This window comes from Sphingopyxis sp. (genome assembly GCF_051861155.1).
Taxonomy (GTDB): domain Bacteria; phylum Pseudomonadota; class Alphaproteobacteria; order Sphingomonadales; family Sphingomonadaceae; genus Sphingopyxis.
This window is the reverse complement of sequence record NZ_JBHYDE010000004.1, coordinates 57,672-170,768: the sequence shown is the minus strand read 5'-3', so window position 1 is coordinate 170,768 and position 113,097 is coordinate 57,672. Positions and strand designations below refer to the sequence as shown.

At 65.9% G+C, this 113,097-nt stretch carries 111 protein-coding genes (2 of these 111 running past the window's edge); 44 read left to right on the top strand and 67 right to left on the bottom strand.

Annotation, left to right across the window (positions count from 1 at the left end; translation table 11 throughout):
• The 9 genes from nadA to ACTIFP_RS08975 all read right to left on the bottom strand — a co-directional run.
• Positions 1–418, bottom strand: the start of a protein-coding gene (gene nadA, locus ACTIFP_RS09015; protein ID WP_439568380.1) for a quinolinate synthase NadA. Its footprint begins 572 nt before the window's first position; the window shows 418 of its 990 coding nt (coding positions 1–418); it begins with the start codon at positions 416–418; its stop codon lies beyond the left edge, outside the window.
• 70 nt (positions 419–488) lie between these two features.
• Positions 489–1,202 carry an adenylate cyclase gene (locus tag ACTIFP_RS09010; RefSeq protein WP_439568379.1) on the bottom strand — a complete coding sequence of 238 codons (714 nt, stop codon included), beginning with the start codon at positions 1,200–1,202 and terminating at the stop codon, positions 489–491.
• A gap of 66 nt (positions 1,203–1,268) precedes the next feature.
• Entirely contained in the window at positions 1,269–1,916 is a 648-nt protein-coding gene (locus tag ACTIFP_RS09005) for a DUF4230 domain-containing protein (RefSeq protein WP_439568378.1), read from the bottom strand.
• A complete protein-coding gene (locus tag ACTIFP_RS09000) occupies positions 1,913–2,716 on the bottom strand; it encodes a hypothetical protein (RefSeq protein WP_439568377.1) in 804 nt (267 codons plus the stop codon). Before ACTIFP_RS09000 ends, ACTIFP_RS09005 begins: the two co-directional genes overlap by 4 nt.
• Before the next feature lies 1 nt (position 2,717).
• Positions 2,718–3,635 (bottom strand): MBL fold metallo-hydrolase, encoded by a 918-nt coding sequence (locus ACTIFP_RS08995; RefSeq protein ID WP_439568376.1) that lies wholly within the window; start codon positions 3,633–3,635, stop codon positions 2,718–2,720.
• A 313-nt stretch (positions 3,636–3,948) separates the two neighbouring features.
• Complete coding sequence (locus tag ACTIFP_RS08990) at positions 3,949–5,616, bottom strand: M56 family metallopeptidase (protein WP_439568375.1); 1,668 nt, start codon at positions 5,614–5,616, stop codon at positions 3,949–3,951.
• The gene (locus ACTIFP_RS08985; RefSeq protein WP_439568374.1) at positions 5,613–5,981 is read right to left on the bottom strand and encodes a BlaI/MecI/CopY family transcriptional regulator; all 369 of its coding nucleotides are present in this window, start codon (positions 5,979–5,981) and stop codon (positions 5,613–5,615) included. The genes ACTIFP_RS08990 and ACTIFP_RS08985 overlap by 4 nt, the downstream gene beginning before the upstream one ends.
• Positions 5,982–6,338: 357 nt before the next feature.
• Positions 6,339–6,731, bottom strand: coding sequence for an acyl-CoA thioesterase (locus ACTIFP_RS08980; protein WP_439568373.1), 393 nt, complete (start codon positions 6,729–6,731; stop codon positions 6,339–6,341).
• Positions 6,728–7,978, bottom strand: coding sequence for a threonine ammonia-lyase (locus tag ACTIFP_RS08975; RefSeq protein ID WP_439568372.1), 1,251 nt, complete (start codon positions 7,976–7,978; stop codon positions 6,728–6,730). The genes ACTIFP_RS08980 and ACTIFP_RS08975 overlap by 4 nt, the downstream gene beginning before the upstream one ends.
• Before the next feature lie 59 nt (positions 7,979–8,037).
• Here ACTIFP_RS08975 and ACTIFP_RS08970 point away from each other — a divergent pair, with 59 nt between their 5' ends.
• The 4 genes from ACTIFP_RS08970 to ACTIFP_RS08955 all read left to right on the top strand — a co-directional run bounded on the left by ACTIFP_RS08970 (position 8,038) and on the right by ACTIFP_RS08955 (position 13,105).
• Complete coding sequence (locus ACTIFP_RS08970; RefSeq protein ID WP_439568371.1) at positions 8,038–8,916, top strand: NAD(P)-dependent oxidoreductase; 879 nt, start codon at positions 8,038–8,040, stop codon at positions 8,914–8,916.
• On the top strand, positions 8,913–10,574 hold the full coding sequence (locus tag ACTIFP_RS08965; RefSeq protein ID WP_439568370.1) for an amidohydrolase: 1,662 nt from the start codon (positions 8,913–8,915) through the stop codon (positions 10,572–10,574). Before ACTIFP_RS08970 ends, ACTIFP_RS08965 begins: the two co-directional genes overlap by 4 nt.
• Entirely contained in the window at positions 10,561–11,832 is a 1,272-nt protein-coding gene (locus tag ACTIFP_RS08960) for an FAD-dependent oxidoreductase (protein WP_439568369.1), read from the top strand. The genes ACTIFP_RS08965 and ACTIFP_RS08960 overlap by 14 nt, the downstream gene beginning before the upstream one ends.
• Before the next feature lie 124 nt (positions 11,833–11,956).
• Positions 11,957–13,105: an alpha-hydroxy acid oxidase gene (locus tag ACTIFP_RS08955; protein WP_439568368.1), complete on the top strand. Its 1,149-nt coding sequence runs from the start codon at positions 11,957–11,959 to the stop codon at positions 13,103–13,105.
• 114 nt (positions 13,106–13,219) lie between these two features.
• Here the strand turns inward: ACTIFP_RS08955 and creD are convergent, their stop codons facing one another.
• Complete coding sequence (gene creD / locus ACTIFP_RS08950) at positions 13,220–14,701, bottom strand: cell envelope integrity protein CreD (protein WP_439568367.1); 1,482 nt, start codon at positions 14,699–14,701, stop codon at positions 13,220–13,222.
• 166 nt (positions 14,702–14,867) lie between these two features.
• Positions 14,868–15,617, bottom strand: coding sequence for a TorF family putative porin (locus ACTIFP_RS08945; protein WP_439568366.1), 750 nt, complete (start codon positions 15,615–15,617; stop codon positions 14,868–14,870).
• A gap of 264 nt (positions 15,618–15,881) precedes the next feature.
• On the opposite strand from ACTIFP_RS08945, the gene ispG reads away from it, so the two are divergent.
• From ispG to ACTIFP_RS08930, 3 genes are all read left to right on the top strand, one after another.
• The gene (gene ispG / locus ACTIFP_RS08940) at positions 15,882–17,033 is read left to right on the top strand and encodes a flavodoxin-dependent (E)-4-hydroxy-3-methylbut-2-enyl-diphosphate synthase (protein WP_439568365.1); all 1,152 of its coding nucleotides are present in this window, start codon (positions 15,882–15,884) and stop codon (positions 17,031–17,033) included.
• Between the two features lie 86 nt (positions 17,034–17,119).
• Positions 17,120–18,043 carry a hypothetical protein gene (locus ACTIFP_RS08935; protein WP_439568364.1) on the top strand — a complete coding sequence of 308 codons (924 nt, stop codon included), beginning with the start codon at positions 17,120–17,122 and terminating at the stop codon, positions 18,041–18,043.
• Between the two features lie 31 nt (positions 18,044–18,074).
• On the top strand, positions 18,075–18,557 hold the full coding sequence (locus tag ACTIFP_RS08930) for a GNAT family N-acetyltransferase (RefSeq protein ID WP_439568363.1): 483 nt from the start codon (positions 18,075–18,077) through the stop codon (positions 18,555–18,557).
• 115 nt (positions 18,558–18,672) lie between these two features.
• Here the strand turns inward: ACTIFP_RS08930 and amaB are convergent, their stop codons facing one another.
• Positions 18,673–20,166, bottom strand: coding sequence for an L-piperidine-6-carboxylate dehydrogenase (gene amaB, locus ACTIFP_RS08925; protein ID WP_439568567.1), 1,494 nt, complete (start codon positions 20,164–20,166; stop codon positions 18,673–18,675).
• A gap of 108 nt (positions 20,167–20,274) precedes the next feature.
• Between amaB and acs the strand changes: the two genes are divergently transcribed.
• The gene (acs, locus tag ACTIFP_RS08920; protein WP_439568362.1) at positions 20,275–22,239 is read left to right on the top strand and encodes an acetate--CoA ligase; all 1,965 of its coding nucleotides are present in this window, start codon (positions 20,275–20,277) and stop codon (positions 22,237–22,239) included.
• Positions 22,240–22,342: 103 nt separating this feature from the next.
• On the opposite strand, the gene ACTIFP_RS08915 is transcribed toward acs, so the two are convergent.
• The 6 genes from ACTIFP_RS08915 to ACTIFP_RS08890 all read right to left on the bottom strand — a co-directional run bounded on the left by ACTIFP_RS08915 (position 22,343) and on the right by ACTIFP_RS08890 (position 28,594).
• The gene (locus tag ACTIFP_RS08915) at positions 22,343–23,530 is read right to left on the bottom strand and encodes a serine hydrolase domain-containing protein (RefSeq protein WP_439568361.1); all 1,188 of its coding nucleotides are present in this window, start codon (positions 23,528–23,530) and stop codon (positions 22,343–22,345) included.
• A gap of 46 nt (positions 23,531–23,576) precedes the next feature.
• Complete coding sequence (locus ACTIFP_RS08910; RefSeq protein WP_439568360.1) at positions 23,577–24,308, bottom strand: peptidase; 732 nt, start codon at positions 24,306–24,308, stop codon at positions 23,577–23,579.
• Positions 24,309–24,356: 48 nt separating this feature from the next.
• On the bottom strand, positions 24,357–25,160 hold the full coding sequence (locus ACTIFP_RS08905) for a transglutaminase family protein (protein WP_439568359.1): 804 nt from the start codon (positions 25,158–25,160) through the stop codon (positions 24,357–24,359).
• Complete coding sequence (locus ACTIFP_RS08900; protein WP_439568358.1) at positions 25,157–26,098, bottom strand: alpha-E domain-containing protein; 942 nt, start codon at positions 26,096–26,098, stop codon at positions 25,157–25,159. Before ACTIFP_RS08900 ends, ACTIFP_RS08905 begins: the two co-directional genes overlap by 4 nt.
• Before the next feature lie 175 nt (positions 26,099–26,273).
• A complete protein-coding gene (locus tag ACTIFP_RS08895) occupies positions 26,274–27,671 on the bottom strand; it encodes a circularly permuted type 2 ATP-grasp protein (RefSeq protein ID WP_439568357.1) in 1,398 nt (465 codons plus the stop codon).
• A gap of 188 nt (positions 27,672–27,859) precedes the next feature.
• Positions 27,860–28,594 carry a sulfite exporter TauE/SafE family protein gene (locus ACTIFP_RS08890; protein WP_439568356.1) on the bottom strand — a complete coding sequence of 245 codons (735 nt, stop codon included), beginning with the start codon at positions 28,592–28,594 and terminating at the stop codon, positions 27,860–27,862.
• 74 nt (positions 28,595–28,668) lie between these two features.
• On the opposite strand from ACTIFP_RS08890, the gene ACTIFP_RS08885 reads away from it, so the two are divergent.
• A complete protein-coding gene (locus ACTIFP_RS08885) occupies positions 28,669–29,109 on the top strand; it encodes a hypothetical protein (RefSeq protein ID WP_439568355.1) in 441 nt (146 codons plus the stop codon).
• Here the strand turns inward: ACTIFP_RS08885 and ACTIFP_RS08880 are convergent.
• The 4 genes from ACTIFP_RS08880 to ACTIFP_RS08865 all read right to left on the bottom strand — a co-directional run bounded on the left by ACTIFP_RS08880 (position 29,086) and on the right by ACTIFP_RS08865 (position 33,189).
• The gene (locus ACTIFP_RS08880) at positions 29,086–29,445 is read right to left on the bottom strand and encodes a winged helix-turn-helix domain-containing protein (RefSeq protein ID WP_439568354.1); all 360 of its coding nucleotides are present in this window, start codon (positions 29,443–29,445) and stop codon (positions 29,086–29,088) included. The two genes, ACTIFP_RS08885 and ACTIFP_RS08880, sit on opposite strands and share 24 nt — an antisense overlap.
• Positions 29,445–32,180 carry a preprotein translocase subunit SecA gene (secA, locus tag ACTIFP_RS08875; RefSeq protein ID WP_439568353.1) on the bottom strand — a complete coding sequence of 912 codons (2,736 nt, stop codon included), beginning with the start codon at positions 32,178–32,180 and terminating at the stop codon, positions 29,445–29,447. Before secA ends, ACTIFP_RS08880 begins: the two co-directional genes overlap by 1 nt.
• Positions 32,181–32,286: 106 nt before the next feature.
• Positions 32,287–32,538, bottom strand: a complete 252-nt coding sequence (locus ACTIFP_RS08870; RefSeq protein WP_439568352.1) for a hypothetical protein — start codon at positions 32,536–32,538, stop codon at positions 32,287–32,289.
• Positions 32,539–32,673: 135 nt separating this feature from the next.
• Positions 32,674–33,189, bottom strand: coding sequence for a hypothetical protein (locus tag ACTIFP_RS08865; RefSeq protein ID WP_439568351.1), 516 nt, complete (start codon positions 33,187–33,189; stop codon positions 32,674–32,676).
• A 109-nt stretch (positions 33,190–33,298) separates the two neighbouring features.
• On the opposite strand from ACTIFP_RS08865, the gene ACTIFP_RS08860 reads away from it, so the two are divergent.
• Entirely contained in the window at positions 33,299–34,102 is an 804-nt protein-coding gene (locus tag ACTIFP_RS08860; RefSeq protein WP_439568350.1) for an SDR family oxidoreductase, read from the top strand.
• A 475-nt stretch (positions 34,103–34,577) separates the two neighbouring features.
• Here ACTIFP_RS08860 and ACTIFP_RS08855 read toward each other — a convergent pair whose 3' ends face one another.
• Genes ACTIFP_RS08855 through ACTIFP_RS08820 form a run of 8 tightly spaced genes read right to left on the bottom strand, consistent with a single transcriptional unit; the run spans position 34,578 to position 39,647 of the window.
• Positions 34,578–35,291, bottom strand: coding sequence for a head GIN domain-containing protein (locus tag ACTIFP_RS08855; RefSeq protein ID WP_439568349.1), 714 nt, complete (start codon positions 35,289–35,291; stop codon positions 34,578–34,580).
• Between the two features lie 43 nt (positions 35,292–35,334).
• The gene (locus ACTIFP_RS08850; protein WP_439568348.1) at positions 35,335–36,102 is read right to left on the bottom strand and encodes a head GIN domain-containing protein; all 768 of its coding nucleotides are present in this window, start codon (positions 36,100–36,102) and stop codon (positions 35,335–35,337) included.
• Positions 36,103–36,161: 59 nt separating this feature from the next.
• A complete protein-coding gene (locus ACTIFP_RS08845; RefSeq protein WP_439568347.1) occupies positions 36,162–36,812 on the bottom strand; it encodes an NrsF family protein in 651 nt (216 codons plus the stop codon).
• Position 36,813: 1 nt separating this feature from the next.
• Positions 36,814–37,335, bottom strand: coding sequence for a sigma-70 family RNA polymerase sigma factor (locus ACTIFP_RS08840; RefSeq protein WP_439568346.1), 522 nt, complete (start codon positions 37,333–37,335; stop codon positions 36,814–36,816).
• Entirely contained in the window at positions 37,332–37,790 is a 459-nt protein-coding gene (locus ACTIFP_RS08835; RefSeq protein ID WP_439568345.1) for a DoxX family protein, read from the bottom strand. The genes ACTIFP_RS08840 and ACTIFP_RS08835 overlap by 4 nt, the downstream gene beginning before the upstream one ends.
• Before the next feature lie 3 nt (positions 37,791–37,793).
• On the bottom strand, positions 37,794–38,489 hold the full coding sequence (locus tag ACTIFP_RS08830) for an HvfC/BufC family peptide modification chaperone (RefSeq protein ID WP_439568344.1): 696 nt from the start codon (positions 38,487–38,489) through the stop codon (positions 37,794–37,796).
• On the bottom strand, positions 38,482–39,348 hold the full coding sequence (gene bufB, locus ACTIFP_RS08825) for an MNIO family bufferin maturase (RefSeq protein ID WP_439568343.1): 867 nt from the start codon (positions 39,346–39,348) through the stop codon (positions 38,482–38,484). Before bufB ends, ACTIFP_RS08830 begins: the two co-directional genes overlap by 8 nt.
• A gap of 5 nt (positions 39,349–39,353) precedes the next feature.
• Positions 39,354–39,647: a BufA1 family periplasmic bufferin-type metallophore gene (locus ACTIFP_RS08820; RefSeq protein WP_439568342.1), complete on the bottom strand. Its 294-nt coding sequence runs from the start codon at positions 39,645–39,647 to the stop codon at positions 39,354–39,356.
• 162 nt (positions 39,648–39,809) lie between these two features.
• Between ACTIFP_RS08820 and ACTIFP_RS08815 the strand changes: the two genes are divergently transcribed.
• From ACTIFP_RS08815 to ACTIFP_RS08795, 5 genes are all read left to right on the top strand, one after another.
• On the top strand, positions 39,810–40,286 hold the full coding sequence (locus ACTIFP_RS08815) for a GreA/GreB family elongation factor (RefSeq protein ID WP_439568566.1): 477 nt from the start codon (positions 39,810–39,812) through the stop codon (positions 40,284–40,286).
• Positions 40,283–40,462, top strand: coding sequence for a hypothetical protein (locus ACTIFP_RS08810; protein ID WP_062177561.1), 180 nt, complete (start codon positions 40,283–40,285; stop codon positions 40,460–40,462). Before ACTIFP_RS08815 ends, ACTIFP_RS08810 begins: the two co-directional genes overlap by 4 nt.
• Before the next feature lie 145 nt (positions 40,463–40,607).
• Entirely contained in the window at positions 40,608–41,786 is a 1,179-nt protein-coding gene (locus tag ACTIFP_RS08805) for an NAD(P)/FAD-dependent oxidoreductase (RefSeq protein ID WP_439568341.1), read from the top strand.
• A gap of 67 nt (positions 41,787–41,853) precedes the next feature.
• Positions 41,854–43,695 (top strand): DEAD/DEAH box helicase, encoded by a 1,842-nt coding sequence (locus tag ACTIFP_RS08800; RefSeq protein ID WP_439568340.1) that lies wholly within the window; start codon positions 41,854–41,856, stop codon positions 43,693–43,695.
• Between the two features lie 175 nt (positions 43,696–43,870).
• The gene (locus tag ACTIFP_RS08795) at positions 43,871–44,857 is read left to right on the top strand and encodes a quinone oxidoreductase family protein (protein ID WP_439568339.1); all 987 of its coding nucleotides are present in this window, start codon (positions 43,871–43,873) and stop codon (positions 44,855–44,857) included.
• A gap of 119 nt (positions 44,858–44,976) precedes the next feature.
• On the opposite strand, the gene fghA is transcribed toward ACTIFP_RS08795, so the two are convergent.
• The 13 genes from fghA to ACTIFP_RS08730 all read right to left on the bottom strand — a co-directional run bounded on the left by fghA (position 44,977) and on the right by ACTIFP_RS08730 (position 58,358).
• Complete coding sequence (gene fghA, locus ACTIFP_RS08790; RefSeq protein WP_439568338.1) at positions 44,977–45,825, bottom strand: S-formylglutathione hydrolase; 849 nt, start codon at positions 45,823–45,825, stop codon at positions 44,977–44,979.
• On the bottom strand, positions 45,822–46,325 hold the full coding sequence (locus tag ACTIFP_RS08785; RefSeq protein ID WP_439568337.1) for a prolyl-tRNA synthetase associated domain-containing protein: 504 nt from the start codon (positions 46,323–46,325) through the stop codon (positions 45,822–45,824). Before ACTIFP_RS08785 ends, fghA begins: the two co-directional genes overlap by 4 nt.
• A gap of 20 nt (positions 46,326–46,345) precedes the next feature.
• On the bottom strand, positions 46,346–46,723 hold the full coding sequence (locus tag ACTIFP_RS08780) for a VOC family protein (RefSeq protein ID WP_439568336.1): 378 nt from the start codon (positions 46,721–46,723) through the stop codon (positions 46,346–46,348).
• A gap of 54 nt (positions 46,724–46,777) precedes the next feature.
• Entirely contained in the window at positions 46,778–47,650 is an 873-nt protein-coding gene (gene purU / locus ACTIFP_RS08775; RefSeq protein ID WP_439568335.1) for a formyltetrahydrofolate deformylase, read from the bottom strand.
• Position 47,651: 1 nt separating this feature from the next.
• Positions 47,652–48,038, bottom strand: a complete 387-nt coding sequence (locus ACTIFP_RS08770) for a VOC family protein (RefSeq protein ID WP_439568334.1) — start codon at positions 48,036–48,038, stop codon at positions 47,652–47,654.
• A 14-nt stretch (positions 48,039–48,052) separates the two neighbouring features.
• Complete coding sequence (locus ACTIFP_RS08765) at positions 48,053–49,165, bottom strand: S-(hydroxymethyl)glutathione dehydrogenase/class III alcohol dehydrogenase (RefSeq protein WP_439568333.1); 1,113 nt, start codon at positions 49,163–49,165, stop codon at positions 48,053–48,055.
• 25 nt (positions 49,166–49,190) lie between these two features.
• Positions 49,191–50,570 (bottom strand): L-serine ammonia-lyase, encoded by a 1,380-nt coding sequence (locus ACTIFP_RS08760; RefSeq protein WP_439568332.1) that lies wholly within the window; start codon positions 50,568–50,570, stop codon positions 49,191–49,193.
• A gap of 62 nt (positions 50,571–50,632) precedes the next feature.
• Complete coding sequence (locus ACTIFP_RS08755; RefSeq protein ID WP_439568331.1) at positions 50,633–51,247, bottom strand: superoxide dismutase; 615 nt, start codon at positions 51,245–51,247, stop codon at positions 50,633–50,635.
• A 188-nt stretch (positions 51,248–51,435) separates the two neighbouring features.
• Complete coding sequence (locus ACTIFP_RS08750; protein WP_439568330.1) at positions 51,436–53,103, bottom strand: cisplatin damage response ATP-dependent DNA ligase; 1,668 nt, start codon at positions 53,101–53,103, stop codon at positions 51,436–51,438.
• A complete protein-coding gene (locus ACTIFP_RS08745; RefSeq protein ID WP_439568329.1) occupies positions 53,100–54,113 on the bottom strand; it encodes a ligase-associated DNA damage response exonuclease in 1,014 nt (337 codons plus the stop codon). Before ACTIFP_RS08745 ends, ACTIFP_RS08750 begins: the two co-directional genes overlap by 4 nt.
• On the bottom strand, positions 54,113–55,540 hold the full coding sequence (locus ACTIFP_RS08740) for a UdgX family uracil-DNA binding protein (protein WP_439568328.1): 1,428 nt from the start codon (positions 55,538–55,540) through the stop codon (positions 54,113–54,115). The genes ACTIFP_RS08745 and ACTIFP_RS08740 overlap by 1 nt, the downstream gene beginning before the upstream one ends.
• Entirely contained in the window at positions 55,537–56,787 is a 1,251-nt protein-coding gene (locus ACTIFP_RS08735; RefSeq protein ID WP_439568327.1) for a putative DNA modification/repair radical SAM protein, read from the bottom strand. The genes ACTIFP_RS08740 and ACTIFP_RS08735 overlap by 4 nt, the downstream gene beginning before the upstream one ends.
• A gap of 50 nt (positions 56,788–56,837) precedes the next feature.
• Positions 56,838–58,358, bottom strand: coding sequence for a sensor histidine kinase (locus tag ACTIFP_RS08730; RefSeq protein ID WP_439568326.1), 1,521 nt, complete (start codon positions 58,356–58,358; stop codon positions 56,838–56,840).
• A gap of 210 nt (positions 58,359–58,568) precedes the next feature.
• Here ACTIFP_RS08730 and ACTIFP_RS08725 point away from each other — a divergent pair, with 210 nt between their 5' ends.
• The gene (locus ACTIFP_RS08725; RefSeq protein WP_439568325.1) at positions 58,569–59,363 is read left to right on the top strand and encodes a response regulator; all 795 of its coding nucleotides are present in this window, start codon (positions 58,569–58,571) and stop codon (positions 59,361–59,363) included.
• A 20-nt stretch (positions 59,364–59,383) separates the two neighbouring features.
• Here the strand turns inward: ACTIFP_RS08725 and ACTIFP_RS08720 are convergent, their stop codons facing one another.
• Both ACTIFP_RS08720 and ACTIFP_RS08715 read right to left on the bottom strand, forming a co-directional pair.
• A complete protein-coding gene (locus ACTIFP_RS08720; protein WP_439568324.1) occupies positions 59,384–59,938 on the bottom strand; it encodes a sigma-70 family RNA polymerase sigma factor in 555 nt (184 codons plus the stop codon).
• A gap of 187 nt (positions 59,939–60,125) precedes the next feature.
• Complete coding sequence (locus ACTIFP_RS08715; RefSeq protein ID WP_439568323.1) at positions 60,126–60,590, bottom strand: BLUF domain-containing protein; 465 nt, start codon at positions 60,588–60,590, stop codon at positions 60,126–60,128.
• Between the two features lie 126 nt (positions 60,591–60,716).
• Here ACTIFP_RS08715 and ACTIFP_RS08710 point away from each other — a divergent pair, with 126 nt between their 5' ends.
• The 4 genes from ACTIFP_RS08710 to ACTIFP_RS08695 all read left to right on the top strand — a co-directional run bounded on the left by ACTIFP_RS08710 (position 60,717) and on the right by ACTIFP_RS08695 (position 63,683).
• Positions 60,717–60,971, top strand: coding sequence for a NepR family anti-sigma factor (locus ACTIFP_RS08710; protein ID WP_439568322.1), 255 nt, complete (start codon positions 60,717–60,719; stop codon positions 60,969–60,971).
• On the top strand, positions 60,971–61,600 hold the full coding sequence (locus ACTIFP_RS08705) for a sigma-70 family RNA polymerase sigma factor (RefSeq protein WP_439568321.1): 630 nt from the start codon (positions 60,971–60,973) through the stop codon (positions 61,598–61,600). Before ACTIFP_RS08710 ends, ACTIFP_RS08705 begins: the two co-directional genes overlap by 1 nt.
• Positions 61,601–61,683: 83 nt before the next feature.
• Positions 61,684–62,856, top strand: a complete 1,173-nt coding sequence (locus tag ACTIFP_RS08700) for a PQQ-dependent sugar dehydrogenase (RefSeq protein WP_439568320.1) — start codon at positions 61,684–61,686, stop codon at positions 62,854–62,856.
• Positions 62,857–62,942: 86 nt separating this feature from the next.
• Positions 62,943–63,683: an alpha/beta fold hydrolase gene (locus ACTIFP_RS08695; RefSeq protein WP_439568319.1), complete on the top strand. Its 741-nt coding sequence runs from the start codon at positions 62,943–62,945 to the stop codon at positions 63,681–63,683.
• Positions 63,684–63,851: 168 nt separating this feature from the next.
• Here the strand turns inward: ACTIFP_RS08695 and grxD are convergent, their stop codons facing one another.
• The 3 genes from grxD to ACTIFP_RS08680 are packed head-to-tail and all read right to left on the bottom strand — an operon-like array spanning position 63,852 to position 64,800.
• Positions 63,852–64,181 carry a Grx4 family monothiol glutaredoxin gene (gene grxD / locus ACTIFP_RS08690; RefSeq protein WP_439568318.1) on the bottom strand — a complete coding sequence of 110 codons (330 nt, stop codon included), beginning with the start codon at positions 64,179–64,181 and terminating at the stop codon, positions 63,852–63,854.
• Between the two features lie 45 nt (positions 64,182–64,226).
• Positions 64,227–64,460: a BolA family protein gene (locus ACTIFP_RS08685; protein ID WP_439568317.1), complete on the bottom strand. Its 234-nt coding sequence runs from the start codon at positions 64,458–64,460 to the stop codon at positions 64,227–64,229.
• A gap of 13 nt (positions 64,461–64,473) precedes the next feature.
• Positions 64,474–64,800, bottom strand: a complete 327-nt coding sequence (locus ACTIFP_RS08680) for a DUF1476 domain-containing protein (RefSeq protein WP_439568316.1) — start codon at positions 64,798–64,800, stop codon at positions 64,474–64,476.
• A gap of 210 nt (positions 64,801–65,010) precedes the next feature.
• On the opposite strand from ACTIFP_RS08680, the gene ACTIFP_RS08675 reads away from it, so the two are divergent.
• The 8 genes from ACTIFP_RS08675 to ACTIFP_RS08640 all read left to right on the top strand — a co-directional run bounded on the left by ACTIFP_RS08675 (position 65,011) and on the right by ACTIFP_RS08640 (position 82,773).
• Entirely contained in the window at positions 65,011–68,112 is a 3,102-nt protein-coding gene (locus ACTIFP_RS08675; RefSeq protein WP_439568315.1) for a CHAT domain-containing protein, read from the top strand.
• 4 nt (positions 68,113–68,116) lie between these two features.
• Positions 68,117–70,204: a CHASE2 domain-containing protein gene (locus tag ACTIFP_RS08670; RefSeq protein WP_439568314.1), complete on the top strand. Its 2,088-nt coding sequence runs from the start codon at positions 68,117–68,119 to the stop codon at positions 70,202–70,204.
• Complete coding sequence (locus ACTIFP_RS08665) at positions 70,191–70,949, top strand: hypothetical protein (RefSeq protein ID WP_439568313.1); 759 nt, start codon at positions 70,191–70,193, stop codon at positions 70,947–70,949. Before ACTIFP_RS08670 ends, ACTIFP_RS08665 begins: the two co-directional genes overlap by 14 nt.
• A gap of 184 nt (positions 70,950–71,133) precedes the next feature.
• On the top strand, positions 71,134–72,954 hold the full coding sequence (locus tag ACTIFP_RS08660) for a ShlB/FhaC/HecB family hemolysin secretion/activation protein (RefSeq protein ID WP_439568312.1): 1,821 nt from the start codon (positions 71,134–71,136) through the stop codon (positions 72,952–72,954).
• Positions 72,955–72,980: 26 nt separating this feature from the next.
• The gene (locus ACTIFP_RS08655) at positions 72,981–79,892 is read left to right on the top strand and encodes a hypothetical protein (RefSeq protein WP_439568311.1); all 6,912 of its coding nucleotides are present in this window, start codon (positions 72,981–72,983) and stop codon (positions 79,890–79,892) included.
• Between the two features lie 61 nt (positions 79,893–79,953).
• Positions 79,954–81,426 (top strand): cysteine--tRNA ligase, encoded by a 1,473-nt coding sequence (cysS, locus tag ACTIFP_RS08650; RefSeq protein ID WP_439568310.1) that lies wholly within the window; start codon positions 79,954–79,956, stop codon positions 81,424–81,426.
• Between the two features lie 38 nt (positions 81,427–81,464).
• Positions 81,465–81,821: a hypothetical protein gene (locus ACTIFP_RS08645; RefSeq protein WP_439568309.1), complete on the top strand. Its 357-nt coding sequence runs from the start codon at positions 81,465–81,467 to the stop codon at positions 81,819–81,821.
• Between the two features lie 7 nt (positions 81,822–81,828).
• Positions 81,829–82,773, top strand: coding sequence for a D-2-hydroxyacid dehydrogenase (locus ACTIFP_RS08640; protein ID WP_439568308.1), 945 nt, complete (start codon positions 81,829–81,831; stop codon positions 82,771–82,773).
• On the opposite strand, the gene ACTIFP_RS08635 is transcribed toward ACTIFP_RS08640, so the two are convergent.
• From ACTIFP_RS08635 to pyk, 9 genes are all read right to left on the bottom strand, one after another.
• The gene (locus ACTIFP_RS08635) at positions 82,770–83,618 is read right to left on the bottom strand and encodes a metallophosphoesterase (protein ID WP_439568307.1); all 849 of its coding nucleotides are present in this window, start codon (positions 83,616–83,618) and stop codon (positions 82,770–82,772) included. The genes ACTIFP_RS08640 and ACTIFP_RS08635 overlap by 4 nt on opposite strands.
• 43 nt (positions 83,619–83,661) lie before the next feature.
• Positions 83,662–85,596, bottom strand: a complete 1,935-nt coding sequence (locus ACTIFP_RS08630; RefSeq protein ID WP_439568306.1) for a cytochrome c3 family protein — start codon at positions 85,594–85,596, stop codon at positions 83,662–83,664.
• A gap of 10 nt (positions 85,597–85,606) precedes the next feature.
• The gene (locus ACTIFP_RS08625) at positions 85,607–86,488 is read right to left on the bottom strand and encodes a hypothetical protein (protein ID WP_439568305.1); all 882 of its coding nucleotides are present in this window, start codon (positions 86,486–86,488) and stop codon (positions 85,607–85,609) included.
• The gene (locus ACTIFP_RS08620; protein WP_439568304.1) at positions 86,488–88,923 is read right to left on the bottom strand and encodes a cyclic nucleotide-binding domain-containing protein; all 2,436 of its coding nucleotides are present in this window, start codon (positions 88,921–88,923) and stop codon (positions 86,488–86,490) included. Before ACTIFP_RS08620 ends, ACTIFP_RS08625 begins: the two co-directional genes overlap by 1 nt.
• 286 nt (positions 88,924–89,209) lie before the next feature.
• On the bottom strand, positions 89,210–90,298 hold the full coding sequence (locus tag ACTIFP_RS08615; RefSeq protein ID WP_439568303.1) for a hypothetical protein: 1,089 nt from the start codon (positions 90,296–90,298) through the stop codon (positions 89,210–89,212).
• A 4-nt stretch (positions 90,299–90,302) separates the two neighbouring features.
• Positions 90,303–91,160 (bottom strand): hypothetical protein, encoded by an 858-nt coding sequence (locus ACTIFP_RS08610; RefSeq protein ID WP_439568302.1) that lies wholly within the window; start codon positions 91,158–91,160, stop codon positions 90,303–90,305.
• Between the two features lie 4 nt (positions 91,161–91,164).
• Positions 91,165–91,872: a hypothetical protein gene (locus tag ACTIFP_RS08605; protein ID WP_439568301.1), complete on the bottom strand. Its 708-nt coding sequence runs from the start codon at positions 91,870–91,872 to the stop codon at positions 91,165–91,167.
• Between the two features lie 303 nt (positions 91,873–92,175).
• Positions 92,176–92,949, bottom strand: a complete 774-nt coding sequence (locus ACTIFP_RS08600; RefSeq protein ID WP_439568300.1) for an arginyltransferase — start codon at positions 92,947–92,949, stop codon at positions 92,176–92,178.
• A 318-nt stretch (positions 92,950–93,267) separates the two neighbouring features.
• Positions 93,268–94,722, bottom strand: coding sequence for a pyruvate kinase (gene pyk, locus ACTIFP_RS08595; protein ID WP_439568299.1), 1,455 nt, complete (start codon positions 94,720–94,722; stop codon positions 93,268–93,270).
• 111 nt (positions 94,723–94,833) lie between these two features.
• Between pyk and ACTIFP_RS08590 the strand changes: the two genes are divergently transcribed.
• The 16 genes from ACTIFP_RS08590 (at position 94,834) to pal (ending at position 106,258) form a co-directional block, all read left to right on the top strand.
• Positions 94,834–95,160: a DUF1244 domain-containing protein gene (locus tag ACTIFP_RS08590; RefSeq protein ID WP_439568298.1), complete on the top strand. Its 327-nt coding sequence runs from the start codon at positions 94,834–94,836 to the stop codon at positions 95,158–95,160.
• Between the two features lie 76 nt (positions 95,161–95,236).
• Positions 95,237–96,559: an amidohydrolase family protein gene (locus ACTIFP_RS08585; RefSeq protein ID WP_439568297.1), complete on the top strand. Its 1,323-nt coding sequence runs from the start codon at positions 95,237–95,239 to the stop codon at positions 96,557–96,559.
• Between the two features lie 101 nt (positions 96,560–96,660).
• Positions 96,661–96,903, top strand: coding sequence for a DUF2312 domain-containing protein (locus ACTIFP_RS08580; RefSeq protein WP_088441254.1), 243 nt, complete (start codon positions 96,661–96,663; stop codon positions 96,901–96,903).
• A 32-nt stretch (positions 96,904–96,935) separates the two neighbouring features.
• A complete protein-coding gene (locus tag ACTIFP_RS08575; RefSeq protein ID WP_439568296.1) occupies positions 96,936–97,253 on the top strand; it encodes a heavy metal-binding domain-containing protein in 318 nt (105 codons plus the stop codon).
• Positions 97,254–97,321: 68 nt separating this feature from the next.
• Entirely contained in the window at positions 97,322–98,068 is a 747-nt protein-coding gene (locus ACTIFP_RS08570) for a YebC/PmpR family DNA-binding transcriptional regulator (RefSeq protein ID WP_439568295.1), read from the top strand.
• A 228-nt stretch (positions 98,069–98,296) separates the two neighbouring features.
• Positions 98,297–98,767: a crossover junction endodeoxyribonuclease RuvC gene (ruvC, locus tag ACTIFP_RS08565; RefSeq protein ID WP_439568294.1), complete on the top strand. Its 471-nt coding sequence runs from the start codon at positions 98,297–98,299 to the stop codon at positions 98,765–98,767.
• Positions 98,768–98,852: 85 nt separating this feature from the next.
• Complete coding sequence (ruvA, locus tag ACTIFP_RS08560; protein ID WP_439568293.1) at positions 98,853–99,452, top strand: Holliday junction branch migration protein RuvA; 600 nt, start codon at positions 98,853–98,855, stop codon at positions 99,450–99,452.
• Positions 99,449–100,135: a hypothetical protein gene (locus tag ACTIFP_RS08555; RefSeq protein ID WP_439568292.1), complete on the top strand. Its 687-nt coding sequence runs from the start codon at positions 99,449–99,451 to the stop codon at positions 100,133–100,135. Before ruvA ends, ACTIFP_RS08555 begins: the two co-directional genes overlap by 4 nt.
• The gene (locus tag ACTIFP_RS08550) at positions 100,132–100,545 is read left to right on the top strand and encodes a GFA family protein (RefSeq protein WP_439568291.1); all 414 of its coding nucleotides are present in this window, start codon (positions 100,132–100,134) and stop codon (positions 100,543–100,545) included. Before ACTIFP_RS08555 ends, ACTIFP_RS08550 begins: the two co-directional genes overlap by 4 nt.
• Positions 100,538–101,560, top strand: a complete 1,023-nt coding sequence (gene ruvB / locus ACTIFP_RS08545; RefSeq protein WP_439568290.1) for a Holliday junction branch migration DNA helicase RuvB — start codon at positions 100,538–100,540, stop codon at positions 101,558–101,560. The genes ACTIFP_RS08550 and ruvB overlap by 8 nt, the downstream gene beginning before the upstream one ends.
• Before the next feature lie 182 nt (positions 101,561–101,742).
• Positions 101,743–102,222 (top strand): YbgC/FadM family acyl-CoA thioesterase, encoded by a 480-nt coding sequence (locus ACTIFP_RS08540; protein ID WP_439568289.1) that lies wholly within the window; start codon positions 101,743–101,745, stop codon positions 102,220–102,222.
• Entirely contained in the window at positions 102,216–102,914 is a 699-nt protein-coding gene (gene tolQ / locus ACTIFP_RS08535; protein ID WP_439568288.1) for a protein TolQ, read from the top strand. Before ACTIFP_RS08540 ends, tolQ begins: the two co-directional genes overlap by 7 nt.
• A complete protein-coding gene (tolR, locus tag ACTIFP_RS08530; RefSeq protein WP_439568287.1) occupies positions 102,914–103,432 on the top strand; it encodes a protein TolR in 519 nt (172 codons plus the stop codon). The genes tolQ and tolR overlap by 1 nt, the downstream gene beginning before the upstream one ends.
• A gap of 9 nt (positions 103,433–103,441) precedes the next feature.
• Positions 103,442–104,263, top strand: coding sequence for a hypothetical protein (locus ACTIFP_RS08525; protein ID WP_439568286.1), 822 nt, complete (start codon positions 103,442–103,444; stop codon positions 104,261–104,263).
• A gap of 5 nt (positions 104,264–104,268) precedes the next feature.
• Positions 104,269–105,633, top strand: a complete 1,365-nt coding sequence (gene tolB / locus ACTIFP_RS08520) for a Tol-Pal system beta propeller repeat protein TolB (protein ID WP_439568285.1) — start codon at positions 104,269–104,271, stop codon at positions 105,631–105,633.
• Between the two features lie 106 nt (positions 105,634–105,739).
• Positions 105,740–106,258: a peptidoglycan-associated lipoprotein Pal gene (pal, locus tag ACTIFP_RS08515; RefSeq protein ID WP_439568284.1), complete on the top strand. Its 519-nt coding sequence runs from the start codon at positions 105,740–105,742 to the stop codon at positions 106,256–106,258.
• Here the strand turns inward: pal and ACTIFP_RS08510 are convergent.
• The 10 genes in view from ACTIFP_RS08510 to gspF are tightly spaced (at most 38 nt apart) and all read right to left on the bottom strand, a layout consistent with a single transcriptional unit that may run on beyond the window.
• Positions 106,245–107,012 carry a prepilin peptidase gene (locus ACTIFP_RS08510; protein WP_439568283.1) on the bottom strand — a complete coding sequence of 256 codons (768 nt, stop codon included), beginning with the start codon at positions 107,010–107,012 and terminating at the stop codon, positions 106,245–106,247. The genes pal and ACTIFP_RS08510 overlap by 14 nt on opposite strands.
• A 1-nt stretch (position 107,013) precedes the next feature.
• A complete protein-coding gene (gspN, locus tag ACTIFP_RS08505) occupies positions 107,014–107,730 on the bottom strand; it encodes a type II secretion system protein N (protein WP_439568282.1) in 717 nt (238 codons plus the stop codon).
• Complete coding sequence (gene gspM / locus ACTIFP_RS08500; protein WP_439568281.1) at positions 107,727–108,209, bottom strand: type II secretion system protein GspM; 483 nt, start codon at positions 108,207–108,209, stop codon at positions 107,727–107,729. The genes gspN and gspM overlap by 4 nt, the downstream gene beginning before the upstream one ends.
• Positions 108,206–109,351, bottom strand: a complete 1,146-nt coding sequence (gene gspL / locus ACTIFP_RS08495; protein ID WP_439568280.1) for a type II secretion system protein GspL — start codon at positions 109,349–109,351, stop codon at positions 108,206–108,208. The genes gspM and gspL overlap by 4 nt, the downstream gene beginning before the upstream one ends.
• Position 109,352: 1 nt before the next feature.
• On the bottom strand, positions 109,353–110,360 hold the full coding sequence (gene gspK / locus ACTIFP_RS08490; protein WP_439568279.1) for a type II secretion system minor pseudopilin GspK: 1,008 nt from the start codon (positions 110,358–110,360) through the stop codon (positions 109,353–109,355).
• Positions 110,357–111,049, bottom strand: a complete 693-nt coding sequence (gene gspJ, locus ACTIFP_RS08485; RefSeq protein WP_439568278.1) for a type II secretion system minor pseudopilin GspJ — start codon at positions 111,047–111,049, stop codon at positions 110,357–110,359. The genes gspK and gspJ overlap by 4 nt, the downstream gene beginning before the upstream one ends.
• A gap of 38 nt (positions 111,050–111,087) precedes the next feature.
• Positions 111,088–111,465: a type II secretion system minor pseudopilin GspI gene (gene gspI, locus ACTIFP_RS08480; RefSeq protein WP_439568277.1), complete on the bottom strand. Its 378-nt coding sequence runs from the start codon at positions 111,463–111,465 to the stop codon at positions 111,088–111,090.
• Positions 111,455–111,937 carry a GspH/FimT family pseudopilin gene (locus ACTIFP_RS08475; protein WP_439568276.1) on the bottom strand — a complete coding sequence of 161 codons (483 nt, stop codon included), beginning with the start codon at positions 111,935–111,937 and terminating at the stop codon, positions 111,455–111,457. The genes gspI and ACTIFP_RS08475 overlap by 11 nt, the downstream gene beginning before the upstream one ends.
• Positions 111,912–112,418 carry a type II secretion system major pseudopilin GspG gene (gene gspG, locus ACTIFP_RS08470; protein WP_439568275.1) on the bottom strand — a complete coding sequence of 169 codons (507 nt, stop codon included), beginning with the start codon at positions 112,416–112,418 and terminating at the stop codon, positions 111,912–111,914. Before gspG ends, ACTIFP_RS08475 begins: the two co-directional genes overlap by 26 nt.
• 3 nt (positions 112,419–112,421) lie before the next feature.
• On the bottom strand, positions 112,422–113,097 hold the 3' portion of the coding sequence (gene gspF, locus ACTIFP_RS08465) for a type II secretion system inner membrane protein GspF (protein ID WP_439568274.1). The gene runs 539 nt beyond the window's last position; 676 of the gene's 1,215 nt are visible here — the last part of the coding sequence; the start codon falls outside the window, past its right edge; its stop codon occupies positions 112,422–112,424.

Here is a 113,097-nt window from a genome sequence, read left to right as displayed (position 1 = left end):
CGCTCGACGAGGTGACGATGATGTCGCTCAGCGCCTTCACCGCCGCCGAGCAGTTGATGTAGGTCAGCGCGATATGGTCGGGATGCTTCTCGCGAAAGCGCTTGAATTGTTCGGGCGGACAGCTGTCTTCCAGGCTGCATCCGGCATCCATGTCGGGCAGGATAACGATCTTTTCGGGGCTCAGGATCTTTGCCGTCTCGGCCATGAACTTCACGCCGCAAAAGGCGATGACATCGGCGTCGGTGTCGGCGGCCTTGCGCGACAGCTCGAGCGAATCGCCGACAAAATCGGCCAGATCCTGAATCTCCGGCTTTTGGTAATAATGCGCCAGGATCACCGCGTTGCGTTCCTTGCGCAGGCGGTCGATTTCGGCGCGCAGGTCGAGGCCCGAGAGATTCTCGCGAATGGGAGCAGTCATCGCTTTTCCTTATATGGCTTTTGCCTTGGCCTCCCCCCTACACCGCGACCCCGGACAGGGCAACGCAGCGTCAGCCGCCGGTGAGCCTTTCCGCAAGCGCAATGACAGGGGGCGTCAAGGCCACCAGATAGATGGTGAGCCGCACCGCGATGACAATCACCGCGATCGCCTTGGTCGCCGGATGGACGGCACCGAGCGTGCGGCGATCATAGAGCGCGATGATGCCGACGACGCCCAGCTGAAACAGGCCGATCGGAATGTCGGACCAGCCGATCATCAGCGGCATCGGCAGGATGCGGCCGAGCGCGGGTTCGAGGATGATGATCGTCGCCCCGATCATCAACCGCCGGTGCCACGCCGTCGTGTGGCGCCGCCGCACCGCCGCCCACACCATCAATCCGAACACCAGCGATTCGATGAAGGTCAGCGCGAGAAAATAGGGCGGCGAGAAAAAGGGCGGGAAGCGGCCGAGCACCAGCGATGCGATCCCGGTGAACATCCCCAGCCCGGTGATGATGATCGCGAGCGTGGCGCCGGTCCAGCCGAGCCGCCGGTGCAGCGCCATATTCTGCCGCGATACCAGCGTCGGTTGCACCACCAGCAGACCGAGCCAGGCGAGCATCAGTCCGCCGTGCAGATGGACCCAGAAGGGCGCCGCGACCGGATCGACAAAACCGCGCAGCGCGAATTGCAGGAAACCAAGGACGATGAACGCGGCAAGGCCGATCGCCATGCGCTGCCAGAAAAGTTCGGCGCGCTCTGCGCCCGCTGCCGTTGTCGCCATGCCACACCCCCCAGTCGGCCGGAATTGGGGCCAGACTAGCGAAGGATGACGCCGCGCGAAAGCCGCCTAGCCAGCAGGGGTATTGGCAAAGCGCGCGGTCACCGTCGCGTCGATGCCCGCGGCCTTCAGCGGCATCGCGAAACTCTGCTCGATCGCCGCCCGCGCCGCCCCCTGCGCCAGCCGCATCGGAGTCGCCCCCTTCGCCTGCTTGATCAGCTCGGCCTGCGCCGCCTTGCGGTTGGCGGCGTCGAGCGAGGCTTCGGCGTCGGTCAGCGTCAGCAGGATCGCGCCATCGCGAAACTCGCTGATGGCGTCGAGGTCGATTTCGGGGCCGGCGAGCCGCAGCGGCGGCAGGGTGACGGTCAACGCCTTGGTCGCGGCATCCCAGTCGACGTCCGACTGCTTGAGCTTGCCCAGATCGACCTCGTAACGCACCGTGCCCGGCATGATCAGCGTCTTTTTCGCGCTCAGCCCAAGTCGGCTCTGCGTCGAGGTGACCACCGCGACATAGCGCGCGGTGAAGGGAACGAGGACATTCTGTTCCTGCAAACCCTGCAGGCTCGCCGCCACAACGGTTTCGGGGTCATAGCCCCGTTGCCAGTCGCGCCACGCCGATACCGCCCACCACACGGCAAGAAGGAGCATCGCCGCCGCAGCGAGCAGGATCAGGCGCCCGGCGAGGCGCGGTGCGGGAGAGGAAGGAGTCGAGGTCATGGCACTGTATAGACCGAACAATCGGGCGCGGGGCGATCCATTTCGTAACGGCCCGTCGCAGGATTGTGGCGCAGCACGCGTTCATAGCTGCACTCGGCATCTTTCCAATGCGCGAGATCGCTGGATTTCAGCTTCTGCCCGCTATTGTCCTCGCTCCGCCGCGACGTCTGCGGATAGGCGGTTGCAAAGCTGCGATAGGTCAACGGCGGCAATTCGCCGCCATCGTCCGGACCGGGCTTCAGCACCGCTTTGAATTCATATTCGTCGTGGCAGGCGTCGAGCCGGTCCTTCGCATCTTGCTCCGAAAAACAGGCGCGGATCATCAGCGAGCTGTCCCAGACAACATCGAGCACTTCGCCGCTCAGCCCGATCGCGTGCGGCGCCATGCCGAAACGCAGCAGGTGAAGCCGACCGCCCGTTCCCCCGCCACCCGAATACATCGCGCGCTGTTCACCGATCACCCCGACCAGCATCTCCAGCCCGTCCCGCCCGTCGGCTTCGCCGCCGCTGCGCACCGAGACGATTTGCGGCCACAGCCGCAACCCTTGTGGATCATCCGCAAAGACGGGGAGCGGCAGCGAGGTTTCTCCGGTATCGCCTGACCCCGGGAAAGAAACGATCAGACTGGCTGCCCCCTCACCCGTGTCGGCACTGTCCGACAGTTCGAAACATAGCTGACCATCGGGCAGGCAATGCTGGCCGCCTTCGCGGGCGATCAGGTCCACGATGCGCGATTGGGCGGCAGCGGGCGCGGCGTCGGCGGCGGGCTGCGCGGCGGCGAGCAGCATCGTCAAAAGCATGTCAGGCAAGTTCCCATTCGTCATTGCGTTCGCGCACGACGCCGCGCGCGCGCAGGTCGAGCAGATGCGCGAGCACCGAGCGCCCGGCGGCGCCGGTCAGCCGCGGGTCTAGCCCCTTGTACATATGCGCGACCATCGCCGGGATGACCCGGGTTCCCTTTTCCAGCTCGCGCAAAATCTGCCGCTCGCGCTGCTTGCGGTGCCCCAGCATGCCGCGGACAAGCTGCCGCGGCTTGGTCACCGCGGGGCCGTGCGCGGGATAATAGATGCGGTCGCCCCGCTCATACAGCTTCGACAGGCTGGCCATATAGGCGGCCATGTCGCCATCGGGCGGGCTGACGACGCTGGTCGACCACGCCATGACATGATCGCCGGTGAACAGCGCGCCGCTTTCGAGCAGCGCAAAACAGAGGTGGTTGGACGTGTGCCCGGGGGTCGCCACCGCTTCGATCGTCCAGCCGTCGCCCGAAATCCGCTCGCCGTCGGTCAGCACCCGGTCGGGGGCGTAATCGGGATCGAACGCCGAATCGGCGCGCGGGCCGTCGTCGCGGATCGCCAGCGGCACGCAGCCGATGATCGGCGCGCCGGTCGCGGCTTTCAACGGCGCCGCGGCGGGGCTGTGGTCGCGGTGGGTGTGGGTGCACAGGATCGCAGTGACGCGCTGGCCGTCCACGGCGCGCAGGATCGCATCGACATGCCCCGCGCCGTTGATGTCGGCGGGATCACCGATGCTCATGCCACTGCCCGTCGGTCCCGGATCGATCACCGCCACATCGCTGCCCGCGCCGACGATCCACGTCTGGGTACCGGTAAAGGTATAGGGCGACGGGTTCGGCGCCAGCACGCGGCGGACGAGCGGCTCATGCTGCTCGCAATCGCCGGCGCGGATGCTGTCGGGCCAGGGTTTGTCTTCGCTCATGGGCCTCATGTGGCATTGCGGGGGCCCGAACAAAAGGGGTGGCAGCAACAATCACCGCCATCGACCGGATGCCGTCATCTCTTCTCACCTCCCTTTTTTGGGAGGGGTCGGGGGTAGGTAACCGTCGAAGGCGGTGCTCTGCCTCGGCTCGCTTCGCTCGCTCGCACCCACCCACCCCCTACCCCCTCCCTGGAAGGGAGGGGAATGTTGCCAACCAGCCCGCACGAAAAAGGGAGCGGTCGCCCGCTCCCTTTCCCCGCCCCTGCCGCCAGCCCCACCGGGGAGCAAAGGCCGACGTCGAAGCTCGTCGGACCTAGTGGTCCGATTTCTCGATCTCGGCGATCGCCCTTTCCAGGTCGGCGGCGACCTTGGCGCGCATGTCATCGGACAGGCCGCGCGCACGTTCGCCCTCGGCAAAGGCTTCGCGCGCTTTTTTGAGCGCCGACAGCCGCGCCGCCTTGCCTTCGGCGCTGTCGTTGCACGCGAACATATGAACCCGGGTGCGTTTGTTGCCTTCGGCCTCGTCACGGTTGACGATCGGCGCGGCCTTCGCGCCATCACCGCACTTCCCCATGATCATCGTCTGCCCATGCGTGCTCCAGGTGCCGTGCATCGGCGGCATGGGGGGCATCGGCGGCATCGGCGCCAGCACGGTGCGGATGCGCTCCTTGCGTTTCGCTTCCAGCTTGTCGGCGATCGCGTCGGCCTGCTTGCCGGTGATGCCCTGCTCCTTCAGCGTCGCGAGCACGTCGTCGCGCGACAGGCTGCCCGGCATGCGGACGTCGATGTGGCGCATCTTGCCCTTGCCGTCAGTGGGCGCAAACATCACCGCCGGAGCTTTGCCATCACCATGGCCGTCGCGGCGGATGACGATGCGATGCACTTCGCGCTTTTTGCCGTCCTTGTCGGTTGTGACGTCCTCGCTATGGTCGGTGAACACCATGACCCCGGGGGCATCCGGCGCGGCAGGCGCCTCAGGGGGCAGAGCTGCCTCGGGCGGCATCGGCGGCGCAGGCGGTTCAGCCATATCGGCGGTCTGCGCCTTCGCCGTGACGATCCCCGCCGGAACGAGTGTCGCGGTCGTCGCCAGCACCGCCAGCGTTGCCCCGCCGATCAGCAACCGGCCGGCCAGCCCGCGCTGCTTCGAAATATCCCTCCGCATCAACATCGTCAGCCTCTCCTGCAAATTGTCGTGAACCGCCATCGGCGCCGCCAACGACAGCCGCGACCCCACCGCCGCCTTGGCGATCGCGGTCGCATAGCGCGCGGTGCGCTCGCCCCGCATGTCGGCGTCGGCCATGGTCAGCACGCGCGCGTCGCACGCCGCCTCCTGATCGAAGCGGAAGGCGCGGATCGCCCGCCACGCGAACGGATTGAACCATTGCGACGCCAGCAGCACCAGCGCCGCCGCATTTGCCCACAAATCGCCGTGCCGGTGGTGCGCCAGCTCATGATCGACCGCGAGCGCGCGTTCGTCGGCGGCATAGCGGGCAAAGAAATCCTGCGGCACCGCGACGATCCGATGCCACAGGCCAAAAGCGACGGGGCCATCGACCGCATCGGTCATCACCAGCCGGATCGTCCCGATCGGTTCAAGCTCCACCGCTTCGGCCAGCACCTCGGTGCGGAAGCGACTGTGCGAGAGCAGCGCCATCGCGAGCACCGCCGCCATGCCCATCGCCCACAGCACAAACGCATAGGGCATCGCATCGGCGATCGACCAGGTCGGGGTCACCGGGGCCGTCATCGCCATGTCGACCGCAACCAGCATGACATCGGCGCTATCGGGCGCGGCAACAGGATCGGCGAAGGGCAGCGGCGGCAACACCAGCCGCAGCGCCGGGATCAGCCACAGGCTATAGGCCAGACGCGGCCCGAAATGGCGCGCGAACGGTTTGCGGATCAGCAGCACCGCCAGGACGAGCAGCGCGGTGGTGAGCATCGTGTCGCCCCACACCTGCATCCAGGTCGCGGCGCTCATGACTTCAGCCTCCGCAGCAGCGCTTCGATTTCGGCGATGTCGGTGTCCGACAACGCCTCGCGATCGGCGAGATGCGCGATCAGCGGGCTGACGCGGCCGCCGAACAGGCGATCGACGAAACGCTGCGATTCCTCGCCGACGGCGTCGGCGCGTTCGATCGCGGGACTGTATAGATAGCGGCGACCGTCAGCGGCTGCGGTTACCGCGCCCTTTTGAACCAGCCGCGCGAGCAAGGTCTTGACCGTTGCCTGCGTCCAGCCATTCGCCTCGCCGATCCGGTTTGTCAGGTCAGCTGCGGTCTGCGGGGCGTCGTCCCACAAGGCCGACAGCACCTGCATCTCCGACTCGCTTGCTCTTTCTGCCATCAGAACCCCTCCCATCGGCACCGCGCATTTGCGACGCGACTACAAATGTAGTCAATGGGCTGAATGGTCGATGAACGAAGCTGAACGGCAAAGTGTCGGGATTTTTGACAAGCCGCATCGACGGTAAGGAATCGCTAACCACCAAGTCGCGCATATATCCGCCGCCACGGGGAATTGGCACGGCAATTGAATAGTATCAGATGTTCCCGAGTGTTCCGCTCAATGGAGCGGTGGGGGGCATCGGTCTGGTCCCTGATGCCCCCTGCCCCCACCGGGAAATTCCCACTTGCCCCCGATGCAGACGGGGGGCGGAGCGGCCGAAAGGCCCCGCCCCCCGGAAGCTTTCCATAACACCCGTCAATCCAAAAAAGGCGCCACCACCGCGGCGGTCACCCGCAGCGGCCGCCCGCTCGCCTTGTCGAGCAGCGCCCAGACCGTGCGCGCGCGAACATGCACTTTGCCGTCGGCGCCGGCGAATTCCATGAAGCGGTCGAACTTCGCGCCCTGCGGCTGGTCGGCGACCCAGGTGCGCGCGGTCACCGTTTCGCCGGGGCCCAGGGCGCGGAGATAGTCGATCTCATGGCGCACCACGACCCAGATATACGCATCCTTGTGCGCCTGCGGCGCCGCGGCGTCCCAATGGCCGGTCGCGACCTGCTGGATCCACTGGACCCAGACGGCATTGTTGACATGGCCCAGCTCGTCGATGCTCTCCGGCGTCGCGACGAGCTGAAGCGTGAACGCCCTCATGCTAGTTCGACGGTGGTCACCATATACCCCGCATCGCGCAGCGAGGTGACCAGGCTGTCGAGATGGTCGCGGTCGCGCGCTTCGCATTCGATGTCGGTGATCAGCCCCTTGGCGGGCAGCGTGGTGAAGATGCGCTGGTGATAGATTTCGATGATGTTGACCTGCTTCTCGTCGAACAGCTTCATCACCTTGAACAGCGCGCCGGGGCGATCCTGCAACCGGATGCGCAGCCGCGCGATGCGGCCCGAGCGCGCGAGGTCGCGCAGCAGCACATTGGCGAGCAGCCGCGTGTCGATATTGCCGCCGGTCAGCACCAGCCCGACCTTGCGCCCGGCAAACTCCTCAGGATGCGCCAGCATCGCCGCGAGCCCTGCGGCGCCCGCGCCCTCGACCACCGTCTTTTCGATCTGGAGCAACAGGCTGACCGCGCGCTCGAGATGGCGTTCGGCGACCAGCACGATGTCGTCGTTGAGTTCGGCGACCAGCTTGCGCGTATAGCTGCCCGGTTCCTTGACCGCGATCCCTTCCGCCAGCGTGTCGCCTTCGCACGCCATGTCGACGCCGTTGAGTTCGGCGTACATCGACGGATAGAGTTCGGCCTGCACCCCGACGAGGCGCATGTCGTTCTTGATCCCGCGCGCCGCGGTGCCCATGCCCGCGAGCAGCCCGCCGCCGCCGATCGGCACGATCAGCGTGTCGAGATCGGGGACATCTTCGAGCATTTCCAGCGCCACCGTCCCCTGCCCCGCCGAGACATGCGGATGGTCGAAGGGATGCACGAAAGTGAGGCCGCGTTCGATTTCCAGCTCGCGCGCGTGGGCCGAAGCATCGTCGAATTTTTCGCCGAACAGCACGATTTCGGCGCCATGGCTCGCGGTCTGCGACACCTTCACCTGCGGCGTCGTCCTCGGCATCACGATGGTCACCGGCACGCCCAGCCGCTTGCCATGATAGGCGAGCCCCTGTGCATGATTGCCCGCCGACGCTGCGATGACGCCCCGCGCGCGCTGTTCGGGGTCCATCAGCAACAGCGCGTTCAGCGCGCCGCGTTCCTTATACGCCGCGGTGAATTGCAGATTTTCGAATTTCAGCCACACCTGGGCGCCGACCATTTCGGACAATGTCTGCGAATGGAGCGTCGGGGTGCGGATCACCGCGCCGTCAATTCGTTCGGCCGCCGCGCGTACATCGTCGAGGGTGATCGCCGGCAAATCGGCAGCGGAGAGGGTCGGTGCGGTCGTGCTCATGATGCGGCTGGCCCTACCCCATCTGGCGCGCCGCGCAAACTATGCTTATGGGTTTGCCCATGAACGAACAAAAATTGCGCATTGGCTTCATCGGCACCGGCGTCATGGGCGGCCCGATGGCGGGTCACCTCGCCCGCGCAGGGCACGACCTCACCGTCTATAACCGCACCCGCGCCAAGGCCGACGCCTGGGTGTCGGCGCATGGCGGGGCGGCGGCAGCGACCCCGGCGGAAGCCGCGACGGACGCCGATGTCGTCCTGACCTGCGTCGGCAACGACGACGACCTGGCGCAGGTCACATTGGGCCGCGACGGTGCGTTCCGGGCGATGCGCAAGGGCGCGCTGTTCGTCGATCACACCACCGTTTCGGCGCGGATCGCGCGCCAGCTGTCTGTCGAGGCCGAAGGGCTGGGCATCCACAGCGTCGACGCCCCCGTATCGGGCGGCGAGGCCGGGGCGCAGAACGGCACGCTGTCGATCATGTGCGGCGGCACCAAGGCCGCGTTCGCCGCCGCCGAACCGGTGATGCAGGCCTATGCCGCGCGGATGGTGCATATCGGCGGCCCCGGCGCGGGGCAGACGACCAAGATGGTCAACCAGATCGCGATCGCCGGGGTGATCCAGGGCCTGTCCGAAGCGCTGCGCTTTGCCCAAGCCTCGCGGCTCGACACCGCCAAGGTGTTCGAAGCGGTGTCGGGCGGCGCGGCGTCAAGCTGGCAGATGCTCAACCGCTGGGACACGATGGCGAAAGACGAGTTTGATTTCGGCTTTGCGGTCGACTGGATGCGCAAGGATCTGGGCCTCGCGCTCGACGAGGCGCGGTCGAACGGCGCGACGATCCCGGTCGCCGGGTTGGTCGATCAATTTTACGCCGATGTGCAGAAACTGGGCAACGGCCGCCGGGACACCAGTTCGCTAGTCACGAGGTTACCGAAATGAGCCGTGTTATTCTCACCGCGATGGCGCTGACCCTCGCGGCCCCCGCGCACGCCGACACCCTCGTCGACAATGTCAACGGCATCACGCTCGACAAGGACGGCAAGCTGGTCCGCTTCACCGGGCTGGTCATCGACAGCCAGGGCAAGGTGAAGGAGCTGCTCGACCGCAAGGACAAGCGCCCCGAACGCCCCGATTTCAAGGAGGACGGCAAGGGCCGTACCCTGATCCCCGGGCTGATCGACGCGCACGGTCATGTCATGGGGCTGGGTTTCCAGCTGATGCTGCTCGACCTGAGCGAGACGAATTCGCTCGCCGAAGCCCAGGCGGCGATCCGCAAATATGCCGCCGACAATCCCGAAATGCCGTGGATCATCGGCCGCGGCTGGAATCAGGAAAAATGGGGTCTGGGGCGGTTTCCGACCGCGGCCGATCTCGACGCCGCGGTGCCGAACCGCCCGGTCTGGCTCGAACGCATCGACGGCCACGCGGGCTGGGCGAACACCGCGGCGATGAGTGCGGCCAAGGTAACCGCGGCGAGCAAGTCGCCCGACGGCGGCCGTATCGAAATGGCGGGCGGCAAGCCGAGCGGGGTCTTTGTCGACGCCGCGATGAGCCTGATCGACGGCGCCAAGCCCAAACCGCTGGCGCGCGACCTCGACCGCGCATTGTATCTGGCGCAGCAGAAACTGCTCGCCCAGGGGGTCACCGCGATCGCCGACATGGGGACGTCGATCCTCGACTGGCAGGCGTTTCGCCGCGCCGGCGACAAGAAGCAGCTCGCGGTCCGCATCCTCTCCTATGGCGGTGACATCGACAATATGGCGATGATCGCGGGCGGCGAACCGACGCCATGGCTCTACGACGATCGCCTGCGCATGGTCGGGGTCAAGCTGTACCTCGACGGGGCGCTCGGCTCGCGCGGCGCGTGGTTGAAGGCGCCCTACAGCGATGCGGCGGGCCAGAAGGGTCTACCGTTGCTCACCCCGGCGCAGCTGCGTAACAAGATGGTGCGCGCGTCGATGGACAAGTTTCAGATCGCGATCCACGCGATCGGCGACGCCGCCAATGCCGAAGCGCTCGACGCGATCACCGACCTGACTGCCGACCTGCCCGGTGAGCGCCGCTGGCGGATCGAACATGCGCAAGTCATCGACCCCGCCGACATCCCGCGCTTCGCCAGCCTCAAGGTCATCGCGTCGATGCAGCCCGTCCACCAGACGTCCGACCGGCTGATGGCCGAAGCGCGGCTTGGCCCCGACCGTCTGAAGGGCGCCTATGCCTGGCGCAGCCTGCAGACCGCCGGGGCCCGCCTTGCCTTCGGTTCCGATGTCCCGGTCGAAAGCGCCAATCCGTTCGCCGGGCTGGCCGCTGCAATCTCACGCACCGACGCCGCGGGACAGCCGTTCGGTGGCTGGCGCCCCGAGGAAGCGGTCAGCCGCGAAGTCGCGCTCGACGGTTTCACCCGCACCGCGGCCTATGCTGGGTTCGCCGAGGACCGCATCGGCACGCTGATGCCGGGGATGCGCGCCGACTTCCTGATCGTCGAAGCCGATCCGATGCTCGCCAGCCCCGACGAGATACGCCGCATGGTCCCGCTCGAAACCTGGATCGGCGGTTATCGCTATTACAAGAAAGAGGCGTCCGGTGGCGGGCGATAACGCCCCCACCCGCCGCGCGCTGCTGACCGGCCTCGCCGCCCTCCCCGTCGCGGCGACCGCCGCCGCGGCCGAGCGCAAGGAACGCAAGCCAAAGAAGCGCAAACCCGCCAAGCCCAAGGTCCAGCATGTCGACGTCGCGATCATTGGCGCCGGGGTGTTCGGCGCGTGGACCGCATGGCATCTGCTGCGCGCGGGCAAGACGGTGCGGCTGTTCGACGCCTATGGCGCCGGTCATGCCCGCGCGTCGTCGGGCGGCGAAAGCCGCGTCATCCGCATGGGCTACGGCGCCGACTCCATCTATTCCGAAATGGCGCGCGATTCGCTCAAATATTGGAAAGACCTCTCCGACAGCGCCAGCGCGCCGATCTTCCACAACACCGGCGTGCTGTGGTTTGCGCCGCAGGGCGACGCCTACACCGCGCAATCGCTCGCCTGGCTGCAAGCGAACCGCGTCGGCCACGAGCATGGCGACGTCCGCTGGCTGCAAGAAAAATACCGCCAGATCCAATTCTATCAGGGCGAAACCGGCATCCTCGAAACCGAAGCCGGCGCGCTGATCGCGGGCCGCGGCGTGCAGGAAGTGATCGCCGACGCCCAGATCGAGATCGAGCGCGTCGTCATGCCCGCACCGCTCTTTTCGAAACGCATCCGGCGTCACACGCTCCCCGACGGCGGCACCGCCGACCACCTCGTCTATGCCGCCGGTCCATGGATCGCCGAACTCTTCCCGCAGCAGCTGGGCGGCAAGATCGTCGCGACGCGGCAGGAGGTCTATCATTTCGGCGCGCCCCAAGGCGACACGCGCTTCGCGCCGCCCGAACTTCCGGTCTGGGCCGATTTCAACAATGGCCGCATCGTCTATGGCATCCCCGACCTTGAGGGCGCGGGGTTCAAGATCGCCATCGACGTCCATGGCCCAGTGATCGACCCCGACACGATGGACCGCACGCTGACGCCCGCTGGGATCGCCGAGGCGCGCGCCTATCTGACGCGGCGCTTTCCCGGGCTCGCCAATGCGCCGCTGATCGGCGGGCGCGTCTGCCAATATGAGAATAGCTCGAACGGCGACTATCTGATCGACCGCTTTCCGGGGCAGGAACGCGTCTGGCTGGTCGGCGGCGGATCGGGGCACGGGTTCAAGAACGGCCCCGCGGTGGGGAAACGAGTGGCGGCGCATATCCTCGATGCCAAGCTCGCGGTCGAACCGCGCTTCAGCTTCGCGACCAAGGGGACGGTGGCGGCGCGGACGGTGTTTTGAGGAGACCACCTGCGCCCACCACTCACCCGTCATCCCGGCGAAGGCCGGGATCTCGCCGGTGCGGAAGGGCGAGAGGGTGAGATCCCGGGCTTCGCCGGGATGACGATTTGAGGGGTAAGCAAGGGTGCGCCTGACCGACTGCCACAATATCGACGATTTCCGTGCGCTCGCTAAACGCCGCCTGCCCTGGCCGGTGTTCGATTATATCGACGGCGCCGCCGACGACGAAGTCACCCGCCGCCGCAACCGCGCCGCTTTCGACGATTGCGACCTGATCCCGCGCGTGCTCGCCGGGGTCGACCGCGTCGATATGCGCACAACCTTGTTCGGACGCGAGATGGCGATGCCGTTGTTCCTCTCGCCGACCGCGCTCCAGCGCCTGTTCCACTGGCAGGGCGAACGCGCAGTGCTGCGCGCCGCGGCGAACGCCGGGACGATGGCGGGCATATCGAGCCTGGCGACCATCAGCCTGGCCGAAGCGGGGGCGCTGACCGACGGCCCAAAGCTGTTCCAGCTCTATGTCCACCACGACGAAGGCCTCAACCAGGCGATGCTCGACGCCGCGCGCGACGCGAAGTTCGATGCCGTCGCGCTTACCGTGGACACCATCGTCGGCGGCAACCGCGAACGCTGCCTGCGCTCGGGCTTCACCTCGCCGCCGCGCTTCACGGCGCGCAACATGCTGAGCTACGCCGCCAAGCCCGGCTGGGGGCTGAACTATGTCCTTCGCGAAAAATTCAGCCTGCCCAACCTTGCGACCCATGTGTCGGAGGGGTCGAGCGTCCCCAAATCGGTCGCCGACTATTTCACCTCGATGCTCGACCAGAGCCTCGACTGGAAGCGCGCCGAGGCGATCCGCAAGCAATGGGACGGCCCCTTTTGCCTGAAGGGCATTGCCGCAGTCGAGGATGCGAAGCGCGCGGTCGACATCGGGGCCACCGCGATCATGGTGTCGAACCACGGCGGGCGCCAGCTCGATGGCAGCATCTCGCCGTTCGACGCGCTCGCCGACATCGTCGATGCGGTCGGCGACAAGATCGAGGTGATCTGCGACGGCGGCATCACGCGCGGCACCCATGTGCTGAAAGCGCTGTCGGTCGGTGCGAAGGCGTGCTCGGGCGGACGGCTCTATCTCTACGCGCTAGCCGCGGCGGGCGAGGATGGCGTGAGCCGCGCCATCGCCCTGCTGCGCGCCGAGATGGAGCGCGGGATGAAATTGATGGGGGCCAAGACCCTGTCGGATCTCGGCCCCCACAATCTGCGCTGGCGGTAAAACTACATCGTCATTGCGAGCGAAGCGAAGCAATCTCCAGCCATCATCGTTGAATGATGCTTCAAGCTGGAGATTGCCGCATCGCTTCGCTCCTCGCAATGACCGGCGGACTATTCAGGCCACCGCCACCTCATCCTTCTTGCCCAGCCCGCCCCAGTCGATGTTGCGCGTCATATACATCACGCCCGCGAGCGCGAAGAACATCAGCACCGACCCGATGAGCAGCGAATAGGCCTCGAGATTGAGCAGCACATAGAGCAGCGCGTACAGCCCGATGAGCATCGCGGCGAGGAACCGCGCGCGCTTCCAGCTTTTCAGCACCGCGGCGCTGTAAAAGGCCAGCAAGCCAATGATCGCCGCCGACGCCAACATATAGGCAAAGGTAAAGCCGATCACCTCGGCGAACGCGAGCAGCAGCACGAAGAACAGCACCAGCGCGATCCCGGTCAGCAGATATTCGGCCGGCGCGACCCGCGCGCCCGCGATGATGTCGAACATCAAAAAGGCGACGAAGGTGAAGCCGATGAACAGGAAGCCATATTTGATCGCGCGATCGACCTGGCTGTACAGGTCGACCGGTTCGATCAGGCTGATCGCCACCGCCTTGGCAACGCCGCCCGATGTGTTGTCCTCGGCGTTGGGCGCCGTCGATGCATCGACGATGACGGGTTCCAGATATTCGGAGCCGCCGCGCGCGCCGTAATTCGTCGCTACCGGCGGTGACAAGTCACCGGTCAGCACCTGTGCTTGCCCCAGCGCGAGGTTGGGAATGGCATAGGTCGCGGTAAAGCCGCTTTCCGTCACGCTGCGTTTCGCGGGCAGGAAATCGCCACCAAAGCTCGGGTTCGGCCAGCTCGACTTGACCGTCCAGCGCGTGTCGACGCCACGCGGAATCAGCTTGAAATCGCCCAGCCCGCGCACCCCGATCTTGTAGCCGACCTTCAGCGGTGCGGCACCGGTCCAGTCGACAAAGGCGAAGGTGCCCGAATTGCCGGTCGAGAGCAGCCCCTTGCCCGGCTGGAGCGCCAGCGCGGTGCCGTTGACCGCGACGCTGTTGCCATCGACCAGCCCGCGCGCGTCGCTGACCCCCAACCGCACCTCCGCGCGGTCGAGCATCAGCGCCTCACGCGCGACGCCAAAGCGCGCGATGTCAGCGGGCAGCACGAAATCGGCGCTCCCCGAAATCTGGCTTTCATACACAACGGTCTCATAGATCGCCTTTTTGCGCTTTTCGGGCTTGATCGAGACGTCGGCGCGGTTCGCTTGCGGCGAGAGATAGAGGTTGCGGATCGTGTCGACGGTCCGCGTCACATCCTTGCCGTTTTCGGTCACCGTCGTCGTTTCGGTGGCGCGATAGGGGATGACGATCACCGGCCCGGCGATCGTCTGTTGCCCACCCCAGCCCTGACCGATTGAGGCTTGCGCGGTTTCGGCCTGCTGCTGGCGATCCCAGAGCAGGCCATAGATCATCAGGAGGGGGACCATCAGCGCCACGGCGATCAGCACGGCGATCACCAGCTTTACGCCTGGACTGCGCTCGCTGCGCGCTGGAGGATTTGACGGTGAGACGGGCGGAACGGAAACGCTTTGAGTCATGGGGGATAAACTCCGGCTATTTCAACTCGTCGATGAAATTGCACGGTTCGCCGACACGGTCAAGCGTGTTGCGGTGGAGTGCCCCCGCCCCCTTTCGCGCACGAAAAAGGGGGCGGCCTCCCCCGAAGCCGCCCCCTTCGCGTGTGGTCGCTGACCCGCTAGGCGATCAGAAAGAAAAGCCCAGCGTAAAGACCACTTGCGGATCGTAAAGCGTGTCGATGGCGGCAATGCCTGACTTTTTGATGTCGGTGTCGACATATTGCACCGTGAAGGTCGCGGGACCAGCGGCGAAAGCTGCGCCGACCGTCCAGTCGAGGTAGTTGCCGCCAGGCGCCAGCGCGCCGAGCGCGCCGTCGGTGTAACCGAGCGCAGCGGTCAGCGTGACCGGCGTTTCGGGGATACCGTAACCAAGGCCAAGGTTCAGGTAGATATTGTCATCGTCGCCCAGCGAGCTCTGGTCGGGAGCATAAGCCACCATACCGGTCGCCGAAACGGGGCCGATGTCGTGCGACAGCTTGCCGATGATTTCGACATAATCGCTGTCACCGGCGAAGTCCTGGTTGCCGGGGTAGAGATAATAGGTCGCGCCAAGATCGACGGTGGTGCCGGGGGCGATCTCGGTCGCGAAACCGGCGTAGAGGTCGAGCTCATATTTGCCGTACAGCGGGCTGTCGGGAAGCCCCGAACCCCAGGCGCCGGCGTAAAAGCCGCTTTCATGGCTGACGGTCAGCGTCGACTGGACCTCGGCCTTTTCGTTCGACAGCGAAATGCCGCGGAAACGATAGTCCGACGTGACCGAAATGCCGCCCGAAAGCGAGAACGGGCCGCTGGCTTCTTCTTCCTGAGCGAAAGCGGGCGTCGACATGGCCGACGCGGCGAGCAGCATGCCGAAACACGCTTTGGTAAGAAACTTCATGGGTGATCCCCCTAGACAAAAAAACGGATCGTCCCAGCCTGCTGTGCGCTGTCCACGCCTCTTCGTACGGGCCTGTGACGACGAACAGCTTCGAAATTGCCGATTTTGCTGCGATGCACAAACGAAAATTGCGGGCGCCGCCGATTCAGCGCCAGAGTGTGTCTTTCGCGCAACAGCTGCGCGGGCAACGCTTGCGCTTTGCCAATCGCCGGCTGGACCGCTAAAGAGCGGCGCATCCTCCCCTTTCTTGTCGAGCCCGAGACCATGAGCGATCACAACCCCGGCCTGCGCCCCTGGCGCGACATCGCGCGGCGGACGAGCCGTCAGATCATGGTCGGCAATGTTCCCGTCGGCGGCGGCGCGCCGATCAGCGTCCAGACGATGACCAACACGCTGACCAGCGACGCGGTGGCCACGATCGACCAGATCCGCCGCTGCGAAGAGGCAGGCGCCGATCTGATCCGTGTCTCGTGCCCCGACACCGAATCGACCGCGGCGCTCGGCAAGATCGTCCGCGCCGCACGCATCCCGATCATCGCCGACATCCATTTCCACTATAAGCGCGCATTGGAAGCCGCCGACGCGGGGGCAGCGTGCCTGCGCATCAATCCCGGCAACATCGGCTCGTCCGAACGCGTCGGCGAGGTCGTTCGCGCTGCCAAGACGAACGGCTGCGCGATCCGCATCGGCGTCAACGCCGGCAGCCTCGAAAAGGACCTGCTCGAAAAATATGGCGAGCCCTGCCCCGAGGCGCTCGTCGAAAGCGCGCTCGACCATATCAAGCTGCTGCAGGACCATGACTTCCACAACTATAAGGTCGCGGTGAAGGCGAGCGACGTCTTCCTCGCCGTCGCCGCTTATGCGCAGCTCGCCGACGCGGTCGACTGCCCGCTCCACCTCGGGATCACCGAGGCGGGCGGCCTGATCGGCGGCACCGTCAAATCGGCGCTCGGCATCGGCAACCTGCTGTGGGCAGGCATCGGCGACACAATCCGCGTCAGCCTCTCGGCCGAGCCCGAAGAGGAAGTGCGCGTCGGCTACGAAATCCTGAAATCGCTGGGTCTGCGCACCCGCGGCGTCCGCGTTGTCTCCTGCCCCAGCTGCGCACGCCAGGGCTTCGACGTCATCCGCACCGTCCAGGCACTCGAAGAGGCGCTCGGCCACATCAAGACCCCGATGTCGCTCTCGGTCCTCGGCTGCGTCGTCAACGGCCCGGGCGAGGCGCGCGAAACCGACATCGGCATCACTGGCGGCGGCAACGGCAAGCATATGGTCTATCTGTCGGGGGTCACCGACCATACGATCGCCGACGCCGACATGATCGCGCATGTCGTCAAGCTGGTCGAAGCCAAGGCGGCCGAGATCGAGGCGGGCAGTTCGGTGAGCATGGACGTGACGCACGGCAAGGCAGCCTGAGGGTTCTGATCCCAAGTACATCTTAGATTTTTACACCGCGGCTGCCGCTGCCTAAGTATCCCGCACGACAATCGAGGGGGAACATGATGCTGGGCAAATTCGATGCGCTGGACCGGCTGGTTCAGCTGTTGCTGCTGATCGCCGCGGTCGTGGCGATCGCCAATGGCGGCTTCATGCTCGCCGATCCGCTCGAATGGTATGTCTTCCTGCCCACCGTCATCACCACCGGGCCGCCGAACGCGCATTTCATCCGCGACATCGGCCTCGCCTATCTGGGTTCGGGGCTGATCCTGCTCTACGCCGCTGCCCACCCGGTGCTGCGCTGGCGCGCCGCGCTCGTCGGCGGGCTATGGCTGACGCTGCACGGGCTGCTCCACATCTATGAGGTTCTCGCCGGGATCTGCGGCCCCGCGATCTTCTGGGCCGACGCGCCGGGCGTGGTCGGGCATCCGTTGCTGGTGATCGCTGCCCTGGCGATCCTGTTCGCGCGCCAGCGGATCGCCCCCGCGGGCATCCCGCCGCGGCTGTTCGCGCGCGCCGCGGACAAGGCGACCGGCGGCAACAGCCCCTATCTGGCCGATCTGGTCGCTGCGCCGGGCCATGCCACCGAAAAATTCCAGCATTTCATGCCGGTCACCGCGCACCGCCACGCCGCCCCCGCCGACGCGTTTCACGCCGCGCGGATCGGCGCGACGCTCGCCGCCGATTGCGGTCCCTGCGCGCTGATCGCCGCCGGGGGCGCGATCGGCGACGGCGTCGCGCGCGATATGGTCAACCGGCTGCTCGCCGGCGATCCGCCGTGCGAGCTGGCCGATGCCTTCGCTTTCGGCGCCGCCGTCGCGCGCCACGATGCTGCGGCCGACGACCATGGAGCGCGGGTCGAAACATTGTACGGACGCCCCGCGCGCTTTGAAATGGCGCTGACCGCGGCGACCGTCACCGCCTATCCCGCGCTCAAACGCGGGCTGGGTTTCGCCACCAGCTGCGCGCTTCACAAGCTGACGGTTTGACAGCGACGGCGGCGCGCGACACAGGGCGGACATGACCGTGTCGATCCGCCCCGCCACCCCCGCCGACCTGCCGCTGATCGCGGCATTCATCCGCGACCTGGCCGATTATGAAAAGCTGGCGCACGAAGTGCGCTTCGACGATGCGACGCTCGGCGACAAGCTGTTCGGAGCACGCCCTTATGCCGAGGTGGTGATCGGCGAACTCGACGGCACGCCGCAGGGTTTCGCGCTGTTCTTCCACAATTTTTCGACCTTCGAGGGACGCCCGGGCATTTACCTCGAAGACCTGTTCGTGCGCCCCGCGGCGCGCGGATCGGGGCTCGGCAAGGCGCTGCTCGCCCACCTGGCACAGCTCTGCCTCACGCGCGATTGCGCGCGGCTCGAATGGAGCGTGCTCGATTGGAACGCCCCGGCGATCGGCTTTTACCAAAGCCTTGGCGCCCGGTTGATGGACGAGTGGACCGTGATGCGCGTCGATGGCGATGCGCTGACCGGATTGGCCGAAACCAGCTGACACACGACCGTCAATTGCTCGCGCCCCACCTGTTGAGCGCATAGCGTTCAGCTGGCCCGCGGCTGCAACCACGACGCCTCGATCCCTTCAGGTCAGGCTCTAAACGACGCCGACGCTAATCGATGTCGAACGACACCCCTTGCGCCAGCGGCAGCGCGTCTGAATAGTTGATCGTGTTGGTCGCGCGTCGCATATATTGGCGCCACGAATCCGAACCGCTTTCGCGGCCCCCGCCGGTCTCTTTCTCGCCCCCGAATGCGCCGCCGATTTCGGCGCCCGATGTGCCAAGGTTGACGTTGGCGATGCCGCAGTCGCTGAGCGCCAGAAACCGCTCGGCCTCGGTCAGGTCGCGAGTGAAGATCGCCGACGACAGGCCCGCGGTGACATCATTGTGGAGGTCGATCACCGCGGTGAGGTCGTAATAGCGCATGACGTACAGGATCGGCGCGAAAGTCTCGTCGAGCACCGGGCCGGTTTGCGACGGCATTTCGACCAGCGCCGGGCGGGCATAATAGCTGTCGCCGTCGCCGACGCGCTCGCCGCCGTGCACGACGCCACCCGCGGCGCGCGCGGCGTTCAGCGCCGCCTCCATCGCGTCATGGGCGGCACGGTCGATCAGCGGCCCGACGAGCACCTCGCCCGCCAGCGGGTTGCCGACGCTGACACTGGCATAGGCCGCCTTCAGCTTGGCGACGAAACCGTCGTAGATGCTGTCGTGCAGGAACAGCCGCCGCGTCGTTGTGCAGCGCTGTCCCGCCGTGCCCATGGCGCCGAACGCCACGCCGCGCAGCGCCAGATCGAGGTCCGCCGACGGCGCGACGATCGTGCCATTGTTGCCGCCCAGCTCCAGAATCGCGCGCGCGAAACGTCCGGCCAGCCGCGGTGCCACCGCGCGCCCCATCCGCGTCGATCCCGTCGCCGACACTAGTGCCACGCGCTTGTCATCGACCAGCTCCTCGCCTGCCTCGCGCCCACCGATCAGCAGCTGCGCCAGCCCTTCGGGCGCATCGCCGAACCGCGCCGCCGCGCGCTCGAAGATCGCCCGTGTCGCGAGCGCCGTGAGCGGGGTCTTTTCCGACGGCTTCCACACCACGCTGTTGCCGCAGACCAGCGCGAGCGCCGCATTCCACGCCCACACCGCGACCGGGAAGTTGAATGCCGAAATCACCCCGACGACGCCGAGCGGATGCCAGACCTCCATCATCCGGTGCCCCGGCCGCTCGGTCGCAATCGTCAGGCCGTAAAGCTGGCGCGACAGCCCGACGGCGAAGTCGCAGATGTCGATCATCTCCTGCACTTCCCCCGCCCCCTCGGACGGGATCTTGCCCGCCTCGATCGTCACCAGCTTCGCCAGATCCTCCTTTGCGGCGCGCAGTTCCTCACCCCACAGCCGCACCAGTTCGCCGCGCCGCGGCGGCGGCACATGGCGCCAGGCGCGAAACGCTGCCGTCGCCGCGTCCAGCACATCGTCGATCCGGGCGGCATCGGCGACCTGCACCATGCCGAGCTGTTCGCCGGTCAGCGGCGTCACCGATGGCATCGATCCATCGGTCCACGCGCGCCGGTCGACGCCCAGTCGATCAAGCAGCGCCGCGACCTGCTGGCCCATCTCTGTCATTTTTCGTCCCTTCACCGACGCGTTCGCGCGCTTGCAGTTTATGGCTCGCGGGTTATCGCAGCCAGCAAGCGAGTCAAATCGAAAGCGGGAGAAGCAGACGTGTCCGACCTACCCCCCTCCGAACCGTTGGTCCCCATCCCCGCCGACGCCGCGGCCAGCACCCATTGCAGCGCCGCCGATTACGACCGGCTCTATGCGCAAAGCGTCGCCGACCCCGACACCTTCTGGGCCGGGCAGGCGAAGCGGCTCGACTGGATCAAGCCGCCCACCAAAATCGCCAACTGGTCCTATGATCCCGTCAGCATCAAATGGTATGAAGACGGCATCCTAAACCTCTGCCACAATGCCATCGATCGCCATGTCGCCGCCGGCCATGGCGACCGCACCGCGATCATCTTCGAACCCGACGCGCCCGATGCAGAAACGCGCACGATCAGCTATGCCGCGCTGCACGCCGACGTCATCCGCATGGCGAACACGCTGAAGAAGCTGGGTGTCCAGAAGGGCGACCGCGTTACCATCTATATGCCGATGATCCCCGAGGGTGCGGTGGCGATGCTCGCCTGCGCGCGGATCGGCGCGGTGCACAGCGTCGTCTTCGGCGGCTTCTCGCCCGAAGCGATCCACGGCCGCATCGAGGATTGCGCCAGCGACTGGTTGATCTGCGCCGACGAGGGGCTGCGCGGCGGCAAGGTCGTTCCGCTCAAGTCCAATGTCGACAAGGCATTGGAGCGTGTCGACGTAAAAGCCGTGCTCGTCATTTCGCACACCGGCGGCGACGTCGCGATGCAGGAAGGCCGCGACCATTGGTACGACGCGCTCTCGGCCGACGTTGGCGACAGCTGCCCGTGCGAGCCGATGGATGCCGAGGATCCGCTGTTCATCCTCTACACCTCGGGTTCGACCGGCAAGCCGAAGGGCGTGCTGCATACTGTTGGCGGCTATTCGGTCTGGACCGCCAGCACCTTTTTCTACGGCTTCGACTATCGCCCCGGCGAAGTCTTCTGGTGCAGCGCCGACATCGGCTGGGTCACCGGGCACAGCTATGTCGTCTATGGTCCCTTGCAGAACGGCGCGACGACGTTGATGTTCGAAGGGGTCCCCAACTACCCCGATCACGACCGTTTCTGGCAGGTCGTCGACAAGCATCGGGTCAACATCCTCTACACCGCACCGACCGCGATCCGGGCGCTGATGCGCGAGGGCGACGATTATGTGACGCGCCACGACCTTGGCTCGCTCCGTCTGCTCGGCAGCGTCGGCGAACCGATCAATCCCGAGGCGTGGCGCTGGTATCACCAGATCGTCGGCAAGGGCCGCGCCCCCGTCATCGACACCTGGTGGCAGACCGAGACCGGCGGGATCATGATCACCACCCTGCCCGGCGCGCACGCGATGCAGCCGGGGAGCGCGGGCCATCCCTTCTTCGGCATCCGCCCGCAGCTCGTCGATGCCGAGGGCGGCGTGCTGGTCGACGAACAGAGCGGCGGCGCGGCCGAGGGCAACCTCTGCATCACGCACAGCTGGCCGGGGCAGGCGCGCACGATCTATGGCGACCACCAGCGCTTCGCCGAGACCTATTTCTCGACCTATAAGGGCAAATATTTCACCGGCGACGGCTGCCGCCGCGATACCGACGGCTATTGGCGGATCACCGGGCGCGTCGATGATGTCATCAACGTGTCGGGCCACCGCATGGGGACCGCCGAAGTCGAAAGCGCGCTCGTGCTGCACGAGCTGGTCGCCGAGGCCGCGGTCGTCGGCTTCCCGCACGACATCAAGGGCCAGGGCATCTACGCCTATGTCACATTGAACGCCGGAGTCGAGCCGAGTGACGAGGTCGCGGCCACATTGAAGCAGCAGGTGCGCAAGGAAATCGGCCCGATCGCCACCCCCGACCATATCCACCTGACCCCCGGCCTGCCCAAGACGCGCTCGGGCAAGATCATGCGCCGCATCCTGCGCAAGATCGCCGAGAATGATTTCGGGTCGCTGGGGGATATATCGACGCTGGCCGATCCGAGCCTCGTCGACGGGTTGATCGAAGGACGGAAGAATCGCTAAATGATCGTCGCCCCCGCGAAGGCGGGGGCCGCTGGCCGCCTTGCGCAACGATAGCGGCCCCCGCCTTCGCGGGGGCGACGTATTCTCAAGAAGGAAGATCCGACTACTTCGCCAGCGCCCCGCACAAACTGTCGGTCGCCAGCGCGATGCGCGATTCCGCCGTGTCGCGATTGGCGGGGCTGTTCTGCACCCCGCGCGTTTCGGTGTTGAAGGCCAGCAGGCTGCCGACGCGCTGGTCGGGGCAGAGGCTGAGGTAGGCGCGAAAGCCGTTCTGGTCGCCATTATGCCCGACAAAGCGCACCCCGGCGCTGCGATCGACGAAGAAGGACAGCCCGCTCTGCGTCGTCTTCGCCATCCGGCCCTGCGTAAAGTCCTCGCCCGCCGAAATCTGCGGCGTCCACATCTCCTCAAGCGACGACCGTTTCAGCACCAGATCATATTCGGATTGCCGCGCCGGATCGCCGAGCAGGAACGCCGCATATTTCGCCATGTCGGGCATTGGCGCGTTGAGCCCGCCATTCGACACCGTCACCCCGGTATCGACATCGAACGGCGCCGCCACGCGCTTGCCATCGCGGATATAATAGCTGTGCGAGCGATGCGGCAGCAGGTGCGGCGGGGTGCGGTCGAAATAGCTGGCGTGCATGCCCAGCGGCTTCAGGATGTTCTTGTCGATATAGACTTCATAATCCTCGCCAGAGAGCCTTTCGATCACCTGTCCCAGATAGACGATGCCGGGGTTGGAATAGCCGAACCGGCTGCCCGGTTCAAACTCCACTCGGGTGTAGGGCAGCATCGCCACCAGTTGCGACCAGCCCGCCGGCTCGAACGGCTGCCAGTCATGCTCGCGCCACGGCCATGTCCCACTGCGAAAGCCCGCGCTGTGGCTCATCAACTGGCGCAGCGTGATCGTGCCGGTGTCTCCATACGGATTATGCACCGCGGCAAGTTCAGGAACGTAGCGCACGATCGGATCGTCGAGCGAGAGCAGGCCGCGATCGCGCAGCTGCATGATTGCGATGCCCGTCATCGTCTTGGTGATCGACGCCCAATGATAGATGGTCCGGGCATCGACCGGAACATGCGCCTCGGCATCCTGCTCGCCCAGATGGTCGGCGGCTACGGTGCGGCCGTCCCGCACGACATAGAAGCTGCTACCTGCGATGTTCGATTTGTCCATTTCGGCGCGATGCAGCGCGCGAAACTCACGCAGCGCCTTGTCGAAGCCCGCCTCTTGCGCCGCCGCCGGACTGGCGATCAGAACAAGTGCGGCGGCAATCCAGCGCGACATGGCAATCCCTCCCGTTTCGTCGTCTCGGGACGGTGGCCGAAGCCGATCAAAAATGAAAGTCGGGAAGCTCAGCCAGCGCAATCCCCAGCGCTTCGGCCCAGCCGTCGGCAACGCTGTCGAAATAAGGGTCGTTGCGCTCGAACCGTCGTTCGCGCACGCTCACATAATCGTCGCGCTCGTGGATTTTCAGGTCGATCGGCAGGTCGACGCCAGCGTTGGCGCGGATCGTCGAATCGAACGAGACGCACAGCAGCTTGACCGCATCCTCGAACGACATCGCGGGATCATAGGAGCGCACGATGATCGGGCGGCCATATTTGGTCTCGCCGATCTGGAAAAACGGATTGTCCTCGCCCGCTTCGATGAAATTACCCTCGGGATAGATCAGGAACAATCGCGGCTCGGCGCCCTTGATCTGCCCGCCGACGATCAGCGAGGCGCGAAAGGGCGAGGCGGCCGCCGGTCCTTCGCCATTATGGCGCATCACGATCTGGCGCAGCGTTTCGCCGACGATCGTCGCGATCTGGAACATCGACGGCGCCGCCAGGATCGACGGATGGCGGTCTTCGGGCGCTTTCGTCCGTTCGTCGAGCAGGCTGACGACCGCCTGCGTCGTCGCCAGATTGCCCGCCGACATCAGCGTGATGACGCGCTCGCCCGGGACGTGCCAGCTGCGCATCTTGCGGACCTGCGCGATGTCGTCGACACCGGCGTTGGTGCGGGTGTCCGACATGAACACCAGCCCTTTGTTCAAACGCATGCCAACGCAATAAGTCATCGAATCCCGTATCCCCGCCCCGGATCGCCCTGTGTCCCCGGAGCCCGCTTATTGCTGGACCTGCAATTGAACAACCAGATTTTCCTGCGCCGCACCATAACGCATGCCGCGAACCGGGGCCGCGTCGCGGTAGTCGAGCCCCGTCGCGACGCGGATATAGCGCTGGTCGGGCGAATGGCCGTTGCTGACGTCGAAACCGATCCAGCCGATATGATCGAAATGCGCCTCGGCCCAGGCGTGCGTCGCATCCTGCTGGGTGCGGTCGTTCATCATCAGATAACCCGACACATAACGCGCCGGATGCCCCAGATGGCGCATCGCAGCGATGAAGATATGCGCGTGATCCTGGCACACCCCGCCTTCGCTGGCGAGCGCCTGTTCGGCGGTCGTTTCGGCATTGGTGACGCCGACCCTATACGCCAGCCGGTCGATGATCAGCGCCGACAGGGCATGCGCGCGCTCGATGTCACTCGCATGGTCGCGGCCCAGCTGCGCGGTCAGCGCGCGTACCTGCCGCCCCGCGCGGGTCAGCGGCGTCGGGCGCAGAAAGGTCCATAGCGGCATCGCGCCGCGGTGCACCCCGATCACCCCGTCCCAAGTTTCGAGTTCGACCGTGCCGTGGCAACGGATCGTCAGTTCGCTCACGCCGCCGTGGATCGCGATCAGGTCGACGCCGTTGCCGTGATGGTCGGTATAGTGCAGCTGCTGCGCACCGCCCTCGATGTCGATCGCCCAGTCGACGATATGCTGCTGCCCCGGCCGGTCCTTTGGCGTCAGTTTGAGCTGCTGCAGTGCGTAGCTGACCGGCGTATCATATTGATAGCGGGTGATATGTTCGACGCGCAGTTTCATTCGACAAACCTGTAATCGCGCTCGATCTGCCGCGCGAGGGTGGCGGTGTCGCGCAGAAAGCCGGTCACATATTGATGCAGACCGCCATCGAAAATCGACTGGATCGGCCCGGCGAGCTTTTCGTGGGTCAGCGCATGCGCCATCCGCCCCGCCTCGGTCTCCTCGCCATAACCGCGCTGGAGCTGCGCCAGATTATCCTCCATCCGTTCGCAGCAGAACGCCAGGCTACGCGGCATCTGGCGATAGAGGATCAGGAACTCGGCGATCTTGAGCGCGCTGATCTCCGCCCCGTAAAGCCAGCGATAGGCGCGGTGCGCCGACACCGAACGCAGGATCGTCTCCCACTGCACATTGTCGATCGTCGTGCCGATATGCGCGACCGAGGGCAGCAGCAGATAATATTTGACGTCGAGGATGCGCGCGGTGTTGTCGGCGCGCTCCAGAAAGGTGCCGAGCAGCGAGAAATGGAATCCGTCGTTGCGCAGCATCGTGCCGTTAAGCGCGCCGCGGACGTGCGCGCTCTGCTGGCGGATCGTCGTCAGCACATCGGGCAGATCGTCTTCGCGCACGGGTCGTTTGAGCAGCGCGACCAGCGTCATCCAGCTGGTGTTCACCGCCTCCCACGTCTCGCGCGTCAGCGCGGTGCGCGCGGTGCGCGCATTGTCGCGCGCCAGCTTGATCACCGACAATATGCTCGACGGGTTCGCCGGGTCGCGGAGCAGGAAATCGATCACCCGCGCCGAACTATAGTCGCCATGCGCCGCCTGAAACGCCTGATTGACCCCTGCGGTCACCAACACCGATTTCCATTCGGCGGCGGCGGTCGATGAGCGGGTGAGCGCGATACGGAACCCCGCGTCGATCAACCGCGCGTTGTTTTCGCTGCGCTCAAGATAGCGCGCCATCCAGAAGAGGCTGCCTGCGGTCTTGCCCAGCATCAGCTCGTGCTTCCAAAAGCATCGTCATTGCGAGCCCTTCGACTGCCTTGCAGGCGCTCAGGATAAACTCGCGCGTTGCGCGAGCGAAGCAATCCAGGGCGGTTACCGCACACTCTGGATCGCCGCGTCGCCTTCGGCTCCTCGCAATGACGAGGGAGGGTTGGTAGCGCCCCCATCAATCCTCCAACACCCAGGTATCTTTGGTGCCGCCGCCCTGGCTCGAATTCACCACCAGCGATCCCCTGGTCATCGCGACGCGGGTCAACCCGCCCGGCGTGATCGTGATCCCCTGCGGCGACATCAGCACGAACGGCCGCAGATCGACGTGGCGCGGTGCCAATCCCTTTTTGGTAAAGATCGGTACGGTCGACAGCGACAGCGTCGGCTGCGCGATATAATTGCTCGGGTTCGCCTCCAGCTTGGCGCGGAACGCCGCGAGTTCCTTCTTGCTCGCGGCGGGGCCGACCAGCATGCCGTAACCGCCCGATCCGTGGACTTCCTTGACCACCAGTTCGGGCAAGCGGTCGAGCACTTCGCGCAGGTGATCGGGTTCCGAACAGCGCCAGGTCGGCACATTGGGCAGCAGCGCCTTTTCGCCCGTGTAGAATTCGATGATGTCGGGCATGTAGCTGTACAGCGCCTTGTCGTCGGCGATCCCGGTGCCCGGCGCGTTGGCGATGGTGATGCCCCCGGCGCGATAGACGTCCCAGATGCCCGGCACCCCCAGCATCGAATCGGAACGAAAGTTCAGTGGGTCGAGGAAATCATCGTCAACGCGGCGATAGATGACGTCGATCGCCTTATACCCCTGCGTCGTGCGCATCGCGACGCGCCCGTCGACGACGCGCAGGTCGTGTCCCTCGACCAGCTCGGCGCCCATATGGTCCGCCAGGAAGCTGTGTTCGTAATAGGCGCTGTTGTGGATGCCCGGGGTCAGCACCGCGACCGTCGGCGTCCCGCCGCACGCCGGCGGCGCGCAGGCGGAGAGCGATTTCAAGAGATTGATCGGATAATCGCTGACCTCGCGCACCGGCACTTTCGCGAACAGCTCGGGAAACATCTGGAGCATCGTTTCGCGGTTTTCGAGCATGTACGACACCCCCGACGGGGTACGCGCGTTATCCTCGAGCACGTAAAATTCATTGGCGCCGGTGCGCACGATGTCGGTGCCGCTGATATGGGTATAGATGCCGCCCGGCGGGTCGAGCCCCATCATCATCGGCAGGAACGCCGCATTCCCCGCGATCAATTCGGTCGGCACCCGCCCGGCGCGTAGAATCTCCTGCCGGTGATAGATGTCATGGAGGAAGGCGTTGAGTGCCCGCACCCGCTGTTCGATGCCCCGCGACAGGCGGCGCCATTCGCTGGCCGAAATGATCCGCGGCACGACGTCGAAAGGGATCAGCCGTTCGTCGCCGTCGGCGGCGCCATAGACGTTGAAGGTGATCCCGGTGGTACGGAACAGCGCCTCGGCCTGCACCGCCTTGTGCTGGATGCGCGCCGCATCCTCGGCCGCGAACCACCCGCAATATTCGCGATAGGGCGACCGGGTCTCGCCATCCTGGCTGTTCATTTCATCGAAAAAGGAAATGCGTCCGCCCTTTCCACGCAACATGCCGCCCGTTGCCGCGCCCCCGATGCTTTGGGCGTGCGCGGCGCTTTTTCATTCCAGCTGCTGCGTCGCCCGCCGGCTACATGGCCACCAAGCTTATGCCGGAATGCTAGCACCGCCGCACGGGAAGGCAAGAGCGCAAGAAAGCGTTAGAAACCAAACAGCAGGCGGATCGCGACGAAGCCGACGAGCAAGGCGGTCAGCCGCCGGATCAGCGTCGCGGGGCCGCTCTTCACCGCAAGCTGGGTGCCGATCGCGCCGCCGATCAACACCGCGACCAGCAACGGCCAGTGGCTGGCGACGGCGCCGACCATCGCGTCACCCTTGCCCTTGATCAACTGGCCGGTCAGCCCGAACAGGCTGTTAACGAGGATGAAGAGGCTCGCGGTCGCCGCCACTGACCGTTCCTCGGCCCAGCGGATCAGGTGCAGGATCGGTGCCAGAAAAATGCCGCCGCCAATGCCGACCACCCCAGCAAGATAGCCGAGCGCCGCCGCGATCGGCAGCAGGAACATCGGTCGCAGTTTGACCGGCCGGGCGGTCTGCGGCTGGACCAGCAGCGCCAGCGCCGACGCGAGCAGCGACAGGCCGAGCAGCGTGACCAGCACTCCCTGCTTCACCGGAGTCAGCCCGCCCATAAAGGCGAGCGGCGCCGCGACGGCGACGAGCGGCAGCGCCTTTGCCCACGGCATCACTCCGGCGCGCGCAAAGCGGATCGTCCCGCCGCTGACGACGATGACGTTACACGCCAGGCTGATCGCCGGGACGAGCCCGACCGCGACGCCGCCGAGCAGCAGCAGCGCGGTGTAAGTCGATCCGCCGCCAAACCCGACCGCGGCATAGAGCAACGCAGTAAAACCAAAGGCAATCGCCAGCCCAGTCATGAAATCCCCCTTGTTTGCTCGGGCAAGCCATATACACGTGAATATAGATTCGCCAAACCAAAGGACCGATCGCCATGCCGCCACGCCGCGCCCCGCTCGCCTTGCTGATCGCCGCCGCAGCACCGGTGAACGCCGCCGAACCGATGACCGCGCCGTGCGCCGCGCCGGCCGACCTCGGCGCCACTCCGCTAGCGGCGTGGACGCTGCCCGAAAATGATGCCGTGGCCGCCGTCACAGTGGGCAGGCCGGTGACGCTGGCGCTGCACAATGGCGCGGCGTCGCGGTCGCTCCGCATCGCCGAAGCGGGGCGTTATGGCGTTGCCGCCGATACCAAGGTCTGGATCGATGTCGCCGCGAACGCCATGCCGCTCGCGTCGGTCGAACACGGCCATGGCCCCGCCTGTTCGGGCATCCGCAAAATCGTTTGGTTCACCTTGTCGGCGGGGATTTATGAGCTGGCGTTATCGAAAGCCGAGCGCGCCAGCGTGCGGTTACTGGTCGTCCGGGCGCCCTGACCGGAGCGCGGCGATAATCGGCGCCGCCGCCTTGGCCGTCGCCGCGGCCGCCGCCGCATCGCTGGCACGATACGCCGCCAGCACCGCGCGCGCTGGATCGCTCAGCTGCGCCCCTGCGCCCGGCCTGGTCTCGACGAGCGGCACGTTGAAACAGCGGTTCATTTCCTCGACCAACAACCAGGCGCGGCGATAGCTCATGCCCAGCAGGCGTGCCGCCGCCGAGATCGAACCCGCGGCGTCGATCGCATCGAGCAGATCGGCCTTGCCCGGCCCCATCGCGATGGCATCGCCAAGCCGGATCCGCAGCCGCAGCTCGACCCGGCCGGCGTCCGCCATCAGATCTGGCCGTGGCAATGCTTATACTTGCGGCCCGATCCGCAGGGGCACGGCGCGTTGCGGCTGATGTCGAGTGCCGCATAAGGATTCTCGCCCTCGGGCATATCAGGGCGCGGCGCCTGCATCGGCGGCAGCGTGTTGGCAATCACCCCCAGTTCGCCGCCATCGATGTCGCCGCTATTGTCCTCGCCGGTGAACGGGTCGAGGTGGGTGGTCAGGAAATCGGGCAGGTCGGGGAGCGGCATCGGCTCGGGCTCATCAAAGCGCAGGTCGATGCGCGCAACGGTGCGCGTCACATCTTCGCGGATGTTCGACAACATGCGTTCAAACAGCGCGAACGCTTCCTGCTTATATTCGTTGATCGGCTGTTTCTGGGCATAGGCGCGCAGGAACACCACCTGACGCAGCGCGTCGAGCGTGGCGAGATGTTCTTTCCAATGATGGTCGAGCGTCTGGAGCAGCACCGATTTTTCGATGCCCTTCCACGTATCCTGATCGACCAGTGCCGCCTTTTCGGCCGCAACCGCATCGGCCTGCGCCTGGATGCGCTCTTCAAAGATTTCGGGATCGACCGCGTCTTCCTGCATCCAGTCGTCGATCGGCGGCGACAGGTCGAGGATGTTGGCGACGCGCTCCTTCATCTGTTCGATGTCCCATTGCTCGGGATAGCTGCCCGGCGGGCAGGCGTCGGCAACGATCGCATTGACCGTCTCGGCGCGCATCGCGACCATCACCTCGTCGACGGTCTCGCTGTCGATGATCTCGCCGCGCTGTTCATAGATCACCTTGCGCTGGTCGTTCATGACGTTGTCATATTCGACGACCTGCTTGCGGATGTCGTAGTTGCGCGCCTCGACCTTTTTCTGTGCGGTCTCGATCGCCTTCGACAGCCATTTCGATCCGATCGCCTCGCCGTCCTCCAGATTCTTGTTCATCATCTTGGAAAACAGCGTGTCGGGGCCGAAGATGCGCAGCAAATCATCGTCGAGGCAGAGGTAGAATTTCGACAGGCCCGGGTCGCCCTGGCGTCCCGAACGGCCGCGCAGCTGGTTGTCGATGCGGCGGCTTTCGTGGCGTTCGGTGGCGAGCACGAACAGCCCGCCCGCGGCCTTCACCGCTTCGCGCTCGGCGGCGACTTCGGCGTGGATCCGCGCGATCGCGGCCTCGCGCTCGGCGCCTTCGGACATATCCTTCAACTCGTCGTCGACGCGGAATTCTTCGTTGCCGCCCAATTTGATGTCGGTGCCGCGGCCCGCCATGTTGGTCGCGATGGTGACCGCGCCGGTGCGCCCCGCCTGCGCCACGATGTGCGCCTCGCTTTCGTGGAAACGCGCATTCAAAACGCTGTGCGCGACGCCTTCTTTTTCGAGGTAGGAGGACAACAGCTCGGATTTTTCGATCGACACGGTGCCGACCAGCACCGGCTGGCCGCGCTCGTTCGCTTCGCGGATCGTCTTGGCGATCGCGCCGAACTTGTCGGTGATATTCTTGTAGAATTCATCCTCGTCGTCGATGCGCGCGATCGGGCGATTGGTCGGGATGTTGACGACATTCATCTTGTAGATGTCGAAAAATTCCGCCGCCTCGGTCGCCGCGGTGCCGGTCATCCCCGACAGCTTGGGATACATGCGGAAATAATTCTGGAAGGTGATCGACGCCAGCGTCTGGTTCTCGGGCTCGATTTGCACGCCTTCTTTGGCTTCGACCGCCTGGTGCAGACCGTCGGACCAGCGGCGCCCGTCCATCATGCGGCCGGTGAACTCGTCGATGATAACGACCTTGCCGTCCTTGACGATATAATCGGTGTCGATGCGGAACATCTGGATCGCCTTCAGCGCCTGATTGACGTGATGGACGACCTGGGTGTTCTCGATGTCATAAAGGTTGCTGCCCTGAAGCAGCCCGGCTTCCTCGAGCAGCCGTTCGACATGCTCGGTGCCGTCTTCGGTCAGGTTGATCGACTTCGACTTTTCGTCCTTCTCATAATCCTCGTCGACCAGCTGAAGGACGATCGCGTTGACGCGGATATACAGCTCGGACTTGTCGTCGGTCGGGCCCGAAATAATCAGCGGGGTGCGCGCCTCGTCGATCAGGATTGAATCGACCTCGTCGACGATCGCGAAATTGAAGGTGCGATGGACCATCTGCTGACGGTCGAACTTCATATTGTCGCGCAGATAATCGAACCCCAGCTCGTTGTTCGTCGCATAGGTGATGTCGCAGCCATAGGCTTCGCGGCGCTGCAATTCATTGAGGTTGGGGACGATGATCCCGGTGGTTAGCCCCAGGAAACCATAGACCTGCCCCATCCATTCGGCGTCGCGGCGGGCGAGGTAATCGTTGACGGTGACGACATGCACGCCCTTGCCTTCGAGCGCGTTGAGATAGGCGGCGAGCGTCGCGACCAGCGTCTTGCCCTCGCCCGTCCCCATTTCGGCGATCTCGCCGCGGTGCATGACGATGCCGCCGATCATCTGGACGTCGAAATGGCGCATGCCGAGCGTGCGGACAGCGGCTTCGCGCACCGTCGCAAAGGCTTCGGGCAGGATGTCGTCGAGCGTCTCACCGGCGTCGAGCCGGTCGCGGAACGCCTGCGTCTGCGCCTGCAACGCGGTGTCGTCCAGCGCCTGCATTGCGGGTTCAAAGGCATTGATCTTGTCGACGATCTTGCGGATCGAGGCGACATAACGGTCGTTGGACGAGCCGAACAGGCTCTTGGCGAGGCCAGAAAACATCTAGGATTCCTTGGAATATGAATGAAAGGGCGGCGCGGGCGCCGCAACAATGTGCAAAACCCCATTGCGGGGCGGCGCCTGAAAAACAGGACGCTAAGGCATCGCTCTATTCGAGCGCGCGGTCGCTGCCGGTGAGCAGGCCGGGAAGATGCGTCGGCGGCGCCTTGCGCGGCTTACGGCACGCACAACCGCCGCTGCTCCGCCGGGTCGGTGTCGTCGTGGTCGGGCGGCGTTCGCTATCGCTGACTTCGGCCTGGCCCGCGGTTTCGGCAAGCAGGACCAGCGCGCCCATCGCCGCCGGAACGGCAGGCGCGGCAACCGCCCGGTCGGCGGTCGCCAGGCCGGTCAGCAATGCCAAAAGGGTCAGCAATAACCGCAAGAATCGCCCCTGTCGTCGTCCGGAGCCCAAGATATTGCGCCCCGTTTCCTGAACATAGGGTGAAACTGGGGCGGCGTCTAGGGGGTGGCGAGCGGTCTCACGATCCAACGCCCCTCAACCCAACGCCGGGTTCAGCTCCCTGACCTCGATCAGGAAACTCTTCGGCTTCTTGAACAATTTGCTCTGGCGGTTGACCTTGAGCCCGACAATCTCAGCCAGCTCCATCACGAAATGCACGCAATTGCGTTTGTTCAAACTATAACTCGGCTGTTCGCGGTCGCGCCACTCGGCGACCTTCGCCATCAGCCGCGCATAGGTCGCGTCGTCGACGATCACGTCGAACTGGCGATCGCTCTTGGCGATATAGTCGGGCTTTGACGATTCCACATGGCCCTTCACCGATCCGAACAGGATCGCGGGGCTGACCGACGTCGCGGTGAAGCCGTAATTCGCATCAACCGCCTCCCCCGTCGCGTCGAGCTTGCCCTTCAGCACGATGAACGCGTGCGGGAAACGGTCGCCGAAATCATGGCTGTAAAAGCTCACGACCACCTCGGCGCGCGCCGGGACGGCGAGTCCGGCGCACAGCATCAGCAACGACAGGAAGATCAGGCGCAGGCCGCGGGTCATCGCCGCCTCTTAGCCAGCGGTCCGCCATCTTGCCAAGCCGTCATTGCCGCTTGACGCACACGTCAACTTGGCATCTTGTCGCACTGACATGAATGTAAGGAGGGGCTGGATGGCACGGAAGGCGATTTTCATCACCGGCGGCGGGTCGGGCATCGGCCGCGCGGTCGCGCGCCATTTTGCCGGACAGGGCTGGTTCGTCGGCATCGCCGACGTCAACCGCGCCGGGATCGACGAAACCGCCGCGCTGCTTCCCGAAGGCGCATCGTCGCGCCACGTCATGGACGTGCGCGACCGCGACCAGTGGGCCGCGGCGCTCGGCGAATTTGCCAGGGCCAGCGGCGGGCGGCTCGACGTGCTGTTCAACAACGCCGGGATCGGTACCGGCGGCCAGTTCGCCGACATGCCGCCCGCCGAAGCCGATCGGCTGATCGCGATCAATTTCGGCGGCGTCGTCAACGGCATCTATGCCGCTTTGCCCTTGCTCAGGGCGACGTCGGGATCGGCGATCCTGAACACCGGATCGGCGTCGGGATTTTACGGCGTCGCCGGGCTTGCCATTTACTCGGCGACCAAATTCGCGGTGCGCGGATTGACCGAGGCGCTCGAAATCGAGTTCGCCAAACATGGCATCAAGGTCCGCTCGCTGATGCCGGGCTTCATTGACACTCCGCTGCTCGATCAGGTCAGCGCCGACAGCAACGAACCGGCGCGTGACCGCCTGTCGCAAAGCGGGTTGGAGATCGTCCCGGTCGAACGCGTCGCCGAAGCGGCGTGGGCAGCGGTTCACGGCGACAAGGTTCATGTAACGGTTGGCAAGATGGCGAAGCGGCTGGCGCGGCTGGCGCGCTGGTTCCCCGGGCTGATCATGCGCCAGTCGAAGAAAATCGACGGGCTGGGCACGGCGAGGCAGTAAGCGCCCTGCCGCCGGAGGTCCGCTTTGGGGTAGGGAGCGGACAATTCCATCTTCGATTATCGCGGGCCGGGGCCGCGATCCTGTCGGCGTGTACACCGGGCCAGCATGCCAAAGTTCAGGAAAGTTCAGCCCATTGCAGCGCCCGGTTTGTCGTGTGCGGTGGACAGAGGGCGGCCAGATCTTGGCCGCGCCCGGAATCCGGGCGGCGACCGATTTTTCCTACAAATTGAAAGAGCTGAGATGAAGGCTGGCACAGCCGAAAAATGTAGGAAAGCGTTTTTTTGAGCGGCGGATGGCAGCTTTGAGGTGGGGAGCGGACGCCTCTGCTATAATCTGTTCCCCGGCGAACGCCGGGGCCCAGAGCGGTATATAGCCGGCGTCGCGTTATGACGCCCTGGACCCCGGCTTTCGCCGGGGAACGGCAGCTTTCGGTCGATAACGGCCCGAACCCACCATTCCAACGTCTGACAAAAGACTATTTCTTCACCGCCCCGCATTGCACCGACCCATTGCCGACATTGCGCACCGTGCACACCGGCTTGCCGAGCACGACGGTCTTGCCGACGCCGCGCGCGGTTACCGCGGCGGTCTTGACCGCGTGCAGCATGTGGTCGCCCGCGCCTTCGCCGTCAAAGGTCAGCGCATCGACCGCTAGCGCGCCCGCGTCGAACAGGCCGGCGCCCGACAGCGTCATCTGCGCCTGTTTCGCGGCGCCGCCCAGGGTCATCGTGCCGTTGCCGATCATCGTAATCGACAGCCGATCGGTCGCGATCGCGCCGACCGAAAGCGTCCCGGGGCCGCGCAGGCCGACGGTGACGCGCGTTCCCTTCATCCGGTCGATGCGCAGCGATCCGGCGCCGCCCATCGTCGCGGATCGCAGGTTCGCGGCGTTGATGCGGATCGTCACCGCGCCGCGCGGCGCCCGGCGATCCGCGTCGCCCGCAAACTGGCGCTGGCCGATCACCAGCCGCCCGTCGCGCGCGTCGATGGTCAGCCGGTCGAGCGCGTCCTGCGGCCCTGTCGCGACCGCGCCGACCGGCGCGCGCGTCGTCACTTCGATCGCATAATCGGCATTGACCTCGATCGCCTCGAAACTGGTCAGGCCGAACCGCTTTTCGGCGGCCGCCGCGGGGGAGATGGCGAGCAAGGCGACGGCCGCAACCGCGGCGCTTCGGATAGCAAGGGTCATGGTGCCGCCATACCGCTTTGCGGCAGGCGGCACCAGCACCGCGTCACTGGCAGGTGACCGAACCCGATCCCATCTGGCGCGAGGAACATTTCGCGCCGCCGCCCAGCGTCACGTCGCCCGACCCCATGATGCTGACCTCGGCCGTGCCGGTCGCCTGCGCCTCGACATTGCCCGATCCGGTGACCGACACTTCGAGCGTCTGCGCAACCAGCCCGTCGGCATCGATGTCGCCCGATCCGGTGACGCTATATTCGCCTGCGCCGACCGTGCCGCCGCCGATCTCGATATCGCCCGATCCCGACACGCTGATGTCGGCGCGCTTGCCGGTGAGTTTCGCGATCTTGAGGTCGCCCGAACCGGTGACCACCGCCTCGACCGCATCGCCGTCGACGCTGTCGGCGGCGATCGTTCCCGAGCCGGTCAGGCGCACCCCGTTAAGCCGGGGCATGGTGATGGTGATTTCGACATCGTCATCGTCGCGGCTCGAAAAACTGAAGCCTTCGCGCTTGCGCCCGATCGAGAGCGTCGGCCCATCGGCTTCGATCTCGAGCCGGTCGAGGATTGCCTGCGGTCCCTTGGCGCTGATCGCAAAGGCATCGCCCTGGCGAATTGTGACATCGTCGGGGCCGGCAACCTTGACCTCGGTAAAACCGGTCAGCGCATAGCTTTTGGTCGTGACCGGACCCGCGTCGGCCGACCGCGTCGCCTCGCCCTTGCCCGCCGACTCGCCGTCCTTATGGTCGGCGCCGTTGCACGCGGTGACGGTCATCGCCAAAGCCAGCGGCAACACCGCCATCGTCCAGTTACGCATCGCAAATCTCCTTCGTGTGTTATCGACATAACACACAGAAGATTCGCTGTCCAGCGATGCTACCAGCGCAGCAGCGGCGCCAGCAGCGCCCGGCCCGCAATCCCCGACAGCGCGACCGCCAGCCCGTGCCACAGCGCGATATGGATCATGTCATTCGACGCACAATGCAGCGCGACAATCGTCGCCCCGGCGGCGCCCGCCGCGATGCCGATTACCCAGCCGGCGCGCGTCGGCGATGTCGGCGCCCCGCCCTTCAGCCAGGCGAACAGCGCGGCGCCGACGCCAAGACCCGCGAACACGCCCTGCACCAGACAGTGCATCCCGTTTTCGGGGTGCGCCGCTTCCATCGCCGCATGACCATCGCCAAACGCCATGACGAGCGCGGAAAAGGGCAGCGCCAGCGCCGCCAGCCCCGCCCAGCGCCAACCGCTGTAATCGCGGCCGACGCCTGGCAATCCCATCCGCAGCGCGCTCCACGCCGCGGCAAAACCCAGCGCGACGATCAACCAAAAGGCCAGCAGCGGCAGCGGCGGCATCATCGCACCGTCGGCGAGATCGTGCCGCGGGCCGACAAGCCACAGCAGCATTGCCGCGCCGACGAACCAGCCGCCCGCGACCCACAAAGACCCGCGCGCGACGCGGCGCGGGCGCACGGGTTCGAGTTCGCCCGCCAAGTCGTCGATCAGCGTATCGATCGATGCTTCGGTCATGTCATTCGCTCTCAATCAGTTGCGCCAGCTTCTTAAGCCCGCGATGGATATTCACCTTCACCAGCGACTCGCTTTGCCCGCAAATCTGCGATGCTTCGGCGATCGAGGCACCTTCGATCTTGACCAGCGTAATCGCCTGCGCCTGTCCGGCTGGAAGCAGGGTGAGCATGCGGTCGAGGCTGAGGCGAGCGTGGACGACCTCGTCCTCGGCCCCGACCGCCGCGTCGCCCTCGCCCAGTTCGACCTCGTCGCGCTGGCGGCGCAACATGTCGATCCAGCGATAGCGCGCGATCGCCGCCAGCCAGGGCAGGAACGGCCGGCTGTTGTCCCAGGTCGCAAGCTTGCGGTGCATCGAAACCAGGGTTTCCTGCACCAGATCGTCGATCTGATGCGGCGCGATGCGGCGCGCGAAATAACGCGCCAGCCACTGGCGCGAATCGTTCAGCAACGCGCGATAGGCGGCGCGGTCGCCGCGCTGCGATGCTGCCATCAACCGCGCCAGCGAGGGTTCGTCGATGCTCATCTGCGCCGCAGCCTAGCAATGATCGTGTCGAGCGAGAACAGCCCGCCGCCGCGCACGATCAAGATCGCCGCCATCGCGGCCCACAATGAATGCACCGGCCACCAGGCATCGGGAAACACGAAGATCTGGATCACCAGCGTCATCACCAGCAAAGCCGCAGCCGACAGCCGCGTGGCGAGGCCGAGGAGGAGCAGGATCGGGAACAGATGCTCGGCGTAGGTGGTCAGCGGCACCGCGATAACCGGATCGAGCGGCAGGCCGGAAAATTCCGATGCGAACAGATCATATTGCGCCGGGTCGATTTGCAGCAGGCCGCCCTCGACCACTTTGGTCTGTCCCGATCGCCAGAACACGCCGGCGAGCGCGAGACGCAGCAGCAGTAGCGCCATGGCTTCGGGAATGCGGCCCGCCGCCAGCGCAACCGCGCGATCATAAAATGATATTATCCGCTTCATCGCTCAAACCCTCTCGAACGCCCCGGCGGCGATCAGCGCCGCGACGGCGGCACCGCCTTCGGGATGTCTTTCGGCGAGATGCGCGATGAGGTTACCGAGCGGCGTCATTTCGCTCGCCATATCCAGCGCCGCCACGTCCGCGGGGTCGATCGCCAGCAGCCGCACCTCAGCATCGGGCCGCGTGATGAGCAGCGCGCGGACGTCGCGCGCCAAGCCGGGATCGAGCAGCGGCGCGGCAGGGCGCGTCAACGCCACCACGCGCACCGCCGGACGGCGCCGCACGGCAAGGCTCAGCAGTGCCGTTTCGTCCAGCCCGGCCAGATCGGCGAGCATAAGCGCCGCGGCATCGGCGGCATGATAGCATTCGAGCCACGCCCATTCGGCGCGCGCCAGATCGGCCGCGAGCGGATCGGCGAGCCAGTCCGGAAAGCCCGCGCCGATCCGCGCCAGCGGCCGCCCCTGCGCGCCGCCGACATCCAGAAAGGCCCGCGAAACCCGGTTGAATTCGGCCGCGCCCAGATGGTCACGGATGCGGGGAAATGTGTCTTCGAGCGCAACCAGCCGCGCGTGCGAGATGGTGTTGGCATGCACCCGCAGCCCGCGCAGCACCGCGGCGCCATCGCCGGCAAATAATGTGGCAGGCAGATGGTCGGGGCCGCGCAGCAGCGCCGCGGCGATCGCCGCCTGCCCTTCACGCATCGACCGGCTCGCGCACCAGCAGCGCGTCGGCCTTGGCCACTTCGGCCATCAGCGTCGCATAATCGGGAACATCGCTGTCCCATTCGACCAGCACCGGCTTCGCCCCGGTGCGGCGGAGAAAGGCCGCGAGCAAATCCCAGCAGCTTTGCCGCACCGCCGACCCATGGTCGTCGATCGCGATCGTGCCGCCGATGTCGTCATCCTTGCGGCTATGCCCAGCGACATGCACTTCGCCGACCCGCGCCGGATCAAAGGCCGCGACCCACGGCGCCGGATCGCGGCCGAGGTTGAACGCCGACACCTCGACATTGTTGATGTCGAGCAGGAGTCCGCATCCGGCGCGGCGGCATAGTTCGTGGAGGAAGTCGACCTCGTCCCAGTCGTCGCCGGTATAAGCGAGATAGCGCGAGGGGTTTTCGATCAGCATCGGCCGCCGCAGCCGATCCTGCACGCGCCCGACTTCGCAGACGAAATGATCGAGCGCCGCATGGCTGTAAGGGATGGGCAGCAGGTCGGGGAATTTGTCGTCCGGGCCGTTGCTCCAGCTAAGGTGATCCGACACCATCGCCGGTTCATAACGGTCGCAGAGCGCCGCGAGCGATTCCAACTCGCCATCATCAACACCCGACGCCGATCCCAGCGACAGCCCGACCGAATGGAAGCTCAGCGGAACATGCGCCGCGATCGCGGTCAGCCAGCGATGCGGAGGCCCGCCTGCGCCGAAGTAATTTTGGGGGTGTACTTCGGCCCAGGCGGGCGGGGCACCCCGCTCCGCCGCCGCCAGCACGTCGGCATAATGTTCGGGCTTCAGCCCGAACCCGGCGCGTTGCGGCAAGTCACGGAGCGGGTGGGGGGACATGGGGCTCAGCGCTTTTTGGCGACCGGCTTGGCGTTGCCCTTGTGCGCGGCCAGCGTGCCGCCCATCTTTTCACAGCTGCCCTTGGCGACATGCTTCCAGGCGTTGCCCTGGTAATCGACGGTCGAGGTGCCGGCGCAGCTGGTGCCAGGACCGGCAGCGCAATCATTCTTGCCCTTCAGCGACACGCCATAGCATTTTTCCTTGGCGCCATCGGCAGCGGCGGCGGGCACCGCGACCGCACCGGCGGCCATGGCGAGGATTGCCGAGGCGGCGAGCGACAGTTTCAGGCTATTCGACATAATGGATACTCCCGTGGAATGGATGATGCGGGGGATGGCATCGACAGGAGTTTCGCGGGCAACCACCCGAAGGTTACGTCGGCCGCCGACGGGCGGCGCCATTTTGTCGCCACCTTCGGCGCGCAGGGGCAGTTTTTTACGATTTCGACCGGAAAGCAGACTATGAGCGTAGCGTTTCGCCGCGAAGGCGACGACGAGCATAAGGAACCCGAATTCGAGCTGCCCATCGCGGTCGGCCCGAACTGGGTGACGCCGCGCGGGCTGCGCCTGCTCGGCGAAGCGGTCGCGCAGATCGAGGCCGAGATTGCGGGAACCACCGACGCGGAAGCGCGCAAAAAATTGCAGCGCCGCCTGCGCTATTTCCACACCCGCCAGTCGACCGCGGAGGTCCAGGCGCCGCCCGCGGATGGCGGCATCGGCGTAGGCAGCCGCGTGACGTACCGGCTGAACAAGGCAGAGAAGCGGATCACCATCGTCGGCGGTGACGAGGCCGAACCGACGCTTGGGTCGATCGCCTTTTCCGCCCCGCTCGCCCGCGCGCTGATGGGCGCCGAAGCCGGTGAGAGCGTCGAATATCAGGACCGCGAGGATGCGATCGCGATCCTCGCCGTCGAAACCGATCCGGAGACGCAGGCATGAAGGACAAGTTCGAACGCCACAAACAGCCGTGGACTCCGGCCGAAATCGACAAGCTCCACACGCTCGCGAAAAAGGGCATGGCGCTGAAGGCCATCGCAAAGGCACTGACGCGCAGCGAGGAATCGGTGAAGGTCCGCGCCAAGGCCGACGGCCTGTCGATTGCGAAGCTGCACTGATTATGCTCGGGACTGAAGCGCCTCCTTCTCTTGTCTGTCATCCCGGCGAAGGCCGGGATCTCACCGGTGCGCCTGAATGCGAGGTCGAGATCCCGGCCTTCGCCGGGATGACGATTCAAACAAATATGATCGCGCGTCTGACCGCATGACGGCCACCGAATTCGACGCCATCGTGCTGGGTGCCGGCGCGGCCGGGCTGATGTGCGCCGCGGTCGCGGGGCAGCGCGGGCGGCGCGTGCTGCTGCTCGACCATGCCGATCAGGTGGGCAAGAAAATCCTGATTTCGGGCGGCGGACGCTGCAATTTTACCAATGTGAACACCGCGCCCGACCGCTTCCTGTCGGCCAACCCGCATTTCGCGAAATCGGCGCTGGCCCGCTACACCCCCGCCGATTTCATCGCACTCGTCGAGCGTTACGGCGTCGCCTATCACGAAAAAACCCTCGGCCAGCTGTTCTGCGACGGGTCGGCGAAACAGATCGTCGCGATGCTGCTCGCGGAATGCGCCAAGGGCGGTGTCGATGTGCGCACCGGCCAGCCGGTAGCCGACGTCACCCATGCCGACGGCAAATTCGGCGTCGGGTTCGGCGACCAGCGTTTCGCAGCCCCGGCGCTGGTGATCGCGACCGGCGGCCCATCGATCCCGCAAATGGGCGCCACCGGCTTCGCCTATGACCTCGCGCGCCAGTTCGGATTGAAGGTCGTCGAACCGCGCCCGGCGCTCGTCCCGCTGACCCTCGGCGGCGACGATGTGCTGTTCCGCACCTTGTCGGGCATCGCCGCGCCGGTCGAGGCGCGCGCGGGCAAGGCGGCGTTTCGTGAGGCGGCCCTCTTCACCCACAAAGGGCTTTCGGGGCCGGCCATTCTGCAAGTCAGCAGCTATTGGCGCCACGGCGAGCCGGTCACGATCGACCTGCTGCCGGCTGCGCCGCAAGGCTGGCTGACGGACGCCAAACGCAGCCGCCCGCGCATCACCCTGCGCGCCGCGCTCGCCGCGCTGCTGCCCGACCGCCTTGCCGAAACGCTCGCCGAGCGCCTTGCGCTGCCCGGCGAACTTGGCGCCCAGACCGACCGCAAACTCGCCGACGCCGAATCGCGCCTCGGCAATTGGATATTCCGCCCCAACGGTACCGAAGGCTTCGCCAAAGCCGAGGTCACCGTCGGCGGAATCTCGACTGCAAACCTATCCTCGCAAACAATGATGGCCAAAACCGTCGCAAACCTCTATGCGGTCGGCGAGGCCGTAGATGTCACAGGGTGGTTAGGCGGCTATAATTTTCAATGGGCATGGGCCAGCGGTGTTGCCGCCGGCCAGGTGATTTAAGCCCATTGAGCCCCTTTTCTGTCGGCCTGTCACCGCACCGGTGACCGCCTATGCTATTGAGATAACAATGTCTTTCGAAAATCTTTCTCCCGTCCTTTCGGACGCCCTTACTGCGCGCGGCTATGAAGCGCTCACCCCCGTCCAATCGCAAGTCAGCGAGGATCAGGCCAAGGGCCGCGACCTGCTCGTCTCGGCGCAGACCGGTTCGGGCAAGACCGTCGCCTTCGGCCTCGCGATGGGCGATGAGCTGATCGAGGACGGCCGCCTGCCGTTCGCGACCTCGCCGCTCGCGCTGATCATCGCCCCTACCCGCGAACTCGCGCTGCAGGTCAGCCGCGAACTCAGCTGGCTTTACGCCAAGGCCGGCGCGCGCATCGCAACCTGTGTCGGCGGCATGGACGCCAGCAAGGAACGCCGCGCCCTCGGTCAGGGCGTGCAGATCGTCGTCGGCACCCCCGGGCGCCTGCGCGATCACCTCGAACGCGGCGCGCTCGACCTTACCGCGCTCCGCGTAGCCGTCCTCGACGAGGCCGACGAAATGCTCGACATGGGCTTTCGCGACGATTTGGAAGAAATCCTCGACGGCACCCCGGCGACGCGACGCACGCTTCTCTTCTCGGCGACGCTCCCGAAGCCGATCGTCCAGCTCGCCAAGCGCTACCAGCAGGATGCGCTGCGCATCTCGACCGTCGGCGAAGACCGCGGTCATGGCGACATCGCCTATCAGGCAGTGACGGTCGCCCCCGCCGACATCGAAGGCGCGGTCGTCAATCTGCTCCGCCTGCACGACGCCGAGACCGCGATGCTGTTCTGCGCGACGCGTGACAATGTCCGCCGCCTGCACGCCAGCTTGGTCGAGCGCGGCTTCGCTGCGGTCGCCCTGTCGGGCGAGCATAGCCAGAATGAGCGCAACGCCGCGCTGCAGGCGCTGCGCGACCGCCGCGCCAAGGTCTGCGTCGCGACCGACGTCGCCGCGCGCGGCATCGATCTGCCGACGCTCAGCCTTGTCATCCACGTCGAAATCCCCCGCGATGCCGAAGCGCTCCAGCACCGTTCAGGCCGCACCGGCCGCGCGGGCAAAAAGGGCACCGCGGTCATCATCGTCCCCTATCCGCGCCGCCGCCGCGTCGACGGCATGCTGCGCGGGGCGCGCATCGAGGCCGAATGGATGGACGCGCCGACCGCCGCCGATGTGCGCAAGCGCGATCAGGAACGGCTGATGGAGAAATTGCTTACGCCCGTCGAGCATGAGCCCGAGGATCTGGAACTCGCGCAGCGCCTGATGGCCGAGCGCTCGCCCGAGGACATCGCCGCGTCGCTGGTGCAGGCGCACCGCGCGCTGATGCCGCCGCCCGAGGATCTGCTCGACAACAGCCCGCGCGGTCGCGACGCCGCCGGTCGCCCCGAGCGCGGCGAGCGCTTCGAACGTCCGGAACGCGGTGGCGATCACCGCGAAGGGTTCGAGGACAGCGTCTGGTTCCGCCTCAACATCGGCCGTCACCAGAATGCCGACCCGCGCTGGATTCTGCCTTTGCTGTGTCGCCGCGGCCATGTCAGCAAGAACGAGATCGGCGCGATCCGCATCGGCCCCAAGGAAACGATGTTCAATATACCGCGTGGCATAGCCGATCGCTTTGCCGAGGCGGTGGTGCGCAGTGCCAACGCCGATGGCGAGGACGACAGCGGCGTGTCGATCACCCCCGCGCCCGACGGCCCGACCTATCCCCCGCGCCGCGACAAGAGCCCGCGCGACAACGCGCCGCGCAGCACGCTTGGCCGCGCGCCCGGCGGCGACCGCGGTTTCGGCGACCGTGCGGGTCCGCGCGGCCCCCGTGGCCCGGGCGGCAACACCGAACGCTACAAGCCCAAGCCCTACGGCCAGCGCAGCCCGCGCCGTCCGTCGAAGTAAGCGGTCATCAGCAACTCGTCATTGCGAGCGTAGCGAAGCAATCCAGAGCGGCCCTGCACCGCTCTAGATTGCCGCGTTGCCTTCGGCTCCTCGCAATGACGCGGATGATGACCGACTTGCCCTTGCGTCCTGCCGCCCGGCCCACCAGATGGAACGGACAGCAGGAGACAGGCGCATGCAAGCGACCCAAGCCTTTATCGAAAGTCAGGGTGGACCCGAGGTTATCGACTGGCGCGAGGTGAGGCTGGGCGAGCCCGGCCCCGGCCAGGTGCTGCTGCGCCAGAGCGCGATCGGGCTCAATTACATCGACATCTATCACCGCGACGGCACCTATCCGGTGCAATTGCCCGGCGGGCTCGGGCTCGAATCCGCGGGTGAAGTCGTCGCCGTTGGCGAAGGCGTCCACGGCTTCCGGCCCGGCGACCGCGCCGCGACCTTTGGTCCCGAACGCACCGCCTATGCCAGCGCGCGGCTGGTCGGCGCGGCGTCGCTGTTCAAGCTGCCCGCGACGATCGACGACGACACCGCCGCGGCGGCGCTGCTCAAGGCGTGCACCGTCGAAATGCTGGTCGAGCGTTGCGCCAGGGTCGAAGCAGGTTCGACCGTGCTCGTTCATGCCGCAGCCGGCGGGGTCGGGCTGATCCTCGTCCAATGGCTGAAGGCGATCGGCGCGACGGTGATCGGCACGGTCAGCACCGAGGCGAAGGCGCACGCAGTACGCGAAGCCGGCGCCGACCATGTGCTGATGTACAAGAGCGACGACGTCGCGGCGCATGTCCGCGAAATCACCGATGGTCAGGGCGCTGCGGTGACCTTCGACGGCATCGGCATGGCGACGTGGGACGTGTCGCTCAAAGCCACCGCGCGGCGCGGCCTGATCGTCAGCTATGGCAACGCCGGTGGGCCGGTCACCGGGGTCAACCTGGGCGTCCTGGCGCAACACGGCTCGCAGTTCGTGACGCGCCCGACGCTGTTCGACTATTATCTCCACGCCAGCGAACGCGCCGCCGGCGCGGCGCGGGTGTTTGAGATGATCGAAAGCGGCGCGGTCAAGATCAAGGTCGGGCAGCGATACGGTTTGCAGGATGCAGCGAGAGCGCATGCCGATCTGGAAGCGGGGCGGACGACGGGGTCGACGTTGCTGATTCCCGAGCAGGATTAAACCCCTCCCGCCCGCGAGAGGGGCAGCGAGCCAAGCTCGCAAGTCTCGCTAGTCGCAGCGGGGAGGGTTCAGCAACGTTACATGCCCTCCCCGACCCCTCCCTAAAGGGAGGGGAGAAACTATGCCTTAAATCGTTCCGCATGCCACGCCACGTGCTCGGCCAAAAAGGTCGAGATGAAATAATAGCTGTGGTCATACCCCGGCTGCATGCGGATTTTGGCCTTTTGCCCCGCGCGCTCGCACGCCTCGACCAGCAGGTGGGTCTTCAATTGCTCGGCCAGGAAATTATCGGCCTCGCCCTGATCGACGAGCAGATCGGCCACTCGCGCGCCGCTCGCGATCAACGCGCATGCGTCGTACACCGCCCATGTTTCGCGATTGGCGCCGAGATAGTTCGACAGCGCCTTTTCGCCCCATGGACATTGCAACGGCGCGACGATCGGCGAGAAGGCCGACACCGAGCGAAAGCGATCGGGCGTCCGCAGCGCGACGGTCAGCGCGCCATGACCGCCCATCGAATGGCCGGTAATCCCCTGCCGCGTCATATCAGCGGCGGCAAATTCGCGCAGGATCAGCGACGGCAGCTCGTCCTCGATGTAAGATCGCATCCGGTAATTCGCCGCCCACGGTGCCTCGGTCGCATCGACATAAAAACCCGCGCCCAGCCCGAAATCCCACGCCGCGTCGGGATCGTCGGGAACGCCCTCGCCGCGCGGACTGGTATCGGGCGCGACGAAGATGATTCCGTGTTCAGCGCAGGCGGCGCGATACTCGCCCTTTTCCATCACATTGGCATGCGTACAGGTCAGACCCGACAGGTACCAGAGCACCGGCAGCTTTGTACCCGGCGCATGATCGGGGACAAAGACCGCAAAGGTCATGTCGGTGCCGGTGCTGCTGCTGGCGTGCCGATAGACGCCTTGCGTGCCGCCATGGCTGCGAACGGTGGAGAGGGTTTCGAGGGTCATGGATTGTCCTGCACGGGGATGGGGGCGACCACCGGGTCATGCCCCCAATGACGCAGCAGGTCCAGTATCGCGCCGCCCGCCAGCCCGAGCGTCGCGGTATTGCGCAGCGGGTGGACGTTGACCCGGTCGGCGGCGGCCAGCCCGTCGTCGATCACCACGGTGATGCTGCCCGGCGCCGCGTTGATCATCGCCAGCGGGGTCACCGATCCCGGCGTGATGCCGATCAAGCGCGCCATGTCGTCGGCCTTGCCGAAGCTGATCCGCTGGCTGCCGATCGCGCCGGGAAGCGCTTTCAGGTCGACGCGAGCTTCCGACGGCACGGTGACCAGCCAATATGCGCCGCGCTTGTCCTTCAGGAACAGATTCTTGGTATGCGCACCGGGAATCGCTGCGTTGACCGCGTCGCTTTCGGCCACGGTGAACACCGCTTCATGCTCGTGCGCGGCAAAGCGGATGGCGAGCCGATCCAGGTCCGCCAGCAGTCCCGCTTCGCCGCGCATCGTCAAAATTCAGCGATCGCTTACAGGCGCTTCAGCGCACACAGCTTGTTGCCGTCGGGGTCGCGCAGATAGGCGAGGTAGAGCTGGCCAAAGCTGCCTTCGCGGATGCCCGGCGGGTCTTCGATGCTGGTGCCACCGTTCTCGATGCCGGCCTTGTGCCACGCATCGGCCTGCTCCGGCCCCTCCATCGCAAAGCCGATGGTGCAGCCATTGCCGACCGTCGCCGGCTGGCCGTCGATCGGCGCCCCGACCAGGAACAGCCCGCCGTTATGCATATAGATCAGGCGGCCTTTGTCGTCCTGGATGCCCGCTTTGCCGCCGATCGCCTGAAACGTCGCGTCGTAGAATTTCTTCGATTTTTCAATGTCATTGCTGCCAATCATATTGTGGCTGTACATCGCCTGCGCTCCTCTGGTTTTGGTTGCGAATCGATACCTATACCCTTCGGCGAGCTAGCGGAAGACCACGGTTTTGCGGCCGTCGATCAACACCCGCTGTTCGGCGACCCAGCGCACGGCCTTGGCCAGCACCTGCGCCTCGACGTCGCGGCCGATGCGGATCAGGTCGTCGACGCTGTCGCGGTGATCGACGCGCTCGACCGCCTGTTCGATGATCGGGCCTTCGTCGAGGTCGCTGGTGACGAAATGCGCGGTCGCGCCGATCAGCTTGACCCCGCGTTCCTGCGCGCGGTGATAGGGTTTGGCACCCTTGAACCCCGGCAGGAAGCTGTGGTGGATATTGATGCAGCGGCCCGCCAGTTTCCCTGACAATTCCTGCGACAGTACCTGCATGTAGCGCGCCAGCACCAGATAATCGGCGCCGCTGCGCGCCATCAGGTCGACGATCTGCGCCTCTTGCTCAGCGCGATTGGCGTCGCTCACCGGGAAATGGTGGAACGGCACGCCGTGCCATTCGCTGAGGCGCCGCTGATGCTCGTGGTTCGACACCACCGCCACGATGTCGATTGCCAGATTGCCCGTCGACCAGCGATGGAGCAGGTCGTTGAGGCAATGGCTGCCTTGCGACACGGCGATCACGAAACGCGGTTTCGCTGCGCTGTCGCTGATCCGCGCGTCCATCGCGAAACGCTCGACGATCGGCGCGAACGCCGCCTGCACCCCCGCCAGTCCTTCGGGAAAGCGCGCGCCCGCACCGCGGAATTCGACGCGCATGAAGAAACGCCCCGAATCGAGGTCGGCATATTGCTGACTGTCGAGGATGAATCCGTCGCGCTCCGCGAGCAGCCCCGTGACCGCCGCGACGATGCCCACCGCATCGACGCAGCTGAAGGTCAGCACATAGGCGGGTCCGTTCTCGCCGGTCATGTCAGCCCGATATCTTGTGCGTAGCGCACAGCTTGTTGCCCGCCGGGTCGCGCAGATAGGCGAGATAGACGACACGCCCCTCGGTCGCGTGACGAATGCCCGGCGGATCCTCCGCCGTTATTCCGCCGTTCGCGACCCCCGCCGCGTGCCACGCGTCGACCGCGTCGGTCGAAGGCGCGAGGAAACCCAGCGTATGCCCGTTGCCGCAAGCCGCCGCTTCGCCGTTGACTGGGTGCGTGACGATCAGACGCCCACCCGCGTGCATATAGATCAGACGCCCGCGTTCGTCGATCACGCCCTCGGTCGCGCCGAGCACGCCCAGAACCGCGTCGTAGAACCGCTTGCTCACCGAAATGTCGTTCGACCCCAGCGCCACATGGCTGAACATGTCGTCTCCTCCCGTCAGTAAACGACGACGCTGCGGATGCTTGTCCCCGCGTGCATCAGGTCGAACCCCTTGTTGATCTCTTCCAACCCCATGACATGGGTGATCATCGGGTCGATCTCGATCTTGCCGGTCATGTACATGTCGACAATCTTCGGCACGTCGGTGCGGCCCTTGGCGCCGCCGAACGCGGTGCCGCGCCAGTTGCGGCCGGTGACCAACTGAAAGGGCCGTGTCGCAATCTCCTTGCCCGCCTCGGCGACGCCGATGATGATCGAGGTGCCCCAGCCGCGATGGCAGGCTTCGAGCGCGGTGCGCATCACCTCGGTATTGCCCGTGGCGTCGAAGGTATAGTCGGCGCCGCCGTCGGTGAGCTGGACGATCGCGGCGACGACCTCCTCGCGGCTCATGCCCTTGGTGTTGAGGAAGTCGGTCATGCCGAACTTGCGGCCCCATTCTTCGCGGTCCGGGTTGATGTCGACGCCGATGATCTTGTTGGCGCCTGCGAGCCGCGCGCCCTGGAGCACGTTGAGCCCGATCCCGCCGAGCCCGAACACCACCACATTGTCGCCGACCTGGACCTTGGCCGTGTTGGTCACCGCGCCCACCCCGGTGGTCACGCCGCAGCCGATATAGCACGCGCTCTGGAACGGCGCGTCCTCGCGAATTTTCGCGACCGCGATCTCGGGCAGCACGGTGAAGTTCGAGAAGGTCGAGCAACCCATATAATGGAAGATCGGCTGGCCCTTGTACGAAAAGCGCGTCGTGCCGTCGGGCATCAGCCCCTGGCCCTGCGTGGCGCGGATCGCGGTGCAGAGGTTGGTCTTGCCCGACAGGCAGCTTTTGCACTGGCGGCATTCGGGGGTGTAAAGCGGGATCACATGATCGCCGGGCTTCACGCTGGTGACGCCCGCGCCGACTTCGCGCACGATACCCGCGCCTTCATGGCCGAGCACACTCGGAAAAATGCCCTCGCTGTCGAAGCCGTCGAGCGTGTAGGCGTCGGTGTGGCAGATGCCCGTCGCCATGATCTCGACCAGCACCTCGCCCGCCTTCGGGCCTTCCAAATCGAGTTCGACGATTTCGAGCGGCTTCTTCGCTTCGAACGCAACGGCGGCGCGGGTCTTCATGGGCGGTCTCCTTCTCGCCCGGCTATCAGCACTCCACGACGCTGACCGCAAGACCCCCCTTCGATGTTTCCTTATATTTGTCGCGCATGTCGCGGCCGGTTTGCAGCATCGTCGCGATCACCGTGTCGAGGCTGACGACATGCGTGCCGTCGCCGATCATCGCGATGCGGCTCGCGTCGATCGCCTTGATCGCGCCCATTGCGTTGCGCTCGATGCACGGAATCTGCACCAGCCCGCCAATGGGATCGCAGGTGAGGCCGAGGTTATGCTCCATGCCGATCTCGGCGGCATTTTCGACCTGCGCGTTGGTGCCGCCCAGCGCCGCGGTCAGCCCCGCCGCCGCCATCGAACAGGCGACGCCGACCTCGCCCTGGCAGCCGACTTCGGCGCCCGAGATGCTGGCGTTGCGCTTGTAGAGCGCACCGACCGCCCCAGCGGCGAGCAGGAAGGTGCGAACCCCCGCGTCGTCGCCGCGATAGCCGCGCCGGTAAAAACGGATCACCGCCGGGATGATCCCCGCCGCGCCGTTGGTCGGCGCGGTGACGACCTTGCCGCCCGCGGCGTTTTCCTCGTTCACCGCCATCGCCCACAGGTTGATCCAGTCCATCATCGCCAGCGGATCGATCAGGTTGGTTTCGTGGCGGTTGCGGATGTCGGCGGCGATCTGCGGTGCGCGGCGCTTGACCTTGAGCCCGCCGGGCAGGATCCCCGTGCTGCAACAGCCCGCGTCGATCGACGCATCCATCGCGCCCGCGATCGCGTCGAGCCCCGCCTCGACCTCGGCCAATGGGCGATGGACGAGTTCGTTTTCGAGCATCATTTCGGCGAAGCTCTTGCCCGACGCCACGCCCATGCTCAGCAGGTCGGCGCCCGAGGTGAAGGCGAAGGGCAGGCTCACTTCGTCCTCCGCGCCGCGGCTGTTGCGCCCTGCCTCATCCTCGTCGACGACAAAGCCGCCGCCGATCGAGAAATACATCCGCTTCGCGACGATCTCACCGTCGGCATCGCGCGCGGTGAAACTCACGGCGTTGCTGTGAAAGGGTTGGCGCTGGCGCATCTGGAAATGCAGGTCGCGCGCCGGCTGAAAGCGGACGCGCTGGCGGCCGAGCAGATAGAGGAAGCCCTCGCTGGTCGCGCGGTCCCAATGAGCGCGGATCGCGGCGAGGCTGGTGCTGGCGGGGATTTCGCCAGCGAGACCGGCGACGATGGCGGTATCGGCGGCGTGACCCTTACCCGTCAGCGCGAGCGAGCCGTAGAGGTCGGCCTCGACATGCACGGTTCGGTCAAGCCACTGCTGCTCGCCGAGCCAGACGGTGAAGCGGCGCGCCGCGACCATCGGCCCGACGGTGTGCGAGCTGGAGGGTCCGACGCCTATTTTGAAGAGTTCGAAGAGGCTGATCGTCATGGCGGCGCCTATAGAGGCGGCGCCGCCATGACGATAGATACCAGTTCAAATTTCCCTTACGGTCAGGCGGGATAGGTCCAGGTCGTATCGCGCGCGAAATTTTCCGCCGCGAAGTCCCAGTTGAGCAGCTCGTCGACCACCGCATCGACATAGGCCGGGCGCAAATTCTTGCGGTCGATATAATAGGCATGTTCCCACACATCGATCACGACCAGCGGCTTGATCCCCGCGGTCAGCTCGGTCCCCGCATCGTGGGTGTCGGTGACCGACAGCGTGCCATCGCGCGAGACGAGCCAGGCCCAGCCCGACGCGAAATGATTGACTGCGGTTTCCTTCAGCTTCTTTTTCAGATCGTCGAGCGAGCCGAAATCGCGGGTGATCGCGGCGAGCAGATCGCCAGTGGGCGCGGTCTTTTCCGGCGACAGGCTGTGCCAGTAAAAGGCGTGGTTCCATGATTGGGCGGCGTTATTGAACAGGCCCTTGTTTCCCGCACCCTCGGCATGGTGGACGATCTCTTCGAGCGGCTTGTCGGCGAGTTCGGTACCGGTGATCGCGGCGTTGACCTTGTCGACATAGGCCTTGTGATGCTTGCCATGATGCGTCGCGAGCGTGTCGGCCGAAATATGCGGCTCCAGCGCATCCTGCTTGTAGGGCAGCGGGGGAAGAGCGATCGTCATGGCAGTCTCCATTTTTTTGGGGGGAGGATGAAGGCTGTAACTCGGTATCGGGGCACGGGGTTGCAAGGTTTGGGCGGGGAAATTTTCTCGCCAAATCCGTCATTGCGAGGAGCCGAAGGCGACGCGGCAATCCAGAGCGGCGTAAACCGCCCTGGATTGCTTCGCTTCGCTCGCAATGACGGCGGGACTTACGTCACCATCGCCATCAGCGTGGCAATCCGATCAGCCTCCTCGGCGGGCTTGTCGCGGCGGATGCGCGAGATGCGCGGGAAGCGCATGGCCAGCCCCGACTTGTGGCGCTTGCTGCTGTGGATCGAATCGAATGCGACCTCGAGTACCAGCGACTTTTCCACCTCGCGCACCGGTCCGAAACGGTTGAGCGTGTTGTCGCGCACGAACTTGTTGAGCCACCTCAGCTCCTCGTCGGTGAAGCCCGAATAGGCTTTGCCGACCGGCAACAGCTCGCCATCGTCGCTCCAGCAACCGAAGGTATAATCCGAATAGAAGCTCGCGCGGCGGCCGTTGCCGCGCTGCGCGTACATCATCACGCAATCGGCGGTGAGCGGATCGCGTTTCCATTTATACCAGAGCCCGGCGCGGCGCCCCGCGACATAGGGCGCATCGCGGCGCTTGAGCATCACCCCCTCGATTGCGGCATCGCGCGCGCCCGCGCGGCGCGCGGCGAGGTCATCGAAATCGGCCGCGTCGATCACCTGCGACAGGTCGAAATGGCTGTCGGCAAGGCGCGGGACGAAGGCCTCCAACTGCCGCCGCCGTTCGGTCCACGGCAAGCCGCGCAGGTCGTTGCCGTCGACTGCGAGCAGGTCATAGACACGCACGAACGCTGGCGACTCAGCGAGCATCTTCTTCGACACCGTCTTACGCCCGAGTCTTTGCTGGAGCGCGTTGAAGCTCGCCGCCCCTCCCTGATTTTCTGGGCCGCCCTGCGCATCGCCGCGCACCAGCAGTTCGCCATCAATCACCGCATCCTGATCGAACGCCGCGACCAGTTCAGGAAAGGCGCCGCTGATCTCTTCGCCGCCGCGGCTGTAGATGCGGGTCTGACCGCCACCATGGACAATCTGGACGCGGATGCCGTCCCATTTCCACTCCGCGGCATAATCAGCGAGGTCGACCGTCGCCTCCTCCAGCGGATGCGCCAGCATGAAGGGGCGGAAGAAAGCGACTTCCTTGAGGTCGGGCCGCTCCGCCCTTCCCTCGCCCCATGCGAACAGCGGCGCATAGGGCGGCGGAATCGCGTGCCATAGCTCCTCGACATCGTCGATGGGCACGTCGAACGCCTGCGCAAACGCCTGTTTGGCGAGCCGCGCCGACACCCCGACACGCATGCCCCCGAGCGCGAGCTTGAGGAGTGCGTAGCGGCCATCGGCGTCGAGGCGGTCGAGGAGATCGGCGAGGATTTCAGGGGCGGTAGCGCGGGTCGCGGCGACGAGGGCGTCGACCACGGCTGAAACGCTTAGCTCCCCCTCCCCTTCAGGGGAGGGGCTGGGGGTGGGGCCATCGGCCTCGCGCTGCCCCGCGACCCCCACCCCAACCCCTCCCCTGAAGGGGAGGGGCTTTTCGGAATCGGGCCACAGCAACGCCGCGGTCTCCGCCGTATCCCCCACAAAATGCCGTGACAGGCGAAACAATTCCTCATCGACCCGCGTCGCGAGCAACGCCCGCACCATCGCCGATTTCACCGCTGGGAAATCGAGGCTCTCGGTCAGCGCGGCGATCGCCCAACCGCGATCGGGATCGGGCGTGTGCGTCAGATAATCTGCGATCAGCGCCAACTTGCTATTGCGCGAGCGGGTGTAGATCAGTCGGTCGATCAGGGCGGCGAAGGCCTTCACGCCTCTTCTTCCAGATCGCGGCCGACGAGGTGCAGCGCGCGCGCCTTGCGTTGATGCAGTTCGCACCAGCGCAGCAGGCCGTCCTCGCTGCCATGGGTGATCCATGTCTCCTTAGGGTTGACCTGCGAAATCGTCGTCGTCAGCTCATCCCAGTCGGCATGATCCGAAATGACGAGCGGCAGTTCGACCATCCGCTGGCGGGCGCGCTGGCGCACCCGCATCCAGCCCGACGCCATCGCCGTGACGGGATCGGGCAATCGCCGCGACCAGCGGTCGTTCAGCGCCGAGGGCGGCGCGACGATGATCTGCCCCGCCATGTCACCCTTGTCGGTTTCCGACACAAGCCGCAGCTCGCCCAGATCGACGCCGTGCCCCGCGTACAGCGCGCACATCCGCTCCATCGCCCCGTGGATATAGATCGGTGCGTCCCACCCAGCAGCGCGCAATTCCGCCATCACCCGCTGCGCCTTGCCCAGCGCATAGGCGCCGACCAGCACGCAGCGATCGGGTTCGGCGCGCACCGCGCCGATTAGCTTGGCGATCTCGTCGGACGTGGGAGGGTGGCGAAACACCGGCAGCCCAAAAGTCGCCTCGGTGATGAAGATGTCGCACGGGACGACTTCGAACGGCGCGCAGGTCGGGTCGGGGCGGCGTTTGTAATCTCCCGAGATGACGATCCGCTCGCCCGCATATTCCATCAGGATTTGCGCGCTGCCCAGCACATGCCCCGCGGGATGAAAGCTGAAGCGCACCCCCCCGCGTTCGAACCCGTCACCATAGGGAAACGCCTGATTATGGCTCGCTTCGACATCGACGCCGTAGCGCAACGCCATGATCGCCAGCGTTTCGGGGGTCGCAAACACCGCGCCATGGCCGCTCCGCGCATGATCGGCATGGCCGTGGGTGACCGCGGCGCGCGCGACGGAGCGCGACGGATCGATCCACAGGTTGGCGGGCTTCACATACAGCCCGTGCGGATGCGGTTCGAGCCAGGTTTTCGCCTTTGCCATCAGGCGGCCAGGTCGCGCACGCGCGCCAGATCGGCGACGAACGTCGCGCGCTCTTCGGCGGCGCGTGCCCGATCGGGCAGGCGCAGCAGGAAAGAGGGATGGATCGTCGCGACCAGCTTGGTACCTCCGTCGAGTTCATGCACCGCGCCGCGCATCGACGTGACGCGCATGCTCTTCCCCGTCACCCCGCGCAGCGCGCTGCCGCCCAGGGTCACAATCAGGTCGGGCTGGACCAGCGCGCGTTCCTTGTCGAGCCACCAGCGGCAGATGTCGATCTCGCCCGTCGTCGGGTTCTGATGCAGCCGGCGCTTGCCGCGCGGTTCAAATTTGAAATGCTTCACCGCGTTGGTCAGGAACAATCGCGTGCGATCGAGCCCCGCCTCGGCCAGCGCCTCGTTCAGCACCTGCCCCGCGGGGCCGACGAACGGTCGCCCTTCCAGATCCTCTCGGTCCCCCGGCTGCTCGCCGACCAGCATGATGCGCGCTGCCGCCGGGCCTTCGCCGACCACCGCCTGCGTCGCACTGCAATGCAGCGGGCAGCGCGTGCAGCCGCCGACCGCGCGGGCGATCTCGTCCAGCGTGTCGATGTCGTCGGTCAGGGCCAGAGCTTCGGGCACGCGGGTTCGCCATTTGTCGGTTTGCGGGTTTGCTAAAGAAACGGCGGTTTCGCGCATCCGTTCCACCCGCGCCGCGGCGCCCGCGAGCAGCGGCGCGATATCCTGCGCCTCGGGCAGGTTCTTCCAATATTTCTTGGGCATTTCGGCACGCATCGCATCGATCTTGACCCGCGCGGGGTTGAAGATCGCGCCATAATAGGTGCGCCACTGATCCTCGATGACGTCGCTGCCCGGCACCTCGTCCTTCGTCCCGCCCGCTCCATAGGTCAGCGTCTCATCGTGCCAGATCGCGCGCGCGTCGGGGGTGACGATCGCCCAGTCCATGCCGGTGAAGCGGCGCTGAAAGAAGGGCGCGGTCAGCCGCAGGATATGGTGGTCGGGTTCGAACCACGCCGCAAAACGCTCGCGCCCCGCATCCTCCCCCAGCCTCCGGAAGCGGACAAAGGCGTGCATCTTGTGGACGTCGCGGCGGATCGCTTTGTCGGTCCTGCGTAGCCAGTCGACGTCGGCATCAGTCGTCCGCGCGAGCAAGTGCCGATCCTGCGCCGCGCGCCAGACGACGCGATAGAGCCGCGCCGGCACGCGCGGGTCGCGGTGGCAGGTCACCCGGTCGGCCATGGCGAGCAATTCGCGCGGCAGCGACACGGCGCCGCCCGATGCGGGCGGCGCATCGTCGCCGAACAGCGACGCGCCCTCGTCGGCACCGCGCCAGCTGACATCCTCGGGCGCCACGCCGCCCGCGATCAGCTCGCGCGCTGCATCGCGCCATTCGGCGAAATCGCCGGGACGGGCGAGCACGACCTCCCTCATAGCGACAGCGATAATTGCTCGGCGGGCGGCGCAAAGCGCGCGCGCAGGCTGGCGCTGTCGGTCAGCGACCCGGGCCGCCAATCGGGGGTGACGATGAATGGCAGCACTTTCTTCACCGACGCGGTCAGCTTCGCCAGATCACCCAGCCGCAGCTTTCCGGTGCGCCGCACCGCGACGATCCGGTCGACCGCACGCGTCCCCAGTCCCGGGACGCGCAGCAGCAGTTCGCGCGGGGCGCGGTTGATGTCGACCGGAAAAATGTCGCGCCGCATCAGCGCCCACGCGAGCTTGGGATCGATGCTCAGGTCGAGCATCCCGCCGCTCGCCCCCTCCATGATTTCGGCGCGCTGAAAGCCATAGAAACGCAGCAACCAGTCGGCCTGATACAGGCGGTGTTCGCGCATCAGCGGCGGGCGAACCGGCGGCAGGTCGCTGCTCGCGTCGGGGATCGGGCTGTACGCCGAATAATAGACGCGGCGGAGGCGATAGCCCGAATAGAGGTTGGTCGCACTCGCCAATATGTCGTCGTCGCGCGATCCGTCGGCGCCGACAATCATCTGCGTCGACTGCCCGGCGGGGGCAAATCGCGGCGGTTTCGCCTTTTTGAGTAGCCGCCCTTTCACGGCCTCGATCGCATCGTCGGCGCCGATACGCACCGATGCCATCGTCTTGCGGATCGTCGCGGGTTTCTTTTCGGGCGCGAAGCTTTGCAATCCCGCCTCGGTCGGCAGTTCGACGTTGGTCGACAGGCGGTCGGCGTAGAGCCCGGCGCGCGCAATCAGCTCGGGCGCCGCCCCGGCGATCGTCTTCAAATGAATATAGCCGCCGAACCGATGCTCCTCGCGCAGGATGCGCGCGACCTCGACCAGCTGCTCCATCGTATAATCTTCGGAGCGGATGATGCCTGAGGACAGGAACAGTCCCTCGATATAATTGCGTTTGTAGAAATCGAGCGTCAGCCGCACTACCTCCTGCGGATTGAAGCGCGCCCGCCGCACATTGCTCGATGCACGGTTGATGCAGAAACGGCAGTCGTAGATGCAGAAGTTGGTGAGCAGGATCTTGAGCAGCGAGATACACCGCCCGTCGGGGGCATAGCTGTGACAGATGCCCATGCCCTCGGTCGACCCGATGCCCTTGGTGCCGGTCGAATCGCGCTTGACCGTCCCCGATGAGGCGCAAGACGCGTCATATTTGGCGGCATCGGCCAATATGCCGAGCTTTTGCAGAATCGGTTTGGCGGACATGGCATCGCCATATCACAGGAACATAAAGGGAACAAATCGACCCGTCGCAATCAGGCGTCGCGCCACCGCGCGGGCAGTGTGATGTCGAGCACCAGTCCGCTCGGCTCCCAATGCCGCTCAATCGTGCCGCCCAGATTGTTACGGACGCTGCGTTCCATCAGCAAAGTGCCAAAGCTGGTTTTCTGCGGTGGGCCGATCGGGCCGTTATTGCCGGTTTCGGTCCAGGTCAGCCGGAACAGCCGCGGCTCATCGCCTTCGGGATCCTGCGTCCAGCGGACATCGACGTCGCCCGCGGCGCCCGACAGCGCGCCATGCTTGACCGCGTTGGTCGCCAGTTCGTTGAACACCAGCGCCATCGCGACGAGCGCATTTTCGGGGAGAAGCAGGTCGGGCCCCGACCAGCGAATGCGCGGAAAGGCAGCCTCGACCTCGCGCAGCAGCGCGTGCATCGATCCGGTCATGAAATTGGCGCCGAGCAGGACATTCTGCGCGCGGTTGAGCGCGTCGAGCCGGCCAGTAATCCGCTCGACATAATCATCGACGTCGGTCGCCGCATGGCGGGTGAGCGAAATGATCGCGCTGACCGTCGCGAACAGGTTGCGCATCCGGTGATGCAATTCGCGCATCAACAGATTGGCATTTTCCTGACGGCTTTTCTGTTCGGTGATGTCGACACTGATCCCGGTCAGGATCGCATCGTCCGATTGCACGTCCCAATCGGCACGCACCGCGATCCAGCGCACCCCGCGCTCGGGGTGCTGGATGCGATATTCGGTGGCATAATGGGTGCCGTTCGCGACCGATCCACCAAGCACGATCCGCACCGCTTCGCGATCGTCGGGCAGCAGGCGTTCGAAAAAGCCGTCGAGGTTGGCGAGCGCGGTGTCATAGTCGGCGCCCCACAGTTCGGCGACCGCACCGCTCCACTGGATCGCACCGGTGCGGGCGTCGAAGCGCCAGGTTGCGATGCCCGAAAAATCGAGTGCGCGTTCCAGCGTCTGCCGCGCTTCGTCGCGTTCGATGACGATCCGCCGCAAATCCGCCTCGGCCATGATGATTGCGGCAAAATCCTCGAGCCGCGCCAGTTCGCGGTCGGCCAGCGTGCCGCGTTCCTTGCGGTCGATCACGCACAGCGTCCCCAGGATCGCGCCATTATAGGCACGCAGCGGCACCCCGGCGTAAAATCGGATAAAGGGGTCGCCGGTGACCAGCGGATTGTCGCGAAACCGTTCGTCGCCCATCACGTCGGTGATGATAATCGGCCTGTCTTCGGCGACGACATATTGGCAGAAACTGATGTCGCGCGAGGTTTCGGACGCGTCGAGGCCATAGGAGGATTTGAACCATTGGCGGCAATCATCGACCAGCGACACCAGCGCGATCGGCGCGTCGAACAGGTCGGCGACCATCTTGGTCACGCGATCGAACGCTTCCTCCGGTCCGGTATCCAAAATCCGATATTCGCGAAGCGTGGCGAGGCGCATCCGTTCGACCTGCCCCGCATCTGCATTGCCACCGTCCGCCAAGTCCTGCCCCTCGCTTCCTCGCACCGCTCCGGGCCGCTCTGCCATGAATATGGTCCCTAAAAAAGTGCACTTGCCGCCAATTTAAGAAAAGTGTGGCAATTTCGATTACTTACACCCCAACCCCATCGCGTTCCGGCTGACTCTACGCACCGCATCGTGACAAGTTGCAGCAATTGGTCGCGCATTTTGCCGCGCGGCTGCGGAACCGACATCCGCCGGGGCGCGTATGATGGGCCTGAGCGGGAGGAAGATTGCATGGCTTTGGGTGAAGAAATTCGCGGACATCTGCCGTTTTTGCGGCGCTATGCGCGCGCGCTGACGGGCAGCCAGCAACATGGCGACAATTTCGTTCACACCACGCTGGAGGTCATCGTCGCCGCCCCCGATGAATTCAGCGCCGGCCACGGCACCCGCATCGACCTGTACCGCAATTTTCACCGTATCTGGGAAAGCGCCTATATCGACGATGGCGAAGGCGACGACGACGGCGAAGACCCGTTCGTGCGCGCCGCGAACCAGCGGCTCGCGCAGATGACCCCGCTGGGCCGCCAGATCCTGTTGCTGACCGCACTCGAAGGCTTTTCGGTCAGCGAAGCCGCCGCGATCACCGGCACCGACGGAGCGACGGTCGAGCTGCTGCTGGCGGATGCGATCGGCGAACTCGACCGCGAATCGCGCACGTCGGTGCTGATCATCGAGGACGAGCCGCTGATCGCGATGGAGCTGGAACAGATCGTCCGCGAACTCGGCCACACGGTCGCCGGGGTCGCGACCACCCACGCCGACGCGGTCGCCGCGTTCGAGGCGACCGACGCGGGGCTGGTACTCGCCGACATCCAGCTGGCCGATGGATCGTCGGGGATCGATGCGGTGCAGGATATTTTGGCGCTGGCGCCGGTGCCCGCGATCTTCATCACCGCCTTTCCCGAACGGCTGCTGACCGGCGGGCGCGTCGAACCGACCTTCCTGATTTCCAAGCCGTTCCGCGAAAACACGGTGCGCGCGGCGATCAGCCAGAGCCTGTTGTTCACCCCGCAGCTGGCGGCGTAACCCAGGCTTGGGGCCAGGCTCTAGTCGCGCCCGGAGCCGTTCGCGGTCAGATTGTCAACATCGTCCATGATCGAGCGGAAGACCTCGCTCGATGCCAGTTCGTCGGCGCTGCGCAGCGGCATCGTGCCGCTTTCCAAAATGGCTTGCAGCGCGGCGCGGGCGCGCGAGACGCGGCTTTTCATCGTCCCGACCGCGCAGTCACAGATCGCCGCGCCCTCTTCATAGGACAGCTGCCCCGCGCCGATCAGCACCAGCGCCTCGCGCTGATCGACCGGCAGCATCAACAGCGCACGCTGGACATCGGCCAGATGCAGGCTGTCGTCCTGGTCGTCGGGTGCGACGAGCAGCCGTTCGGCCGCCATCTCGTCATATTCGGCGGTGAATTTCTTGCGGCGCATCTGTGACAGGAAACAATTGCGCAGGATAACGAACGCCCAGCTTTTCATGCTGGCCGGTCCCGGCACATATTGCGCCCGCGCCTTCCACGCCTTCAGCATCGTTTCCTGCACCAGATCGTCAGCCAGGTCGGCATTGCCGCACAGGCTGCGGCCAAAGGCGCGCAGATGCGGCAACATCGCCGCCAGTTCGCGTTTGAAGCTGGCGTCGTCGAGCGGTTGAGGGTCGGGCGGTGGAGGCGTCAGGTCGTTGATAAAATAGCCTTAGTTTTGGCGGTAACGATCACAATGGCCCTGAGGCTTAGCGCGTCGCATCCGCGATGCAAACCCGAACCGCGGAATGCCGGGAAAAAGGGCTCCGCCGCGCTCAATCGGCGGCGCCTGCACCCGAGGGACGCCGCCGCCCGAGCGCGATGAAATTTTCCATCATCAGCGCATCCTGCGGATCGAGCCGACCGTTCGCCGCCAGCCGTGCCAGATTGTCGTCATGGCCGCGGAAGTTGGGATCATAGAGCATCGACCATTCGGCGAAGGCGCGCTCGTCGATCGCGCGGCGGCGGATCTCGACCATCCCACTGTGCCGCGGGTCGCCGCGGATCGCGGTGAGGCACGCCTCGACCTTGGCCGCCGGACCTTCGAGCAATTGCAGGAAATTATGACCGTTGAAGATCAAGGCGCCGGTGAGCGCATCGCGGTGATTGTTGCGGCGCGACTGCACGAGCAGCGCGGCAATATCCTGTTCGCCGATCAACGGATCGGCCACGCTGATATAGATGACGGAAAGCAAGCGACGTTTCTCCAGCCGTCCCGTGCGGGAAAGGCAATGCAACACCCCTCGCCGCAAGCCTGGTCGCCTACGCTTCGTTCCGAATAGGGCGCGTGTGGCATCTTGGCAACGCATTCGTCGCAAAAAAAGACCCTGTCGGGAACCCGCAGGCGTTTTCGTCGTTGCTTCGGCATGGCTACGCAAGGCAACAACAGGACGAACGGCAAGGGCGCCCCGCCCCCGGGGACCGCTGCGCCTAATCGCGAGCAGGGCAGCTTTCCCGGCACCGACAGCGACCAGTGGCATCGCACGCTGACCGGTCGCCAAGCTCCCGAACCGGTCAGCGCCAAGCTGCGCATGATCTATGGCAATATCGTTTCCGAACAATTGCCCGATCAGATGCTCGACCTTTTGTCGCAACTCGACCAGAAAAGTCCGAAACAATAATGGCGGACAGTGCCGCCGCGGCTGAGGCTGGCGACAGCCTGTCCGACACCGAATTCAAGGCGTTGCTCGCCGGGGTGATTCCGCACCTGCGCGCCTATGGCCGCAGCCTGTCGGGCAGCCCCGATCTGGCCGACGATTTGACGCAGGACACGATGGTCAAGGCGTGGGCGTCGCGCGAGCGGTTCGAGCGCGGCACGTCGATCAAGGCGTGGACCTTTGTCATCCTGCGCAACACTTTCCTGTCGCAGATGCGCCGCAACAAATTTGTCGGCGAATATGACGAAACTGCGGTCGAACGGACGATGTCGACGCGCGCCAGTCAGGAAGACAGCGGCGAAATGGCCGATTTGCAACGCGGCCTGATGGAATTGCCGCAGGACCAGCGCGAAGCGCTGATCCTCGTCGGCGCTGGCGGCATGTCCTATGAAGAAGCCGCAAGCATTTGCGATTGTGCCCTCGGCACGATGAAAAGCCGCGTCTCGCGCGCGCGAGCCGCGTTGGAAGAGATTATGAACAGCGGCCAGTTTTCGCAGAAGCGTGCCGACGCGCCACCCGCCAGCCAGGCGGTCGATGCGATCATGGACAGCGTCGAGATCATCACGGCGCGGCGCGAAGCAGCTAACCGCTAGGGGACGCACGAACGCCTCTCGACTTTGCCGCGCCGCCGCGCCAGATTGGCGCATCCTTCCCCCCAGCAAAGCGAGCTTTCCCGATGAAAACATTGCCGCTCCTCGCCCTTTCCGCGGCGCTCGCCGCCAGCGCCTGCTCGGCCAGCACCGCATCGAGCCAGCCCGCCGATCCCGCCAAGCTCGACGCGTCGGGCGATCAGCCCGCGGCCCCGGTCGCCGAGGCGCCGTTCACGGTTCAGGAGGTCGCGAGCTTTAATGAACCCTGGGCGATGACCTTTGTCCCCGGCACCCGCGCCGCGCTGATCACCGAGAAAGCGGGCAAACTGAAACTGTGGCAGGAGAGCAGCCCGACGCTCGACGTCGCGGGCGTGCCCGCGGTCGCCTATGGCGGTCAGGGCGGTTTTGGCGACATCATCGTCGCCCCCGATTTCGCGACCAGCGGCACCGTTTACCTGAGCTGGATCGAACCCGGCGCGGGCGGCACCTATGGCGCCGTCGTCGGTATGGCCCGGCTGGTTCAGGGCGCAGCCCCGCGGCTGGAAGGACTCAAGACGATCTGGACCCAGTCGCCCAAAGTCACCGGCCGCGGCCATTATTCGCACCGCCTGGCCTTTTCGCCCGACGGCAAATATCTGTTCATCGGATCGGGCGAGCGCCAGAAATTCGACCCGGCGCAGGACATGAAGGCCAATCTGGGCAAGATCGTCCGCCTGAACCCCGACGGCAGCGTGCCCGCCGACAATCCGTTTGCGGCGCAGGGCGGCGTGACTGCGCAAATCTGGTCGCTCGGCCACCGCAACATCCTGGGCCTCACCTTCGACGGCGCCGGGCAATTGTGGAATCAGGAAATGGGGCCGAAGGGCGGCGACGAGGTCAATCTGGTCGCGGCCAAGGCCAATTATGGCTATCCGATCGTGTCGAACGGCGACCATTATGACGGCAAGGATATTCCCGACCATCCGACCCGCCCCGAATTTGCGGCACCGAAACTGTGGTGGAACCCCGCCATCTCGCCCGGCGGCCTCGCCTGGTACAATGGCGACCTGTATCCCGGCTGGAAAAACAGCCTGCTGATGGGCGCCTTGTCGGGCGAAGGGCTGATCCGCATGGCGATCAATGGCGACAAGCTGACCAAATCCGACCGCTGGGATTTCGGCACCCGCATCCGCGAGGTCGAAGTGCGCGACGACGGCACGGTATGGCTGCTCATCGATGGCGAGGATGGCAAGCTGGTGAAGCTGGTCCCGAAGAAGTGATTTCTGTCTCGTCTCCCCGGGCATGACCCGGGGTCCAGCCGGATTCCCGCTTTCGCGCGAATGACGAGTGTGAGATTAGGCCGTCCATGATCCGCAACCTGCTCACCCGGCGCGCCGAATGGCCCGCACGCATTCCGGACCCCGATGCGCCGCCGTCGCTGGGCCTGCTGTGGCGCGAAGTGACGGGACTGGTCCGCGCGCTGTGGGGCCGCATCCGCGCGATGCCGCCAGAACCCAATCCCGACAGCGACCATCCGCCAGTGATGGTGCTGCCGGGGTTCCTGTCGGGCGACTGGGCGACCAAGGCACTGCGCGCCGACCTGCGCCGCGCCGGATTTCGCTGCTATGCTTGGGGCCTCGGCTTCAACCGCGGCGCCACCCCCGACATCATCGAGCGCATCGATAGCCGCGTGCAATGGATCATCGACCGCACCGGCCACGCCCCGGCGCTGGTCGGCTGGAGCCTGGGCGGCATTTACGCGCGCGAATATGCCAAGCATCACCCGGACAAGGTCGCGCGCGTCGTCACCCTCGGCTCGCCCTTTTCAGGGAGCCGCCGCGCCAACCGCGCCTGGCGGCTTTATCATCTGGTCGCGCGCCACCCGGTCGATAATCCGCCGATCGATTTCCACCCTGCGCCGCGTCCCGAAATGCCGACCTTTGCGCTATGGTCAGCCTATGACGGCGTGATCGCGGTGGGCAGCGCACGCGGGCTGCCCCACGAAAGCGACCGCCAGGTCGAAGTCGACTGCGGTCATATGGGCTTTGCCTATGCCCCGACCTCGGTCGCCGCGATCGTGAAAGCGCTGCAGGAAGAAGTGGGGTAGGTCGGTGTCTGGGCGGACGGTAGAAAATGATCGTCTCCGCCCTTCTCCCCTTCCTGAAAGGGAGGGTAATAGCCAAAAAAACGGCCCGCAAAGACGAAAAAGGGCGGCACACCGCCGCCCTTCCCAATCTCGGCCGAGCCCCGGACAGCGCTCGATCGCGGCGCCGGATTATTCCGCGCGCGCCGGAATGCCGGTCATCAGCGTATGCAGCTCGCCGGCTTCCCACATTTCCATCATGATGTCGCTGCCGCCGACGAATTCGCCTTTCACATACAGCTGGGGGATCGTCGGCCAGTCGGAAAATTCCTTGATACCCTGGCGGATTTCCATGTCCTGCAGCACGTCGACGGTGTCATATTCGACCCCCAGCCGGTCGAGCATCGCGATGGCGCGCGACGAAAAGCCGCATTGCGGGAACAGCGGCGTGCCCTTCATGAACAGCAGCACGGGGTTGTCGGTGACCAGCTTGGCGATGCGGTCGTGAATGGCTTCGGTCATAATCGTCTCCGGCGGCGCAGCGCGCCATAAATTGGGTGATCGCCCCTATGAAGGGACGGCCGTGGTCAATTGCAAGGCATGAAGTTCGCCGCCCATGCGCCCGCCCAGCGCGGCATAGACCGCCTTGTGCTGCGCGACCCGCGTCATCCCCCGAAAGGATTCGCTGATCACATGCGCGGCATAATGGTCATTGTCGCCCGCCAGATCGGTGATCGCGACATCGGCATCGGGAAAAGCCGCGACGATCATCGCCCGCAAATCATCCTGGCGCATACCCATCGCAGCGGTCCCGTCAGTTCTGGCTGTCGATGAACTGGCGCCGCGCCTCGACCGACTTGTCGTTCAGCGCGGCGCGGATTTCGGCGTCGCTGATCTCGACCTGCGCCGCGGTCAGGTCGCCCGCCAGCTTGCGGATGACGTCTTCATCGCCCGCTTCCTCGAAATCGGCCTGCACCACCGCTTTGGCATAGGCGTCGGTCTCTTCGGGGGTCAGCCCCATGCGTTCGGCGGCCCATTCGCCGACCAGCCGGTTGCGGCGCGCGGTGATCCGGAACTGCATGTCCTGGTCGCGGGCGAATTGGGCCTCGAAGGCGCGTTCTCGGTCGTCGAATCCGCTCATCATATCCTCACCGGTTTGAAACTGTCGCCCTGCAGATAGGTTGCACGCCCCATGGGCGCAAGCCGCCTGTGCCGCTGATCACTTCCCTTTTTCGGGCGAAGGGGTTAGGGTTCGGATCAGGGAATGGGTCGTACCGCAGCAATGAAGACTGCGCCTTGCCGCCGCTTGCGCCGGCCGGGCGCCTCTGGGCTTGTGTTTGGGGGATTGGTGATGACCGCTCGACGTCCGTTTTGCCTGCCGATACTGGCGGCGCTCGCATGCGCGGCGCCCGGCATCGCGCAGGCGCAGGGCACCGACCCCACTTTGCGCGACAGTTTTTCGATCGGCGATCAGGGCGGTTCGCTGTGCGCGGTGCAGGCGACGGTGCGCGACCGCGTGATCGACGGGATGTTCGACCGCGCCTGGGTCATCCTATGCCGCGACACCAGCCAGCCGGTCGGCACCGTGCGCATGCTGCGCGCCAGCGCCGATGCGGCAAAAGCGCGGGTCGAGCGCGGCCGTGCCGCCGCCGTCACCTGCGCCGCCGACGGCACTTGCACGGTCAAGGACAGCAGCGTCGTGTGGCAGACGCGGATCGAGAGTGACGGCGACACCGCCTATGTCGTCGAGGGATTCGCCGCCTATGGCGACGCGCTCAACATCGCGCTCGATTCGATCCGCCAGCGCCGGGTCGTGCCCGGGGTGATCAAGGTCGCGACCACGTCGGTCGGCGGCAACGACGGTTTCGCGCGCACCCAGGCGGGCGCGATCGACGTCGACAAGGCATTGGCCGAGGGATACCGGCGCAACCACAGCGGCGATTATGCCGAGGCCGCCGAATTTTTCGAAACCCTGTCGCGCCGCACCCAGGGCGACCAGGCGGCGGCCGACATCGACCCTACCGAATTCACCCTGAACCGCGCGCTGCAACGATCGAACCTGGGCGAGTTCGGCGAGGCCGATCGGCTGTTTGCCGAGGCCGAGGCGGTGCCGACCAGTGACCCCGTCCAGCTGCGCCTGCGCCGCAATTTCCGCGCCATCCACGCGCTGAACCAGCGCGATTACGACGCCGCGGCCGCGCTGTTGCAAAGGCCTATCCCGCCGTTGACCAGCGCGGTCACCGTCGACGGCGCCAGCGTCACGCTGACCCCGACGATCGTCGCCGGGGTCAATAGCGGCAGCACCGCCCGCGCCGTCCAGCAAGGGTCGGATCGCGAGCGGCTGACCCCGATCGAACGCGGCCAGATCATCGATGCGCAGGCGGTCCACCTGCTCGGCACCGTCGAACGGCTGCGCGGCAATGGCGCCGCCGCCAAGGCGGCACAGCTCAAAGGCCTCACCGATGCGGTCGCGGTGCGCGAAGGCCGCGTTACCTCGATCGTGCGGCTGCGCTCGCAGATGCTGGGCGAACTCGCGCTTGCCGAAGAGGCGCTGGGCGATAGCGCCGCCGCCGACGCGCGCTTCATGGAATCGGTGAACGCGCTCGCGATCGAATATCCGGAAACCAACGCGCTCGCCTCGGCGCGGGCGCGCTATGCCGCCTTTCTGACCCGCCAAGGCCAGGACGACAAGGCGCTGGCGATCTATCGCGACGTCGTCGCCGAACTGGCGAAGTCGCAACGCTCGACCACCGGCATGGCGAACATGATGGCGCCCTATTACCGGCTGCTCGCCAGCCGCGCGGCGACCGATCCCGCCGCGGTCGGCGATTTCTTTGTCGCCAGCCAATTGCAGGTCCGCCCCGGCGTCGCCGACACCCAGGCGGTGCTGGCGCGCGAATTGTCGAGCGGCAGCGACGATGGCGCGCGATTGTTCCGTCAGGCGACGACGCTGAACCGCGACATCGAACGCGCGCGGATCGAGGATGCGCGGCTCGCGCAGCTGCCGGTGTCGCCCGAAATCAATGCGCTGCGCGCCGATCTCAAGACCCAGCTCGACAATCTGGCGTTCCAGCAGGCCGAATCGATCGCCGCGCTGTCGGCGTTTCCGCAATATCGCGTCGTCGCGCCGGGCAAGCTCGACCTCGCCGAGCTGCAACAGGTGCTGCGCCCCGACGAGGCCTATCTGAAGATGCTCGTCGTCGGCGATGCGGTCTATGCGATGCTGATCGAACCCGGCGGCGCGCGGCTGTGGCAATCGGACATCGGCGCCGCGGCGCTCGACACCGCGGTCGATACGCTGCGCTCGACGATCTCGATCGTCGAAAACGGGCGCCGCGTGACTTATCCTTTCGACGCCGCGACCGCGCATAAACTGTATGGCCAGCTGTTCGGCCCGGTCGCGCCCAGGCTGCCCAGCGTCGCGCATCTGATTTTCGAACCCGACGGCGCGATGCTGCGGCTGCCGATCAACCTGCTCGTCACCGCCGACACGGGTCTGGCGGCCTATCAGCAGCGGCTGCTCGATCCCGACGCCGATCCGTTCGACATGCGCGAAGTCGCGTGGCTGGGGCGCACGACGCGGCCGAGCACCGCGGTCTCGACCCTCGCCTTCCGCAACGCGCGGCAGGCGGCGCCGTCAAAGGCCGCGAACCAATATTTTGGGCTGGGGCAGAATCTGCCGGTCGGCGGCACGACGCTGCCCTCGCTCGGTACCCGCGGCGCTTCGGCGGGCGGCATCGACGGCGACTGCCGCTGGGACGTCGGACAATGGGCGCGCCCGATTTCCGCCGACGAGCTGGTCACCGCGCGCAACGCCATGGGCGGCGACGCGGGGACGCTGCTGACCGGCGGCGCCTTTACCGACAACGCGGTCAAGACGCGCGCCGACCTCAGCGATTATCGCATCATCCATTTCGCGACCCACGGGCTAGTCACCGCGCCGCGCCCCGCCTGCCCGGCGCGCCCGGCGCTGGTTACATCGTTCGGCGACGGCGATTCGGACGGGCTGCTCACCTTTCAGGAAATCTTCGACCTCAAGATCAACGCCGATCTGGTCATCCTGTCAGCGTGCGATACCGCGGGCGCGGCGTCGGTCGCTGCAACGCGCGAAGCCGGGCTGTCGGGCGGCGGCAACGCGCTCGACGGGCTGGTGCGCAGCTTCATCGGCGCCGGGGGCCGCTCGGTGATCGCCAGCCACTGGCCGGCGCCCGACGATTTCGATGCGACCAAGCGGCTGATCGGCGGACTGTTCGCCGCAGGTCAGGGCACCAGCGTCGCCGACGCGATGTGGGGGACGCAGATGCGGCTAATGGATGACCAGCGGACGTCGCACCCCTATTATTGGGCAGGCTTCGCAATCATCGGCGACGGTAGCCAGCCGCTGCTCCACGCCGGCGCCGCCACCGCCGACGCCGCCCCCGCGCAAGAAGGTGCCGGCCGCGCTGCCCGCTGATCCGATGCCCCTGTCCGATCCCAGCACGCCCGCGGCCGAAACCTCCGCGCCGGACGGCCAGCGGCTCGCGGTGCCGCTGCGCAAGCAGGTGCGCCGACTGGTCATGCAGCTCGGCCCATCGCGGATGGCGGCGACGATCGCCTTCCTGATCGTCGCGGTGCTGATCGCGCGCTTTAGCTGGCAGATGCCGCTGATCGATGCCGCGGAACGCGCGCTGTACGATGCGCGCGCAACGCTGATGGCGCCGCATGTCGAACAGGACAAACGCATCGTCCTGGTTACCTATAATGACGAAACCCTGTTCAACACCGGTATCCGCTCGCCGCTCGACCGCACCCTGCTCGCCAATGCGCTGGGCAATATCGACCAGATGGGGGCAAAAGCGATCGGCATCGATATTGCGTTCGATTCGCCGCGCCCCGACGACGAGGTGCTGAAGACGCAGCTGCGCGCGATGACGACGCCAACCTGGCTCGCCTATGCCGAGCAGGCGAGCAATCCGAACACGATCTTTTACGAACAGCAGAAGTTCCTCGAAGCCTTCATCGCCGCGGTGGCGACCGACAAGACCAAGCCGACGAGCGTCTTGTTCCGTACCGACGACGACAGCGTGATCCGCAACTGGCCCGACCGGCCGAAAAACCTGCCGCCGTTGATGTCCAATGCGATGGCGCCCGTCGATCCCGCGCATGCGAATTTCCAGGGCAATATCCGCTTTCTGGTACCGGCGCGCGCTGCCGCCGGACAGGAAGAGCCGGTCTTTGCCAATATCCCGATCGACACCTTCGCGATGCCGATGGATGCCGATATGCGCGCGGGCTTTTCAGAGCTGGTCAAGGATCGTTACGTCCTGATCGGCGGCGACATCATCGACAACGATCAGTTCAACACCCCGCTCAGCCGCTTCACCGATCCGATTACCGGCCAGCATGAAACGATGATCGGGCTGGAGGTCCACGCGCATATGCTGGCGCAACAGCTCGACAACGCGTGGTCGCGGCCGCTGTCGGCACCGGCGCTGTGGATTCTTGCGATCCTGATCGTACTGGCGGGGGGATTGACCAGCCTGATCGACCTGCGCGCGCGCTGGGTCGCGCTCGCCTTTTTCGGGCAGATGGCGTTTTTCGTCGCTTTCCCTTTCTGGTTGCAGGGCCGCGGCGTCGATACCACCACCCTGCCCACCTTTGGCTGGGCGATCGGCTGGCTGTTCGGCTATGCCGCGGTCGGCACCGCGGCGCGCACGATCGGGTCGCGCCAGCGTGCCTTTGCCCAATCGGCGCTCGGCAAATATCTGCCCGTCGATGTCGCGGCACAGATCATGCGCGATCCCGACCAGCTGTCGCTGCACGGTGAGCGACGCAACATCTTCTGCGTCTTTACCGACCTCGAAGGCTTTACCAAGCTCAGCCATGCGGTGACCCCCGAAACCGTCGCGCGGCTGCTCAACGCCTATCTCGACCGCCTGTCCGACATCGTGCTCGACCATGGCGGGACGATCGACAAGTTCGTCGGTGACGCGATCGTCGCCTTTTGGGGCGCCCCGCTCAGCCGCCCCGACGACGGGCCGCAGGCCGCCGCCGCAGCGCTGGCGATGTATGAGGCGGGCGAGAAATTCCGCGTCGACCTGGCTGAGGGCGTCCCGCCGCTAGGCATGACGCGCGTCGGGCTACATGTCGGCGACGCGATCGTCGGCAATTTCGGCGGCGAGGGGCGGATCCAATATACTGCGCTGGGCGACAGCATGAACACCGCGTCGCGGCTCGAAGCCGCGAACAAGAGCCTGAAGACCGGCGTCCTCGTCTCGGCCGAAGCCGCGGCGCGATCGGGCCGCGACGATCTGGTGCCGATGGGGCGGGTGACATTGCGTGGCCGCGCCCAGCCCGTCGACGTGCTGACCCCGCGCCCCGATCTTGCCCCCGACCAGCGCGCGCGCATCGCGGCGCTGGTTGCCGCGCACACCGCGGGCGATAAAGATGCCTATGTGACGGGCGCCACAGCATTGACCGCCGAATTTAGTCAGGATGCAGCCATCATGTTCCTGATAGAACGCCTCAACGATACCGAAAAAGGAGAAAGCTATGTCCTTTCCTGATCTGCCCATGCGGCGCCTGAGCCTGACCGCCGCCGCTGCCGTGATGGCGGTGGCCGTCGTCGGCACCGCCGCCGCGCAATCGATGGTCGTCCGCTCGACCGGACCCTCGGCGAGCAAATATCCGACCGGCGCCAAGCTGAAGTCGGCCGACAAGCTGACGCTGGTCGCGGGCGACAAGGTCGTGCTGATGCAGGCGGGCAAGACGCGCACCCTGTCCGGCCCCGGCACCTTTGGCGCCAGCGGCACGATCCAGGCGAGCCAGTCGATGAGCGGCACCGTCACCCGCATGCTCGCCAAGGGGCCGACGATGCGTTCGCGCGGCGGATTTTCCCGTGGCCCGGGCGATGCCGCACCGGTTGATGCGCGCGCACCGAACCTGTGGCTGCTCGACTACCGCGAAGCCGGCACCTTCTGCGTCGCCGACCCGGCAACGCTGATGCTGTGGCGTCCCAACATGGAGGGCGACACCGCGCTGGAAATCGAAAGCGCCGGCAAGAAGGCGACCGTCGCGCTGGTCGACGGCGCCAATTTCCGCAAATGGCCGACCGACACGCTGCCGGTACAATATGGCGTCGATTACCGACTGTCGGGTGGCGGCCTGCCCGCGCCGGTCAAGGTACGCTTCACCCCGCTGGAAAATGCACCCGACACGATCGAAGGGTCGGTCGACATGCTGATGGCAAAAGGCTGCGCGCCGCAGCTCAACCGGCTGGTCGATGCGATGTCGGAAGCCGAGGCCGGATAAGGTTAACCGAAATGTGGAAATATTGAACCGTCCGCTACCATCTGATAACAATAAGAAGAAAATCTGCCGATCCGTCGGCAGAAGCTTTCCTTGGGTCGAAAAATTCGCGCTGCCGGTGTTCGGCGGTGTCTGATGAATTGTCGCACCGCGATTTCGCGGCTGCGTTCGTACACAAGGGGTGGTGATGATCACGGGGGTTCAGGGGATATATACGGGGGTTCGGCCGAAGCGCGCCGCCCTTCGGGGCAGGCTGTGCGGTTCGGCGGCGCTGATCGCCGCGGCGCTGCCCGCGGCGGCGCTGGCCCAGGCGACCCCACAAATCCCGACCCGCGAGGAAATCCAGCAACCGACGCTGGCCCCGGTGACCCCGCCGAACGAGCGGGTCGTGTCGGCCGACGATGCCATCGAACGCGCACCCTGCCCGCTGGCCAACCCCGAATTTGCGACCGTCCGCGTCACGCTGCGCGCGGTCGAATTTTCCAGCGTCGAGGGGATCGACGCCGCGATGCTGACGCCGAGCTGGTCGGACAAGGTCGGACAGGATCTGCCGATTTCGGTCGTCTGCGACATTCGCGACCGCGCCGCGACGATGCTGCGATCGAAAGGCTATCTGGCGGCGGTTCGCGTGCCGCCGCAAACGATCGCTGACGGCGTCGTGCGGCTCGACATATTGGCGGCGCGGATGGCGCGGATCGAGGTGCGCGGCGATGCGGGCGCCAACGAACCGCTGCTGCAACGCTATCTCTCGCGGCTCGACGACCAGCCGGTGTTCAACATCGTCGACGCCGAACGCTATCTGTTGCTCGCACGCGACATCCCCGGGCTCGACGCGCGGCTGACGCTGCGTCCTGGCGCGGCGCCGGGCGAAGTCGTCGGCGAAGTGCTGGTGGCGCGCACCCCGGTGCTGTTCGATTTCAACGCGCAGAATTTCGGGTCGCGCGACGTCGGACGCTGGGGCGGTGTCGCGCGCGTGCGTCTTGCCGGGCTGACCGGCATGGGCGACCTTACCACCGCCAGCTTTTACTCGACCCCCGATTTCGACGAGCAGCAGGTCGTCCAGCTGGCGCACGAGTTCCGCGTCGGTGGCGAAGGGCTGCGCCTGGGCGCCAGCTATACCTACGCCTGGACGCGCCCCGACATCACCGCCTTTCCGATCAAGTCGAAGACGCAGATCGCCAGCCTGTTCATATCCTATCCGCTGACGCTGACGCAGGCGCGCCGCCTGACGATCGGCGGCGGGCTCGATTTGATCGATCAGGACATCGGGCTGGGCGGGGTGCCGATCAACCGCGACCGGCTGCGCGTCTTCAACCTGCGCGCCGACGCGAACTGGATCGACCCCGCTTCGGTCGCCGGGCGCGGCGGCTACAGCCCCAGCGAACCGCGCTGGGCGCTGTCGACCTCGCTCGAAGCGCGGCAGGGCGCCAGCTTTCTGGGGGCCAGCGACGATTGCGGCGCGGCGGGCGCCGCCTGTTTCCTGCCCGGCGCGGTGCCGCTGACCCGCGTCGAAGGCAAGCCCGACGCCTTCCTGCTGCGCGCCAACGCGCTTGCCGAATGGCGGCCGCACAAATTGTTCACGCTGTCGGCGGCGCCGCGCGCGCAATGGGCCAGCGATCCACTGCTCGCCTATGAGGAATTTTCGGGCGGCAATTTCACCGTCGGGCGCGGCTTCGATCCCGGGACCATCATCGGCGACAGCGGCGTCGGCGTCGCGCTCGAGGCGCGCTACGGCTCGTTCGTCCCCGCCAATACCAAGGCGTTCGCGGTCCAGCCCTTCGCCTTTTTCGACGCGGTATGGGTGTGGAACAAGGACAGCGCGTTCGCCGGGCTGAACCCCCAGAAACTCTATTCGGCGGGCGGCGGGGTGCGCGTCGCGTACGGCGATGTCGCGCGGCTCGACGTGACGGTGGCGGCGCCGCTGAACCGCGGCGGATTTCTGGCGCAAAAGCCCGATCCCAGGCTGCTGGTGTCGCTGACCACCCAGTTCGGCGTGAGGGCGCGCTGATGATTTTCGTATCGAGGACCAAAGCCATGCGTGCCACCATCGCTCCCACACCCGGCCACCGCGGCAAACGGCGCCTGCTGACCAGTTGCGCCATCGGTGCCGGGATGATCGCGCTGGCCTGTGGCGGGCCGGCGCTGGCGCAGGTCGCGGGGTCGGGGACGATCACCACCCTGCCCGCCGGGACGACGACTGGTACCGGCATGAACCCGGCGACGGTCAATGTGAACGGGCCGCAGACGATCATCGATTGGACACCCTCCAATGCCCCCGTCGGCGGCATCATCGACTTTCTGCCAGCCGGAAACACGCTCAACTTTGTCGGCAACAGCGTCGACTATATCGTGCTCAACCGCTTCATCGCGGCGTCGGGCACCCCGATCGCAGACCAGATCGCGCTCAACGGGACGGTGAACAGTGTCGTGTCGATCGCGGGTCTGCCGACGCTGCAGAACGGCCATATCTGGTTCTATAACGCCGGCGGCATCCTGATCGGCGCCACCGGGGTCATCAACGTCGGCAGCCTGGTGCTGACGACGAACGACGTCATCACAACCGGCGGCCTGCTGGGCCCGGCGGGCGAAATCCGCTTTCGCGGCGCATCGGGCAATGTCGCTCCGGTCAACATCGCGAACGGCGCGGCGATCAACGCCGACAACGCGTTCAATCCCGGCAGCAGCTATGTCGCAATCGTTGCGCCGCGCATCGTCCAGGCGGGTGGGGTGCGCGTCGATGGTTCGGCGGCCTATGTCGCCGCCGAACAGGCCGACATCCGCATCAACAGGGGGCTGTTCGACATCAATGTGCTGATCGGGGCGGAAGGCGGCAACGTCATCACCCACACCGGCAGCACCACGGGTCCGGCGCACGAACAGGACGATGTCGACCAGAGCCGCATCTATATGGTCGCCATTCCCAAAAATGATGCTGTCACCATGCTGGTTTCGGGCTCGATCGGTTATGACGATGCCGTATCGGCATCAACCGACCCCGACGGCGCGGTGCGGCTGTCGGCGGGGTATAATATCTTCAATGGCGAACTCGACGGCGCTCCGGCGAACGCCGCCGCCGCCAATATCACCGTCAACGACACCTTGTTTCGCAGCAACACCTTCGCGCGCGCCAGCGGCGCGCTGCTCGGCCAGCCGCTCCTTCAGGTGCCGACGGGCGGGCCGTCGAGCTTTGTGCCGCCGCCGCATTTGGGGCGCATCGTCGTCCAGGGTGACGGCAGGTTCATCGGCGACGCCAGCGCGACGTTCAACCTTGGCACCGGGCAGGTTATCGGCGCGACGGGCAATCTGACGATCGAGTCTAACGGCGCCAATGGCGCGGGCGGCAGTGCCACGGTGACGGTCAGCGGCGGCCAGTTGCTCACCGGCGGCATGCTCGCGGTGCTCGCGGGTGGCCAGATCGATGCGGCGACGGGCAACAGCACCGCGGGAGCGGCATCCTTCACGATGACCGGCGGCGTCGCCCGGCTTGGCGATCTGTTGGTCGCGGCCGATGCCGTCGCGGACGTGGGGACCGACGGGACCGCGGGAACCGGCACCGGCGGCACCGCGGCGATCAACCTGCTGGGCGGGGCGCTGAACGCCGCATCGGTGACGGCGTCGGCGACCGGCACCGGCGGCCGCGGGCCCGACGGCAGCGACGACAATGCAGCGAACATCATCCCCGGCGGCCCCGGCGGCACCGGCGTCGGCGGCAGCGCGGCGATCGTGATCGATGGGGCGGTGGTCACCGCGACCGGCGTCGTCGCCGCTTATGCCGAGGGTCGGGGCGGCGCCGGCGGCGATTTCAGCGCCTTTGGCGGTATTGCCGACGCGGCGGGCCGCGGCGGCAATGGTCAGGGCGGCACCGCGGCGATCGACATGGTGTCGGGAACGCTCAACACTGGCGACCTGATCGCCGGCGCGGGCGGCTTCGGCGGCGCCGGCGGCAATGTCTTTGCATCGAGCAGTTCGGGGTCGGTCACCGGCATCGGGATCGGCGGCACGGGCGGCAACGGCCAGGGCGGCACCGCGGCGCTCGACCTCGCCGCGCCGGTGAACGCGACGGGCGCGGTGACCAGCACCGCGGCGGCTCAAGGCGGCAACGGCGGCTTTGGCCTGCTCGGTGGCAGCGGCGGCGACGCGCTGGGCGGGCTGGCGCAGATCATCGTCACCGATTTCAACGCCGATCCGCTGTTCATGAACGTCGACGCCTCGGCGCGCGGCGGCGACGGCGCGTTCGGCAACAATGGCGCGGGCGGCGACGGCGGCGACGGCACCGGCGGCACCGGCCGGATCCAGGCGACCGGCGCCGACGGCCGCGCGACGCTGAGCCAGGCTAATTTCCAGACCGATGGCACCGGCGGCAACGGCGGCGGCGCCGGGTCGTCCTTTTTCGGCGCCGCAACCGTCGGCGCAGCGGGCGGCAGCGGCGGGTCGGGCCGCGGCGGCACGCTGGAAATCCTGGCCAGCGGCGGCGCCACCATCTTCCTCGATTCGGACGCCGGCGGGCTTGTCTCGCTGCGCAGCGACGGCGCGGGCGGGATCGGCGGCGACGGCGCGTTCAACGGCTTTGGCGCCGGCTTCATCGGCGGCGACGGCGGCGACGGCGGCGGCGCGACCGGCGGCACGGTGCGCCTGTTCGCCAATGGCGGCACGATCACCTCCAGCGGCAGTCCGGTCAACATCACCGCAAGCGGCATCGCGGGCACCGGCGGCGCGGGCGGCACCGGGACCAGCGGCAACGGCGCGGGGGGCGCCGTGCTGCAAACCAGCGGCGGGCTGGCGCTGATCGAAGCCGCTGGCGCCGCAACCCCGGCGCTGGTCAACCTGGGGGTGACGACGATCGCCGCCAATGGCGATGCCGCGGGACGCATCGAAATCCGCACCTCGGGCGGCGGCGCGGTACGGATGACCAGCCTGGCGGCCGCAGCGCTGGGCGACGCACCGCCAACGAACAATGACACCGCCGAAGCGCCTGCGGGCATTTTCTTTGCGGCAAATGGCGGCACGATCGCGGCGACCGGCAACATGACGCTGACCACCGACAGCTCGTTCGGCGCCTATGCGCAGTCGAACGGCACCGTCAGCGCCGGCGGCAACCTGACCATCGATGCGGGCGACCAGATCGACATCCGCCACGACGCCCGCGAAGGCACCGCGCCGACGCTTCAGGCCGTCGGCAATCTGACCGCGAGCGCGGGCAGCATCAGCGGCGCGCCGGGCAGCCTGCTGGACGCGGGCGGCACATTGACCCTCATCTCGACGCTGGGCGGCATCGGGGTCGACCGGCTCGACGCCAACGACATCGTGATGACCGCCGCGGGCGCGGCGTCGGTCGAGCATGCCGAAGCCGCGAATGATTTCACCGCCAGCGGCGCGAGTTTCCGTACCGGGCTGAATTCGATCATCACCGGGGGCGACATCACCGTCACCTCGCCCGGCGCGATCGACCTGGGCAATTCGACCGCGGGCGGCTTTGTTCAGGTCAATGGCCAGTCGATCCTGTTCAACACGATCAATGCCGGCGCCTTTGTCTTTCTGACCGCCAGCGGCAATGTCGCGGGCGCCGAAGGGATCGGCGGCGGATCGATCACCGCGGGCGGCAATATCAACCTGAACGCGACGCGCATCGCGATCACCGGCACCGTCACTGCGGGCGGTTCGTTGTTCGCCAACGGCAGCGCCGGCCCCGTCGCGATCAACCTGGCCAACAGCGACGATGACATTATCGTCGTCGCGAGCGGCGACATCAGCGGCACGTACAATGCGGTCGGCAACATCCGGCTCAATTCGCGCGCCAACATCAACGCGTCGGCAAACGCCACCGGCTTTGAAAGTTCGAGCAGCGGGCCACCGATCGCGGCGAGCGTTTTCGCCGATGCGGCGGGCAATGTCACCCTCGCGAACAGCAGCGCGGCGGGCATGCTCGGGGTCAACGCGGGCGGATCGGCGTCGCTGAGCGGGGTCAATGTGGGCGAAGACATCCTAGTGTTGGCGGGGACGACCGCGACGCTGGCCAACCTGACCGCGGGCGACGATCTGACCGCGATCGCCGCGGGCGGGATCATCGCCAATGGCCTGACCACCACCGGAACCGGCCCCGATAACGCGACGCTGACCTATCTGCCGGTCGGCCCCACGGGCATCAGCGGATTCCAGATCAATGCGTCTGCGCCCGACCTGTCGAACATCATTCTGACCGCATCGGCGGGTAATGTCGGCGGCGGCAATATCAATGCCTTTGACAATTTGACGCTGACCGCTGCGGGCGCGGTGACGACCACCGGCACCCTGCGGTCAGGGCAGGCGACCAGCATCAATGGCGACAGCATCGCCTTCGCTGCAATCGATGCGGGCAGCACGGTCAACCTGTCGGCCGCCAACGCGATCACCGGAACCAACATCGCGGCGGGCGGCGACATCAATGCGTTCGGTGACAGCATCGCGCTGACCGGCGCCGTCACCGGCGATGCGTCGTTCTTCGCCTTTGGCCTGGGCGGCCCGGTCGCGGTGAATCAGGCCGATGTGGCGGGGACGATCTCGATTTTTGCCGACGGCGATCTGACCGGCACCTTTGTGGCGGGCGGCGATGTGCGGCTGAATTCGAACGCCAACATTACCGCATCGGCAACGGCGAATGGCGGCTATGTCGATTTCAATGGTATCACGGCACAGGGCAATGTGTTCGTCGAAGCGGCGGGCAATGCCGCGCTGACGAACAGCGCCGCGGCGCGGATGTTCGGGGTCAGTGCGGGCGGATCGGCGACGCTAACCGGCGCCAGCGCAGGCGAGGACATGCTGGTCATCGCCGGGAACAATGCGTCGCTCAGCGGCGTCACCGCGGGCGACGATGTCGAGGTCCGCGCGGTGGGCGACCTCAACGCCGCGAACGTTCGCGCGACCGGCGCAGGCGCCGACACCGCGCTGCTCGTCTTTGCCGGCGGCAGCGGCTTTACGATCAATTCGGGCGAAGGCATCTCGGCGACCGACGGATCGGACATCGTCCTGTCGGCGGGCGGTGCGATCGCCGCGGCGACGCTGTCGGCGGGCGACGACATTCTGGTCACCACGCCCGGCGCCATCGCGATCAACGGCGCGGCGACGCTGGGCCTGGGGGTCACCGGCGGCAGCAGCGACATTCGCACCCAGGGCGGCAATACGGCGCTGGCGGGGCTCAACGCCTTCACCGACGTGCTGGTCACCGCGACCGGCACGCTCGACGCCACCGGTGCCGTGGCGGCGGGCCGCAATATCGCGATCACCGCCGCGGCGGCCAATCTGGCGACGCTGGCCAGCCCCGGCGGCAGCTTCGTCAGCACGCTCGACGCGGGCGGCAACCTGTCGCTCGTCACCGCGGGCGACATCGTCGGCGGCCGCGTGCGCGCCGGGGGCGATCTGACCCTGACCGGCGCGCGCATCGACATCGTCCGCGCCCAGACCACCGGCGCCGGGCCGCTGACGCTGACCGGGACGAACGGCGTCACCGCCACCAACATCCAGGCGGGCGGCACCACGCGACTGAATGCGAGCAACGGCGCCGTGACCTCCAGCGGGCTGCTCTCGACCGGCCCGGTGACGGTGACCGGCGACAGCATCAACCTGAACACCGGCGGCAATATCGTCTTTGCCGTCCTCGACGCCGATGTCGGCGACGCGGTGGTGACCAACGGGTCGGGGACGCTGACCATCACCTCCAGCGTCGTCGCGGGACGCGCCGCGCTGACGGCGCAGAACGGCAATGACATCGTCATTTCCGCGCTGGCCGCGAACGCCGCCGACATCATATCAACGGGCAATATTGTCGTGAACGGCGTGCTCACCGCGCGCAATATCGCGCTGGAATCGAACGACATCATCATCGCCAGCGGCGCGCGCGTCGGCACTGCGGGCAGCACCGAAACGCTGTCGATCGAAAACAACGACGTGTTCAGCCAGACCTTCGTCGGCGGCACCGGGACGCGGGGCGGCTTCCATCTCGATGCCAGCGAACTGACGCGGCTGTTCGGCACGAATATCGAAATCTTCGCGCCCGATGTGCAGGCAGTCAATAACACCTCGGTCGGCAGCAATACCCCGCCCGACGTCATCGTCGACAGCTTCACGCTCGCCGGGGGCGCGGCGGGATCGAACCTCGGCGCCAACGGCGCGCTGACCATCCGCACCCCAGGCAAGATGCGGGTCATCGGCAATGTCCAACTCACCGGCCTGTCCGACACCAACGCGCTCAACCTGTTCGCCGACGACGCGCTCGAGGTCATTCTGGGCCAGGGCACGGTGCGCCTGGTCAACGGCACCAACGCGGCCGGGCGGCTCAACATGGTGTCCGACGACATCATCGTCGCGACTCCCGCAGCGATCAGCGATGTCGGCGCCGCGACGACGACCGACGCAATCGAAACGCGCCTGGCGCAGAACGACGGGATCGTCATCGACGAAGGGTCTTTGTTCGCGCGGGGCATCCGCGCCGAAGTCTCCGGCGGTTTCTATGTCCAGAACAGCGGCGCCGGGACCGATTTCGCCAGCCGCCGCGGGCTGACCTTTGGTGCGGGCGGCATCGACGTGGTCACCAGCGGCGCGCCGCGGATCGTCATCAACGGGGTCCAGATCGGGGCGGCCGGCCAGGTGACCGGGCTCGATACCATCCCGCTGCTGACGATCGGCGGCGCGGCGCCGGTCGCGGGCGGCTTCGACCCGCGCTCGACCTTCAACGGCTGCGTCATCGCCAACGCCGCACGCTGCGCCTTTGTCGGCCTTGAAAACAGTTTCCCGGTGCAGGACGTCATCGAGGAAGAGGCCGATGCCGAGGATGACAATGGCGACGGCCAGAGCCTGCCGGTGCCGCTGATCACGATGCGCGACCTCGATCCGCTGAGCGGCGAACCTTTGCTCGACGATCCGGTCACCGGCGCGGGCAACGACGACCTGTGGACGCCGACCGAGGCGCCGTAGCGGGGCTAGGGTATGTCAATCGGGTTGACGCCTCCCCCAGCCGCAAGGCATGGGCGGCGGCATGACCGACGCCCCCGCCTCTCCGCTCAAGCTGTTCAACAGCCTGACGCGCCAGCTGGAAGAATTCCGGCCCGTCCACCCCGGGACGCTTGGCGATCCGGCTGACCCGCCGGAGGCGCGCGTCTATAGCTGCGGCCCGACGGTCTATAATTACCCGCACATCGGCAACATGCGCGCCTATGTCTTCGCCGACACACTGGGCCGCACGCTGTCGTTCAAGGGTTACAAGCTCACCCACGTCATCAACATCACCGATGTCGGCCACCTGACCGACGATGCCGATGCGGGCGAGGACAAGATGGAAAAGATGGCTGCGGAGAAAGCGCAGTCGATCTGGGACATCGCGCGCCATTATACCGAGGCTTATTGGGCCGACGTCAAGGCGCTCAACATCCGCCAGCCCGCGCATTGGTCGATCGCCACCGACTATGTCCCGCAGATGATCGAGTTCGCGAAGGCGATTGCGGAGAAGCACTGCTACGAGCTCGACGGCGGCCTCTATTTCGACACCTCGACCGTCGCCGACTACGGCGCCCTCGCGCGCGCGAAGACCGAGGATGGCGAGGGCCGTATCGAAGAGGTCGAGGGCAAGCGCCACGCCGCCGATTTCGCGATCTGGCGCAAGACCCCCGCGGGCGAAACGCGCCAGATGGAATGGGACAGTCCGTGGGGCCGCGGCGCCCCCGGCTGGCACCTCGAATGCTCGGTCATGTCCGAAGCCTTGCTCGGCTTTCCGTTCGACATCCACACCGGCGGCATCGACCATCGCGAGATCCACCACCCGAACGAGATCGCGCAGAACCAGGCGCACAGCTGCAGCGACGCCAGCGGCGCGCGCATCTGGATGCACAATAATTTCCTGATCGAACGCAGCGGCAAGATGAGCAAGAGCGCGGGCGAATTCCTGCGCCTGCAACTGCTGATCGACAAAGGCTACCACCCCCTCGCCTATCGGCTGATGTGCCTGCAGGCGCATTATCGCAGCGAGCTGGAGTTTTCGTGGGAGGGCTTGGGCGCGGCGCTGACGCGGCTCAAGCGCATGGTCGCGATCGTCGAAAAGCTACCTGAGGTGTCGGCAGATAGGATTGCCGATGCGGAGACGGGTGCCGACTTCAGTTGGATTGATAACGCGCTTAGCGCAGACCTCAATACAGCCGCTATGCTGCCCCTATTCGAACTGGCAATACAGACCAAGCAAGCGCCACCCGAAGAAAAACTGGTCGTAATAGCGAAAGTCGATGCCGTGTTGGGTTTGGATTTGCTCAATCTCACGCGCACCGACCTCCGCATCCGCCCCAAATCCGCCGCCATCACCGAAGCCGAAATCGAAGCCATGCTCACCCGCCGCAAGGAAGCGCGCGCGGCCAAGGACTTCGCCACCTCCGACAAACTCCGCGACGAGCTCATCGCCGCGGGGGTCGAGGTGATGGATGGCGACCCGCTCGGCTGGGACTGGCGGCTCGACGCCAATTAGAGGCTTGTTCCGGCTCGCCGGGATGCTAGCTTCGTTGCATGTCGCAACTGATCTGCTGGCTCCTTGTCGGTCTTGTCCATCTGGTCCCCGCGCTCGCACTGGTCTGGCCCGCGCTGATCACGCGGCTCTATGGCATTGCGCCGGGCAACCCGCTGTTCGTGCTGATGCACCACCGCGCCGCGCTGTTCTTCGCGGTGCTCGCCGCCTGCGTCTGGGCCGCGTTCGACCCCGGCGGGCGCAAGCTTGCGACCCTGCTCGCCGCGATCTCGATGCTCAGCTTCCTGTTTCTCTATCAATCCTATGGGCGCCCTGCGGCGCTCACCACCATCGCGCTCGTCGACCTGATCGGCCTTATCCCGCTCGCCTGGGCGGGCTGGCACGCATTTCAGCAGTAGGAATCTTATGACCAAGACCGTCACCGTCCTGTCGGGCCTGATCCGTCCGCTCGTCGAAAACCGCCTGCCCGACTGGGTCGAACCGCGCTTCTTCCAGTCGAAGGACGAAGCGCTCGCCCTCGCACCCAACGCCGAAATCGGCTGGTTCGACATGTACGACAAGAAGGATATGGCGGCGGTCATCACCGCCGCGACGAAGCTGAAATGGCTGAACTCGATCTATGCCGGGGTCGATGGGATGCCGCTCGATTTGCTCGCCCAGCGCGGCACGATTGTGACCAACGGTGCCGGGATCAACGCGATCACCATCGCCGAATATGTCGTCATGGGCATGCTTACCGTCGCCAAGGGGTATCGCGACGTCGTCCGCGCACAGGAGCGCCGCGAATGGCTGATCGATTCGCCGGGCAAGGTCGAGCTGTTCGGATCGAAGGCGCTGCTGCTCGGCTATGGCGCGATTGGCAAGCTGATCGAGGAACGGCTGAAGGCATTCGCGGTCGACGTTACCGTGGTGCGCCGTTCGCCGGGTGAGAACACGCTGACCCCCGATCAGTGGCAGGCGCGGCTTGGCGGTTTCGACTGGGTGATCCTGGCGGTCCCCGCAACCGCCGAGACCGATGGCATGATCGGCGCCGCCGAGCTCGCGGCGATGAAGCCGACCGCAACGCTGATCAACATCGCGCGCGGCAGCGTCGTCGATCAGGACGCGCTGGTCGCGGCGCTGAACGAAAAGCAGATCGCCGCCGCGTTCCTCGACGTCACCACCCCCGAACCGCTGCCCGCCGATGACCCGCTGTGGAGCCTCGACAACGCGCACATCACCATGCATCTGTCGGGCCGCGCGCAGGACAAGATGTTCGTGCGGTCGGCGCAGCGGTTTCTGGAGAATCTGGAGCGCTGGAACAAGGGCGAGGCGGTGGAGCCGCGGGTCGATCTGACGCTGGGGTATTAGCCCGGCCGCTCGGCCTTCAACTCGCGTACCAGTGGCTGCAAATGCGCGTCATATTTCGCCAGCATCGTATGCGCCCCGGCAAAGTCGTAAAAGCTCACCAGTTCGCGCCCGTTCCAGCGGTGGAGCGCATAGGCGGGGTCTTCGGCGACGATCATCGGCCGGTCGTCGGGGCGGTCCGCGTCGATCGGGCGCAGGTCGAGCGAGACCTGCGGCGCGGTCGAAGAACAGATCGCGACGGTGCGCCCTTCCCAGGCCACGGTGACGCTGCGGTGGAGATGACCACAGATCAGCCCGCGCACCTGCGGATGTTTTCGCACCACATCGGTAAAAAGCGTCACCCACGGCTCGTCGGGATGGGTGTTCATCCATTCGATGCCGCTTTCGACCGGCGGGTGGTGCATCACGATATAGGTCGGCTTGGCGGCGTCCTTCGCCAGTTCGGCGTCGAGCCACGCCGCGCGCGCTTCGCAAAACGCCCCGCCGTGGCGCCCCTCCTCCAGCGTATCGATCGTCACCAGCCGCATTTCGGGCAGTTCGATCGTGTATTGGACAAAGCCGTTGCCGTCGTCGAAGCCCGGAAACTGGGCGTGGAAATTATCGCGCAAATCATGATTGCCGACGCTGGGCCAGACCGGAAAGGGGCAGCGCGAAAAGGCGTTGGCGAGGCGGCGATAGCTGTCTTCGTCGCCGCGGTCGGTAATATCGCCGGTGGCGAGCAACAGGTCGGGGCGGTTCGGCCCATCGATCAGCAGGTCCAGCACCTCGTCGAGGCGCTTGCGGTTATATTCGGCCGGATTGTCCGGATCGAACCCCAAATGGATATCGGTGATCTGCGCGACCAGCACATCCGTCCCCTGCTCCGGCCCGTTATCGGCCCCGGTTCTAAACCTATCCGCCCCGCCGTGCCCCGTGCAAGGCAGGTGTGCGCCACGTCACATTGTAAAGACCCCGTGCCCCGATGCCTGTGATCCCACTCACACCATAGGTAGCACGCAGGGGTTTATTTGTGATTGCCGCGGCATTACCCTTCCGCTGGCGGTTCGGCACCCACGGCTGGCCGCCGTCCGAATGATATTCATGGCACATCGCGCAAGGCGATTCGGTCGCGGTTTCGACCTTCACCAGCCGCGCGCCGCCCTCGCCGACATGACAGTCGCGGCATTGGCGCAGACCGGGGACGAGCAGGTCGGCCGACGCTTTCGACGCGGGCGCTGCGGTGTGGCAGTCGGCGCAATCGGTTTCGCGGTGCGCGTCATGGTCGAACCAGCCCTTTTGCAGGTAACGCGCCGTCTGGTTTACCGCCGCGACGCGCCAGTTACTCCCCGCCTGCGGCGCAAAGATCGTGTGGCAATCATAACAAGCGCCGCCTTTTGAAAAGACCGCGCGCACCGCATCCTCGGCGCGGCTGGGGCGCACCGCAACCTCGCGAAAATAGATATTATACACCTGCCCCTCGGCATAGGCGCCGGGACGCCGCCGCTGCATCCCGCCGAGTTGCAGCGGGCGCGCCGGCGGGGTTGAGCGATAATAGGCGGTGAGGTCGGCGACGACCTGTCCAGGCTCGCCGTGGCGCAAGGTGCGCGTCGTGCCGCCAACCGTCTCGAACGCCAAGCTGTGGCACATCGCGCAATCGCGCTCCATCTCGACCGGCTTGACGCGCACCCCGTCGGCCTCGACACGGTGGCAATTCTCGCACTCCAGCTTTTGCCCGAAATCATAGCGGCCGCGGAAACTCGCCGCCATCCGCGCAACCCCGCCAGTCGCCTGCAAATGCATATCGTGCGGGAATTTCAGCCCGTTATAATCGATCGTGCCCTTGCCCGGCGCAGCGCGCGCCAGCTTGGCGGCCGGCGCGGCGCGGACGAGCGGGCGGAATTCGGGGTGGCCGGTGCCGAAATCACCAGCATCGGCGAGCATTGTCGGATGCCCCGCCGCCTTCAACCGGCCCTGCATCCTGTCGTGGCAATCGGCGCAGAATTTCTGCGGGGTCGCCGCCATCGGTCCGGCGCCCTCATGCTCGGTATGGCAATCGACGCAGCGCCCCTGCGGCCGGTTGAACGCTTCGCCGACGTTCGCCAGCAATTTGTCGAACCCGCCGTCGGGCGCGCGCGCGGCGAGCAGCATCGCGGTCGGCGCCCCGGCGTGCGCCATGCTCATCGTCTTATGCTCGCCGGTGTGGCAGTTGACGCAGGCCTTGTCGGTCACCGCGACGAACGGCTCGACATGGCACGACTGGCAATCGTCCTTCAGGCTGGCGTGTGCGCTCGACAGCGGCCCCGACAGCCAGCTGCTGTCGGCATGAAAGCCGTCGGGTCGCTCGTTCACATTCTTGTAGCTGTACCAGGCCCAGATCGGCCCGACCAGAAAGGCGAGCAGCATCAGGACGCCAAATGCCCACGCCCCGATCCGCTTGCCGAACATCACGCCTTGCAGCGAAAAGGCTTTAACCTCGTCGACGTCCTTCGACGACTGCGACAGCTCGTCGATCCGCTCGACAAGCAGGATGATATTCTCCCCCTCGCGCGCGATGGTCAGCCGGTGGCCGCCGAAACGCAGCTCGCCGCCCGCAGCGCTGTCGATGTCGGCGACGGTTTGGCTGCGCCCGTTGAGGTCGAAGCCCAGCCCCTCGCTCGCCGCGACGCGAACGGTGCGCCCGTCGGCGCTGCTGATCGTCGCGTGCTGCGGGTTCACCGCCAGGTCGGCGACGTGGATCGTGTTCCCGCCTTCGCGGCCGAGGGTGATCACCTCGCCGGGCAGCGGCTGATCGCGAATGATCTGCTTGCCCGTTTTGGTCGTCGAAATGCGGCGCAGGATGAAGCTCATCGTCCCCGCCTCACCAGTAAAAGAACACGCTGATGATGTGCGCCGACAGCGCCGCGATCAGCGCGAAGGTCAGCGGCACATGCACATGGAGCCAGATTTCGAGCAGCGCGCGCAGCCGCAGATGCGCGCGCAGCCGCGCCAGTGCCGCGACCTTCTGCTTCAGCAACCCGACAACCTTGTCGCGCGCCGCCGCATCGCTGCTGTGCGACGCCGCCAAAGTGCGCAGCGCCGCCGCGGTGGCGCAGTTCGGATAGCGTCCCGACAAGCGCGCTGCGACCCCGCCCGCGAACGGGTCTTCGTCGAGTGCCGCCAGCACCGGCGCGGTATCGGCTGGGGTCAGCGGCTGCGCGGCGGTATGAAGCTGCCGGTCGAACGCGCGGATCGCCTCCAGCATCTGCATCTGCGTCATTTCGTCGCGGTTGTTCGACAGCGCGGCGGGCAAGGTCGCATAGACGATCACCCCGTACAGCCCCGACAGGATGACCAGCATCATCAGCGCCCACGCCAGCGTGTGGACGTTCCAGCCGAGCTGGAACCCGGTGTGCCAGGTGCCGATAACGATCAGGCTGAGCCCGAGATAGACATGCGCCGAGGTCCAGGCTTTCAGCGACCAATAATCGCTGGTCATCTTGCGCTTGCGATAGCCCAGGGCGGTGAGCCACAGGATCAGCGCGGCGCCGATCGTGCCGAGCGTATAGCCGTACCAGCTGCCGCCATTGTGCCGCGGCGTGACATCGACCATCGCGTAGGAGATGATGATCAGCAGGCACAGCCCGCCCGAAATCTTTGCCCAGCGAAAGCCCGCGTAGCGCAGGAACCCCTCATGCTTGCGCTCGCGCACCCGCTCGGTCTGGGTGGCCTTGTTGCGGCGGCGCTGAAACAGGCTCGCCATCAGCCGGCATCCTCTTCGAGCCGCGCGATCGACAGAAACTCCTCGGGCGACACGCGGATCGCAGCCCCCGTCGGACAGGCGCGAACGCACGCCGGGCCGCCAGCGATGCCCTTGCACATGTCGCATTTGACCGCGATCTTCTTGGGCTTCTCGTCGCCCAATTGCTTCTTGGTCCATTTGGGCGACGGTTCGCCCGGCCCCGGCCCAAAACCGGTGAGCAGCCAGCGCAGCAGGCTCGGCTTTTGCGGCGGCGCCGCCTCCATGCGGATCACGCCATAGGGGCAGTTACGCATGCAATTGCCGCAGCCGATGCAGCCCGGCTCCATGAACACCTCGCCATCGGGGCCGCGGTGGATCACGTTCGGCGGGCAGTCGGCCATGCAGTGCGGATGCTCGCAGTGGCGGCAACTGGTCGGCACGTGCAGATGCGCGAAAGTCTTGCCCGCCTCGCGGTCGAGCCGCGACAGCCCTTCATGGCTGTCGGCGCAGGCCTTTTCGCAATTGTCGCACCCGACGCACAGATTCTCGTCGATCAGCAGCGCGTCGGTCGCCTCGCCCAGCCCTTCTTTCATGATGAAAGTCGCGGTGTCCGAATAGAGGTCGACCGCGCTCGAATAGCTCGCCTTGCGCGATTCGATGAAGTCGTTCATCGCCGCGCGCTCGGCGACCGCCGCCTCGGTCGCGGCGCGCACCTGCGGCCGCGCCGCCAGCATGTCCTTGAACTGCTGCCCCTTCATCCGGATCACTTCACTGGCGACCGCGGCCTTGACCGTGGCGTTGCGCGGCTCGCCGCTGAGCACCGCCATTTCGCCGAAAAAGCTGCCCGCAGGCAGGTAGCGGAGGAAGATCGGTTTGCCGCCGATGTCCTTTTCGACCACCATCGATCCCGACCGGATGACATAGACATCGTCACCCGCATCGCCCTCAGCCAGCACGACTTTCCCCGCCGGAAAGCGTTCGATCGCCGGATCCTCGACGATCGGCTGGAGATCCTCGACCGTCAGCCCGCCCTTGAAAATCTGGAGCAGCTGGCGTTCGAGCGAGATGCGGTTGATGACGCGTTTGGCGCCCGGCACCGCTGCCATCAGCTTCAGCGCCGCGGTGCGCGACACCTCGACAAAGATCGCATCCTCACCCGCGCGGATCGTCGCGCCGCGCTTGCGCCCCGAAATCAGCCCGACCTCGCCGAAAATCGATCCCTGTTCGATCGGCACATTAATTTCGGGGCCGACTTCGACCACCGCATGGCCGTCGGCGATCGCAAACAGCGACGACCCCGGTTCGCCCTTTTCGAACACGACGTCGCCCTTGGCGTAAAAGGCGACCTTCGAATCGAGCATGAACTCGCGCATCTGCAGCGGCGAGACATCGGCGAAGATGCGGATGCGGGTGCGCAGATAGTCGAGCCATTCGCTGACCGATTTCTGCTGTGGCAACCCCGCAAAGATCGCCGCCAGATCCTTTTCGTCGGCGGGGGTCAGCGCCTGATTGCCGTTGATGAATTCGACGACGTCATAGCCCTGGTTCATGCAATGCTTGATCAGCGGATAGCCCGCGAGCGCACCGATGACGTAGAGGCCGGGCACCGTCGTCTCGAACGTCGGCGACAATTTAGGAAAGGCTTCGCGGTCGGGGCCGGTAAACTCGATCCCCATCGATTCGACGAAACCGCGCGGCGCCACCGACCCCAGCCGCGCGACGATCACGTCGCATTCGATCTTTTCCTCACCCGTCGGGGTTTCCAGCGTCAGCCACCCGGCCTCGACCAGCTTCGGCTGGGTTTCGGTGCGGATCGACATAAAGCCATTTTCGCCCGCTTCGGTCATATCGGCGACATTCTTCGCCTTGGCGCGGGCAAAATCCTTCGACCGGTTGAGGATGGTGACGGTGTTTTCCAGCGCTTCCTCGGCGACACCCAGCGCATTTTCGATCCCCGCGTCGCCCGATCCGACGACGGTGATATGCTTGTCCTTGAAATCCTCGGGATCGTCGACCTGATAGATGATGTGCGGCAGGTCGGCGCCCTCGCAGCGCATCCGGTTCGGATTGCCCTGGGTGCCGATCGCCAGCACAATATTCTCGGCGTGAAAGACGTCGCCCTTCGCGGTCCTGATCGCGAACGCACCTTTTTCGCCGGTCACTTCGGCAACCTCGGCGTGATAGGCGACATTCACCTTGTTGTTCGCGGCATCCTCGTCCCAATTGCCAAGGATATATTCGCGCGCGCCTTCGGCAAAGCGGCAGTCGGAGCGCAGGTCGAGCCGCTCGGGCGTCGCCAGCACGCGCTTGCCCTTTTGATATTTGAAGATCGTGTCCGACAGATGGTCGGTCTTTTCGAGCAAGATGTGGCTGAGCCCGAGCTGCGCGGCGCGCGATGCGGCGCTCAGCCCCGCCGGCCCCGACCCGATGATCGCGACCTTGACCGGCTCGCTCATGGGCGCGGCAGCGGGCGGCAAATGCCGCGCATCCAGTCGCTGGCCGTGATGCTTACGAACGCGCGCACGGGCATCCCTTCCCCCTCTCGCCAGCCCCCCGGCGAACTCATAACGGATGCGACCCGGACTAATGTCCTGGATGAAAAGCTATGCCCTTGAAAGCGGGGAAAGGTCAACCGGTAGCGGCGGACAATCGTTGCGCGGCGGGTCCATCGGCAGGGGCACTGGTGCGGCGGGCCCTGGCGCCCGATTTCGATCGCGGCGCATCGCAATCAGCGGGTGATCGTCATCCGGCGTCATCGACGGTCTGCAGGCGCGGCGTCACCGCATCATATTTCGCAACCACCCGGCACGGCTTTTCTGCGCCCTGGCATGCGCGATACAGGCGCTGCTCCAGCATTCGGTCGCCGCTGGCGCTGATCCAGCGGCTTTCACCCTTGGCGTTGACATAATGCGCCAGCATCCCGTTCGCGGCAAACGAGCTGATGCTGCACGGCAATTTGGTATCGGCGCGGCAGCGGTCGAGAACTTCTTTGCGGACCGCGTCGGCGCCCTGCTTGCCGCTGACCAGCCAGCTTTTCGACTTGAACGCCGGCGGCGCATTATCCGGCCGCGCGACCATGACCCAGTGATGCCGTCGCACGGTGTAGTTCGGAAAGATATCTTTCGAATAGTCGGCATCCGGGTCGGCATCATAGTGGATGAAGGTGCCGGGAAAATGGAACGACTGATAACAGCCAAAGGAGTTGGCGTTGCAAAGCCGCAAGCCGACATTTTTAGCTTGCTGGCGGTTATAGTCGTTGTCGATCTCGGGAACAGCCTTTGTCCAGGGTATGCCCATCGCGTCATAGACGACAACGAGCGTACCCCAGCTGTCGGCTGAGCCCCCGAGGGTACAGCCCCCGCCCATGGCCGCGTTACAGGCGCTCAGCACATGCTGCTCGGCCGGCTTTTGCTTCCAATGCGCACGGGTGATCCAGACTGCCGAGGTATCGACATGCGTTGCGATCGCCATGAAGGCAGGGAAGGATGGCGGCGGCGGGGGGGCGCGGGGGGATTCCGGCTCGTCATATTGGCTGGAGCTCCACCCCGCGTAGGACTCCGCCGCCTGCCGGCCGTAATCCTGCATATTTTGATGATGCTGCTGGTTCATCTGGCAAATATTGGCCAGATCGGAGCAGGCCAGCGCGGGGCTCGACAGGCTGCCAAGCGCCGCGAAAACGCCGATGCCGAGGGCGCGCCTCACGGTGCTGTACCGAATCCAGCTTGCGACAATTCCGTGGCGCAGCACATGGGAAACAGCCATATCGAAACTCCGCTTCATTGTGGCGGCCATATGACCGGCCGCATCGGGGTGAACAAATATCGTGGTCATGCGGCTAGGTCCGGCCGCCGGCACTCATGCATTTTTCGAGTTCCTTGCGAGCGGTCAGGCCATCGTTCCATTCGAACGTACCCAGATAGCCCGGCGTCTTGATGGTGAAGACCGCCTCGTCTTCCATTCCCGTCAGCAGATTTTCGATCGACGGAATCGTCAAAGCGAAGAAACCCATGTCCCCGCCGGGCAGTTTCTGGTTGCGCGCAGTCACCGTCTGCGGTGATCCGTCGCCTTGATCAAATGTGATCTCCACCGGCTTCATCGTTCTCGGCTTCGGGATCCCGTCGTCCAGGTACAGCACCAAGCCACCCTTTAAATCGGGTCCCGGCCCGACAATTAGAATGAACTGGGAGCGCTTTATATAAAAGGCGCTGCAATATTCCCCTGGATTTGAATCGGGAGGCGATGGAAAAAACTCCCATCCCCCTTTATTATACCGTTCGACGAAGGCAGCAAATTTCGGATCCTTCATTTTCTCTTCGAACTCTTTTTTGCTTTTCGTCTTGATGAACTCGGCCAAATTTCCGGCCGCGGAGATCCGCGAAGCCGCGCCATCGAAATAGGGCGGCGCCTCTTCGCCGTCGGCGCCGACCGGCTTCGGCGGCGGCGCAGCCATATCCTCCAGCGCCTTTTTCTGCGCGCACACATGGGGCAGGTCGGCACACGCCAGCGCGGGGCTCGACATGCCGCTAAGCGCCGCGAAAAGGCCGATACCAAACACGCGCCCAGCGACGCCATATCGTTTCCAACTTGCGACGATTCCGTCGCAAAGCGTTGGGGAAAGAGCCATATCACGGCGCCGCTTTATCGTGGCGGCCAGACGATCCGGCGCGTCGGCGTGAACAAACAAATCGGTCATCGGACTAAATCTTGCCCCCGGCGCTCAAACATTGTTCCATATCCTTGCGCGCGGTCAGGCCGTCATGCCATTCGAACCTCGCGCTGCCATAGCCCTCCTGTTCGATGGTGAAGACCGCCTCATCTTCCATCCCCGTCAGCAGATCCTCGACCGACGGAACTGCAAACGCGAAGGAGCCTAGGGCAAAGCCGGGCATTTTCTGGTTGAACACCTGGACGGTCTGCGGCGACCCGTCGCCCTGATCCAATGTGACCCTGACCTTCTTCATCGTCCCCGGCGTCGGAATGCCGTCTTTCCAGAAGATCAGCATGGCGCCCTTGTAATCGCCGCCGGGCCCGGAAATCAAAATGACCCAATTGCCCTTCATGTAAAAGGCACCGCAATATTCCCCCGGTTTTGCACCGGCTTGCGTGGGGAGCATCTCCCACCCGCCCTTGTCGAACCGTTCGACGAAGGCCGCAAATTTGGGGTCTTTCATCTTCTCCTCGTATTTCTTGCCTTTCGTCCTGATAAGCTCGGCAAGGCTGCCGACTTCCGAAAGGCGCGAAGCGACGGGATCGAAATAGGGCGATGCCGGCTCGCCATCGACGCCGGTCGATTTCGGCGGCGGCCCCGCCATATCCTCCAGCGCCTGCTGCTGGGCACAGATGTTGGGCAAGTCGGTGCACGCCTGCGCGGGCGCAGTAAGCTGGAGCGCCAAAACGGTCGCCACGCCAAGCAGCGCAGGTCGAAAACAATATTTCATGGTCACTCCGAAATCATCCCAGCCGCGATCCATTTATCGTCCGTTGCCGAGCCGCGAACGAAACTTCGCCAGCCATAGCTCTAATGGCCTCCGGATCGCGGGTCATCGGTTCACATGACCCGGGTCAATAGCGCCGGGCACAGCAAAATAATGTGAAAAGCCAGTGCGATATGATGTCCGGTTGCAGTCCATGCGACCGACCGTAGCCGCTCGTGTGGCAGCCACTGTGACGAAAATCACAACTAGTACGCCGCCGCGGACGGCGACGGGTCAGGCGAGTTCGAACATCGCTGCAAGACCGGTCGACGCGGCCGGCTCGAACCGCGACCAGCCATCGGGGCCAAGGCGCTCGATCGGGCGGAAGCGTGCCTTGTACGCCATGCGCGCCGACCCTTCGATCCAGTAACCCAGATAGACATAGGGCAGCCCGGCGCGCGCGGCGCGCTGGACATGATCGGCGATGATATAGGTGCCCAGCCCCTCGCGCAGCGGATGCGCGGCGTCGAAGAAGCTGTAGATCATCGACAGTCCGTCGCCTTGGCGGTCGGTCAGGCAACAGCCGATCAGCCGGCCCTTGCTGCCGTCGGTCGTCGGCTCGCGATATTCGATCATATAGCTGTCGACCGGGGTCTGTTCGACCATGTCGGCGAAATCCTGCTCATCCATGTCGGCCATGCCGCCATTGGGGTGGCGCGAGCCGAGATAGGCGCGCAGCAGTGCATATTGTTCCTCGGTGGCCCACGGCTTGCACGCGGTGGCGACCAGGTCGCCGTTGCGGCGCAGGTTGCGCTTCTGCGAGCTGCTGGGGGTGAATTCGCTGGCGCACACGCGCACCGACACGCACGCCGAACAATCGGCGCAGCTCGGGCGATAGGCGACCGACTGGCTGCGGCGGAACCCGATGCGGCCGAGCGCATCGTTCAGCTCGTTCGCCGTATTGCCGCTAAGCTCGGTGAACACCTTGCGCTCGGTCTTCCCCGCCAGATAGGGGCACGGCGCCGGGCTGGTGACGAAAAAGCGCGGAAAACGGAACGGTGCGGACACGCGGCTTGAACCTCCAGATATGCGATGCGGAGCCCCCCCGACGCGGGTCCGACGCGCACTATCCACCAACTATGCCGCGCGGCGTCAATGGTGCAAAGCCCGTTTACCATTTTGGAACGTCCCGATCTGAATCAGGTCAAAAATTATCTGAATCGCGCGGTAAGGATTGTGCCGATTTGAATCAAAGATACATCGTCGCCCCCGCGCAGGCGGGGGCCGCTGGAGGTTTACGAAGCGACGAAGGGGCAATGACGAAAGCGGCCCCCGCCTTCGCGGGGGCGACGGCTTATTATTGATGATCGCGGTTTCGCATTTCGCTCAGCTATAGCCGCGCAGTTCGTCGCCGGTCAGCGTCGCGACGTGCAGCACGTTGGTCGATCCCGGGGTGCCGAACGGTACCCCAGCCATCATCACCAGCTTGGCGCCGGCCTTGCCGATGCCGTGGCGCAGCGCCATGCGCTTGCCCTTGGCGATCATCTCTTCAAAACTGCCGATGTCCTTGGTCGGCACCGCGTGCGCGCCCCACAGCAGCCCGAGCCGCCGCGCCGCTTCCCTTTTCGGGGTCAGCACCAGCAACGGCGCGTTCGGCCGCTCGCGCGCGACGCGGCGCGCGGTCGATCCCGACGCGGTGAAACAGATGATCGCATCGGCGGCGATCGTGCCGATGATCCCGCCCGCGGCCTCGGCCAGCGCGTCGGCGGTCGTCGCGTCGGGCTGCGTCTCGGTGAAATGCAGGCGGCGGAAATAATCGGGGTCGCTTTCGACCGAGCGCGCGATGCTGTCCATCATCGTCACCGCCTCGATCGGCCAAGCGCCCGCAGCGGTTTCAGCCGACAGCATGATCGCATCGGCGCCGTCGTAGATCGCGGTCGCAACGTCGGACACCTCGGCGCGCGTCGGCGAGGGCGAAACGATCATCGATTCGAGCATCTGGGTGGCGACAACCACCGGCTTGCCCATGCGCCGCGCGGTGGCGACGATGCGCTTCTGCAGCGGCGGCACCGCTTCGGGCGGCAATTCGACCCCCAGGTCGCCGCGCGCGACCATCGCGGCGTCGGCGAGCTCGAGAATCTCCTCGATCCGCTGCACCCCCGACGGCTTTTCGAACTTCACCAGCAACGCCGCCTTGCCGCCGATCAGCGTCCGCGCCTCGGCGACGTCCTCGGGCCGCTGGACGAACGACAGCGCGATCCAGTCGACATGCTGTTCGAGCGCGAAGGTCAGATCCTTGCGATCCTTTTCGGTCAGCGCTGCGAGCGGCACGACGACGTCGGGGACATTGACCCCCTTGCGATCCGAAATCTTGCCGCCGACCTCGACCACCGTGTCAATCCGCGTCGGCGACACCGCCTGCACGCGCAGCACCAGCTTGCCGTCGTCGATCAACAGCCGGGTATCCGCCTCCAGCGCCGCGAACAATTCGGGATGCGGCAGGTGGACGCGCGTCGCGTCGCCCGGCGCCTTGTCGGTGTCGAGCGCAAAAGGCGCGCCCTTGACCAGCTCGACCGGGCCATCGGCGAACGTCCCGACGCGCAGTTTCGGCCCCTGCAAGTCGACCAGGATTGTCGTCGGACGCCCGGTTTCCTTTTCCAGCGCGCGGATCGCGGCGATCACCCTGGCATGACCCGCATGGTCGCCATGGCTCATATTGACGCGAAAGGCGTCGGCGCCGGCGCGGTGCAGCGCCGCGATCATTTCGGGATTGGCGCTTGCGGGGCCAAGGGTCGCCAGAATGCGGACCTTGCGCTGGCGTGGGGTAAAGCTCTGGGCCACAAATGCTCCGAATGACGTGGGGAAGTTAGGTCGGGGACGCTAGGGCAATGCCGCCTTGCCGCGGCGAAGGCAACCACCGTATAGCTATGCAATCATTCCCGAGGAGCAAGCATGTCCTGTAGCGACGACCAAATCAGAACCGCCGACGCGCTCGACAGCCTCGACGATGCGGTGGCGGCCGCCGCCTTCCGCCGCCTCGTGCGGCTGCTCCAGCATCGCAGCGACGCGGCAAACATCGACCTGATGGGGCTCGCCGGTTTTTGCCGCAACTGCCTGGGCGACTGGATCGCCGAGGCAGGCGGCATGGACAAGGAGATGGGCCGGACGATTGTCCACGGCATGCCGACCACCGACTGGAAGGCGCTGCATCATACCGCCGCCACCCCCGAACAGCTCGCGCGGATGGAGGCCAGCATGGCCAGGAACCCGCACGGCTGATCTTGCTCCGGTGCGGCTTTCGCGACATGAACGTGGCGCTTGCCGCACCGACGCGGCGATTGGGGAGAATAGGGCGATGCGCATGATCTTGACGGCCGCGATGCTGGGTACCGCCCTGATGGCCAGCGGCCCAATCGCCGCACAAACGTCCAGCGCAACCTATATCCACGCCGGCCGCCTGCTCGACCAGCCCGGACGCGAACCGCGCGGGCCGTCGACAATCATCGTCCGCGACGGCAAAATTGCCGAAGTGCGCGACGGCTTTGCCCCGCCCGAAGACGGCGCGAAGATCGTCGATCTGAGGACCGCCTTTGTCCTGCCCGGCCTGATCGACATGCACGTCCATATCTCGAGCGACGACAATCTGCTGCGCAGCCGCCTCGAATCATCCGGGCGCGACGTCGAGGATGTTTTCATCATCGCGCAGGGGAACGCGCGCCGCACGCTGGAAGCGGGCTTTACCACCGTGCGCGATCTGGGCGGCGATGGGCGGACCACAACCACGCTGCGCGACGCGATCAACAATGGCGTGATCGTCGGACCCACCGTCATTCCTGCCGGGACGATGATTTCGGTGACCGGCGGCCATGGCGGGGTCAATGGGCTGAACCGCACCCTGACCCACGCGGTTGCGGCGGAGCGCACCAATGTCTGTGACGGCCCTGACGGCTGCGCCAGCGCCGTGCGCGCCCAGATCTCGATCGGCGCCGAAGTCATCAAGTTCGCGGCGACCGGCGGGGTACGCTCGAACGTGGCCGGCGGGCTGGGCAAGCAGATGTCCGATGCTGAGATGAAATCGGTCGTCGACACGGCGCACAGCTTTGGCCGCAAGGTAACCGCGCATGCGCATGGCAAGGAGGGCATCGATGCGGCGCTGCGCGCCGGGGTCGATTCGATCGAACATGGCAGCTTCATCGACGATGAAACCGTCAAGCTGTTCAAGGCCGCCAATGCGGCGCTGGTACCGACCGCGGTCGCGCCGATCGCCGCGCTGGCGCAGGCACGCCGCGGCGATGCGCCCGCCCCGCAGCTCGCCAAGGCCGAAGAAGCCGCCGCCGCCCATGCCGCCAGTATGGCGCGTGCGATCAAGGGCAATGTCCGCATCCTTTTCGGTACGGACTCGGGCGTCGCGCCGCACGGCGACAATGCCAAAGAATTTGCGCTGATGGTCAAGGCCGGGATGACCCCGGCGCAGGCGATCAAGGCCGCGACCAGCGACAATGCCGCCGAACTCGACCGGCCGATCGGCGCGATCCTGCCCGGGCGCGACGCCGACATCATCGCCGTCGGCGGCGACCCGCTGACCGATGTCACGATGCTGGAGAAGGTCGATTTCGTGATGCGGCGCGGTGTGGTCCACAAACTGGACAGCAAGCGCCAGGCCTTTCCGCCCGAATGACCCGGCGCGGCCAAGAAAGCATGGCCAAAAATTCGCGAGGGCTTTAGGGACGCGGCAGCCGCGATTCTCGCGCCGCATCATCCCAATCACCGGAGCATAAAATGAGCGAAGCCACCGTATCCGACGAACAACTGCGCCTTTTCATCGAGCGCATCGAACGGATGGAAGAAGAGAAAAAAGGCGTCGCCGACGACATTCGCGATACCTATAACGAAGCGAAATCACAGGGTTACGACCCCAAGATCATGCGCCAGATCGTTCGCCTGCGCAAATTGCCGGTCAACGACCGCAAGGAAATGGAAGCGATCCTCGACGTTTACAAATCGGCGCTCGGTATCGACTGAGCCCCAACCTTCATCAGCCCAGGAGAGTGACGATGTTCAGCACCACCACCAATACCGTCGAAGGCCGTCCGGTTCGCGAATATCTGGGCATCGTCACCGGCGAGGTGATCGTCGGCGCCAACCTGTTCCGCGACCTGTTCGCGTCGATCACCGACATCGTCGGCGGCCGATCGGGCAAATATGAGGATGTCCTCGCCCGCGCCCGCCAGGAAGCGATCGCCGAGATGGAGGCCGAGGCGGCGCGCCTGGGCGGCAATGCGGTGGTCGGCGTCGACCTCGATTATGAAGTGCTCGGCCAGAACGGATCGATGCTGATGGTCAGCGCGTCGGGCACCGCGGTCGTTCTCTGACGCTGTTGTCTCTTTTGGGCCGCCGCTGTAGGGCGGCGGCACATTTCCCGTTTCGATGGAGGTAGGCCGTGGCCGGCCATAGTAAATTCAAGAACATCATGCACCGCAAGGGTGCGCAGGACAAAAAGCGCAGCACGCTGTTTTCCAAGCTCGCGCGCGAAGTCACCGTTGCGGCGAAGATGGGTCTGCCCGATCCCGACGCCAACGCGCGGCTGCGCGCCGCGGTCAACGCCGCCAAGGCGCAGTCGATGCCCAAGGACAATATCCAGCGCGCGATCGACAAGGCCGCGGGCGGCGAAGGCGATAATTACGAAGAAATCCGCTACGAAGGCTATGGCCCCGGCGGCGTGTCGCTGATCGTCGAGGCGCTGACCGACAACCGCAACCGCACTGCGACCAACGTGCGCACCGCATTCAGCAAGAACGGCGGCAACCTTGGCACCAGCGGCAGCGTCAGCCACGGCTTCGACCGGCTCGGCATGATCAGCTATGCCGCCAAGGCGGGCGACGCCGACACGGTGTTCGAAGCCGCGCTCGATGCGGGCGCCGACGATGTCGAATCGTCCGAAGACGGCCACGACATCTGGACCAGCGTCGACAGCCTGCACGAAGTGGCGAAAGCATTGGAAGCCAAGCTGGGCGAGGCCGAAGGTGTCAAGCTGGCGTGGCGCCCGACCTTGAAAAGCGAAGTCGCCGACGAAGCGATCGCGCAGTCGCTGTTCAAGCTGATCGACACGCTCGACGACGACGACGATGTGCAGACCGTATGGGGCAATTACGAGATCCCCGACGCGGTGATGGAGAAGCTGGGTTGATTTATCCCTCTCCCCCTGGGGGGATGCAGGGTTGAACTGCCCCCCGGGCAGTTCAAATTCGTGCCGGGGGCACGAACGACCCAGCATCGGTTGCGCAGACTTGCGGACTCTGCCCGCTAGTCGCAGCTGGGTGAGGGTACGCATCCGCCGCGATCCCTCACCAAGTCCGGCTAGCCAGACAAGCTGGCAAGCCTCCCTATCCTCTCCCCCAAGGGGAGAGGAAGCGGTATGATCATCCTCGGCCTCGACCCGTCGCTCAGCTGCACCGGCTGGGGCATTATCCGTGTCGAGGGCAGCCGGATCAGCCATGTTGCCAATGGCCAGATCAAGACCGATGCCAAGGCGCCCCTACCCGACCGCCTCGCGCATCTCGACACCGTGCTCGCGGCGGTGATCGCCGACCACACCCCAATCTGCGCCGCGGTCGAAGAAGTGTTCGTCAACGACAATCCGCAATCGACGCTGAAGCTCGCGCACGCCCGCGGCGTCGTGTTGCTCGGCTGCGCGCGCGCCGGACTGCCGGTGGGCGAATATGCGCCGCGGCTGGTCAAGAAGGCGATTGTCGGCACTGGCACCGCGGCGAAGGAACAGGTGCAGGCAATGCTACGCGTGCTGTTGCCGGGGGCGAAGGTCGTCGGGGCGGATGCGGCGGATGCGCTGGCCGTCGCGATCTGCCACGCGAACCATCGCCCGCGATGATCCCCCTCTCCCGTCGGGAGAGGATAAAGTTCGTGTCTTGTTCTCTTTTGTTGCGGCAACGATCAGTGCGCGCTAACCCGACAGCATGATCGCCAAACTCTCCGGACGACTGGACTCCAGCGGCGCGGGCCATGCCGTGATCGACGTCGGCGGCGTCGGTTATCTGGTCGAGGCATCGGCGCGCACCCTCGACGCGCTCGGCGCCATCGGCGGCGACGTTACCATCCACACCGAAATGCTGGTCGGCGAGGATTTCCTGCGCCTGCTCGGCTTTGCCAAGGCCGAGGAACGCGACTGGTTCCGCCTGCTCACCAGCGTCCAGGGCGTCGGCGCGAAGGTCGCGCTCGCGATCCTCTCGGCGCTCGAAATCACCGATCTGCAACGCGCCCTCGCGAGCGGCGACAGCGCGATGATCGCGCGCGCCAATGGCGTCGGCCCGAAACTGGCGCAGCGGATCACGCATGAGCTGAAGGATAAGGCCGGGGCGCTCGGCGGCATCGCAGGTTCGAGTCCTACCCGGGGAGCCACATCCGGCCCCCTCGGCGACGCCATCGCCGCGCTCACCGGCCTCGGCTTCAAACCCGGCGAAGCCAGCGCCGCGGTCGCCGCGGCGAGCGAGGAACTTGGCGTGGGCGCAAGCCTCGACGCGCTGGTCCGGCTGGCTCTGAAGAAGGCGGCAAAGTGACCGATCTTCCTGCCGCGGACGAGCCCGCTAAAGCCGCGGAGGACCGAGGCCATTTGCTGGGCGAGTATCCTAATTTCATTCGGAAAATCCTACAAACACTCGACGCAGTTACAGAGTCGATCGACGAAATGAAGGCGCACCCAGACCACCCTAACAACTGGAAGAATTGCGACTTTGCTTGCTTTGAACTACGAAAGATTTGCGAGTATCTGACACTAGTCATCGTGCTTGCGCACCATTGCGATGACGCGGAAGCAGTCAGCGATCTAAGCAAATGGCGTCCAAAAGATCTGTTAAATCAGGCTGGTAAGCTGAACGAACATCCAACCCCTATTCCAATTGGAAAGGATTTTGCCGCGGCAGAGGATGGCTCCAAGCAAATATTGCCTCTTTCGCGCCCCGCACGGGCCGCTGAAATTTCTGCGATCTATGGTCAATGCAGCGACGTTCTACATGCTGGTAGCCTCCAGCGAATTCTTGACAACAAATTGCCCGCCTACGATGTTGCAAAGCTCGAACGATGGAACGAAGCATTCAGGAAGCTACTTGAGCACCATGCCTTGCTTTTGCCGGGCATAAAAAGGGTTCTCATTTACTCAGATAACCAGTTTCTCGTTTTGGAATCCGATGGACTTGCTGTGCTTGACACTTCAAATTTGCCGGAGTTCGATCTTCTGTCATGACTGGCCACAGCAGCCCCACCCGCCATGCCTCGTGCCGCTGCGGCCAGCTCCGCATCGCCTGCTCGGGCGAGCCGATCCGCGTGTCGGTGTGCCACTGTCGCAATTGCAAGGCGCGGAGCGGCAGCGCCTTTGCAGCACAGGCGCGCTTCCCCGCCGAGAATATCCGCACAGAGGGCGAAGCGAAATTGTACCAGCATCCCGGCGGAAGCGGCACTATCGCAGACTTCTACTTCTGCGAAAACTGCGGCTCCACGCTCTGGTTCCTCAATCGCCCGGAGCTCGACAGCTATGCCGTGCCGATCGGCAATTTCGAACCGGGCCATGACTTCGAGTTGCAATTTTCAGTCTATGAGGATCGTCAGGAACCTTGGGTTTGTATCCTCGGCGAGGCAATAGAGCGTTATGACTGAGCCGGCCCTCACCACTCCCGTTCGTCTCCCCGAGGACGCCGACGCCGCGCTGCGTCCCAAGACGCTCGCCGAATTCGTCGGGCAGGCGGCGGCGCGCGAGAATTTGCGGATCTTCGTCGAGGCGGCGAAGGCGCGCGGCGATGCGCTCGACCATGTGCTTTTTTTTGGCCCGCCGGGCCTCGGCAAGACGACGTTGGCGCAGATCGTTGCGCGCGAGCTGGGCGTCGGGTTCCGTTCGACCAGCGGCCCGGTGATCGCGAAGGCGGGCGACCTTGCCGCGCTGCTCACCAATCTCGAGGATGGCGACGTGCTGTTCATCGACGAGATCCACCGGCTGTCGCCCGCGGTCGAGGAAATCCTCTATCCGGCGATGGAGGACCGCGCGCTCGACATCATGATCGGTGAAGGGCCGTCGGCGCGCAGCGTCCGCATCGACCTGCCCAAATTCACCCTCGTCGGCGCGACGACGCGGCAGGGGTTGCTGACGACGCCGCTGCGCGACCGCTTCGGGATTCCGGTGCGGCTCAATTTCTATACGCATGGCGAGCTGGAACAGGTCATCACCCGCGCCGCGCGCCTGCTGGCCCTGCCGATCGCGTCCGATGGCGCGCTGGAGATCGCCAAGCGCTCGCGCGGGACGCCGCGCATCGCCGGGCGGCTGCTGCGCCGGGTGCGCGATTTCGCGACCGTTGCGGGCCATGCCATTGTCGACGCCAAAGCCGCCGACGCCGCGCTCAACCGGCTGGAGGTCGATGCGCTCGGGCTCGACGCGATGGATCGGCGCTACCTGACGATGATCGCCGATATTTACCGCGGCGGCCCGGTCGGGGTCGAGACGATGGCGGCGGGCCTGTCCGAACCGCGCGACACGATCGAGGATGTGATCGAGCCCTATCTGCTGCAAGTCGGCCTGATCGCGCGCACCGCGCGCGGGCGGATGCTCAACGCGAGCGCGTGGAAACACCTCGGGCTCAATCCCCCCGCGGGATCGCAGGACGGATTGTTCGATAAATGATCGCGTCGCCCCCGCGAAGGCGGGGGCCGCTGTCGGTTTACGCCGCAACGGCGAAACAGGCCTATTGCGGCCCCCGCCTTCGCGGGGGCGACGGATAATATACCCACCAAACGGCCCCCATCTGCGACGAACCGTTGATCAGGGGTTTGCGACGAGTCGAAGGGCGGCTATCGATCAACCCCATGGTAAACGCCCCGCCCCCCTTCCTCCCCGGCGCCTTTGTCGGGGCGGCGCATCACTATCGGGCGCGTGTCTATTTCGAGGACACCGACCTGTCGGGCATCGTCTATCACGCCAATTATCTGCGCTATATGGAGCGCGCGCGGTCGGACATGCTGCGCATCGCCGGGATCGATCAGCGCGCCGCGATGGACGCAGGCGACGGCAGCTGGGCGGTCACCGACCTGGCGATCAAATACCGCCGCCCCGCAAGGCTCGACGACGACCTGCTCGTCGTCAGCACCGTCGAAGCGGTGCGCGGCGCCAGCGTGATCATCGTCCAGCGCATCCTTCGCGGGATTGACACGTTAACCGGCGAGACACTCACCGACGGGCGGGTCACCGCCGCTTTTCTGTCGCCCGCAGGTCGGCCGCGCCGCCAGCCCGCAGGCTGGGCCGACCGCTTTACCGCCATCATGAATGGAGAGAAAATCCCTTGCTAGACAATATTTCGCTGGCCGCCGACGCGGCGACTTTGTCCCCCGTCGCGCTGTTCCTCCAGGCCGATATCATCGTGAAGGCGGTGATGATCGGGCTGTTGCTGGCGTCGATCTACGTCTGGGCGGTGATCTTCACCCATGGCCGCAGCGTCGCCAAATTGATGCGGGCGTCCGAAAACTTCGAACGCGATTTCTGGCGCGCCGACAATATCGACAAATTTTTCGACAAGAACGGCAGCGAGGAATTGCCGAGCGCCAAGGTATTGGGCGCTGGGATCAGCGAATGGCGCCGTTCGACCAAGAGCAAGATCATCGACCGCGACGGCACGCGCGAGCGGCTGGGCATTGCGATGAACAGCGCGGTCGCGGGCGAGGTTGACCGGCTCGCCGAAAAAATTAGCACGCTGGCGACCATTGGTTCAGTTTCGCCCTTCGTCGGCCTGTTTGGTACGGTGTGGGGCATCATGCGCGCGTTCACCGAGATCGCTGCACAGAATAAGAGCAGCCTTGACGTCGTCGCACCGGGCATTGCCGAGGCGTTGTTCGCGACCGCGATCGGCCTGTTCGCCGCGATCCCCGCGGTCATCGCCTACAACGCCTTTTCGCAGCGCCTGAACCGCCTCGAATCGCGCCTCGGGCGCTTCGCCGACGGGCTGCACGCGACCTTCAGCCGCGAGCTTGAGGTCGAAGCCTGATGGGCATGACCGGCCCTTCCGGCGGCATCGGCGGACGGCGCGGTCGCGGCCATCGCCGCGCGCCGATCGCCGACATCAACGTCACCCCGCTGGTCGATGTCATGCTGGTGCTGCTGATCATCTTCATGATCACCGCGCCTTTGCTCGCCTCCGCTGTCCCCATCGACCTCCCCGAAAGCCGCGCCAAGCCGGTCGAGACCGAGGAGCAGGAACCGGTGCAGCTGTCGATCAACGCCGACGACACGCTGTATATCGGCGAAGAGGTGGTGCCCGAAGCCGAGCTTCCCGCCCGCCTCGACGCGATCGCGCGCGAGCGGCAGGGCGCGGACAAACCGCGCCAGATCATGCTGCGCGCCGACAAGGGGCTCGATTATGGCCGCGTGATGCGCGTGATGGGCGAGCTCAACCGCGCCGGGCTGACGCGCATTTCGCTGGTGACCACGGGCGCCGAGGGCGCCGCCGGCAGCGCGCCCGCCGCCGACGCCGCGGTCACCGACGGTTCAGAAACGGGGCAATAGGGTTCGATCATGGCCGCAACACGGGCAGAGAGGGGGAAGGAAGGACGCGGCATCGCCATCGCGGTGGCGGCGCATGTCGTCATCATCGGCCTCCTCTCGGTGCAGTGGACCGCGGGCGAACGGCGTTTCGACAACCCGCCGATGGAGGTCGACCTGATCGCCGAAACCGCGGTGCAGTCGACCGCCCCAGTGATCAGCGAAAACCCGCCCGCGGCGCGGCTGGGCGAAGAGGATATGACCGACATCGCCGCGCCCGAACCGATGCCCGCGCCGCCGCTGCCCGAACCGATCGTCCGCCCGACGCCTGCGCCGACCCCGAAGCAGGTCGCACGGCCCAAAGCGCAGCCCAAACAGACCCCGCCTGCCGCGGCCAAGGCGCAGCCCAAGGCCGCGCCCAAAGCCCCCCCGGCCAAGAACCGCCCCGCCCGCCCGACCGGGCGCCTCGACGGCATCGCCGAGGGACTGTCCAAATCGCAGCCCAAGACACCCGCCAGCAAGGGTGCGCCCGCCGCGGCGACCGCGGCCGAAGTCAAGCGCTCGATCGACGTCAGCATCAAGGCGGCGATCCGCCCACGGTGGGACAGTTGTCGCATTTCGGGGGTCGATGTCGACCAGCTCAAGACCGTCGTCAAATTCCGCCTCAACCAGTCGGGCGCGCTCGCTGGTTTTACCAGCGTGACGACTTCGGGCGAAAACGACAGCAACAAATTCCAGGTCCAGCGGCATCAGGAATGCGCCAAACGCGCCGTCGAACTCGCCGCACCTTTCGATCTGCCCGAGGAAAATTACAGCTTCTGGCAGAATTACACGCTCGATTTCATCAAGAGGTAAGCCCAATGTTCCTCCGCCCGATCGGCCTCTCGCTCGCCCTGCTTATGACCACCGCGCCGGTGGTCGCGCAGACCGCTCCCGTCCCGCCCACGATCGTCCCGACCGAACCGCGCGAAACGATCGAAGGGACGCTGTCGCAGGACCGTACCGTCATCGCGATCCCCGCGCTCGCGACCGCGTCGGTGCAAACCGTCGCAGGCCTGCGGACCGACAGTCTTGGCCGCCAGATCGCCGAAGTCATCGCCGCCGACCTGGAACGCAGCGGCCTCTACGATCCCTTCGGCCCCAGCGGCGTCCGCGCGATCACCCGCGCCGAGGTGCAGGCGCCGCGCTTTGCCGACTGGCAGGCGCGCAACGCCGAAAATGTCGTCCATGGTTTCGTCGATGCCGGATCGAACGGCAGCCTGATCGTCGGCTGCTATCTGTACGATACCGCGCTCGGCAGCGAGCTGGTGCGCAAGGGGTTTGAAATCCAGCCCGGCGACTGGCGCCGCGCCGCGCACAAATGCGCCGACGCCATCTATTCGCGCCTGTCGGGCGAGGCGCCCTTTTTCGACAGCCGCGTCGCCTATATTGCCGAGAGCGGTCCCAAGGGTAACCGGATCAAACGGCTCGCGATCATGGACAGCGACGGCGGCAACCACCGCTTCATCACCAACGGCCAGGCGCTGGCGATCAGCCCCCGCTTCTCGCCCGATTACAAAAAGATCGTCTATGTCAGCTATCTGAACGACCGCGTCCGCGTCTTCATCTATGACGTCGCCGCCGGGTCACAGAAGCTGGTGACCGAAAGCCGCAACACGACCTTCGCGCCGCGCTGGTCGCCCGACGGCACGCAGATCCTCTATTCGATGGCCGTAGGCGGCAACACCGACATCTATCGTATCTCGGCAAACGGCGGCACCCCGGTGCGGCTGACCAGCACCCCCGGCATCGATGTCGGCGGCAGCTTCTCACCCGACGGGCGCAAGATCGTCTTCGAAAGCGACCGGTCGGGCAGCCAGCAAATCTATACGATGAACATCGACGGGTCGAACCAGCAACGGATCAGCTTTGGCGGCGGGCGCGCCGCGACCCCCGAATGGTCGCCGCGCGGTGACCTGATCGCTTTCACCCGGATGGGCGGCGGCGAGTTCCGCATCGGGGTGATGACCCCGTCGGGCGGCGGCGCGCGGATGCTGACCAACAGCTGGCAGGACGAGGCGCCGACCTGGTCGCCGAACGGCCGCGTCATCCAGTTTTTCCGCACAACCCCGGGGCGCGAGGGCAAGTCGAGCCTGTGGCAGGTCGACCTGACCGGCGTCAATCTGCGCCGCCTGCCGACCCCGCAGGATGGATCGGACCCCAGCTGGGGCCCGGTGCTGCCGTGACGAAAGCGGAACCAAAAAGCGATATTCGGGTTCCCCTATCATGTTTTCACGCGGCGAAATGGCGCGCGCGCAAGAATTTCCGAGCAACAACAAGAGGACAGACAAGATGACGATACGCAAAAGCACCGCGATGATCGCGGCGATCACCATGCTTGCTGTGGGCGCCTGCGCGAAAAAGGCTCCTGAAACGCTTCCCCCCGTTCCCGAAGGCACCGGCACCGATACCGGCGCGGGCACCGGCACCGGCGTCGTCCCGGGATCGCAGGAGGATTTCCTCGCCAGCGTTGGCCTCGAAGGCGACCGGATCTTTTTCGACTTCGACCAGTATAATGTCGACAGCGCCGACATGGCGACGCTGCAAAGCCAGTCGCAATGGCTGCAACGCAACCCCGCCGTGCGCGTCACGCTGGAAGGCCATGCCGACGAACGCGGCACCCGCGACTATAATATCGCGCTGGGCGAACGCCGCGCCAATGCCGCGAAAAACTATCTCGCCTCGCTCGGTATCGATCCGTCGCGGATCAACGTCATCAGCTATGGCAAGGAACGCCCCGCCGAACTCGGGTCGACCGAAGAAGCCTATGCCAAGAACCGCCGCGCGGTGACGGTCGTCATCGGGCAATAAGCGGCCACAGCGGCACCGCGGCGAAAGCGGCGGTGCAGGCAAAGACACCGAAGGGGACCGGCCGCTGACCGAGCGGCTGGTCCCTTTTTCGTTGGAGCAGCAGCGCCCAGACGATGCCGCCCAGGCTGGCGAGCAACAGCATCAGCGGCAGCGCCTGCCAGCCGAGCCAGCAACCGATCGCCGCAACCAGCTTGGGATCGCCGCCGCCCATGCCGTCACCGCCGCGCGCGCGCCGATAGGCCCAGGCGATCAGGGCGAGCGCCCCGCCGCCGGCGAGCGCACCGATCCAGCGGTCGAGCAGCGGCGTTCCGAGCAGCGGCCCGGCGAACAACAATCCAACCGCTGCGAGTATCGCGCTCAGCCGGTCGGGAAGCCAGAAATGCCGCGCATCGAGCAACGCGAGCGGCAGCAACAGCCAGCCGAACAAGGCCCACAGCCAGCCCGTCGTTCCGGGCAGCAACGCCAGCGCAATGCCGCCGATCAGCGCGGCGCCGAGTTCGACATGGCTGTGGAAGCGGTCAATGGGCGCGCCGCAACGGCGACAGCGCCCCCGCAGCCACAGGGCCGATACCAGCGGGACGAGGTCTAGCGGTCGCAGCGGCTGCCGACAGCCGTCGCATTGCGAGCGCCCGAATACGGACCGTTCGGCGGGCCAGCGCAACACCAAAGTGGCGATAAAGCTGCCAAGGACCAGTCCGATCAGCGCGGCAAAAGCGACGCCCATGCCAAAGGGCAAGGCATCGAGGATGGCCACGTCAGAAGCGGCCCGTGGTCGCCAGCACAAAGCCGCCTGCACCAGCGCGAAACCCCAGCGCTGCCAGCGCCGCCGCCATCGCCGGATCGCGGTCGACATTGATCGCGAATTGGGCACGGTAAGCGCCGCTGCCGTCGAATGACAGGGTCAGCCGCTCCATCCCCGACTGGCTGGCCAGCACGGCCTGCGCGCGCCCGTTCGTGCACCGCAGCGGCCCCGACAGCCCGCGCGACAGGTCGAGCCCGGCGATCGGCGCGGTCACCGCCAGCTGGATGCGCCCGCTGGCGCCGGTGCATTTCCCGGCCGCATCGAACCGCAGCGTGGCGCCTTCAAAACGGATCGTATCGACCGGGATCATGCCCAGCCCGCCCGACATCGACGTCGTGCCGTTGACGTCGGAAACGCCGCGCGGGTTGCTGCCGTGGAGCCGCCCGGCGAGCGCGCCCAGCCGCTGGTCGGTGCGCGAAAAAGCGAGTTCGGTATCGCCGCCGAGCAGCGCCAGCGGCGACAGGTTGGCGCGCACCGTGCCGAGCGGCAGTGCGCCGAGCCGTGCCTCGACCAGTTCGCCCGACCATATCGGCCCGCGCACCTCGCGCGCCGTCACCCCGGCGTCGGTCGCCCCCGACCAGGCCAGCGCCAGCCGCATCGGAAAGGTCACGATGATCAGGACCAGCGCCAGCACCAGCGCCGCAATCCCCCAACGCCTGCGCGCACTCATTGGCCGCCCTTTCGCAGTTCGGCGGTCAACCCGACGGTGCCGTCGGCGGCGGGGGTGATCGTCAGCTGATCGATGACAAAGCCCTGCCCCTCGAGCGACGCCAGCCAGTCGGTGAGCACCGGCGCGCGCGCAGTGGCGATCGCAATGGTCGCCTGCCCTTGCCCACGTGCTTCATTGCGGTCGAGCGTCAGCCCAATTTCGCCCGCCGATTGCGCCAGATATTGGTCGATCGCTACCGCATCGACCGTTGTCGCGAGTGATTTCGCCGGGCGCTGCGTCAGCAATTGCACCTTTGCCGCCACCCGGCCCTCGCGCTCGATGGCGGCGCGGTGGCGGCTCTCCAGATCGACGATCGCGGCATAGGCCGGGCGCCCGAGACCCCACAGGATGACCGCGAGCGCCAGCACGCCCGCGATCCCGACCAGCCAGCGTTCGCGCTGCGACAGCCCCAGCCACCAGTTTTTCAAACGCTCGGTCATGGCACCGCCCGGATCGTGATATTCGCCATCTGCTGGCCGTCGCTGCCCGCCATCGGCTGCGCGGTGACGCGGTAACCGCGCGCCTGGAGCGCGAGCAGCACCGCATTGAGATCTTCGACCCGCGGCGCCGTAAGCGTCGTCGTCAGCGTTCCGTCGGTGCGATGCGACAATGTCTTGAGCGCAACGCCCGGCGCATCGCGCATCGCATCATACAGCGCCGACGCGGGAACCGAAAACGCCAGCGGGCCGCCGCCAGCCGCCGCGAGCCGCCGATCGAGTTCGGCCTCTGCCGCGGTGGCGTCGGGCGCGGTGACGTCGGCCTTTTTCGCCATCGCGACGACGGCGTCGTCGGCGCGGCCGCTGTCGGACGACAGGCGCAGCGCGTGGATGATCGGGATCAACAGGCTGACGACGAGCAGCGCGATCGCCAGCCGCTTGATCAGCCGCAACAGCGCCGGGTCGAGCGACCAGCTGCGCTTCGGCTTCCAGGCGCCGCTGAGCAGGTCGAGCGGCGGCGCGGCGAGCGTCAGCAGCAACGCCTCGCGCATCCGTTCGGCATCGAGCGGGGCGATCGCATGGCCGCCCGCGATCAGCGGGTCGAGTTCGGGATCGGAAGCGTAAGCGTGATCGACCGCCCGCACGATCTGTTCGCCGCCCACCTCGGCCGACCACAGGCTGTCGGGCTCGGGCGGCGGCACCGCCGCGGCGGCCGGGATGATCGCCACCGGCGACAGGTCGCGCGCCTTCAGCCAGTCGGTCCATCCGGTCATCGCCGCGTGCGTCGTGACCGCGACCGGAACCGCCTGCCCCGTTTCGGCGGGCTGGCCCGCGACGATATGCAGGAGGGCGCCGTCGCCCAGGCTGTCCTTCAACGTGTCGAGCCGCGCCGCCGATGCCGCCTGCGCAGGCGCCGCGTCGGGATAATGCCGCCAGCGCAGCGGCACGTCGGCAGCGGGGGCGAGGGCAATCAGGCGATCGTCGGCGCCGTCATCCTGCGGCTTTTCCCACGCATCGACCCAGCCGTCGTCCTGCCCCGAATCGACGATCACGCCGTCATCGACGCGCAGCCACGCCGGATCGGGGGCATCGGCATCGCCCAGCGTCGCCACCGGGGGCAACCACAAAACCAAAGTGCGGCTCATCTCAGTCGCTCTCGCCCCAGTCGCGGCGGACGATCACCGGCGCCGCCAGCCCCGCGGACGGCGCGCCGCCATTGGCATCGATGAGCGAAACTGCCGTCAAAAACCCGTCCCCCATCGTCACATTCGTCGTCAGCGCCAGCCAGCGGCTGGTCACCCCCGCCTGCTCGGCGACGTCGGTCGGCGGATCGAACCGTTCGAGCGGTCCCGCCTCCCAGAATCGCACGCTGCTGCCATAGCCGCCCGCGGGCCGCGCCGCCAGCGCCGCCCGCGCATCTGCCAGCGTCATTTCACCGGGCAGCAACATCGCGACCAGCGGCGCCTGTTCGGGCGCCAGCGTGTTGACGTTCAACCGCACCGGATCGGTCACCGGCAGCACGCAAATCCAGGGTTTCAGCCGCGCATAGATTTTGGGACTGACCCCGCGCACCGCGCGCAGCTCGCTGACATCGGCCATCTTGCGGTTCGCGGCCAGATACGCCCCGGGCAGCGATCGATAGACATTGTCCTCGGCGCCGAGCGGCCCGTCATTGCTGTCGCTGTCGATCCAGTCTGCGGTGGCCCCAGCGATCGCCTGCGCTTCGCCCGCGTCGATCCCGAGCAACAGCATCAGCTCGCCGAACTGGCGCATCGACCCCGACCGCTGACTGAACCGTCCCGGCACCGTCTCGGCGACCAGGCTGTTGAGGTTGAAACAGTTGTTCGCATCGCTCAGCTTGGCGCGTCCTTCCCCCCCCGGCAGCGGCAAGGTGAAATTGCGCCCCAGCCAGCCGCCCGCGAGCGTCAGCCGCGCCGGATCGCGTCCGACCAGATCGGCAACGCGGCGCAGCGCAATCTGCTCGGCGGCAAAGCTGTACGCGCGCCCCTGATCGACCGTGGCCGCGCTGCCCGCGATCCGCGTCGCCAGCGTCAGCCGGTCGAGCGCAGTCGCCGCGATCACGGCCATCACCGCGACGAGCAGCAACACGGTGAGGAGCGCGGCGCCGCGCTCGTGCGGGGGGCGGCGGATCATGGCGCGGGATTTTCGGCCGCAGGCGGTGGTGGCGGCAATGTCGGCGCGGTGAGAAACAACATCGTCAACGCCTCGCGCCCGCGGCGCGACACCCGTACCTCGACCGCACGCGGCAAGCGGTCGCCGGGTTCGGAGCTCCAGCTTTCGCCCCAATTGCCGGTGTCGTCGCGATAGCGCATCGCGACCGCGGCGACCTCACCAAGCAGCCGGTCGCCCGCATTCAGCGCCGTCCCGTCGAGCATCGGTTGCGTCGCGCGCCGCCACTCGCTGCCAACCAATGCGTAAGCCACGCGCTCGACCGCGGGCCGCGGCGATCCGTCAAGCGCGGCCGCGCCACCATGGACGAAGGCAAAGCCGTTGGGCGATCCGACAAAGGCCGGCACCGCCTCGCCCGCCGGCCCGCGCGTCGACCGCTGGACCGCTTGCGCGAGATCGTTCGCCATCACCGCGCGCAGCCGGTTGGCCCCGCCCATCGCCTTCAGCCGCGTCTGCACCGCATCCTGCGTATCGACGCTGCTGCGCAGCAGCCCGACGCCGATCGCCGCGATCGCCGCGAACAGCGACAGCGCGACGAGCATTTCGATGAGGGTGAAGCCGTTCGGACCTGCCCCGACTTCCGTTCGTGCTGAGCTTGTCGAAGCACCGTTCTTCTTCTCCGGCGTCGCAAAGAAAGAACAGTCCTTCGACAAGCTCAGGACGAACGGAAAAATGGGCTCAGCACCAAATTTCATCGCGATGACCGGATAATCGTCAGCGCCGCCTGCCCGCGCCCGCTTTCGGGGCGGACGATCAGGTCGATGCGCAGCAAGCTGTCGTCGGCGGTGCGCGCCACCCGCTGTTCGACGCGCCAGTTGCGTCCGGCGTTGGCAACGCCAATCGCACTATTGCCGATCGTCGGCGGCGCCGGGTCGGTCCATAGTTCGACGGCGCGATTCTGCGCCACGATCCCCGCAACGGTGCTTTCGTCGAGGTCGCCCGCCGTCCGCACCGCAAAGGCGTCGAGGCGGACGAGCGTCAGCGCCGCGATGCTGATGACGCTGAGCGCCACCAGCATTTCCAGCAAGGTGAAGCCGCGTTCGCCGCGATGGGCGCGCTCATTCGCCACGGCTGATCTCGCCCGTCGCCGACACACGCACAATTTCGCGCGCCTCGCCCCCGCTCAGCACGATGGCCTGCGGGGTCGGGCTGGTCCCGACGCGGTCGAACAGGATACGTGCCGCGCCCTGCCCGTCGCCCGCGACAAAACGCACGTCGCCGGGCCAGTTGCGCTGGGCAAAGGCGCGGCCGGGTAGCGGCTGCCATTCGCCCGCGATCCGGCGTTCGAAACCATAGCCCGACGGCGCAAAATTCACCGCGACGCTGCGCCCCTCGATCACGGCAATATCGCGCGCACCCGCCAGCCGCGCCGCAAGCCGGTCGGCCTCGCTGCGCACGCTGCGTTCCTCGCCGGGAATGGTCAGCACGACGGCGGTCGCGGCGAGCGCCATGATGGCCAGCACAACCATCAGTTCGACGAGGGTGAAGCCGTTGGCCTCGCGACCCGCGCGCGCCTTAGCCTTCGCTGCGAATATCCGCATTGTCGTCGGTCCCACCGGGGGCACCGTCGGCGCCGAGCGACCAGACGTCGAACGCCTTCCCGTTCGGGCCGGGCGCCTGGTAATTATACGGACGCCCCCACGGATCGGCAGGCAATTTCTTGATATAGCCGCCGCGGCGATAGCGTTCGGGCTGCGCGAGCGACGGCGGCGGCGTGCTGAGCGCGTTCAGCCCGTCGGTCGATGCCGGATAGGTCAGATTGTCGAGGCGATATTGTTCGAGCGCAGTTTCCAGCGTCGCAATATCGGCCTGCGCCTTGGTCACCATCGCGCGGTCCTGGCTGGGCAGCACGTTGATCATCACCACGGTGGCGAGCAGCCCGATGATGAAGATCACGACCATCAATTCGGTCAGGGTAAAGCCCCGCTCGTCCCTTTTACGGCGGCGGCGAACCGGCGGGCGGCCCTCGCCCGAAAAGGACGTGTCGAGCATCAGGCGGATGAAAAGCTGCATCAGCGACATCTATTATATTCCGGCAAGATTCTGCAACTGAAGGATCGGCAGCAGAATGGCGAGGATGATCAGGGCAACGCACGACCCCATAAGGACTATTATGACAGGTTCGAGTAAGGCCATCGAGGCCGCCGTAAAGCGGTCGAATTCGCGCTCGAGATAATCGGCGGCGCGCTCCAGCATCACCTCGAGCCGCCCGGCGCTTTCGCCGCTGGCGGTCATGTACACCAGCAGCGGCGGGAACACCCCGGCATCGCGCAGCGCCGCCGACAGACTGCCCCCGGCGCGGACCTGATCGACGATCGCGGCGGTCGCGCTGGCGAGCGCGGCGTTGCGGATCGTCGGCAGGGTCAGCCGCAGCCCGTCGACCAGCGGCAGGCGGCTCGACACCATCGTCGCCAGGGTGCGGGCAAAGCGCGCCGCGTAGAGATCACGAAGCAATCGCCCGAGTAGCGGCAGGCGCAGCAGCCGCGCATCGACCCGCGCCTTGAACGCCGGACGGCGCATCGCGGCGACCCAGCCAAAACTCGCCGCGACGAGCAACAGCGCGATCAACCACCACCAGTTCGCGGCAAAGCTGGAAATCGCGATCACCGCGCGGGTCAGGAAGGGCAATTGTTGGCCGACGTCGGTGAACTGCTCGACGACGCGCGGGACGACGAAGATCATCAGCGCTGCGACCACCCCG

Excerpts from the sequence above, each read along its gene's own strand:
- ACTIFP_RS08860 (WP_439568350.1), top strand. The coding sequence starts at position 33,299 with ATGGCACGGAAGGCGATTTTCATCACCGGCGGCGGGTCGGGCATCGGC.
- ACTIFP_RS08890 (WP_439568356.1), bottom strand. The coding sequence starts at position 28,594 with ATGACTGGGCTGGCGATTGCCTTTGGTTTTACTGCGTTGCTCTATGCC.
- gspN (WP_439568282.1), bottom strand. The coding sequence starts at position 107,730 with ATGAGTGCGCGCAGGCGTTGGGGGATTGCGGCGCTGGTGCTGGCGCTG.
- ACTIFP_RS08475 (WP_439568276.1), bottom strand. The coding sequence starts at position 111,937 with ATGCGGATATTCGCAGCGAAGGCTAAGGCGCGCGCGGGTCGCGAGGCC.
- purU (WP_439568335.1), bottom strand. The coding sequence starts at position 47,650 with ATGACCGGCGAGAACGGACCCGCCTATGTGCTGACCTTCAGCTGCGTC.
- ACTIFP_RS08525 (WP_439568286.1), top strand. The coding sequence starts at position 103,442 with ATGGCCGCAACACGGGCAGAGAGGGGGAAGGAAGGACGCGGCATCGCC.
- ACTIFP_RS08945 (WP_439568366.1), bottom strand. The coding sequence starts at position 15,617 with ATGAAGTTTCTTACCAAAGCGTGTTTCGGCATGCTGCTCGCCGCGTCG.
- ACTIFP_RS08740 (WP_439568328.1), bottom strand. The coding sequence starts at position 55,540 with ATGAGGGAGGTCGTGCTCGCCCGTCCCGGCGATTTCGCCGAATGGCGC.
- ruvA (WP_439568293.1), top strand. The coding sequence starts at position 98,853 with ATGATCGCCAAACTCTCCGGACGACTGGACTCCAGCGGCGCGGGCCAT.
- ACTIFP_RS08575 (WP_439568296.1), top strand. The coding sequence starts at position 96,936 with ATGTTCAGCACCACCACCAATACCGTCGAAGGCCGTCCGGTTCGCGAA.
- ACTIFP_RS08845 (WP_439568347.1), bottom strand. The coding sequence starts at position 36,812 with ATGACCGAAGCATCGATCGATACGCTGATCGACGACTTGGCGGGCGAA.
- ACTIFP_RS08805 (WP_439568341.1), top strand. The coding sequence starts at position 40,608 with ATGACGGCCACCGAATTCGACGCCATCGTGCTGGGTGCCGGCGCGGCC.
- creD (WP_439568367.1), bottom strand. The coding sequence starts at position 14,701 with ATGACTCAAAGCGTTTCCGTTCCGCCCGTCTCACCGTCAAATCCTCCA.
- ACTIFP_RS08710 (WP_439568322.1), top strand. The coding sequence starts at position 60,717 with ATGGCTACGCAAGGCAACAACAGGACGAACGGCAAGGGCGCCCCGCCC.
- gspM (WP_439568281.1), bottom strand. The coding sequence starts at position 108,209 with ATGACCGAGCGTTTGAAAAACTGGTGGCTGGGGCTGTCGCAGCGCGAA.
- ACTIFP_RS08700 (WP_439568320.1), top strand. The coding sequence starts at position 61,684 with ATGAAAACATTGCCGCTCCTCGCCCTTTCCGCGGCGCTCGCCGCCAGC.
- ACTIFP_RS08665 (WP_439568313.1), top strand. The coding sequence starts at position 70,191 with ATGTCCTTTCCTGATCTGCCCATGCGGCGCCTGAGCCTGACCGCCGCC.
- pal (WP_439568284.1), top strand. The coding sequence starts at position 105,740 with ATGACGATACGCAAAAGCACCGCGATGATCGCGGCGATCACCATGCTT.
- tolB (WP_439568285.1), top strand. The coding sequence starts at position 104,269 with ATGTTCCTCCGCCCGATCGGCCTCTCGCTCGCCCTGCTTATGACCACC.
- bufB (WP_439568343.1), bottom strand. The coding sequence starts at position 39,348 with ATGTCCCCCCACCCGCTCCGTGACTTGCCGCAACGCGCCGGGTTCGGG.
- ACTIFP_RS08990 (WP_439568375.1), bottom strand. The coding sequence starts at position 5,616 with ATGAGCGCCGCGACCTGGATGCAGGTGTGGGGCGACACGATGCTCACC.
- ACTIFP_RS08865 (WP_439568351.1), bottom strand. The coding sequence starts at position 33,189 with ATGACCCGCGGCCTGCGCCTGATCTTCCTGTCGTTGCTGATGCTGTGC.
- ACTIFP_RS08580 (WP_088441254.1), top strand. The coding sequence starts at position 96,661 with ATGAGCGAAGCCACCGTATCCGACGAACAACTGCGCCTTTTCATCGAG.
- ACTIFP_RS08645 (WP_439568309.1), top strand. The coding sequence starts at position 81,465 with ATGTCGCAACTGATCTGCTGGCTCCTTGTCGGTCTTGTCCATCTGGTC.
- ACTIFP_RS08995 (WP_439568376.1), bottom strand. The coding sequence starts at position 3,635 with ATGAGCGAAGACAAACCCTGGCCCGACAGCATCCGCGCCGGCGATTGC.
- ACTIFP_RS08915 (WP_439568361.1), bottom strand. The coding sequence starts at position 23,530 with ATGTCGCGCTGGATTGCCGCCGCACTTGTTCTGATCGCCAGTCCGGCG.
- ACTIFP_RS08725 (WP_439568325.1), top strand. The coding sequence starts at position 58,569 with ATGGCTTTGGGTGAAGAAATTCGCGGACATCTGCCGTTTTTGCGGCGC.
- amaB (WP_439568567.1), bottom strand. The coding sequence starts at position 20,166 with ATGGGCCAGCAGGTCGCGGCGCTGCTTGATCGACTGGGCGTCGACCGG.
- ACTIFP_RS08985 (WP_439568374.1), bottom strand. The coding sequence starts at position 5,981 with ATGGCAGAAAGAGCAAGCGAGTCGGAGATGCAGGTGCTGTCGGCCTTG.
- ACTIFP_RS08850 (WP_439568348.1), bottom strand. The coding sequence starts at position 36,102 with ATGCGTAACTGGACGATGGCGGTGTTGCCGCTGGCTTTGGCGATGACC.
- ACTIFP_RS08785 (WP_439568337.1), bottom strand. The coding sequence starts at position 46,325 with ATGCGCGGCGAAGCGGGACTGCTGGCGGACCTGGATCGGCTCGCCATC.
- ACTIFP_RS08590 (WP_439568298.1), top strand. The coding sequence starts at position 94,834 with ATGTCCTGTAGCGACGACCAAATCAGAACCGCCGACGCGCTCGACAGC.
- ACTIFP_RS08880 (WP_439568354.1), bottom strand. The coding sequence starts at position 29,445 with ATGGCGGACGCCGGCCGGGTCGAGCTGCGGCTGCGGATCCGGCTTGGC.
- ACTIFP_RS08855 (WP_439568349.1), bottom strand. The coding sequence starts at position 35,291 with ATGACCCTTGCTATCCGAAGCGCCGCGGTTGCGGCCGTCGCCTTGCTC.
- ACTIFP_RS08625 (WP_439568305.1), bottom strand. The coding sequence starts at position 86,488 with ATGGCGAGCCTGTTTCAGCGCCGCCGCAACAAGGCCACCCAGACCGAG.
- ACTIFP_RS08630 (WP_439568306.1), bottom strand. The coding sequence starts at position 85,596 with ATGAGCTTCATCCTGCGCCGCATTTCGACGACCAAAACGGGCAAGCAG.
- ACTIFP_RS08910 (WP_439568360.1), bottom strand. The coding sequence starts at position 24,308 with ATGACTTATTGCGTTGGCATGCGTTTGAACAAAGGGCTGGTGTTCATG.
- ACTIFP_RS08835 (WP_439568345.1), bottom strand. The coding sequence starts at position 37,790 with ATGAAGCGGATAATATCATTTTATGATCGCGCGGTTGCGCTGGCGGCG.
- cysS (WP_439568310.1), top strand. The coding sequence starts at position 79,954 with ATGACCGACGCCCCCGCCTCTCCGCTCAAGCTGTTCAACAGCCTGACG.
- ACTIFP_RS08780 (WP_439568336.1), bottom strand. The coding sequence starts at position 46,723 with ATGTACAGCCACAATATGATTGGCAGCAATGACATTGAAAAATCGAAG.
- ACTIFP_RS08720 (WP_439568324.1), bottom strand. The coding sequence starts at position 59,938 with ATGTTGCCGCATCTGCGCGCCTTTGGCCGCAGCCTGTGCGGCAATGCC.
- ACTIFP_RS08680 (WP_439568316.1), bottom strand. The coding sequence starts at position 64,800 with ATGAGCGGATTCGACGACCGAGAACGCGCCTTCGAGGCCCAATTCGCC.
- ACTIFP_RS09000 (WP_439568377.1), bottom strand. The coding sequence starts at position 2,716 with ATGCTTTTGACGATGCTGCTCGCCGCCGCGCAGCCCGCCGCCGACGCC.
- ACTIFP_RS09005 (WP_439568378.1), bottom strand. The coding sequence starts at position 1,916 with ATGACCTCGACTCCTTCCTCTCCCGCACCGCGCCTCGCCGGGCGCCTG.
- ACTIFP_RS08815 (WP_439568566.1), top strand. The coding sequence starts at position 39,810 with ATGAGCGTAGCGTTTCGCCGCGAAGGCGACGACGAGCATAAGGAACCC.
- ACTIFP_RS08655 (WP_439568311.1), top strand. The coding sequence starts at position 72,981 with ATGCGTGCCACCATCGCTCCCACACCCGGCCACCGCGGCAAACGGCGC.
- ACTIFP_RS08970 (WP_439568371.1), top strand. The coding sequence starts at position 8,038 with ATGAACGAACAAAAATTGCGCATTGGCTTCATCGGCACCGGCGTCATG.
- ACTIFP_RS09010 (WP_439568379.1), bottom strand. The coding sequence starts at position 1,202 with ATGGCGACAACGGCAGCGGGCGCAGAGCGCGCCGAACTTTTCTGGCAG.
- ACTIFP_RS08705 (WP_439568321.1), top strand. The coding sequence starts at position 60,971 with ATGGCGGACAGTGCCGCCGCGGCTGAGGCTGGCGACAGCCTGTCCGAC.
- ACTIFP_RS08770 (WP_439568334.1), bottom strand. The coding sequence starts at position 48,038 with ATGTTCAGCCATGTGGCGCTGGGGTCGAACGACATTTCGGTGAGCAAG.
- ruvC (WP_439568294.1), top strand. The coding sequence starts at position 98,297 with ATGATCATCCTCGGCCTCGACCCGTCGCTCAGCTGCACCGGCTGGGGC.
- fghA (WP_439568338.1), bottom strand. The coding sequence starts at position 45,825 with ATGACCCTCGAAACCCTCTCCACCGTTCGCAGCCATGGCGGCACGCAA.
- ACTIFP_RS08685 (WP_439568317.1), bottom strand. The coding sequence starts at position 64,460 with ATGGGTATGCGCCAGGATGATTTGCGGGCGATGATCGTCGCGGCTTTT.
- ACTIFP_RS08730 (WP_439568326.1), bottom strand. The coding sequence starts at position 58,358 with ATGGCAGAGCGGCCCGGAGCGGTGCGAGGAAGCGAGGGGCAGGACTTG.
- ACTIFP_RS08760 (WP_439568332.1), bottom strand. The coding sequence starts at position 50,570 with ATGACGATCAGCCTCTTCGAACTCTTCAAAATAGGCGTCGGACCCTCC.
- ACTIFP_RS08975 (WP_439568372.1), bottom strand. The coding sequence starts at position 7,978 with ATGAGCACGACCGCACCGACCCTCTCCGCTGCCGATTTGCCGGCGATC.
- ACTIFP_RS08900 (WP_439568358.1), bottom strand. The coding sequence starts at position 26,098 with ATGCTGGGCAAGACCGCAGGCAGCCTCTTCTGGATGGCGCGCTATCTT.
- ACTIFP_RS08610 (WP_439568302.1), bottom strand. The coding sequence starts at position 91,160 with ATGACCGATTTGTTTGTTCACGCCGACGCGCCGGATCGTCTGGCCGCC.
- ACTIFP_RS08905 (WP_439568359.1), bottom strand. The coding sequence starts at position 25,160 with ATGAAACTGCGCGTCGAACATATCACCCGCTATCAATATGATACGCCG.
- ACTIFP_RS08745 (WP_439568329.1), bottom strand. The coding sequence starts at position 54,113 with ATGGCAAAGGCGAAAACCTGGCTCGAACCGCATCCGCACGGGCTGTAT.
- ACTIFP_RS08670 (WP_439568314.1), top strand. The coding sequence starts at position 68,117 with ATGCCCCTGTCCGATCCCAGCACGCCCGCGGCCGAAACCTCCGCGCCG.
- grxD (WP_439568318.1), bottom strand. The coding sequence starts at position 64,181 with ATGACCGAAGCCATTCACGACCGCATCGCCAAGCTGGTCACCGACAAC.
- gspK (WP_439568279.1), bottom strand. The coding sequence starts at position 110,360 with ATGATCCGCCGCCCCCCGCACGAGCGCGGCGCCGCGCTCCTCACCGTG.
- gspL (WP_439568280.1), bottom strand. The coding sequence starts at position 109,351 with ATGAGCCGCACTTTGGTTTTGTGGTTGCCCCCGGTGGCGACGCTGGGC.
- ACTIFP_RS08935 (WP_439568364.1), top strand. The coding sequence starts at position 17,120 with ATGCTGGGCAAATTCGATGCGCTGGACCGGCTGGTTCAGCTGTTGCTG.
- ACTIFP_RS08795 (WP_439568339.1), top strand. The coding sequence starts at position 43,871 with ATGCAAGCGACCCAAGCCTTTATCGAAAGTCAGGGTGGACCCGAGGTT.
- ACTIFP_RS08885 (WP_439568355.1), top strand. The coding sequence starts at position 28,669 with ATGCCGCCACGCCGCGCCCCGCTCGCCTTGCTGATCGCCGCCGCAGCA.
- ispG (WP_439568365.1), top strand. The coding sequence starts at position 15,882 with ATGAGCGATCACAACCCCGGCCTGCGCCCCTGGCGCGACATCGCGCGG.
- ACTIFP_RS08755 (WP_439568331.1), bottom strand. The coding sequence starts at position 51,247 with ATGACGATCGCTCTTCCCCCGCTGCCCTACAAGCAGGATGCGCTGGAG.
- ACTIFP_RS08840 (WP_439568346.1), bottom strand. The coding sequence starts at position 37,335 with ATGAGCATCGACGAACCCTCGCTGGCGCGGTTGATGGCAGCATCGCAG.
- tolR (WP_439568287.1), top strand. The coding sequence starts at position 102,914 with ATGGGCATGACCGGCCCTTCCGGCGGCATCGGCGGACGGCGCGGTCGC.
- ACTIFP_RS08800 (WP_439568340.1), top strand. The coding sequence starts at position 41,854 with ATGTCTTTCGAAAATCTTTCTCCCGTCCTTTCGGACGCCCTTACTGCG.
- ACTIFP_RS08640 (WP_439568308.1), top strand. The coding sequence starts at position 81,829 with ATGACCAAGACCGTCACCGTCCTGTCGGGCCTGATCCGTCCGCTCGTC.
- ACTIFP_RS08735 (WP_439568327.1), bottom strand. The coding sequence starts at position 56,787 with ATGTCCGCCAAACCGATTCTGCAAAAGCTCGGCATATTGGCCGATGCC.
- ACTIFP_RS08895 (WP_439568357.1), bottom strand. The coding sequence starts at position 27,671 with ATGAACAGCCAGGATGGCGAGACCCGGTCGCCCTATCGCGAATATTGC.
- ACTIFP_RS08980 (WP_439568373.1), bottom strand. The coding sequence starts at position 6,731 with ATGAGGGCGTTCACGCTTCAGCTCGTCGCGACGCCGGAGAGCATCGAC.
- ACTIFP_RS08965 (WP_439568370.1), top strand. The coding sequence starts at position 8,913 with ATGAGCCGTGTTATTCTCACCGCGATGGCGCTGACCCTCGCGGCCCCC.
- ACTIFP_RS08550 (WP_439568291.1), top strand. The coding sequence starts at position 100,132 with ATGACTGGCCACAGCAGCCCCACCCGCCATGCCTCGTGCCGCTGCGGC.
- secA (WP_439568353.1), bottom strand. The coding sequence starts at position 32,180 with ATGTTTTCTGGCCTCGCCAAGAGCCTGTTCGGCTCGTCCAACGACCGT.
- ACTIFP_RS08765 (WP_439568333.1), bottom strand. The coding sequence starts at position 49,165 with ATGAAGACCCGCGCCGCCGTTGCGTTCGAAGCGAAGAAGCCGCTCGAA.
- ACTIFP_RS08675 (WP_439568315.1), top strand. The coding sequence starts at position 65,011 with ATGACCGCTCGACGTCCGTTTTGCCTGCCGATACTGGCGGCGCTCGCA.
- ACTIFP_RS08660 (WP_439568312.1), top strand. The coding sequence starts at position 71,134 with ATGATCACGGGGGTTCAGGGGATATATACGGGGGTTCGGCCGAAGCGC.
- gspG (WP_439568275.1), bottom strand. The coding sequence starts at position 112,418 with ATGTCGCTGATGCAGCTTTTCATCCGCCTGATGCTCGACACGTCCTTT.
- ACTIFP_RS08930 (WP_439568363.1), top strand. The coding sequence starts at position 18,075 with ATGACCGTGTCGATCCGCCCCGCCACCCCCGCCGACCTGCCGCTGATC.
- ACTIFP_RS08585 (WP_439568297.1), top strand. The coding sequence starts at position 95,237 with ATGCGCATGATCTTGACGGCCGCGATGCTGGGTACCGCCCTGATGGCC.
- ACTIFP_RS08810 (WP_062177561.1), top strand. The coding sequence starts at position 40,283 with ATGAAGGACAAGTTCGAACGCCACAAACAGCCGTGGACTCCGGCCGAA.
- ACTIFP_RS08620 (WP_439568304.1), bottom strand. The coding sequence starts at position 88,923 with ATGAGCGAGCCGGTCAAGGTCGCGATCATCGGGTCGGGGCCGGCGGGG.
- ACTIFP_RS08830 (WP_439568344.1), bottom strand. The coding sequence starts at position 38,489 with ATGCGTGAAGGGCAGGCGGCGATCGCCGCGGCGCTGCTGCGCGGCCCC.
- ACTIFP_RS08615 (WP_439568303.1), bottom strand. The coding sequence starts at position 90,298 with ATGACCACGATATTTGTTCACCCCGATGCGGCCGGTCATATGGCCGCC.
- ACTIFP_RS08695 (WP_439568319.1), top strand. The coding sequence starts at position 62,943 with ATGATCCGCAACCTGCTCACCCGGCGCGCCGAATGGCCCGCACGCATT.
- ACTIFP_RS08540 (WP_439568289.1), top strand. The coding sequence starts at position 101,743 with ATGGTAAACGCCCCGCCCCCCTTCCTCCCCGGCGCCTTTGTCGGGGCG.
- ruvB (WP_439568290.1), top strand. The coding sequence starts at position 100,538 with ATGACTGAGCCGGCCCTCACCACTCCCGTTCGTCTCCCCGAGGACGCC.
- ACTIFP_RS08820 (WP_439568342.1), bottom strand. The coding sequence starts at position 39,647 with ATGTCGAATAGCCTGAAACTGTCGCTCGCCGCCTCGGCAATCCTCGCC.